Here is a 114,465-nt window from a genome sequence, read left to right on the forward strand (position 1 = left end):
CGCCGACGGCACGTATTCGCTGCAGGTGCGTTACGCCAACGGCGTCGGCGGCGACGGCCTGCACCAGACGCGCACGGCGACGGTCTCGGCCGGCGGCGCCACGCAGGTGCTTTCCCTGCCCGCGACGGACAACTGGGACACCTGGGGCACCGCGTCCGTCCCGGTCGCGCTCAAGGCCGGCACGAACGACGTCACCCTCGGCTGTCCCGACCCCGCCAGCTGCCACGTCAACCTCGACACCCTCGCGGTGACGCCCGCCGGGGCGCCCGCGCCGGCGCCGCACCTCGCGCTCGGCGGCTACCGCCGCGGCCTCGACGGCGTGAACGGCGACAACGGCGACCCGAAGACGGTCCCCGGGCTGCTCTACCGCGACGGCTGGTACCTCCTCGACGACACCGTCTCGGCGGTCTACGACCAGCGGGCCGGCAAGCCCACCCCGCGCGGTGACCACGGCGGCAAGCCGTACCGCGACGGCTATGTCTTCGGGTACGGCCACGACTACCAGCGGGCGCTGGGCGATCTGGCCACCCTCACCGGGCCGCCGGAGCTGCTCCCCCGCTGGGCCTACGGCGTCTGGTACTCGGAGTACATCGACCGCACCGCGGCGGACTACGAGAACACCATCCTGCCGCGGTTCCGCGCGGAGGGCGTCCCGCTGGACGTCCTGGTCACCGACACCGACTTCAAGGCGCCCGACACGTGGAACGGGTGGGAGATCGATCCCGCGAAGTTCCCCGACCCGAAGGCGTTCTTCGACTGGTCCGCGGCGCAGGGCCTGCACAACACGTTCAACACGCACCCGAGCATCCGCAGCACCGACCCGCAGTTCGCCCAGGCGCAGGCGACGGCCAAGGGCAAGCTCACGAAGACGGCCAACTGCGGGTCCGGCGGGGGCGGCGGCGACTGCTACTCCTTCGACTGGGGCGACCCGAACCAGCTCAAGGCCTACCTGGACCTGCACAAGACGATGGACCGCCAGGGCGTGGACTTCTGGTGGCTGGACTGGTGCTGCGACGGCTCGCAGTCCTCTTTGGACGGTGTGACGCCGGACGCGTGGATCAACCAGCAGTACGCCGACGACGCGGACCGCGCGATCGGCCGCGGCTTCGTCATCTCCCGCGCCTACGGTTCGCTGCAGTCGGGCGGCTACGGCAACCCGGCCGCCGTGCCGACCGGCCCGTGGGCCGACAAGCGCTCGGCGATCCACTTCACCGGCGACACGTCGTCCACCTGGGGCACGCTGCGCATGGAGGTCGGCTACACCCCCGGCGAGGCGGCGGCGACCGGGATGTCCGCGGTCAGCCACGACATCGGCGGGCACAACGACACCACCGGCCTGCCCGGCTCCGAGACCTACGACGGCGGGCGCACCAAGAAGCTGCCGGACGACCTGTACGCGCGCTGGGTGCAGCTCGGCACGTTCCAGCCCATCGATCGCCTGCACAGCAACCACAGCGACCGGCTGCCGTGGCAGTACGGGCCCGAGGCGAAGGCGTCGGCGACGAAGTTCCTCAACCTGCGCGAGAACCTCGTGCCCTACACCTACACACTCGCCCAGCAGGCGGCCACGACCGGCGTCCCGGTGACCCGGCCGCTCTACCTCGACTACCCCGAGGAGCCGAACGCCTACCAGCTGGCCGGCAGCGAATACCTGTACGGGCCGGACGTGCTGGTCGCGCCGGTCACCACCCCGGGCACGACCGCGACCACGAACGTCTGGTTCCCGCCGGGTCAGTGGACGGACTACTTCACCGGCAAGACCTACGCCGGCGGCACGACCCAGGCGATCACCACCGACCTGAGCACGATGCCGGTGTTCGTCAAGGCGGGCGGGATGGTGCCGAGCCGGACCAGGAACGTCACCGACGACGTCCGCAACCCGCTCGACGCGCTGACGCTCACCGTCGCCGAAGGCGCGTCGAGCACCTTCACCCTCTACGACGACAACGGCAGCAGCGGCCGGAGCGCGTCCACCAAGGTCCGCTACACCGCGGGCAGCCACACCGTGCGGATCGACCCGTCCGACGGCTCTTTCCCCGGCCAGGTACGGGATCGCCGGTGGACGGTCACGTTCCTCGGGGCCACCGCGCCGAAGACGGTCACGGCCGGCGGCGACCGGCTACCGCCCAGCGCGTACCACTGGGACGCTGTAACGCACACTCTGACCGTCACGCTCCCGCCGCGGAGCGTCCACGCGCCGGTGACGGTCGCCTACCGGTGAGTAGACTGTGCCGACAGCGGGGTCGTCATGAAGGTGTAGTCGCCGGCCGGGCGCTGACGGCGTCCAGGCTGTCTTCGAGCACGGTCTCTCCATTCCTAAGCGACGTCAGGGAAATCGGCACCGCGAGACACGGCCTCGTCCGCGCGGACGGCGTCGAGGGTCTTTTGCAGCTTCGACGTGACCTTGTCGAAGGCCGGGCCGCCGAGGACGAGCCGGTGCGGCGGATCCGGCCGTTCCATGGCCGCCAGCACCGCGCGCACGCCGCGGGCGGGATCGCCCGGCTGACGCCCGTCCTGCTCGACGAAGGCAGTGCGCACGGCGTCGAGCAACGGCGCGTAGGCGTCGACGGTCTCGCGAACCGGCTCGGCCGAGAAGCCGGCGTAGGCGTGCGTCCGGAACGCTCCGGGCTCGACCAGGAGAACCTTGACCCCGAACGGCTCGACCTCCTGGCGCAGCGCGTCGGACAGGCCTTCGACCGCGAACTTCGCCGCGCTGTAGTAGCCGAAGCCCGGGACGGCGTCCATCCCCGCGGCCGACGACATCGTGACGACCCAGCCGGAGCCGCGGGCGCGCATGCCCGGCAGCACCTCGCGCAGCACGGTCACCACGGAGAAGAAGTTCAGCTCGAACGAGCCGCGCACGACGTCGTCGGCAGTGCCCTCGACCGAGCCGTACCAGCCGCGGCCGGCGTTGTTGACCAGCACGTCGATCTCGCCGAAGCGTTCGCGCGCCTCGGCGACGGCCCCCCGGACCTCGCCGGGCGCGGTGACGTCCAGCCGCACGGCGTGGGCGCGATCGCCGTGCTCGGCGACCCATTCCTTCAGTTCCTCGGGACGCCGGGCCGTCAGCACAACCCGATCGCCCGCTTCGAGCGCGGCGTCGGCGTACGCCATGCCGAACCCGCCCGGCGTGCCGCCGGTGATGAACCAGTTCCTCATGTACCCACCTCCACTACAGAAGCTATAGAGTTGACTATAGCACCGTGTAGCTTCACGGTCGGGACGTCAGCTCACAGGACGAACCCCGTCGGGAACGGGTCCGTCGGATCGAGCAGGTAGGTCGCGGTGCCGGTGATCCACGCTCGGCCCGAGAACTCCGGCACCACCGCGGGCACGCCGCCGACCGTGGTCTCGGCGACCAGCTCGCCGGTGAACGTCGTGCCGATGAACGAGCTGTTCTCGAACGGCGTGTGCAGCGGCAGCTCGCCGCGCGCGTGCAGCTGCGCCATCCGCGCCGACGTGCCGGTGCCGCACGGCGACCGGTCGAACCAGCCCGGGTGGATGGCCATGGCGTTGCGCGACGCGCGGGCGTCCGACCCCGGGGCGAGGAACTGGACGTGCTTGCAGCCGCCGATCAGCGGGTCGGCCGGGTGCTTCGGCGGCCGCTGCTCGTTGATCGCGTCCATGATGGACAGTCCGGCCTTCAGGATCCGTTCCTTCTCCGCCCGTTCGAACGGAATGTCCAGTGTGGACAGGTCGAGGATGGCATAGAAGTTCCCGCCGTAGGCCAGGTCGTAGCGCACCTCCCCCAGCCCGGGCACGTCCACAACGGCGTCCCGCTCGGCCAGGAACGACGGCACGTTGCGGAGTTTGACGCGCTCGGCGCGGCCGTCACGCACGGTGACCTCGGCGTGCACGAGCCCGGCGGGGGTGTCGAGGCGCACGACGGTCGTCGGCTCGGTGACCGCGACCATGCCCGTCTCGACCAGCACGGTGGCGACGCCGATCGTGCCGTGGCCGCACATCGGCAGGCAGCCGGAGACCTCGATGTACACGACGCCCCAGTCGGCGTCCGGGTGGCACGGCGGCTGCAGGATCGCGCCGCTCATCGCGGAATGGCCGCGCGGTTCGTTCATCAGGAACAGCCGCAGGTCGTCCAGGTGCTCCAGGAAGTACCGGCGGCGTTCGGCCATCGTGTCGCCCGGGATGACGGCGACGCCACCGGTCACGACCCGCGTCGGCATGCCCTCGGTGTGCGAGTCGACGGCGGTGATCGCGCGCGAGGACCGCATCACGCCACGCCCAGCGCACTCAACGCGCGGTTCATGTCTGCCTCGACCTGCGCGCGGTTCTCGTCGGTGAGCGGCCCGCGCGGCGGGCGGCACGGGCCGCCGTACCGCCCGACCAGGTCCATGCCCAGCTTGATGGCCTGGACGAATTCGGTGCGCGAATCCCAGCGGAACGCGGCCACCAGCGGCTCGTAAAGCGCTTTCGCCTCGGTGAGCTTGCCGGACGTCGCCAGGTCGAACAGGCGCGCCGACTCGGCCGGGAAGACGTTCGGGAAGCCGGCGAACCAGCCGGTGGCGCCCATCAGCAGGCTCTCCAGGACGACGTCGTCGGCCCCGCTGACCACGGCCAGCTCCGGCGCGCGTTCGCGGATCTCCAGCACACGCCGGACGTCACCGGAGAACTCCTTGACGGCCACGACGTTGTCGATCCGCGCGATCTCGGCGAGCAGGTCGGGCGTGAGGTCGACCTTGGTGTCGAAGGGGTTGTTGTAGACCATCACGGGCAGCCCGACCGAGGCGACGGCCTCGAAGTGGGCGAGCACTTCGCCGCGGTTGGCGCGGTAGAGCGTGGGCGGCAGGCAGAGCACACCGTCGGCGCCGTCCTCGGCGGCGGCCTCGGCCCACTGTTTTGCCTGGTGCGCACCGGGTCCGTGGACACCGACGACCACGATCCCGTCGTCCCCGACGGCCTCGATGGCGGTGCGGGCGACGCGGCGGCGTTCGACGTCGGTGAGCGAGGAGTACTCGCCGAGGGAACCGTTGGGCCCGACGCCGCGGCAGCCGTTGGCCACCAGCCAGCGGCAGTGCTCGGCGTAGGCGTCGTAGTCGACGGCGAGGCCGGCGGGGGCCGCGTCGTCCGGCCGGTAGGGCAGCGCGGTGGCGACGACGACGCCTCCGAGGTCACGGGTGCTCATGGGACTCCTTGGGTTCATGCTCGGGCTCGGCGAGTTCGCCGAGCCGGATCGGCTGGGCGATCGGACGGTGATGGCGTTCGGTACCCCCGCAAAGTTCGGCGACGGCCGGGCCGCACATCCGGCCCTGACACGGTCCGAGCCCGGCGCGGGTGCCGAGTTTCAGCGCGTGCGAACCCGCTCGAACGGGGTCACTCGCGGCCTTGCGCAGATCGGCAACCGTGGTCTCCTCACAACGGCAGACGATCGTGTCGGGCCGCAGCCACCCCGACCAGCCGTCGCCGATCGGATGGGCCGCTGCCAGCCTCTTGGCGAACTCCCGGGCGTGATCCCGGGCGCGACGCAGGCCCCGATCCGGCTCGCCTCCCGCAGCCGCGTGCCCCGCGACCGCACCCTCGGCCGCGGCGGCGACCGCCCCGCCGATCCCGGTGATCTCCCCGGCGGCGAAGACGCCTGGCACGGTGGTGCGCTGCTCGGCGTCGACCCGCACGAAGCCGCCGTCGAGCACACAACCCGCGGCGACGGCGAGTTCGGGCTGCGGGACGAAGCCGTGCCCGACGCAGACGGCATCGACCTGGTAGATCCGTTCGGTGCCGGGGATGACCGACCAGTCGGGGCTGAGCCGAGCGGTGACGACCTCACGGACCCGGTCGTCCCCGCGGGCTTCGATGACGGCGCGGCCCATCCGGTACGGCACGCGATGCCGGGCGAGCGTGGCGGCATAGCGGAGGAGTTCGGTGGCTTTGGTTAGGTGACGCGCCAACCGCCACGGCTGCCTGGACCATCCTTTTCGGACAGTCGCGTTAGGATTGGCCTCCAGTACCGCGACGACCTCAGCCCCGACGCCCAGCAGCGACTCGGCAACGGGCAGCAGAAACGGCCCACTCCCGGCGACAAGCACCCGCCGCCCGACGGCGACACGCTCACCTTTGGCGAGGGCTTGCGCCGCACCGGCGGTGAAGACACCCGGAAGCTGCCAGCCGGGGAAGGGCAGGGTCCGGTCATGCGCACCGGTGGCCAGAACAAGCGCATCGGGGGCGAGGACATGCCGCTCCCGAGCGGAACCGTCGGCGGGACCCCGAAGCACGTGAACCCGAAGCGCGAGATCGGCTTCCAAACGAACGAGAGCCCAGACCGTGCTGTTCGGCCACCACCGGCACCTCGGGTGGTCCAGCACCCGCCGCCGCCGCGCGAAATCGGCCCCGTCATGCGGCTTTCGGGTCTCGTAAGCCTCCGGCAGGGTTCGGTGGTACTGCCCGCCCGGCACATCGGCCTGGTCCAGGACCGTGACCTCCACACCAGCCCGCAGCGCGTGTTCGGCCGCGGCCAGGCCTGCGGGGCCCGCGCCGATGACGACCACCTGGCGGGTCATGACTTCTCCTGGCGGGTCTGGGTGCGGATCTCGTCACCGTCCGCCGCGCGGCGGCGGCAGGCTCGGACGTCCGGGACTCCGTTCACCGTCAGCACGCAGTCGAAACACGCGCCGATGCCGCAGAACACGCCGCGTGGTGCACCCGATCGCGTGGTGCGCCACGACAATCGGCCCGACGCCAGCAGGATTCCTGCCACCGTCTGGCCTTCGATGCCCGGCAGCGGCTCGCCGTCCACCGTGATGCGGATCGGGCGGCTCATGCCAGCACCGCCGGACGGTCCACCGTGAACTCCTCCACCGGGCAAGAAGGGGCAACTCCGGTCAGCATCTCCCGCAGCAGCAGCGCCGTCCCGACGCTCAGGCCGATGCCCGCTCCCTCGTGGCCCGTCGCGTGCCACAGGTTCGGGACCCTCGGATCCGGGCCCAGCACCGGCAGGTGGTCGTCCACGTACGGCCGGAACCCGCCGTACGCGCGCATCACCGCCGCGTCCGCCAGCGCCGGGAACAGGCGCAACGCCTTCGCCGCGATCGCGCCCAGCACGTCCGGCCGGAGCGTGTCGTCGAACCCCACCTGACGCCGCGACGAGCCGATCAGCACCGTGCCACCCCACGTCGACTCCACGACGGCGGACGTCTGCAGCGCACCGCTGTCCGCCCCGACCGCGCCGACGTAGTCCGCGTCGTACACCTTGTGCCGCACCACTCCCGGCATCGGCGTGGTCACCAGCACCTCACCCCGCCGCGGCAGGACGGCGATCGGGGCGCCGAGGCGCGCGGACACGATCCCGGCCCACGGGCCCGTCGCGTTCACCACGACGTCGGCGTCGATCACCTCGCCCGGGACGCGGACGCCGGTGATCCGCCCGCCGGTCACGACCGCGCCGATCACCTCGGTGTCCGCCCGCAGCCGGGCGCCGTGCGCGAGGGCCGAGCCCAGCAGCGCCAGTGTCGCGCCGGCCGGCTGCACCTGCGCGTCCTCCGGGTAGTGGACGGCCGCGACCACCGAACGCGTCAGCGCGGGCTCGAGAGCAGCCACTTCAAGAGCAGTCAACGACTTCGTGACCACTCCGGCGGCGGACTGCGTCTCGGCGAACGCCGTCAGCGCGGCGGCGCCGGCCGAGGTGGTGGCGACGACGATGCCGCCTTTGGCGTCGAACTCCGTCGCGGCCGCGGCACGCGGGTCCCCGGCCGCGATCTCGGCGACGACGCGCGGCCACAGCCGGGCCGACAGCCGCGCGAGCGCCAGCTCGGCACCCGGCCCCTTGTCGGAGACGAGCACGTTGCCTTCGCCGTGCGAAGTGGTCCCGCCGGCCGGGCGCCCCCGGTCCACGACCACGACGTCGAAGCCGGCCAGGCTCAGCTCCCGGGCGCACGCGGCACCGACGACACCGGCCCCGAGCACGACCACCCGCGTTCCGTTCATCGATCCTCCGCGTTCGTCAAACCGAACGCTAGGTTCTCGGACGGACCGTGTCAACGCCCGGTCGGCAGCACCGGGTGCGGGCGGCCGTCGAGCCGTTCGTCCGCGCGGTACTGCAGCAGCAGCACCGAGTGCACCGGCGCCGCCAGCGCGGTGTAGCAGTGCGGCTCGCGGGCGTCGAACGCGACGTAGTCGCCGGGGCCGGCGTCCACCGTCCGGCCGGCCACCTCCACGCGCAGGCTGCCGGTCTGCACGATGGTGTGCTCGATCCCGACGTGCCCCTGCGACCGCTGCGGCGCGTCCCCGCGCACGACCTGGTCGTAGACCTCGAAGACGCCGTCGCCGGTCTCGATCCGGCGCAGCGGGCGCAGGTCGACGCCCTCGCCGCGGAGCACTTCGACGTCGGCCGCCCGCACCACCGTGAGCGCGCCGCCCGCCCGCTGGTCGAGCAGGTCGGAGATGGCCACCTCGAGCACCCGCGACAGGCTGAACACGGTCTCGATCGTCGGGTTCCCGCCGCCCGACTCCAGCTGCGAGAGCGTGGCCTTCCCGATCCCCGACCGGCGGGACAGCTCGGACAGCGACAGCCCCCGTGCCGTCCGCGCGGCCCGCAGGTTGACCGCCAGCATGTCCCGGATCGACGGCGTCGAGTCCTCCACCGCAGCTCCCTTTCGTTCGGCAAACCGTACGATCGACCCGGCGAATCGTTCGCTTTACCGATCGGACGTCATCATGCCACGCGGACCCAGGCCTCGACCTCCTCGGCCGTGGAGGGGAACGCCGAGGACAGCAGCTCGTACCCGGCCGCCGTGACCACGACGTCGTCCTCGATGCGCACGCCCAGGCCGCGCAGCTCGGGCGGCACCGTGAGGTCGCCGGCGTGGAAGTACAGGCCGGGCTCGACGGCCAGCGCCATCCCTTCGGCCAGCGGCCCCGCCCGGTAAGCCTCCGGGCTCGCGGCGGCGCAGTCGTGGACGTCCAGCCCGAGGAAGTGGCCGGTGCCGCAGACGATGTACCGGCGGTGCTGCTGCCCGTCGGGCGAGAGCGCCTCGTCCACCGACACCGGGAGCACGCCCCAGTCGTGCAGCCCCTTCGCGAGCACCCCCAGCGCGGTCGTCTGGAACGCGGCGAAGTCGTTGCCCGCCCGGACCTCGGCGAGCGCGGCGACGTGGGCCGCGTGCACCAGGTCGTAGACGTCGCGCTGGGCCGCCGTGAACTCCCCGGACACGGGGAAGGTGCGGGTGATGTCGGCGGTGTACAGCGAATCCAGCTCGACGCCCGCGTCGAGCAGCACGACGCTGTCCTCGGCCACCGGCCCGTCGCAACGCGTCCAGTGCAGCACCGGCGCGTTCCGCCCGGCCGCGACGATCGACGTGTACCCGGGGCCGGTGCCCTCGGTGCGGGCGCGCCGGTCGAACGTGCCCTGCAGCCAGCGTTCCCCGCCGCCGCGCACCGCCTCCGGGAGCGCGGCGAGCACGTCAGCGAACCCGCGGGCGGTGGCGTCGACGGCGGCCCGCAGCTGGCCCACCTCCCAGTCGTCCTTGAGCCGCCGCAGCTCCGCGAGGACGGTGCGCAGCCGCTCGCTGTGGCCCTGGCCGTACGCGTCGAGCACCGGGTCGACCCCGGCGGTGACCAGCACCTGCGGGTGCCGGCCGCGCAGGCCGCGGGGCAGGTCCTCCAGCGGACGGCACTCGAGGCCGAGCGCCTCGGCGTACGCGGCCGGGGTGGCCGCGGAGCCGACCCACAGCGGGCTGGTGTCGGCGTCGCCGATGAAGTCAGTCTCGTCCGGCTCGGCCGGGCGCGGGACGTAGAGCGTCGCGTGGTGGCCGTCGCCGGCCGGGGTCAGCACCAGGATCGCGCCTTCACGCTGACAGCCGGTCAGCCAGACGAAGTCGCTGTCGGCGCGGAAGCCGTGGAAGGTGTCGTTGGACCGCACGACGGCGCGGCCGGCCGCGAGCGCGATCCGGTGCCCGGGCAGCGCCGCGGACAGCCGGGCCCGGTGCGCGGCGGCGGCCTCGGCGGTGCCCGCCGGCACCTCAACGACGTCGGCGGCGGGCTCCCAGCCGTCGCGGATCCAGTTCCGGAACCCCTTCGCGTTCAGCAGCGCGCGCAGGTCGGGCCGGGTTCGGTCGCCGGTCATCGGCTCCCCTTCCACGTAATAGAGGACAGGCTTTCGCACCGAGCCTCACACCGTGGACGCCCGGGCGGTAATGGCTCGCGGCGATAGACTCCGGCTATGGCCCTGGAGATTCGGCAGCTGCGGGCGATCTGCGCCATCGCCGAGGCGGGCAGCCTGTCGCAGGCGGCCGCCGCGCTGGGCGTGTCCCAGCCGTCCCTGACGTCCCTGCTGCAGCGCTTCGAACGGCAGATCGGCACGCCGTTGTTCCTCCGCAGCCACACCGGCGTCACGCCCACCCCGGCCGGCGAGCAGACGCTGCGCCGGGCTTTGGTGCTGCTGCTGGACTTCGACCGGTTCGAGGCCGACCTGCTCGGCTCGACCGGCACCGGGCCACTGCGGCTGGGATCGTCCCAAATGGACTGTCTGCCGACGTTCGTCGAGCGGCTGGACGACGCGCTGCCCGGCGTCGAGGTGACCGTCCACTTGGAACCGTCGAGCGCGGTGCTGGCCCACTCGCTGGCGCGCGCGACCCTCGACGTCGCCGTCATCTCCATGTCGGACGACCAGGAGGTGCCGCTGGCCAAGCACCTCGGGCACCGGGTGCTGCTCCCTTGGATCCCGGTCTTCATCGGCCTGCCCGCGCGCCACCGGCTGGCCGGGCGGACCGAGGTCGAGCTGGCCGATCTCGCGGACGACGCCTGGATCGGCCCGCCGGGCCCCGAGGACGGTTCGCTGACGTCGTTGCGCGCGGCGGCCCACCGCGCCGGGTTCACCCCGCGGATCCGCTTCGAGTGCCCGAACGGCGGCGGCCGTCAGCTGGTCGCGGCCGGCCAGGCGGTGCAGCTGGTCGAGCCGACCGCGCCCGAGCAGCCCGGCATGGTCGTCCGGCCGCTGGCCGGCGACCCGCTGCGGATGCGGCTGGTGCTGGCCTGGCGCAAGGAACGCGTCACGTGGGACCAGGCCGAGCAGGTCTACCGCGCGGCGATGACGTCCTACACCCGGCACGCGATGGCGCCGGGCCCGTTCCGGTCGTGGTGGACGCGCAGGCGGGACGAGCGGTCCTGGGACAGCCTGGTCGGCTACTTCGGCGACGGCAGCTGAGCGTCAGAGGTCGAAGTCCTCGGGCCGGATCCCGTCGAGCTCGGCGCGGAAGCGGGCGACCTCGGCCTCGGTGTCGAGCGCGTCGGTCGCCGGGCCCTCGGCCTCCTGCTCCACCTCGAGCTGCACCGACGCGACGTCGAGCACCTCCTCGGCGACCCGGATCGGCGCGCCCTGGCGCAGGCCGAGCGCGACCGCGTCGCTGGGCCGGGCCGACACGCGGGTGCCGTCGACGAGCACGAGGTCGGCGTAGAAGATGCCGTCGCGGACCTCGGTCAGCTCGACGGCCGCGACGCCTTGGCCGAACGCCGCGAGGACGTCGCCGAGCAGCTCGATCGTGCCGGGCCGCGGCTGCTCGATCTGCTCGCGCGCCCGCACCAGGGCCTCGGCCTCGCCGTAGCCGATCATGATCGCGAGCCAGCGGCGCGCCCCGTCCGGTTCGCGCAGCAGCATCAGCGGGGCTTCCCCCGGCACCGGGACGGCCATCCCCACGACCTCGATCGGGATCACGCTGACCACCGCTCCCTCCGTGTAAGGACTCCTCCGCGCGCGAAGTACCCAGAAAGTCCGGGTTTACACCCTGCTTTCGGCCGCAACTTTTTCACCAACTCGGCCTACCGCGCCTGACCACCCTGAACAACCGGCTCTCCTGCGCTGCGGACAACGCCGGATCCCCTTGCCGGGTGGTGCCGGCCGCTGTCACCGTCACGGGTGTGGAGCCGACGATTTCGCGCAGCATCGACGTTCCGGTGGATGCGGCCACGGTGTGGTCGTGGGTCACCGACCTGCCGCGGATGGGCGAGCTGAGCCCGGAGAACGTCGGCGGCCGCTGGCTCGACGGCACCGGCCCGACACTGGGCGCGCGGTTCCGCGGCCGCAACCGCAACGGCGAGCTGCGCTGGTGGACGCGGGTACTGGTGGTCGCCTGCGAGCCGGACCGCCGGTTCGCCTTCGACGTCCGGACGCCGCTCGGCTCGCGCGTCTCGCGGTGGGAGTACGTGCTGACGCCGACCGCGACCGGCTGCGTGGTCACCGAGAACTGGTACCGGATCGGCAGCTGGGTCGTGCGGAAGTTCATGGGGCCGAAGGTCACCGGCCGCGTCGACCGCCCTGGCTACAACGTCGAGTCGATCGAACACACCCTCGCGGCGCTGAAGGCGCGGGCGGAGCTCCGGGCCGCGGCGTGAGCTAGGTCGCTCCGAACTGGTCAGTCTCTTGTTGAAACTCACTGGCCCGGCTAGGTTGCTTTTTCAAACCTAGGAGGGTCATGACGGACATCGCGCCGAAGCCGGGACTCGTGCTGCTGGTCGTCTCGACGGCGGCGTTCCTGGCCAGCCTCGACACGTTCATCGTCACCATCGCCTTCCCCGGCATCCGGGCCGCGTTCCCGGGCGACGACCTCGCGACGCTGTCGTGGGTGCTCAACGGCTACACGGTCCTGTTCGCCGCCTGCCTCGCGCCCGCCGGGCGGCTCGCCGACCGCTACGGCCGCAAGCGGCTGTTCCTCATCGGCGTCGCGGTCTTCACGCTCGCCTCGGCCGCGTGCGCGATCGCGCCGTCGATCCCCGTGCTGATCGGCTTCCGCGCGGTGCAGGCGATCGGCGCGGCCCTGGTCATGCCGACGTCGCTGGCGCTGCTGCTGACGGCGTTCCCGCCGCACCGGCGGCCGATGGCGGTCGGCGTCTGGGCGTCGGTGGGCGCGGCGGCCGCGGCACTCGGACCGCCGGTCGGCGGCCTGCTCGTCGAGGCGTCCTGGCGCTGGGTGTTCCTGGTCAACCTGCCGATCTGCGCGGTGACGCTGCTGGCCGGCCCGCGCGTGCTGCGCGAGTCCCGCGACACGAGCACCGGTGTCCCCGACCTGCTCGGCGCGGCCGGGCTCCTGGTCGGCGTCGGCGCGCTGGCCTACGCGCTGGTCGAGGCGCCCGACCACGGCTGGGGCTCACCGGCCGTCGTGGCGGCGTTCGTCGTGGCCGTCGTGGCGCTGGCCTGGGTGCCGCTGCGGTCGGCGCGGCACGCCGTGCCGGTGCTGGACCTGCCCGCGCTGCGCGTCCCGACGTTGTGGCTCGCGTGCGTGACGACCGGGGTGTTCGCCGCCGGGTTCGCCGCGATGCTGTTCGGCAACGTGCTGTTCCTGACTTCGATCTGGCACGACTCGGTGCTGCTCGCCGGGCTGTCGCTGGCGCCCGGTCCGCTGATGGTGGTGCCGGTATCGATCCTCGGCGGCCGGTTCGTGCACCGCTTCGGGCCGGGCCCGATCGTCGCGCTCGGCGGCGTCTCGTTCGGGCTGGGGGTGCTGATCTGGTTGCTGCGCATGGATTCCACGCGCGACTACGCGAGCGCGATGCTGCCCGGGCAGCTGCTGACCGGCATCGGCGTCGGCCTGATCCTGCCGTCGCTGTCCGGCGTCGTGGGCACGGTCCTGCCCGCGGCCCGCTGGGGCGCGGGGTCGTCGATGGTCAACACGACCCGCCAGATCGGCACGGTCCTGGGCACGGCGGTGCTGGTCGCGATCTTCGCGGGCACCCCGGACCTGACGGACTTCCGCCACGGCTGGTTCCTGATCCTCGCCACCGCGGTGGCGACGTCAGCCGGCGGCCTCCTCATCGCGACGCGGCGCCGGACCGACCACCACGTCGAACCACCCAGCCCTGCCGCCGTTGTCGTGAGTGGTAATTAGGGTTCTAACCCGAATTACCACTCACGAGACCCAGGCACGATCCAACGCCGCGAGCCCGTCGTCGATCCGCTCCACGGGGATCGCGCCGTAGCCCAGCACCAGGCCCTGCCCGGGATAACCTCCACACAGGTCGGACAGGGTCTGGACTTCCGCTCCCGCAAGGGAAGCGCGGGCCGCGACGGGCTCGAGGTCGTCGTCGGACAGGGCGCACAGGTGCAGGCCCGCCGCCGACGGGATCAGCCGCAGGCGGCCCGCGAACACCCTTTCCAGCGTCGACGTGATCCGCTCGTGCCGCTCGGCGTACACCTTCGTCGCACGGCGGATGTGGCGGGCGAACAGGCCTTCGTCGATGAACCGGGCCAGCGCGGCCTGCGCGGGCAGGTCGCCGTGCCAGTCCGAGAGCTGACGCGCGTGGCGCAGCGCGTCACGCAGCGACGCCGGTGCGACCAGGAAACCCAGGCGCAGCATGGGAAGCAGCGTCTTGGAGAACGACCCGACGTAGGCGACGCGGCCGTCGCGATCGAGGCTCTGCAACGGTTCCAGGGGCCGGTCGGAGAACCGGAACTCGCTGTCGTAGTCGTCCTCGACGATCACCGCGTCCGCGCGCTCGGCCCACGCGAGCAACGCCGTCCGCCGCGACAGCGACATCGGCGTGCCGAGCGGGAACTGGTGCGACGGCGTGACGTACACCAGCCGCGTCCGCGGGGGCAGCGCGGCGACGTCGAGACCTTCGCCGTCCACCGGCACGCCGACGACGTCGGCGCTGTGGGACGCGAAGAGGTGCTTCGCCAGCCGGTAACCGGGTTCTTCGATCGCCACCCGGTCCCCCGGCTCGAGCAGTACCCGGCACAGCAGGTCGAGCGCCTGCTGGGCGCCCTGGGTGACGAGGACGTCGTCCGCGTCGGCCCGCACCGACCGCGCGACGCCGGCGTGCCGGGCGATCGCCGCGCGCAGGCCCTCGTACCCGCCGGGGTCGACGTAGTGCGCGAAGCCGACGGCGTCCCGCAGCTCGCTCGCGAGCAGCCGCCGCCACGTCTCGAGCGGGAACAACGCGGCGTCGGGGATGCCGACGCGGAAGTCGTATTCCGGCGCCCGCGCCACCGGGGCGACCGGCGGCGGCAGCGACCGCCACACCGCCTTGGGCTGCGGCCCGGCGCCCGAAGGCGCCTTGCGCAGCCGCGTCCGGGCCGGAAGTTCCGCGCAGACGTAGGTGCCGGCGCCGACACGGCCGGCGAGGAATCCGTCGGCGGTCAGCCGGTCGTAGGCCACCGCGACGGTGTTGCGCGAGACGGCCAGCCGCCGCGCCAGCTCCCGCGTCGGCGGCAGCCGCTCGCCCTCGCGCAGCCGGCCGTCGAGGATGGCGTCGCGCAGCTGCCGGTAGATCCGGACGCTGAGGTCGCCACGCCCGGCCAGGCTGACGTGGAAGTCCATCCGGCGACCCTACATTGGCCCAGTGCACAAGGCCATAATTGGATCTGGGATCGGGCCAACCCGGGCCCTAACGTAACTCTCATGACGGTGACTCTGGAACGCCCCGCGAAGGCCTCGAAGGCCGCGCCCGGACGGCTGCTCGCGGCCGCCCAGCTGGCCGGCTCGCTCGGCGACGGCGCGTTCCTGACCTGCTCGGTCCTGTTCTTCACCCGGATCGTCGGCCTGAGCCCGGCCCAGGTCGGGCTCGGCCTCACGCTCGGCTGGGCCGTCGGCTCGGTCGCGGGCGTCCCGCTCGGGCACCTCGCCGACCGCCACGGCGCCCGCGGCTCAGCGGTGCTCCTGGCCCTGGCGACGAGCGTGTCGATCCTCGCTTTCATGGTCGTCCGCTCGCCGCTGCTGTTCATCCTGGCCGCCTGCCTCTACGGCAGCTGCCAGACCGGCCTCGCCGCCGCCCGCCAGGCGCTGCTGGCCGCGCTCGCCGATCCCGAGCACCGCACGCGCATCCGGGCGCAGCTGCAGTCCGCGGGCAACGCCGGCCTCGCCGTCGGCGCCGGGCTGGGCGGGCTCGCGCTGTCGGCCGACACGGCGTCGGCGTACCTCACGGTCTTCGCGCTCGACGCCGTGAGTTTCCTGGTCACCGCGGCACTGCTCTTCGGACTCCCGACCGTGGCGCCGTCAGCGCTCCCCGAAACCGGCGAACCGAAACTGGCCGTGCTGCGCGACCGGCCCTACGCCGTGGTGACGCTGCTGAACGCGATCCTGTTGCTGCGCATGCCGTTGCTGAGCGTCGCGATCCCGCTGTGGATCGTGGAACGCACCGCCGCGCCGGGCTGGACGGTGTCCGCGCTGTTCGTGCTCAACACCGTCGTCGTGGTGGTGCTGCAGGTCCGCGTGGCCGGCCGGCTGGCGAGCATCGGCTCGGCGGCGCGGATGGTCCGCCGGTCCGGGGTGCTGCTGTTCGCCTCCTGCGTCGCCTTCGCGTTCTCGACGCTGGGCACCTCGCCGTGGGTCGCGTTCGCGGTGCTGGTCGTCGGCGCGCTGGTGCAGGTGCTCGGCGAGATGCTGCAGTCGGCGGGCTCCTGGGAGATCGGCTTCGCGCTCGCGCCGGCCGACAAACAGGGCCAGTACCAGGGGTTCTTCGGCACCGGGGTGTCGGTGGCGCGCGCGATCGGGCCGGTGCTGCTGAGTACGGTCGTCATCGGCTGGGGCCTGCCCGGCTGGCTGCTGATGGGCGCGATCTTCCTGGCCGCGGGCTTCGCGATGGGCCCGGCGGTGCGCTGGGCCCACGACAACGCTACGACTTCAGCTGCCGCGCGTTGAGCCCGTACTGCGCCATCTTGCGGTAGACCGTCGCACGGCCCATGCCGAGTTTCGCGGCCGCGTGCACCACCGTCGCCCCCGGCTCCGACAGGCACCGCACGATCTCGTCGCGTTCCAGGGCCTGCAACCGGCTCAGCCGGTGCCCCGTCCCGCTGAAGACCTCCGCGGGCAGGTGCGGGGTGTCGACGACGTCCGATCGCGCGGCGGCTTCGCGCATCACGCGTCGAAGCTGCTTCGCGTTCTCCGGCCAGTCGTAGGCCATCAGCGCACGCGACGCCGCCGACGTGAAGGTGACGTCGCGGCCGCGGTCCCGACGGGCGAAGTGGTGCGCCAGCGGGAGGACGTCGTCGGGGCGGAACCGCAGCGCCGGCACCTCTACGACGCGGTCGACCAGCGGGCTCAGCGCCGCGGGCAGCGCGTCGGCGTCCTCCGCGGTCAGCACGAACGGGACCGGGCCGCCCGCGTGCCGCGCCTCGGTGAACAGCCGCGCCAGCTCCCCCGCCGCCCACGCGGGCAGCGCGTCCACGCCCGACACGATGACGCACGTGTCGTCCTTCGTCAGTTCGGGCGTCCAGAGCGTGAGCCACGTGTCGACGTCGTCGGGTGCGGGCGGGCGCGCGTTGAGCACGCGGTCGCGGGGCCGCACCTCCCGGTGCGCGAGCGACGCCAGCGCCGTCTTGCCCGCGCCCGGCTCGCCGACGACGGCGACGACCCGGCCGCCGGCCAGCGCCGCCCGCGTCTCGGCGACCGCCGTGGTCCAGGCGGGTGAGAGCCGCGGCAGGTCACCGGGGTCGACGCGGTCGGCGTACACGCGGAACACCTCGCCACGCGGCGTCGGGCGGGCGATCCGGCCGGACGCGCGGGCCAGCATCAGCGCCGCGGTGTTCCCGGCCGCGGCCTGGGCCAGCGCCAGCAGCAGCTCGGACGACTGCTCCGACCACGTCGTCAGGTTGACGCTGCCGGCGAGCGTGCCGGTGATCGGGTCCAGCACCGGGACCGCCGCGCACGTGTAGCCACGCAGGTCGGTGCAGTAGTGCTCGCCGCCGCGCACCAGCGACGGCGCGCGGTCGGCGAGCGCCAGGCCGAGCCCGTTGGTGCCCGCGTTGCGCTCGGCGTAGTAGAAACCGGGCGCCAGGTGCACCTTGTCGAGCGAGCGGCTGATCGAGACGTCCGTGCACAGCCGGCTCAGCACCAGGCCTTCGCTGTCGGTGATCATCAGGCTGATCGGCTCGTTGGCCAGGGTCGCCTGCAGGCCGCGCAGCACCTCGGTGCCGCATTCGTAGAGCAGCGAACCGGTGTCGACCGCGCCCGAGAACACCGGCAGGACCTCGTCCTCGGGCACGCCGTAGCGCACGCTGCGCTGCCAGGACGCCCGCAGCCGGGGGGCGATGGCGGCGGCCCCGCGCACGTCGAACGACCGCGTGACCTGCACCTGCGGGTTCTCCACCGCGACCTCCGCTGCGTCGGACTCCCCCAGGCTAGGGCCGCCGGCCGCGCCCGCCTGTCTCATATCGAGACACCGGGTGGGTCCCTGACCAGGGTCGACGTGCCTACCGTCGCCAGCACGGGCCAACGGCGGTCATGAACGCGGAGGACGCACATGTACAGCAAGGACGGCGAAAACTACTTCATCGTGGACGCCCACGTGGCGCTCTGGGACGCGCGCCCGGAGAACCAGCGCAACATCCACGGCAAGCAGTTCATCGACTGCTTCTACGACTACCACCGCAACCTCAGCCCGGAGTCCGAGGTGTGGCCGTACGAGGACTACCTCTACCAGGGTGGCGACCGGCTGGTGAAGGACCTGTTCGAGGACGGCTACGTCGACCACGCGATCTTCCAGCCGGCTCACCTGGGCGCGTTCTACCACAACGGCTTCGGCCAGACCGAGGAAGCTTTCGCGCTGACACAGAAGCACCCGGGCAAGCTGACCTACAACCACAACTTCGACCCGCGGCTCGAACAAGCCGGCCTCGACCAGTTCCGGCGTGACGCCGAACGCTTCGGTCTCAAGGGCGTCAAGCTCTACACCGCCGAGTGGCAGGGTGACTCGCGCGGTTACAAGCTGAACGACCCGTGGACGTACAAGTACCTGGAAGCCTGCCAGGAACTGGGCGTCAAGAACATCCACGTCCACAAAGGACCGACGATCCGACCGCTCGATCGCGACGCCTTCGACGTCGCCGACGTCGACCACGCGGCCACCGACTTCACCGACCTGAACTTCGTCGTGGAGCACTGCGGGCTGCCGCGGCTGGAGGACTTCTGCTGGATCGCCACGCAGGAGCCGAACGTGCACGCGGGCCTCGCCGTCGCGATGCCGTTCATCCACACCCGGCCCAAGTACTTCGCGCAGATCATCGGCGAGCTGCTGTACTGGCTGGACGAGGACCGCATCCAGTTCTCCAGCGACTACGCGATCTGGACGCCTCGCTGGTTGGTCGAGCGGTTCGTCGACTTCCAGATCCCGGAGGACCTGCCCGAGTACGCGCCGCTGACCGTCGACCAGAAGAAGAAGATCCTCGGGCTCAACGCGGCGAAGATGTACGACATCCCGGTGCCTTCGGAGCTGCAGCTCGCGCCCATCGAGACGCAGGCCGTGTCGGTGGCCTGAGGTGGACGCCTACACCGCGCTGGACGCGGTCCTCGACCCGGAGCTCGACGAGCCCATCACCGACCTCGGCTTCGTCCACTCGGTCGACGTCGACGGCGGCCGGGTGACCGTCCACTTGCGACTGCCGACGTCGTTCTGCGCGCCGAACTTCGCCTACCTCATGGCGTCGGACGCGAAGGACGTGCTGACCGCGTTGCCGTGGACGACCGAAGTCGTGGTCATGCTCGACGACCACCACGACTCGGACCTGATCAACCGCGGCCTCGCGGCGGACGCGGGCTACCGCGGCACGTTCGGCCACGAGGCCGAGGAGGATCTCGAAGAGCTGCGCCAGACGTTCCGGCGCAAGGCCCACCAAGCCGCGATGGAACGCGCTTTGACGGTGTTGCTGCGTGCCGACGAGCACGTCGACCTGCACGCGGTGACACTGGCGGACCTGCCGCCGGTGCCCGCTTCCCACGCCCTGCTGCGGCGTCGCGAGGCGCTCGGGCTGTCGCGCGAGCCGTCGGCACCGGTGCTGGTCGACGAGCACGGGACGCCGTTCCCGCGTGCGGAGATCCCGCTGCGGCTGCGGTTCGCGCGGTCGGTCCGGATCTCCATCGAGGGCAACGCCCACTTCTGCCGCGGCCTGCTCCGCACCCGGTACTCGGAGTCCACTGTGGAGGCTTCCTGAACAGCGAGTGAAGCTCGTTCCCTGACCAAGGCTACTTACACTCGAAAGTGTCCGCGGAGCGGGAACTCCGGTTCACTTTCCTAGCGAAAGTGACGGTCACTGGCTCGGCGGCGCCGCCGGGGCCTGGTGCAGTGTGAGATCCGGGCCGGCGGCGGTGTCCTGGGCCCAGGCTCCGGACTCCGCCGTCCACGTCTGGCCGGCGAAGCTCACCCTGTCGACGCCCAGCGCCTCCGCGCGGCCCACCAGCCAGGTCGCGTACGTCCAGCCCTGGACCGCCGGGTGCGCTCCGCTCAGCTTCGCGGTGCCCAGCTCCGCCGTCGCCGCTGCCGCCACGTCCGCGGGCGGCGCCAGGGTCAGGTTGCGGCAGGTCAGGGCGGCCGGCCACTGGCCGTTGAACGCCGCCGCCATGCCGCGGGCCTGCGTCTCCCACTGCGCGTACGCGTCCGGGGCGCCGGAACGCTGGATGGCCTGGGCCGCCTCGGTGATCGGCATCGTCTCCCAGCCCGGCAGCTTCTCGAGCTTCTCGTAGAACGCCGTCGACGCGTAGACCGGGTCGCGCAGCTGCGCGACCGTGCCCCAGCCCTGGCTGGGCCGCTGCTGGAACAGCCCGACCGAGTCCCGGTCACCACCCTCGAGGTTCTGCAGCTTCGACTCCTGCAGCGCCGTGGCCAGCGCGACCGTCGCCGCGTGAGCGGGCAGGCCCAGCTTCGTGCCGACGGCCGAGATCGTCGCGGCGCTGTTCATCTGCTCCGGGGTGAACGTGAAGGCCCCGCCGCCGTCCCCCGGTGGCGTCACCGTGCACCCGGGCGACCGGACCGGGCTGCGCACGAGCACCGCCACCACGACGATCCCCGCCGTCAACACGACGACCGCCCCCAGGAAGATGGCCACCTTCAGGCCACATCCACGCACACTGCCTCCCCATCACCCGTTCGCACCAGTCTGCCCTCTCGGAGGACGCGGGGCGCGGGCCGGGGTTCAGTGGCGGCTTTCAGTGTTCGGGCTTCAGTGTTCGGGCTTCAGCGGTCGCCGCCGAGGAAGATCGGGTTCGACATCGCGACCATGGCGTTGGGCGACGTCGTGTTCGGCCCGCCCGAGGGCCGCCGCACCTCGACGCGCACCCAGCGGCTGTAGCGGGGGTAGGTGGTCCAGGTGACGGTCGCCACCCCGGCGTCGCCGACGGTCTCGACGTGCTCCGGGCCCAGCTGGTCGAGGAACGTCACCGTGGTGCCCGGCACGCCGCCGACGGCCGCGCGCACGGTCACCGGCGTGCCGATCCCGGCCGGGAGCCGCTCGCCGATACCCGCCGATCGACCACCACCGGCGGCCGTGAAGTCCAGCCGGACCGCCGACGACTCGGCCAGCCACGACCGGCCGGCCTTCAGCCCGGCCAGCAGTTCCCTGCGCCGCAGCCGATCGGCGAGCACGACGGTGTGCGGCAGCGCGACGGTGTTGTCCGGGTTGTGCGCGTCCGAGTCGCCGATCGCCGGGATGAACCGGCCGCCGCGCAGCAGGCCGTCCCAGTGGATGACGCTCGCCTCGTCGTCCTGGGTCCACGGCCCGTTCCACACCTCGACGAGGTCGGCGATCTCGTAGGCGAACTCGTACGTGCAGCCGAAGCAGTTGGCGAACGGGTGCGCGGCGGTGACCAGGCCGCCCGCGCGGTGCACCTGGTCGGTGAACCGGCGGAAGTCCTGCGGATCGGCCGCGCGGTAGCGCCAGTCGATCCAGGTGCCGGCGGGCAGGCCGATCGCGGGCCAGTGCCCGGACCGCGTCGTCACCTCTTCGCCGTTGAGGATCAGCAGGTCGTCGACGGCGTGCTGGCCCCACTGCAGCTGCGCGCTGGACGTGTTGTGGTCGGTGGAGACGATGAAGTCGAGCCCGGCGGCGCGCGCGTCGGCGACCAGCTGCTCGGGCGTGCGGCGGCCGTCGGAGTGGACGGTGTGGAGGTGGCTGTCACCGCGGTACCAGGCGCGGCCCTTCTCGCGGGCGGGCGCGGTCTCGGGCGCCGGGTTCGGCTTGAACGGCATGCCGTCCGGCCCGAAGGTGAGCGTGATGTCGACCTGGTAGTTCAGGCCCTGCGGCGCGACGGTGTACGGGCCGAGGATGACGTGCCAGCGGCCGGGCTTGACCGGCCCGGCGAGGTAGCCGGGCGTCGCCTCGGACGCGCTGATCGAGAACCGGTCGCGGAAGCCGCCGGACCAGCCGCGGAAGCCGCGGGCGTTGCCCAGCTCGTGGCCCTCGGGCCCGAACACGCCGATGTCACAGGCGTTCCCGCGGGTGCCGGCGGGCACCGGGGGCTTGTCGTAGGAGTACACGACGTCGATCTGCTTGACGCCGCGCGGGACGTCGACGGGCAGGTAGTACCAGTCCGGGATGTCGGGGGTGAAGGTGCCGGTGACGGTCCGGGTCTGGGTGCCGCTACCGCCCGGCTGCTCCGCGAACGTGACGCCGGGGAGCAGCCCCGAGGCCGCGGCCAGTCCGCTCGCGCGCAGGAGCGTGCGCCTGCTGATATCCATGCCGACCTCCGCATCGGTGACGGCCCGACGCTAGGCCGCCAACGCGAACGCGGACAAGAACCGGCGGTGAACTCTTCACCGGCCGGCGCGCTTGGTGACGAGTTTCGCCACCGCGACGACGGCGACGGCCGCGACGAGCCCGAGCCGCGTCACGTCGACGGCCGGCACCCACTTCGCGGAACCGTCCCGCAGGACGAACGCCCCGGCGGGCCGCGCGAGCACCCCGAACCCGGCGCCTTCACGCAGGGGCAGTGTCTCCGCGGCGCCGCCACCGCCGCCCCCTCCACCGAACACGGTGGTCGCGGGGATCACGACGACGCCGTCCTGTTCGACGGGCTCGCCGTAGACCAGCTTCGCGGAGAAGAGGTCCCGCGCCACCGAGGCCAGCTGTGCGAACTCCATCCGGCCAGCCTGCCCGCGGTTCCCGGGTGGCCGCGTCTCATGCGCGGCGGAATCCTGACGCCTCCAGCGAGGCAGGACGGCCACCGCTCGTGGCGGCAGCCGTTCGGGCGAAAGAGCGAGATGTATGAGCAGTCAGCCACCGCCGCGCGGCATGAAGGCTGGATTCCGAGAGCGCCGGGGGCCCTCCCGCAACCCGCTCGGCCACCGCGTCAAGACCACGAGGAGACACCGATGGGCCTGTCCGGCGGCAAGCCTGGGGCGGCGGCCGGCCCAACCCGCTCTCCAACGCCACCTCGGCCGTCGCCGTGCACCTGATGGATCGCCACAGCATCCCGCTGCCCTGAGCCCGCGAGCGCGGATCGGCGGTGGACCTGTTCGGCGGCAAACCCGGAATTCCGGCCGTCCGGGGTGTGAACCGGGTGTATCCGGGGCATTAAACCTCGACACCTGTGCTCGGGGAGAACGCCCGCACCGAGGGAGGACGCCATGACCTTCGACTTCGTCAGCCGCTGGCTGGGCCGGCAGCACGACCGGCCCGGGGTCTCCGTGGACCTGTCGTGCGGGGGCCGCGTCACCCTGCGGGAGATCGACGGGAAGCCCGTTCTCGCGATCACCACCGCGCCCGGGCCGGACGGGCGGTGCAGCGTGGCCGCGGTGCCGTTGTCGGCGGCCGAACGGCGGGAACTGGGGCAGGTACTGGAGTCGGACGTGCTGCTGGCCTCCTGAACATAGGGGTCGCAACAAGATGTTTTCCTAGTCACCCTCGGCGTAGGGTTCCCGTGTGCTTTGTGGCAGACCTCGCGAGAATCCGGCACCGCGCAGTGTGGCGCGGGTCGCCTTTTGTAGGGTTCCCACAAAGCATCGCCTCCGGCATGCGCCATGCCGGACATTGGCCCACCCGTCGGTGATCGACCAGGGTGTAAGCAAGTGCAGGCGACGCTCCGGGACCCGGACGTCGCCTTCTGTGCGTGGGTACTTGGGAGGCTCAGCCGGTGTTCAGTCGTGTCGCCATCGTCAACCGCGGAGAGGCCGCGATGCGGCTGATCCACGCCGTCCGGGATCTCTCCGCGGAAACCGGGGAGCGGATCGAGACGGTCGCCCTCTACACCGACGCGGACCGCACCGCGACCTTCGTCCGCGAAGCCGACATCGCCTACAACCTGGGCCCGGCTTCGGCCCGGCCGTACCTCGACCTCGAGGTGCTGGAGAAGGCGCTCGTCGACACGAAGGCCGACGCCGCGTGGGTCGGCTGGGGCTTCGTCGCTGAGGACCCCGCGTTCGCGGAGCTGTGCGAGAAGGTCGGCGTCACGTTCGTCGGCCCGAGCGCCGACGCGATGCGCAAGCTCGGGGACAAGATCGGCGCGAAGCTGATCGCCGAAGAGGTCGGGGTCCCGGTCGCGCCGTGGAGCCGCGGCGCGGTCGCCACCCTCGAAGACGCCCTGCGCGCCGGCGACGAAATCGGCTACCCGCTGATGCTCAAGGCCACCGCGGGCGGCGGCGGGCGCGGCATCCGCATGGTCGCCTCCGGCGAGGACCTCGCCGACGCCTACGAGCGCACCAGCCAGGAAGCGCTGCGCGCGTTCGGCTCCGGCGTCGTGTTCCTGGAGCGCCTGGTCACCGGCGCCCGCCACGTCGAGGTCCAGGTGATCTCCGACGGCGGGACGGCGTGGGCGCTCGGCGTGCGCGACTGCTCGGTGCAGCGCCGCAACCAGAAGATCATCGAAGAGTCCGCCTCCCCCGTGCTGAGCCCCGAGCAGACCGCCGAGCTGAAGGCCTCGGCCGAGCGGCTCGCCGTCGCCGTCGGCTACCGCGGCGCCTGCACCGTCGAGTTCCTCTACCACCCGGGCGACCGGCTGTTCGCCTTCCTCGAGGTCAACACCCGGCTGCAGGTCGAGCACCCGATCACCGAGATCACCACCGGCACCGACCTGGTCAAGCTGCAGCTGCACGTCGCCGACGGCGGCAAGCTCGAAGGCGACCAGCCGGCCGAGAGCGGCCACGCCGTCGAGGCGCGGCTCAACGCCGAAGACCCCGACCGCGACTTCGCCCCCTCCCCCGGCCGCATCGCCCGGCTGGCGCTGCCCGCCGGCCCCGGCATCCGCGTCGACACCGGCGTCAGCGAAGGCGACACCATCCCGGCGGACTTCGACTCGATGATCGCCAAGATCATCGCCTACGGCCGCAACCGCGACGAGGCCCTCGGCCGGCTGCGCCGCGCGATGGCCGAGACCACCGTGATCATCGAGGGCGGCGCGACCAACAAGAGCTTCGTGCTCGACCTGCTCGACCAGCCCGAGGTGATCGACGCCAGCGCCGACACCGGCTGGATCGACCGCGTCCGCGCCGAAGGCCGCCTGGTCACCCACCGGCACTCCGCGATCGCACTGGCCACGGCCGCCATCGAGGCCTACGAGGACGAGGAAGAGCTCACCGTCCAGCAGCTGCTGAACACCGCGCACGGCGGCCGCCCGCAGGTGCAGCACGAGTCCGGCCGCCCGCTGGACCTCAAGCTGCGCGGCGTCGGCTACCGCGTCGGCGTCGCCCGCATCGGGCAGCAGCGCTTCCGCGTCGGGATCTCGGCCGGCGGCTCGGACGTCCACCACGCCGACGTCGAGGTCAAGCGGTTCGACGCGCACAGCGGCCAGATCGTCGTCAACGGGCAGCGCTTCCGGATCACCGCCGCCACGCACGGCCCGACCCACCTCGTCGAGGTCGACGGCGTCACCCACCGGATCAGCCGCGACGAGGGCGGCGTCGTCCGCTCCCCCGCGCCCGCGCTGGTCGTCGCGACCCCGCTGTCGGTCGGCGACGAGGTCGAGGCGAACGCGCCGATCCTGGTGCTGGAGAGCATGAAGATGGAGACGGTGCTGCGCGCGCCGTTCCGCGCCCGCGTCCGCGAGTGCCCGGTGTCGGTGGGCAGCCAGGTCGAGACCGGCGCGCCCCTGATGCGGCTGGAGCCGCTGGCCGAAGGCGCCGAGGAAGAAGACACCACCGAGGCCGAGACGGTCGAGATCGAGCTGCCCGCCGAGCCGTCGGGGGTCTCCGCCGAGGCCCGCGTCGAGCGTGGCCTGCAGGACCTGCGCAGCCTGCTGCTGGGCTTCGACGTCGACCCGGCCGAGCGCAAGCGCGTCCTCGCGGGGTACCTGGCCGCCCGCGCCGAGCTGAGCGGCCGCCCGGTCGAGGGCGAGCTGGAACTGCTCACCGTGTTCGCCGACCTGTCCGAGCTGAGCCGCAACAAGCCGGGCGGCGAGCTGGACACCGAGCCGGACAGCCCGGTGCACAGCCCGCGCGAGTTCTTCCACAGCTACCTGCAGAGCCTCGACATCGAGCGGGCGGCCGTGTCGCCCGGCTTCCAGGCCAAGCTGACGAAGGTGCTCGGCCACTACGGCGTCACCGACCTCGACCGCACGCCGGAGCTGGAAGGCGCGGTCTTCCGGATCTTCCTGGCGCAGCAACGGATGCCGGGCGATTCAGGAGTCGTCACCGAGCTGCTGCGGCAGTGGCTGGCCGGCGCGCCGCCGCTGGAAGCCGACAGCGAGCGCGCCGGGCTCACCCTGGAGCACCTCATCGAGGCGACGCAGGTGCGCTTCCCCGTGGTGTCCGACCTGGCCCGTGGCGTGGTGTTCCGCTGGTTCGCCCAGCCGCTGCTGCGCCGCGGCCGCGCCCGCACCTACGCCTCGGTGCGCGACCAGCTGCGCCACCTCGACCACCACCCGGACGCCCCGGACCGCGCCGAGCGGATCCAGACGATGGTGGCCTGCGCCGAACCCCTCGTCCGGCTCATCGGCCAGCGGATCGGCCGCCCCGGCCGCGACCACGCGCCGCTGCTGGAGGTCCTGACCCGCCGCTACTACGGCAACCGCGGCCTGTCGGGCGTCACCGCGCACGACGTCGCGGGCTGCCGGTTCGTCACGGCCGAGCACACCGGGCGCAACGGCGTCACGCGCGTGGTCACCACCGCCGTCGACATCGCCGCCCTGCCCGACGCGATCGGCGCGATCGGCACCTTCGCCGTCGACGTCCCGGACCACGGCCTGGTCGCCGACCTCTACGTCACGTGGGAGGACCAGCCCGACGCCGACGCGATGGCCGTGCGGCTCGGCGAGGTCCTCGCCGGGCTGTCGCTGCCCGCCGGGGTCCGCCGGATCACCACCACGGTGGCCGGCACCAGCGGCGCGGTGATGCACCACCACTTCACGTTCCGTCCCGACGGCGCGGGCTTCGCCGAGGACCGGCTGATCCGCGGCCTGCACCCGATGATCGCGCAGCGCCTGCAGCTGCAGCGGCTGCGCGAGTTCGACCTCACCCGGCTGCCGTCGTCCGACGAGGAGATCTACCTCTTCAAGGCCGTCGCCCAGAGCAACCCGGCCGACGAGCGGCTCATCGCGATGGGCCAGGTCCGCGACCTGACGCCGCTGCGCGAAGCCGACGGCCGGCTGGTGTCGCTGCCCGCGGTCGAGGACGCGATCACCGCGTGCCTCGACGCGATCCGCAACATCCAGGCGCAGCGGCCGCAGAACAAGCGGTTCGACACCAACCGGATCATGATGTACGTCTGGCCGTCGACCGAGATCACCGCCGAAGAGCTGAACACGCTGGTCCAGCGCATCCTGCCGACCACGGCGGGCGCCGGGCTGGAGGAGGTCCAGTTCCTGGCCCGCCAGCGCAACGGCGCGGGTGAGCTGACCGAGATCGCCGTCCGGATCACCCTCGACCCGGGCAACGGCGCGCGCCTGCACGTCGGCGCGCCGACCGACGAGCCGGTGCAGCCGCTCGACGACTACCGCCAGAAGGTGCTGCGCGCGGCCCGCCGCGGCAACGTCTACCCGTACGAGCTGACCGGCCTGCTCGCCGGGCCGGGCGGCAGCTTCACCGAGCACGACTTCGACGGCTCCGGCGCGCTGGTCCCGGTGGATCGCCCGAAGGGCAAGAACTCCGCGGCGATCATCGCGGGCGTCGTCACGACGCCGACCCAGCGCCACCCCGAGGGCGTCACCCGCGTCGTGCTGCTCGGCGACCCGACGAAGGCGCTCGGCGCGCTGTCGGAGCCGGAGTGCTCGCGGGTCATCGCGGCGCTGGACCTGGCCGAGCGGATGCAGGTGCCGCTGGAGTGGTTCGCGGTGTCCGCGGGCGCCCGGATCTCGATGACCTCGGGCACCGAGAACATGGACTGGGTCGCCGCGGCGCTCAAGCGGATCGTGACGTTCACCCAGGACGGCGGCGAGATCAACGTCGTGGTCGTCGGCATCAACGTCGGCGCGCAGCCGTACTGGAACGCCGAAGCGACGATGCTCATGCACACCAAGGGCGTCCTCATCATGACGCCGGACTCGGCGATGGTGCTGACCGGCAAGCAGGCGCTGGACTTCTCCGGCGGTGTGTCGGCCGAGGACAACTTCGGCATCGGCGGTTACGACCGCGTGATGGGCCCGAACGGCCAGGCGCAGTACTGGGCGCCGAACCTGCCGGCCGCCCGCGACGTGCTGATGTCGCACTACGACCACACCTACGTCGTGCCGGGCGAAACCGGGCCGCGGCGGGCGAGCACGAACGACCCGGTCACCCGCGACGTCTCGCCGTTCCCGCACGCGGTCGTGGGCAGCGACTTCACGACCGTCGGCGAGATCTTCTCGGCCCAGCACAACCCGGACCGCAAGAAGGCGTTCGACATCCGCACGGTGATGCGCGCGCTGTCGGACCAGGACCACCCGGTGCTGGAGCGCTGGGCGGGCATGGCCGACGCGGACACCTCGGCGGTGCAGGACGTGCACATCGGCGGCTGGCCGGTCTGCCTGGTCGGCATCGAGTCGCGTTCGGTGCCCCGCCGCGGCTTCCCGCCCACCGACGGCCCGGACGCCTACACCGCGGGCACGCTGTTCCCGCGGTCGTCGAAGAAGACCGCGCGGGCGATCAACGCGGCGTCGGGCAACCGGCCGCTGGTCGTGCTGGCGAACCTCTCCGGGTTCGACGGCTCGCCGGAGTCGCTGCGCAAGCTGCAGCTGGAGTACGGCGCGGAGATCGGCCGGGCGATCGTCAACTTCGCCGGCCCGATCGTGTTCTGCGTGATCTCCCGCTACCACGGCGGCGCGTTCGTGGTGTTCTCCAAGGCGCTCAACCCGAACATGACGGTGCTGGCGCTGGAGGGCTCGTTCGCCTCGGTGCTGGGCGGCGCCCCGGCGGCGGCGGTGGTGTTCTCCGGCGACGTGAACAACCGCACGGCGACCGACCCGCGGGTGACCGAGCTGCAGACCCGCGTCTCGGAGACGAGCGGCGCCGAGCGCGCGGCGTTGAACGCCCAGCTGGCCGAGGTCCAGTCCTCGGTCCGCGCGGAGAAGGTCGGCGAGGTGGCCGCGGAGTTCGACCGCGTGCACAACATCCAGCGAGCGGTCGAGGTCGGCTCGGTGGACGCGATCATCAGCGCGGCCGAGCTGCGGCCGCGCATCATCGAGTCGATCGAGCACGGCCTGAAGAAGTAACCGATTTCGCGAACCGGGGCCGATCACCGAGGTGGTCGGCCCCGGTTCCGTTTCCGGCGTAACGGCGCGGGCGAACCGCACGACTGTCCCCTTGCGACGCACACTGTGCCGTACCGGAGGGAGGACCGAACCGCCGTGACACCCGCCGACGCCCGATTCCCGGACATCGCGCTGGATCCCGCACGGCTGCGGGAGATCTCCGGCCGGCTCGCGGACGCGGCCGAGCTCTTGCGCCGCGCGGGATCCGCGCACGCCGTCCCGGTGGCCTCTCCCGCGGACGATCCCGCCAGTCTCGGGTACACCGCACGGCTCACGCCGCTGTTCGCCGCGGGACAGGAGCACCTCGAGCGGGAAACCGCGTACCTGAACGAGCTGGCCGCCAAGGCCGGCGAAGCGCTGCGGCGGCTGAGCGGGCAGGACGCCGACGCGGCCCGGGCGTTCCCGCCGGTCCGGCCCAGCTGACCCGCGCAGGCCCGGATTCGGAGGCATTCTTGTTGTTCCCCTGGTCGAACCATCATGTGCAGGCCATCGCCCACCGGAGCGCCCCCGCGTCCGTGCGGACGACGGAGGAGGCCGTCGCGTGGTCCGCCGACCTCGTGCGCCAGGGCACCGAGGCCCGGGTGGTCTCCGTCCAGGACCTGACGGGCATGGTGACGCGGGGCGGCGGAAGTGAGTGGGCCCGGGCCGCGAAAGCGACGCAGGAGGCTGCGATCGCACACCGCGAAGCCGCCGACATCCTCTACTCCGTGCTCGCGCAGCTCGACTCGGCCTGGCAGGGCAGCGGGGCCGACGCGGCCGCCGGCAGCGCCCGGAAGTTCGGGCGGACCGTCGAGACGACCGAGTCGACGTTCGCCCGCAACTGCCTCAACATCACCGAGGCCGACCTGGCGTTCCAGAACCTGAGGACCCAGCTGGCTCGCTTGGGGCCGCGGCCGGAGAAGAACCTGTTCGACAGCCTGTCGTTCTGGGACACCGACACCGAGAAGGCGATCACGGCCTACAACGAGAAGGCGGCGCAGTACCTGGAGCGTTACCACGCCTACGCCACCCACCTGGACGACCAGGCTCGCGCTCTCCGGCACGACTGGGGCACGGAGGAACCCGGCGGCGCCACGACGTCCTCGGCTCAAGAGGTCCGAAGTCCGCTGGGCACCAGCGGGGCTTCGGCATCGGCCGCCGCCGGGACGCCGATCGGCCATCCGCCCGGCGCGCCGGAACCGGCCGCGCAGCCGGGCGCGGCCGGCCCGCAGCTCGGCGCCGCGCCGGTGCCCAGCGGAGCAGACTCCCGGATCGCGGCCGGCCCCCCGTCGCTCGCCGGTGCGTCCTCCTCCGGGACGACCTCGACCACCGGTTACGTGGCGACCGGCACCCCGGCGTCCCCGATGGCCCCGCAGTGGCCCGGCGGCGGCCCGGCGGCTTCGGCTCCTTCGCCGTCCGGCACGACCGTCCCGGGGGTCGGTGGGAACTTCCGCGGAAACCTGCCCGGCGGACCGGCGGGAGCGCCTCGCGGCGGCTCGAGCGGTGTGCGCGAAGGGACCCGTGGCGGCGGGCGCCCATCCTCCCCCGGCTCGACCACGCCGGGCACGCGGTCCCGGCGCGAGGACGACCGGGTGCACGAACGCAAGTACGTCCTCGACGACGGCTCCCTGTTCACCGACGACGAGCGGTACGCCCGCGTCGACCCCGAAACCGGCCTGACCACCGTCGATCCCACCATCGGCGCCTGAGCACTCGACCGGAGAACCGCCCATGCCCGTCCTCGACGAGCCCGTCGTCCTGCCCCGGCTCGCGTTCCTCACCGCCTGGCGGATGCTGGACCTCGGCGACGCTCCCGCCGTCCTGGGCACCGATCGGCACCACTGGATCCGCGAAGACGCGGTGCGGGAGCTCGAAGACCGCACGATGGCCGCGCTCACCCGGCTCGGGCTCGCTCGCAACCACCGCCTCAACGACCTCTGGCGCGGGTCGTTGCGCATCCTCGCGCACGCCGACCACGAGTTCTATTCGTGGAGCGAGCACCGGGACGGCGGATGCGGTGCGGTCCTGATCGCCGCGCGCGGCGAGGAGGCGGTGCGGCTCGTCGCCGACGACGCGGCGGTGCTCGTCGAGCCCGTGCGACCCACCTGGCTCGCGACGAGCCTGCTCGACACCCTGCCCGACGCCGACGGCGCGTGCGTGCCGGACCAGCAGCTGCCGGACCACGCCCTGCCGGCCTGGCTGGAGCAGGCCCCTCGAGACGCCGTCCACCAGCTCTACACCGCGCGGCGCACTCGAGACGGCCGGATCCGCTCCCGCCCGCTCACCGCACTCGACCTCACCGACGGCGGCCGCGTGCTGACCTACCCCGCCGGAGACCGGACTGTCGTGATGACTTCGGGAACGCCCCAGGCGATCGTCACCCTGCTGAACGAGACCCACACCGGGCTGGGCTGACCGGGCGCGCCGTCGTTGGGCGGTTTCGCGACTTTCGGGGGTATGGCGGGTTTGTCCCGCACCGACACACTGTGCGTGCCGGTTCGGTGACCGTGGGCTGCCGAGCCTGGCGCCCATCCGTGCGGCCGTGAGGAGATCCCCCGATGGCGTCAAGGTCCCTGTCCCGGCTCGCCCTGGTGGCGGCCGGCACGCTGCTCGCTTCCCTGCTCGGGAGCAGCGCCACCGCGCAACCCGCCGACACGCCCGTCTTCTGGCGCGTCCCGGCGACCGCCGCGCAGGCCGCCGCTCTGACGAACGCCGGTTTCGACGTCGAAGAAGGCGACGCCGGCTCGGTGTACGTCGTCGGCGGCAAGGCCGTCGCCGCGCAGCTGCAGGGGCTCGGGTACCGGCCGAGCTTCTACGACACCGTCTACAAGGAACTGCCCGCGCAGGCGAATTCCCTGGCCGCGGACACCTTCTACGGCGGATACCGCACGGTCACCGCGCACGAGGCCCACCTCACGAGCGTCGCGGCCGCGCACCCCGACCTGGCCACGAAACTCGCGATCGGCCAGTCGTGGAAGAAGCAGCAGGGCCAGGGCGGGCACGACATCCAGGCGATCTGCCTGACCAAGAAGCAGACCGGCGACTGCACGCTGTCGACGACGTCGAAGAAGCCGAAGTTCTTCCTGATGGCCCAGATCCACGCGCGCGAGCTGTCGACCGGCGAGCTGGCCTGGCGCTGGATCGACTACCTCGCCGACGGTTACGCCACCGACGCCACCGCGAAGTCCATTTTGGACACCACCGAGGTGTGGGTGGTGCCGATCTCGAACCCGGACGGCGTCGACATCGTCGCCTCCGGCGGGAACTCGCCGAAGCTGCAGCGCAAGAACGCCAACAACACCCGCGGCGGCTGCTCCGGCACGAACATCGGCATCGACCTCAACCGCAACTCGACGTTCAAGTGGGGCGGCGACTCCAACTCCCCGTGCGCCGAGACCTACCAGGGCGCGAGCGCCGGCTCCGAGCCCGAGGTGAAGGCCCTGGAAACCCTGGCCCGCTCGATCTTCCCGGACCAGCGCGGCACCGGCAACAACGACCCGGCGCCGACGTCGGCCAAGGGCACGATGATCACGTTGCACAGCTACGGCAACGACATCATCATCCCGTGGGGCTTCACGCAGGCCACCTCGCCGAACGACGCGCAGTACCGCAAGCTGGGCGCGAAGTACGCCGCGTCGAACGGCTACCTCGTCGGCACCAACGAGGAGACCGTCGGCTACGACACCAGCGGCACCACCGACGACTTCACCTACGGCGAGCTCGGCGTCGCCAGCGTGACGTTCGAGGTCGGCGGCTCCAGCGGCACCTGCGGCGGGTTCCTGCCGCGCTACACCTGCGTCGACAGCACGTTCTGGCCGAAGAACAAGGGCGCGCTGATCACCGCCGCGAAGGCCGCGGCGGCGCCGTACCAGCAGTGACTCACGCGCGGCAGACGTAGATGCAGTTCTGCGGACGCGGGGACCCGAGCACGTCGACGTGCCGGAACCCCGCGTCCGCGAGCATGTCCCGGGCCGTTTCGGTGCCCCACATGGCACCCAGCGCGGCCCCGCCCTCCGCGAGCGACGTCGTGGTGCAGTACATCAGGCTGATCGAGTAGCACAGCGCGGCGAGCGGGTTGCCGACGTTCTTCGCCACATCGCTGGAGAAGAACGTGTCCACCATGAAGAACAGCCCGTCCGGCGCGAGCGCGCCCCGGACCCGCCGCAGCACGACGTCCGGCCGGTCCTGGTCGTGGATCGCGTCGAAGGCGGTGATCACGTCGTACGGCGGATCGGCCGTCAGCTCAGCGGCGTCCCCCACGGCGAACTCGGCGTTGGCCAGGCCGGCGTTGGTCTCGTTCGCCTGCAAGACGACGCCGGGGTTGATGTCGAGCCCGGTGAACCGCGACGCGGGGAACGCCCGGGCGGCGACGGCGATCGCGTTCCCGGTGCCACAGCCGAGGTCGAGCACCCGCGCGCCTGCGGTCAGCTTGTCCGTCAGACCCGGGACGGCGCCGAAGAAGCCGTCGACCAGGTGCTCGCGGTAGATGTGCTTCCAGCTGTCGCCGGTCTTCGCCCCGAGCGTCTCGAGGTAGGGCCCATACGCCGAGCGCGGCACGCCCCCGCCCTCGGCGAAGCTGCGCTCGAGCTCGGGCAGGATGCCGGTGAACGCGGTGAGCGTCAGCAGCGACGGCATGAGGTTGGACGCCGTGTCGCCGAGCAGGAACTTCGCGTGCTCGGGCGGGAAGGCGTACTCCCCCGCGTCGAAGGTGAAGATCCCGCCGGTGACCATCGCGCCCAGCCACTCGCGGACGTACCGCTCCTGCAATCCGGCCCGTTCGGCGAGCCCCGCGCTGGTCGCGGGCCCACGAGCGGCGGCTTCGAAGAGCCCGGTCCGGTGCCCGAGCCCGATGAGCATGGTGAGCGCGCCGCCGGTCATGGTCGCGGTCAGGTGCGCAGCGAAGTCCTGTTCCTCCATACGGTCCGACCTTACCCGCCCGGCCGATTGTCCGATGTGGACGGTCGCCGTGAGGGGCACCCCCAGGGACATCAGAGCCATGAGGGTGCCCTTCAGGACATTCAAGGCCCTCGGTCGCCGTAAGGGGCACCTTCAGGGCTTGTACGTCCCTGAAGGTGCCCCTCACGGCTTTCGGACTCGACCGCTCAGTCTTCCTCGTCCTCCAGGCCGGCGTCGGCGAGGACCGCGTAGACCCGGCGGCGTGCGTCGGCGAGGATCTTCTTCACCTCTGCCACCTGGGCTTCGTTGCCGCTGTAGCCTACCTGGGCGGCCGCACCGGAGAGTTCTCCCAGCGCGTTCCACAGGGCGGCGAAGCGGTCGGCACCCGGCTCGTCCTCGGGAGCGCCGTCGGCCCACAGCGCGGCGAACTCCTCTTCACGGCCGGCGACGTGCTCCCGGCCCGCGTCGGTCAGCTCGGCGACGCGACGGCCGCCCGAGTCCGACGTGCGGACCAGGCCCTCGTCTTCCAGCTGCTGCAGGATCGGGTACACCGAGCCGGGGCTGGGCCGCCACCGGTCGTGCGTACGGCGGCGGATCTCCTGCATCAGCTGGTAGCCGTGCCGCGGCTCCTCGGCCAGCAGCGCGAGCACGGCCGGACGCACCGGCCGGGCCGCCGGCCGCCCACCACCGCGGAAGTCCCGCACCCGCTGGAAGGCGCCACCACCCCAGCCCCCCGGGCCGCCGAACGACCCCGGACCGCCCGGGAACCCCGGAAAACCGGGGAAGCCGCCGGGCGCTCCCGGCGGCTGCGGCGGGTGGGGTGGGTGCGGCGGAATCCCTCCCGGCGGCCCGCCGCGCGCCAGGTCGGGGCCGCCGTCCCAGTCCTCGTGCCCCGGCATCCCGTGGCCGTCCCACTCCTCGTGATCCGGGTGCCCCGGCACCCCGCGACCATGATCCGGCAGCCCCGGTAGCCCGTCGCCGAGGTCGGGGTGCCCACGGTGCCCCGGGCGCCCGTGGTCCGGCATCCCGTGGCCGTGGTCCGGGTGGCCGCGGTGCCCGGCCGGCCCGCGACCGCCGAAGGGGTCGCCTCCGAAGCCGCCGAACATCCGTCCCGCTCCCGCGTTCATCACCATGGTTGCCTCCTCAGGCTCATCGTATCGCCGACATTCACACGATATATCGCCGTTGGATCGGCGGCAACCCGCCAGGTCAGCTCACTCGAAGTAGTGCCCGGCTTCCAGGTCCGCGACCAGGCCCTGGTGCTCCGGAACCCAGCCGAGCCGCTTCTGCGTCAGCACGCTCGACGCCGGCGAGTCTTCCCCGGCGAACTTCGCGAGCCAGCCGAAGTGCGACGCGTCCGCCGACGCCACCGGCAGGTCCAGCCCACGCCCGATCCGCTCGGCGACGACCCGCAGCGGCACCCCCTCGTCGCCGACGGCGTGCAGCCGGACGCCCGACTGCCCCGTCTCGACGGCCAGCCGGTACGCCCGCGCCGCGTCGAGCCGGTGCACCGCGGCCCACCGCCCGGAACCGTCGCCCGGGTACGCCGAGACGCCCTTCTCGCGCGCCAGCCGGATCAGCGCCGGCACGAACCCGTGACGGTCCCCCTCGGCGTGCACCGACTGCGGCAGCCGCAGCACGGACGCGCGCACCCCGCGCTCGGCGAACCCGAGCGCCGCGGCCTCGGACCCGGCCCGCGGGAACGCCGGGTCGGCGACGTCGTCCTCCGTGGCGAGCCGGCCGGGCGCCACCGGGCCGGTCGCCGCGGTGACGACCAGCGGCTTCCCAGACCCTTCGAGGGCCGCGCCGAGGGCGGCGATGGCGGCCGCGTCCGTCGCGGCGGCGGCCGTGAGATCGGCGAAGTTGTCGTGGACGTAGGCGGTGTGGATGACGGCGTCCGACGCGGCGGCCGCCTCGCGGAGACCGTCGAGGTCCTCCAGGACGCCGTGGCGGACCGAAGCGCCGGCGGCCGCGAGGGCCGCGGCCTTCTCCGTCGAGCGGGCTAGGCCCACGACCTCGTGCCCCGCGTCGAGCAGGTCGCGGACGACCGCGCTCCCGACGAACCCCGTCGCACCGGTGACGAACACACGCATTTCAAGCTCCTCGTGCTGGACCGACTGTGCTTCCATGGTTCGGCCGGCGCAGCGAAAACGTCCAACGCCTGTCCGTCATCGGGCCATACGCCTCAGGCATCACCACAGCTCAGCGGCCTACACTGGGGGCATGACCGACCTCGACCTGCGGCTGGTGCGGTACTTCACCGCCGTCGCCGAACACCGGCACTTCGGCCGGGCCGCGGCCGCGCTGCACACGACGCAGCCGTCACTGAGCCGGCAGATCCGCCGCCTCGAAGGGCAGCTCGGCGCGCGCCTGCTGGATCGCACGCCGCAGGGCAGCCGGCTCACCGAGGCCGGCGAGGTCTTCCTGCCCCGCGCCGAGGCGCTGCTGCGGTCGGCCGCGCAGGCGGCGGCGAGCACCCGCGCCGCGGCCACACCCGGCCGGCTCACCATCGGCTACCTGACGAACCTGTTCGTCACCCCGGCCGTGCGGGACCTGCGCCGCCACCACCCGGACGCCGAGTTCGTGACGCGGCACCTCGGCTGGAACGAGACGGCCGCCGCACTGCTGGAGCACCGCATCGACGTCGCGGTCACCCGCTTGCCGCTGCCGGCCGAGGGACTCGACGTCACGCCGCTCTACGACGAGGAACGCGTGCTGGTGGTCGCCGCCGACCACCGCCTCGCCGGCCGCGCGTCGGTCACCCTCGACGACATCGCCGACGAGCCGCTCCCCCGGCTGGCCGACCCGGCCTGGAACGCGTTCTGGCGCGTCGACCCGCGCCCCGACGGCCGCCCCGCGCCGGACGGCCCGCTCCTCGAGAGCTACGAGGAGAAGTACGAGCTGATCGCCGCCGGCCAGCTGGTGGCGATCGCCCCGGCAGTCGTCCGCCGCAGCCGGCTCCGGCCGGACGTCACCACCGTGCCGATGGAGGGAGTCGAGCCATGCCACGTCGTGCTGGCGACCCGCACCGGCGACCGCACCCGGCTGCTCGCCGACACCTGCGAAACCCTCGAAGCTCACCTCACGCCCGGGACTTGACCGCCAGGGCCAGCAGATCCGCGGCCGGTCCGGCCAGCCGCCGCCCCGCCGGCCACACCGCCCGCAACACCCGCCCGAGGTCGACGCCATCCACCGCCACCGGCACCAGGCGGCGCCCGGCCACCTCGCGCACGACGTCGAGGTCGCTGATCACCGCGGGACCCGCGCCGGAGATCACGGCGTTGCGCACCGCCGACGCCGATCCCAGTTCCAGCAACGGTTTCACCGGCCCGGCGCCCGCGCGGCGCAGCGCCGCCTCGACGGTCTCGCGGGTACCCGACCCGGGTTCGCGCACCACCAGCGGCGTCGCGGCCAGCTCCGCGGCCGTGAGCGGACGACGTCGTCGCGCCCAGCGGTGCCCGGGCGGGACGACGACCACGAGCCGGTCCGTCGCGACCCGGCGCGTGCTCAAGCCCGGCCACGGTCCCGGCGACTCGACGAACCCGAGGTCCACCCGCCCGTGCGTCACCAGGTCCGCGACGTGCTCGGAGTTGACCACCTCGAGCCCGACGTCGGTGTCCGGCTCGGTCCGTTTGACCTCGCCGATCCACGCGGGCACGAAGTGCTCGGCCAGCGTCATGCTCGCCGCGACCCGCAGTTTCGCGCCGCGCTGGGTGCGCAGCGCCGCCGCGCCGGTCCGCAGCCCGTCCACTTCGGCCAGCACGCGGTGGGCCCAGCCCGCGATGACCCGTCCGTCCGGGGTCAGCGCCGAACCACGCCGCGTCCGGTCCACGAGGGACAGTCCCAGCTGACGCTCCAAAGTGGACAACCGTTTGCTGGCCGAGGGTTGCGCGATGCCCAGCGCCGTGGCCGCCTGGCCGATGCTGCCGAGGTCGTCGACGAGCACCAGCAGGCGCAGCGAGTCCAGATCCGGTCCGGTCATAGCCCCAGTCTATGACCTACGTCGTCACGGACGGCTACCGCGACGACCACGACCGGGCGACGCTGGGTACATGGCACTCACGACGGCGAAACCGCTCCTGCCCGGCCTCGTGATCACCGGGCTGGGCGTCGCGGCGGCGTACGCGCTGAGCTCGGCGTGGCCGGTGGCCGGCGCGCTCACCGTGGCCGTCGTGCTGGGCATCGCCGTCGGGAGCACGCCACTGCTGGCCGACGAGCACCGCCAAGCCGTCGCGCGCGTCACGAAGCGCCTGCTGCGCGCGGGCGTCGTCCTGCTCGGCCTGCAGCTCGCGCTGCCGACGGTGCTCAGCCTCGGCCCCGGCACCCTCGCCGCCGTGGTGGTGACGGTCGCGGTCACCTTCCTCGGCACCCTCGGCCTCGGCAAGCTGGTGCGGGTGCCCCGCGGGCTCGCCCTGCTCGTCGCGACGGGGTTCTCGATCTGCGGCGCGTCGGCGATCGCCGCCATGGAGGGCGTCGTCGACCGCGAGGACTCCGACGTCGCGACGGCGGTCGCGCTCGTCACCTGCTACGGCAGCCTCGCCCTCGGCGTGCTCCCGCTGCTCGCCCACTGGCTCGGCCTGGACGCGGTCCGCACCGGCAGCTGGGCCGGGATCTCGGTGCACGAGGTCGCCCAGGTCGTCGCCGCGGCCGGGCCGGCGGGCGCCGGCGCCGTGACGATCGCGATCGTGGTGAAGCTGAGCCGGGTCGTGCTGCTCGCCCCGATGGTCGCGATCGTCGGCGCCACCGAACGCACCCGCCGCGGCGGCCACGCGCCGCTCGTGCCGCTGTTCGTCCTCGGGTTCCTCGCGATGGTCGCCGTCCGCAGCACCGGCCTGGTCCCGGCGTTCGCGCTCGACGTCGCGAAGACGGCGTCGACGCTCCTGCTCGCGGGCGCGCTGTTCGGCCTGGGCTGCGCCGTCCGGCTCGGCCCGCTCCTGCGCGGCGGCGGCCGGGCGCTGCTGCTGGGTCTCCTGTCGACGCTGCTCGTGTTCGCGACCGGGTTCGGCACGCTGGCCGCGTTCACCTGACGTTCCCCCTCCCGTCACGTATAGGTCGTTATACGTCGGGTTGTACGGGTCTTGTACGGGCCGGGTCGAGGCTACCGCCGAGACGTAGGACGTAGAACGAATCCGTAGGGAGTCCCCACCGTGAAGTTCACCCGTATCGCCCGAGGCCTGCTGGCCGGGCTGCTGGGGTGCGCCGCCGTTGTCGCCGTCCCGGCCGCCATCGGCACCGCGCAAGCCGACGTGGCGAGCACCCTGGTCTTCGCCAAGAACACCGAAGGCCATGACTGCTACCGCATTCCCACCATCGTGAAGGCCAACGACGGCGCGCTGCTCGCGTTCGCCGAGGGCCGCAACGACGGCGCCAGCGTCTGCAACGACCTCGGCGCCATCGACCTCGTCATGAAGCGCTCGGCCGACGGCGGCAAGACGTGGAGCGCGCTGCAGGTCGTCATCAAGGCCAACGGCGACACGAAGGGCAACCCGGCGCCGATCGTCATCCCGGGCAGCAACCGCATCGTGCTGCTCTCGACGATGCAGTGCTACACCAACCCCGCCTGCGGCCGGATCCCGCGCGTCTCGATCAGTGAGGACAACGGGAAGACGTGGGGCGCGCCGCGGGTGCTGACCACCGAACTGGGCTTCGCGAGCGCGCCGAGCTGGCTGGCCACCGGGCCGTCGCACGGGATCGTGCTCACCCGCGGCACGCACAAGGGCCGGCTCGTCGCCGGCCTGGGCTACTCGAACATCGGCGCCCTGATGTACAGCGACGACCAGGGCAGCACCTGGCACCTCGGGGCCACCGACAAGCCGACGTCGAGCGCGCTGAACCCGCAGGAGATCAGCGTCACCGAACTGGCCGACGGCCGGATCTACGCCGCCGCCCGCAACCAGGCGAACGACGACGACAAGTGCCTGGCCGACGGCACGCACAACCGCGCCTACGCGATCAGCTCCGACGGCGGCGCGACCTTCAGCACCAAGTTCACCTTCGCCACCGACCTCGTCACCCCGGTCGTCGAGGGTTCGACGGTCCGGATGAGCGCCACCGACACCGGCGGCAAGTACGACCGGATCCTGTTCACCGCACCGTCCACGTGCGACCGCCGCAAGCAGCTGCGAGTGCACTCGTCGTTCGACGAGGGCGGCAACTGGACGGGCACGGACGCGAGCCTCCTCGTCTGGGGCCAGGACGCGGCGTACTCGGACATGGTGCAGCTGTCACAGTCGTCGGCCGGCGTGCTGTTCGAGGCAGGCCCGGAACTGCACGCGAACGACACGATCCGCTACGCGACGATCACCGAAGCCGCCCTGGGCGCCCCGGCCTGCGGCGGCGGTTACGGCGTCATCGACTCGCAGCCGCTAGGCACAGCGGGCACGGCGTACCTGTCGTACAACGCGGCCAACGGCCAGAACTGCGTCAGCACGATGAAGAGCGCGTCGGCCGGGACGCCCACGGCGACGTCGGCGTTCCTGGAGGTCCAGGGATCGGCGCGACAAACGGACTCGGGCGCGTTCTCCTACTTCGCCGGCCCGATAAAGGCCGCGGCGGCGAACAAGTGCGTCAAGTGGGGCGGCACAGCGGGCGGAGTGTTGTACACGAGCGACTTCGAACACTGCGGCTGAGCGGACGCGAACACGCCTGGGCCGGCGCCGGTCATGACCTGACCGGCGCCGGCGCGTCGTCGGCGGTCAGACCGAAACCGGCACGATCCGCGGCAGAAGCCCGGTCAAGGCGACCCCACGCTTGCGCACGCGCGGCGGAAGGGGCGGCACGGTCAAGGCCAGAGCCTGGTTCCAACCCTGGACGTACAACTGGAACTTCAGCAGAAAACCCGACTTCGGCTCGGTGATCGCCACGAGGTGCCGCGGCGCGCCGAAGATGTGCCTGCCCGGCGACCCGCTGTAGGACCGGAAGAACAGGATCTGCCGGTCCGTCAGCACGACATACGCCTCAGCCTGAACCGGCAGCGCCATCATGGTGCCACCACTGAGCACCCCGACGGCCACCCCGAAGGCAACGGACTTCCCGACCGACTTCGCCACCGAGCCCACTTTGGCCATGGCGACCAGTTCCACCTGCTCGCCGGCCCGCATGAACGGAGCGGCGTTCTCGAGCAGACGTCTTTCTTGACGAGCACCCACGGAATTCCTCCAGAACGGAAACGCGCCACGACCCCGGACGCATCGCACACGCTACCGGAGGCAGGACCAGCTCTTTCCCTTGCCCTGCAACAAAGTTCGACGAAACCCGTCAAGTCCGACAAACCAGGCGCCCGGGTCATTTTCCAACGCGACACTCATGATTCCGGCAAGAATTTTCCGCTGAACCCACTTACGGCACGCGGCGTCGTTCCACCGCCGAGCTACCCAGGGCGACGAACGACACATGCCTGCCTGCAACTGACGAATGACCACGCGTCGCTGAACCATCCGTGCCCCGACGGGTCCGTCCCCGTCATCGGGTTGTCGTCGAGGTAGGCGAACTTGTTCGCCTACCTCGGTTTCGGCGCCGGACAGACGGGGCCGGTCTCGCCGATTGCACCGCAGAGCAACCGAACTCATTCCGACACCGGAACACCTTTGACTCGATTGTAGATGTTCCATATTGCTTCTCGACCCGATCCGCCGTAGCAGGCCAGGAACGAGTCATACCCACCGAACATCTTTCCAGACGATGAAAGCATCAGGTTCAGGTGCCGAGACGCCGCGATGCCGACCGGGCACAGATTCTCGCCGACGCGTTTCTCATATGACCGAATGACAATCGGAAACGTCGACCGAACTGCCTCGACTGCATCCAAGGAGCAATCCTGGTCGCCGCCGATCGACTCATGTCTTGGATAGCGAAAGGTTGTTCTGTCGAACTCCGCCACGAACTCGATCGCCGCTTCGGACGGAACGTGCCCCGCCCGCAACCAAGCGACCTTGACACCTTCAACGTCCACAACTCTTGCCGGCGACCAGTTCGAATCTGAAAAAATCACGGCAAGCTGCTTGTCACTCACTTCAATGCTCATGAACCAGGAGTTACCTCTCTTGCTCCGCCCGGACCGCCCAAGATCAGCCGACACCAACCACAGGACGGCTTGTGCTCACCACTCGGCCTGTCGATGGTGGCATACTCCAGATCATCCAACGTTGAACCAGGAACATTGTTGAGAGCATTGTTGCACGCGTGGAATTCCGCACACGTTCCCGGCGCCCACTCTTCTGGCGCTCCCGGGGTGCCCACGAGTGCCTCTGCGGCTCGCAGCCTCGGCACGAGCGGAGGAGCCACATTGCCCGGGACCGCACCGCTCTCCCCATAAGCGGTCTCTCCGGTATAGGCGTCCCGTGACACCGCAGCCGCTTGGTTCGAAGTCGCGCTGGCCCCGGAGTCGGCGCGGGTGTGTTCGAACAGATTCGACGAGTCACCGCCGCCGCAGTTGTGGACCAGGACCGGCGTGTCGCCGACGTACACGTAGTACGTGTGCAGTTCGTCGATCGTTAGGTCGTAGGTGACCTCCGTCGAGTAGTACGGCGTCACCTCCGCGACCGTCGCCTCGCCGCCTTCTGCGGTCTGCAGATGGTCGCCGACCTGCAGGTCCACCGCTTCGACGAACTCGCCACGGGTGACGTCGTAGAACGGGTGGTGATACGTCGTCGTCACGGTCGCCGATGCCGTGGCCGGACCTCCCGCGACAATGGCCCCAGCCACAGCGAGACCCGCCACCGCACGACTTACCGCGCGACGAACCCGGCTCGGATTCACCTTGAGGTCCACGAAGTCGTGGTCCGTCGCCGTCTTGATCACCCGGTCGACCGCGTGTGACTCCACGCCCGCCGTGCCCGGCTGAGAGTTCCGGACCCGATCACCGACCTTCAGCGACGAGATCGGCTTCGCAGAACCGTCCGCCAGCAGCACCTTGGTGGAAGCGAGGAAACTGTGCACCGCGCACGTCGACGGCTCCTCCGCCGAACTGCGACCACGCGCCCGCAAACCACCCAGCGCCCCGAACGCCGCACCACCGACACCGCCGGCCAGCGCACCCGACCCCGCCGCCGACAACGCGCCACCCACCGAACAGTCGCGGCCGCAGTTCATGCCGTAGCCCGCCAACGCCGTCACGCCGCCACTGACCGCGCCCGCACCCGCGCCGATCAAGCCCTGCGTCGCCGCCTGGGGCAGCACACCGTCCAGCGCCTCCGCCACCAGCTTGCCGCCCAGCGGGCCCGCCAGGCCCGCGCCCAGCGCACCGCCCAGCGCGCCCAGGCCGACCGCCTCCACCGCGCCGCCGACCGAACAGTTGTGCGCCTTCGAGCAATCCATCCCGTAGGACACCGCGCCACCGACCGCGCCACCGATCGCCGCGCAGCCGACCGCTCCGATGCCCAGCGTCGCTGCCGTGCACGCCGCGCCGACCAGCACACCCGCCGCGATGCCCGCGATCGTCGACGCGTGGTCCTTCACGAACGTCGCCACGTGCGACGCCGCCGAGGCTGCCGCGTGGCCCACCGCCACTGCGGCCGTCGACACCGCGTGACCTACCGTCTTCGCCGCCGACACCGCCGCGTGCACCACCGCCGTCGCCGCGTGGGCCACCGCGTGCGCGGCTGTCTTCACGACCTTCGCGACCGCGTGGTACGCGGTTTTCACCACGTGCACCGCCGCGTGGTACACCTTCTTCGCGTACCGCACCACCGCGTGGTAGGCGTTGCGGACCACCCGCCCCGCCGCGTGGTAGGCGTCCCGCACGACGTGGTAGCTCGCCACCGCCACGTGCACGATCGGCTGCACCACGTACGTGTTGACGAAGTGCGCCGCCGGCTGAATCACCTGGTGGTAGACGAACGACGCCGCCGGTGCCACGACGTGGTTGCTGACAAACGACCACGCGTCGCTGAACCAGCCGTGCCCGGACGGGTCCGTGCCCGTCATCGGGTTGTCGTCGACGTAGGCGAACTTGTTCGCCTCCATCGGGTTGGGCACCGGGCTGTTCGCCACCGAGTCCCGGTTCATGAACTGCCCGACCGCCGGGTTGTACCAGCGCGCCGCCATGTTGACGTTGCCCGTCGACCGGTCCGTCCAGCCCGACTGGTACCCCAGCTGCCCCTTGGCGTTCGCCGACGCCAGCACGTTGCCGAACGGGTCGTAGGTGCTCGACCCGCTCAGTGCGCTCCCGGTGGCGGTGAACGTCCCGACGACGTCGGTGTGCTGGTCCACGAAGGCGTACGCCCCCGCACCGCCGGTGGCGACGCCGACGAGGCCGCCACCCGGATCGCGGCTGTAGGTCGACGTGCCGTCCGAGGCGATCGTGTTGCCCTGGCCGGAGAAGGCGAACGTCGTCGCCGCGCCGGACGCGATCGTCGTGTCGGTCAGGTTCCGGCCCAGGCCGTCGTAGCCGAAGGCCTGCGTGCCCTGCACGGCCATCTGACCGAAGGCGTCCGACGCGGACACCAGGGTGCCGGTCGAGGACGCCCGCTCCCGCAGCGTTCCGCGCGCGCTGTAGCTGTAGGTGTTCGAGCCGTCCGACGTCAGCTCGTCGCGCGCGTCGTAGGTGTAGGTCGACGAGCCCACCTGGGTCCGGTTGCCCGCCGCGTCGTAGCCGTAGGCCACCGTGCTGACACCGTTGTTCCACGACCCGAGCCGGCCGGCCAGGTCGTAGGTGTAGGTGTTGGCCGCCGATCCGGCGAACCCGGTGGTCGTCTTCGACGTGAGGTCGTCGTTGGCGTCGTAGCCGTAGCCGACCGACGCGATCGCCGCTCCCCCGGCCGTCTTCAGGGCGTCGCCGGTCAGCCGGTGCAGGCCGTCGTAGGTGAACGTCCGTGCGTTGCCCGTGCCGTACTTCACCCCGCTGACCTGGTTGAGGGTGTTGTAGCTCAGAGTCTGCGTGCCACCGGTCGCCGCGTCGGTGACGGTCGAGAGCCGGTCGGCACCGTCGTAGCCGTACGACGTCGTGCCCGCCGCGTCGCTGCGCGAGGTCATCAGGCCGTCGGTGTTGTAGGCGAACGACGACGACCCGGCCGAACCGCTCGCCGTGAGCAGCGCGCCGCGGTCGTTGTAGCCGAAGGTTTCGCTGCTCGCCGCGTGGTGGTCCGAGTGCCCGGCGACGCCGGCTTCGGTCGTGGCCACCGAGGTCATCCGGCCGCCGGGGTCGTAGCCGAACGTCCGGGTGGCCGTCGCGGCTTCGGCGCCGCCGCCGCTCTGGCTGACCAGGTTCCCGTCGTCGTCGTAGCCCGCCGTGACGGTCACCCCGCCCGGCTGGGTCTGCGTGACCGGCCGGGCCGCCGCGTCGTAGACCGAGGTGAAGGTCCGGTCCGCGGCCGAGGTGTAGGCCGTGGTGGCCGGCTCGACGACCGCTTCGGGCTGGTTCCACGCGTTGTAGCGGGTGATCGTCGCGCTGCCCCGGCCGTCGGTGGACCGCGTCCGGTTGCCCGCCGCGTCGTAACCGAACGACGTCGTGACGGACGCCGTCGCCGATACCGGCTGGATCTCCCCGGTGAGGCGGTTCCCGCTGTCGTAGGTGAAGGTCCGCGCGGTCCCCCGGCCATCCACAGTGGACGTTAGACGACCGCCGGCGTCGTAGGCCGCCGACGTCTGCCGCAGTACCGCGCCGGTCGCGTCCTTGCCGGTGACGCGCACCGGGCGGCTCGACTGGTCGTAGTCGGTCAGCGTCGCGGTGTTGTCGGCGGCGGTGACCGACGTCTTCTCCCCGAGGTAGCTGTACCCGTACCGGGTGGTGTTCCCGGCCGCGTCGGTGACCGCGGTGGTCTGCCCGAGACCGTCGTACCCGTAGGAGGTGACGGCGCCGGCGGGCGTCGTGGTCGAGGCCAGGCGCGCGCCGCCGGGGTTGCCGGCCGACGCGGTGTAGGAGTTCGTCGTGGTCGCGGTGAGCGTGCTCGGGTACCGCTCGAACACCGTCGAGGTCAGCGGCCGTGACAGGAAGTCGTAGGTCGCCTCGGTGCGGACGCCGTTCGCGTCGGTCACCGACAACCGGTCGCCGTTGGTGTCGTAGGTCGACGTCGTCTTGGCGCCGGAGGGCCGGGTCACCTGGGCGACGTCACCGAGCTGGTCGTAGCTCATGGTGGTGACGTGGCTCAGCGGATCCTTCTCGGTGAGGACCTGCCCGATCTTGTCGTAGGTGCGCACGGTGGTCGCGGTGATCGGGGCGCCGCCGCCGGGCGGGGTGTACGCCGGGTTGGTGACCGACACCGGCTGGCCGGCCGCGTCGTAGACGGTGGTCAGCTGGTTGCCGTCGGGGTCGACGGCCTCGACCGGCTCGCCGAAGGTGTTGTACCCGGTCGTGGTGACCGGGTGCACGGCGGTGGCCGGACCGCCGTTGGTCTCCGTGGTGACGGTCGGCGCGGTGGTCACCGCCGGGTTCCCGGCTTCGTCGCCGGCGTAGGTCGTGACGTTGCCGTTCGCGTCGGTCATCGACGTCGGCAGGCCGCGCTGGTCGACGGTCCAGCTCGTCGTCTCGGCCGCCGAAGACGCCGTCGTGCCGCCGTTGCGGCCGCCGCCGAAGATCGTCGTGACCTCCGCCGCGGACAGCGCGCGGGTGTAGGCCTGGACGCCGGCCACCTGGCCGGTGGCGTAGTTGCCGTTGGCGCCGAGGTACCAGCCGTGCCCGAGCACCAGCGGGCCGGTGCTCGCCATCGGCGTCGGGTCGGTGGTGGTGCCGGCCAGCGCGCCGTTGACGTACAGCGTCATCGCGCCGGTGCCCGGGTTGTACACGCCCGCCAGGTGCGTCCACGTCCCGGCCTGCGCGTCGGCCGCGGACTCCGCGCGGTAGCCGGTGGCGTTGGTGGCGTCGGTGCCGAACCGGGAGAAGGACCACTTGTGGCTGCTGCCGTCGTACTCGAGGTAGAGACCGCTCATCACGGTCCCCTTCTGCACGACGAAGGTCTGGAACGCCGAGCCGAGCGTCGCCGGTTTGACCCAGGCCGACACCGTGTAGGCCGCCGTGGTGTCGAGCACCGGGCCGTTGGTGGCGATCTGCGAGCTGGTGCCGTCGAGGTTCGCGGCGCCGTCGGACCAGGTGACGGCCGAGGCCGCCGCGGTGTTCCCGGTGCCGGAGGAGTCGGTGACCGTGGTGCCCGACGGCTGGTTCAGCTTCCACCAGCCCACCGGGTGCCCGGCGCCGTCCGCGGCGACCGAGCGGGAGGTGAGCACGCCCATCGGGTCGTAGGTCGTGCTGACCGTGCGGCTGCGGCCCGACGGGTCGGCCTGCGTGGTGGTCGCGACCTGGTCGTCCGGGGTGTAGGACACCGACGTCGTGCGGGCCGCGCCCGCCGGGTCGTCGACGGTCCGCGAGACCCGCCCGGCGGCGTCCACTGTGGACGCCGAGGTGTTCGCGCCGTTGCCGGTGACCGTGCCGATCTGGTTGCCGGCCGCGTCGTAGGTGTTCGACTCGGTGACGAACGCCTGCTGCCCGGCAGGGTCCTTGCGCGCGACGGTCGCGGTCAGCCCGTTGTCGGTGTAGGTGTAGTACGTGGTGTCGCCCATCGAGTCCATTTCGGACGCGAGGCGCCCGGCCGGGTCGTAGGCGTTCGACTTCTGGACGAGGAACGTCGCGGGCCGCGGGTCGGCGGGGTTGCCGGTGTACCAGACGCCCTGGGTGAGCAGCCGGCCTTCGCCGTCGTAGGTCCAGTCGGTCTCGGTGCCGTTGGCGTCGGTCTCGCTCTTCTTGTTGCCGTAGACGTCGTAGGTGTAGGTGGTGACGTTGCCGTTCGCGTCCGTGCTGGAGGCGACCTGGTCCTTGTCGTTGTAGGTCGAGCCCGACGTCCGGGCGGCGTCGCCGCCGGTGCCGTCGGCGACGGTCTGCGAGGTGAGGCTGCCGTCGGCATTGTAGACGCTGGAGGTGACGGCGTTGTGGACGGCGCCGGTCACCCGGTCGGTGACCGCCGGGTCGGTCTGCGAGACGACCTGGTCGCTGCCGTCGTAGGCGTAGGTGGTGGCCAGGCCCGCCGGGTAGCTGTCGGACACGGCCGTCTTCGACAGCAGGCGGCCGAGCGGGTCGTAGGCGAAGCGGGTGACCAGGCCGTCGGCGTTGGTCGTGCTCGCGACGTCCCCGTTGTGCAGGTAGGCCACCTGGTTGACGGCGCCGCCCGGCGAGGTCGTCTTCACCGGCAGCCCGGCCGGCACGTTCCCCGAGTCCGTCGCGGGGAAGGCCGCGGTGCCGTCGCTGTAGGTGATCGCGGTGGTCCGCCCGCCCGCGAAGCCCGGCACCGGCGGGGTCGTCACGGAGGTGCGGTTGCCGGCGGTGTCGTAGCCGAACGACGTCAGGTACGCGGGGTCGGTCGCCCCCGAGGAACGCGGGTCCCGCGAGGTGAGCATCAGGTCGTTGCGCGCGTCGGCCGTCGTCAGCTGCGCCGTGGTGTCGTCCGGGAAGTACGTCGAGTACGACGTCGAGCACTTCTCGGCGGCCTGGTCCTGGCAGGTGGTCTGGGAGACGGTGTTGCCGCGCACGTCGTGGCCGACGGTGACCACGTTGCCGTTGGGGTCGGTGCTGGTGTGCAGGAAGCCGGCCGTGTCGTAGCCGTAGGTGGTGCGGTGCCCGGCCGTGTCCGTCTCGGCGATCTTGTGGTTCCCGGCGGCCGGGTCGTACTGCTGCGTCGACGTCTTGCCCGCGGGGTCGGTGATCGTCGCGGTCGTCAGCGGGGCGAGACCCTGCGAGTTGCCCGCGGCGAGGAAGTGCTGGGCGACCTCCCCGGCGCCGAGCGACGAGCGGTAGAAGGCGACCTCGCCGATCGAGCCGGTGAAGTAGTTCCAGGTGTTCCCGGTCGGCGCGGCGGGCCAGCCCCGGGTGTTGTAGACGCCCGCGCCGACGAAGGCCAGCGGGTCGCCGTTGGAGATCTGCGCGGACAGCGTGCCGATCTGCTGGCCGTCGAGGTAGAGCACCTGGGCGGTGTTCGCGCCGGTGAGCACGACGTGGTGCCACTTGCCGTCGTTGACCTTGCCCGCCGAAGCCATGCCGGCGACCGAGTTGTCCCAGAAGTGCCCGTGCAGCTTGCCGTCGGTGCCGACGTAGAGCACCGGCATCGCCCCGGCGGACGGGTTCGCCGTGCCGAGGGCCGACGTCCCGGTCGAGAAGAGCGTGCCCGCGGCCGCCGACGTCGTCGAGAACCACAGTTCCACCGAAGCCGTGGTGGACGCGCTGACGAGGTGGTCGGGCAGCGTCGTCCCGGCGACGGTGCCCGGGAACTTCGCCGCGGTCGAGTCGGTGAACGGGCCGGGCCCGCCGAGCGTCGCGTTCGTGTAGGCCGACGGCCGGTAGTTCACCTCGCCCGCCGGCACCGCCGTGCCCGGTGCGTCCGCGAACCGCTGGTACAGCTCGGGGTGCGAGCCGAGAACGGCGCCGCGGTAGACCTGGCTGGAGCCGGCCGCGGTCAGCGGCGCGTACTTCCAGGTGCCGCCGTTCTCGTCACCGATCTGCGTGACGGCGTCGGAAACCGGGTCGTAGGACACCGTCGTGTGCACCGCGCCGGAGGGCCGGGTGATCGACGTGAGCAGGCTCGACTGCTGCTTGCCGCTCTGGTAGAGCGCCAGTTCGCGCTGGCCGGGCACGGGCTTGTCCCACACGGCGACGTCGGCGATCTGGCCGTTGAAGAAGGTCGCGGTGCCGGGCTTGCCGGCGTTGGCCTGATCGGGCCACTGGTTGCCGAGGAAACCCGCGCCGATGTAGCGGTTCTGCGGGCCCATCGGCACGATCGCGCCGATCGTGGACCCGACGAACTGGCCGTCGAGGTACATGCCCTGGCTGGTCGAGGAGTGCGTGAACACCACGTGGTGCCAGGCGTTGTCGTTGACCGGGGCCGGGGTCGTGACGGTCTTGTCCGTCGCGCCGGTCCAGTACTCGCCGATCAGCTTCCCGTCGTTGCCGACGTAGAGCGCGGGCGTGTACTGCGACGCCGGGCTCGTCGCCTCGGTCAGCGGCATGGTGCTGTAGGAGAACAGGACTCCGTTGGTGGCCGCGGTCTTGAACCACATCGACACCGACATCGTGTTCGGCGCCGCGGCGTCGGCCCGCGGGAGCTGCACGTACGACGAGGTGCCGTTGAACCCGGCCGACGTCGCCGCCGAGCCCGCCAGCGCGCCGGGCCGGCCGAGCGTGACGTCGTGGTAGGTCGCGCTGTCGGCGCCTTCGTTGGTCAGCACCGCGCTCGCGGCGGTCGTCCCGGACGCTTCGGCCAGCGGCCAGAGCGAGTGCGGGCCGAGGTCGAGCGCGCTGGTCCGGTAGGGCGACGCGGCCTGGTAGCCGTATCGCGTGCAGGCGGTCGTCGTGCCCGGCGGGCAGACGCTGGTGAGCTGGTCGCCGGTGTAGCCGTAGGTCCAGGTCAGCGGCGCGCCCGGGGTGAGGTCGTCGGTCGAGACCGTGGCGACGTGCGGGCTGGTGGCCCCGGCCGGGGTGGTCCAGGCCAGGTGCAGGGCGCGGCCGGAGACCGCCGACGTCAACGCGGTGGCGCGGCCGCCGGCGGTGGTCACGGCCGTCGCGCGGCCGTTGGCGTCCGTGATCGAGGAAAGCTGGTAGACGCCCGAACCGAGTGCCTGGGTGAAGGTGTAGACGGTGTCGTTCTTGTCGGTGAGGCTGTAGCCGCCGGTGATCGCCTTGAAGGTGGCGAAGCGCCCTGACGGCGGGGAAAACGTGCCGTCGGCGTTCTTCCCGTAGCCCACTTCGGAGCCGTCCGGGTAGGTCACCAGCACGCTGACGACCGTGCCGGTGCCGTCGAAGTCGTACTGCTCGGCGGCGCGCGCGTCGACCACGCTCGACCAGCCGGCGCCGAAGGCCCCGGTCGTGCGGGGATCACGGGAGTTGTAGTCGCGCACCACGGACAGGGCGGGCCCGACGCTGCGCACCTCCGCGTCGGTGGCCGACGTCGTGTAGTTGCCGATGCTCGGTTCGACGCCGTGCACGCCGGTGTTCTGCGACAGCGACGACGTCACCAGCGGCTGGTCCACCCCGACGGTGAGCGGGTTCCACGGCGGGTCGGCCGAGTAGGACGAGCCGTCGTAGGCCTGCACGGCCCAGTAGTAGGTCTGGTTGTACTTCAGCTTCCCGGCCGGGACCCGCCAGGTGCCCTCGGCGACCAGGCCGGAATCGGCGATGGTCGCGCCCGCCTGGTCGGCGACCTGGTAGCGGTACTTCAGCGCGCCCGGGCCGGCGTCGATGTCGTGGGCCGTGGCGAACAGGAACGGGACGAGACTGGTCGTCACGCCGCCCGCGCCCGGATAGGCGGAGTCCACGACCGGCGGCACGTTCCCGCTCGTGGTCAGCGACAGCACCGGCTGGAAACCGGCGTTCATCTGCCACGAGTCGAACTGCTTCCAGTGCAGCGTGTCGTTCGTGGCCGCGTAGACGGCGAGGCCGTTGTCCGCCACCGACCCGTTGGCCCAGCCGGTGAACGTCGCCGCCGACAACGGCACGCTCACCCAATCGCCCACCGTCCGGTCGGCCGCGCGGTTGGCGCACGCGGTGGGCACCGACGGCGTGGCGTTGCCGATGCTCGCGCCGTAGGACGGCCCCGGGTAGGCGGTTACGCCGGACGGCGTCCACGTCTGCGTCACCGGGGCGACGTCGAAGCGTTCGGCGACGCACGTCGAGGCCCAGGTGTCGAACAGCTTCAGCGTCGCTGAGCTCACCGTGACCTGGGAGCCGTCGAGGTCGGCGGGGAACTTGAGGAACGTGTTCGCCGAGTCGGGGCCCGAGTTGAACGACCCGATCTTGACGACCTTCTCCATCGAGTGGTCGCCGGGCGCGCCGGCCTCGGCGTAGGTCGAGGACGGCGTGTCGGTGAAGGTCGGGTCGACGGTCACCGGGAACACCCGGGCCGGGTCGGCCAGCCACGCCGGGTCCAGGGTGACCTTCAGCGCCGGCGCCCCGGCGGACGTCGTCAGCGCGTAGCCGACCGCATACGTCGTGGCCGGGTCGCCGGAAACCGGGTCGACCCGGGAGTCGAAGGCGTAGCCGCGCGGGATCCGTTCGCGGACCGCCCCGGCGCCGTCGACCAGGCTCACCGAGCCGTCGGCTTCGGCGCGCGGCGTCAAACCGTTGAGGGACAACGGGAACACCCAGGTGCTCGGGGCCGCCGCCGAGCGCAGCACGACCGACTCCTTGACGCCGGTCGCCGTCGGTTCGAGGGCGAGATCGGTGTCGCGGAGCACGCCGGGGTAGGTCGCGGACCGGCCGTCGACGCGGGGGGCGACCGGGGCGGCGCCCTGCAGGCCGTACGTGAGCGAGTGCCCGCCGTCGACGGCGAGGGCGGCCAGCGCCGGGTCGGCCGCGTTGCCCGCGAAGTCGACGGCCCGGGAGTTGGCGGCCTCGTGCCAGCGGCCGTCCTGTCCACTGCGGACCGAGGTGTCGATCGGCCGCCAGCCCCACGGGCCGTCGGCGAAGTTGACCGGCTCCCGGGTGTAGTCGCGGGTGACCGAGCCGTCGGCATTGGTGAAGAAGTTCATCGTCGCCGAGGACTTCGTCGCGTCGCGGTGGCTCGTCACGGCGTCGAAGCCACGCGTCGCCGGGCCGCTCGGCCCGGGGGTCACCTTACGGTCGTGCGCGGCTTCCGGGGCCAGCTCTCCGGGCGCGCGGCCCGGTGCGTTCCCGGCGCCGCCGTCCGCGCTGGTCTCCGCGGTGGTCGCGTCGTGGCGCGCGCCGTCGGCCGAGCCGCCGGCCTGCCGGGGTGTCGCGCCCCAGTGCGGCGAACCGGAGAACAGCGAACCGAGCCACGACGTGAACTCCGGCACGGGCAGATGACCCGGCGCGAGCTGAGCGGCGTCCGCCTGCCCGGAACCGAGCGAAAACGCCAGCGCCAGCAGTATCCAGGCAGCACAGAACCTGACAGCACGACGACCCACGAGTCTCCCCCTCGATGACCATCCCCGACGAACGGCGAGAAAGTTCACCACGGCGGAAGGTGGTCTCACCAGCCCGCAAAGCGACCAATCACGGAGATCAAGAGCACAGGACAAACCGGACTTGTGCTACGTAATTTGCCCTAACCGCGCCAAATCTCTCAGTGGCCGGCGGCGTGCGCGGCCCCGCGGACCGCCTCGGCGACGTCCGCGCGGAGGTGCTCGGTCACCCCCACGGGGGAGACGTTGGCCGCCGCGCCGCCCGCCGCACCGACGGCCACGAAGCGGATGGCGGGGTGGGTACCCGCCTGGGCGAGCGCCACGGCGGTGCCCGGCTCGCCCACCGTCAGGACGACGTCGCACCGCCGCTGCGCCAGGGAGTTCAGGTACGGCAGGTAGTTCGCCTCGGTGGCCGGGCCCGCCGCGGCGAGGTAGGAGACCTTGGCGCCAGTGTCGCCCGACGCGTCCTGCAGGCCCGCCCACACCGGCGCGACCCCGGGCGCGGCGAGCCCGTCGGGACCGGTCAGCAGGCACGCCGAGTAGTCGGCGTAGACACGCGCCCGCGCCGGCGGCAGTCCCTGGTCGTCATCCCCGGGCCACCACAGCAAAACCGCCGCACCCGCGACCACGATGACGCCGGCCACCGCCACCCACCAGAACCGCCGCACGGCCTTCCCCTCACTCCCGCGTGCCCCCACGGTAGTGCACGGCCGGGGCCGTCCGGTGGCTCAGCCCGTCGTCCCCGCCGGGGCCGTCGCCACCGCCGAGTCGCCGAACTTGATGCCCTTGGCCTCCTTGCCGATCGCCGTCAGGATCGCGACCGCCACCAGGCCCGGGACCACCGTCCACAAGAGAGCCGACGAGTACCCGTGGGACTCCGCTATCGCCTGCTGGATCGGGAGATTGAGCGCCGCCAGGAGGTTGCCCAGCTGGTACGTCACGCCCGGGTAGAAGCCGCGGATCGCGTCCGGGGACATCTCCGTCAGGTGCGCCGGGATCACGCCCCACGCGCCCTGGACCATCACCTGCATCAGGAACGATCCCAGCGCGAGCATCCCCGCGCCGTGGTCGAACGCGAAGATCGGGATCACCGGCAGGCCGAGCACCGCCGCGGTGACGATCGTGCGGCGGCGGCCCAGCTTCTCGGACAGCGTGCCGAACGTCAGGCCGCCGATGATCGCGCCGACGTTGTACAGCACGGCGATCCACGTGCTCGTCGTCGCGGTCAGGCCGGCGCCGCCGTTGTCGTGCGCCTTCAGGAAACTCGGGTAGACGTCCTGGGTGCCGTGGCTCATCCAGTTGAACGCCGTCATCAGCAGGATCAGGTACCCGAACCGGCGGATCACCTTCGGGTTGAGCAGCACGTCCTTGACCGACGTCCGCGTCACGCGCAGTTTCTCCCGCGTCGCCTCCCAGACCTCGGACTCCCGCACCCGGGCGCGGATCAGCAGGCTGATCAGCGCCGGGAAGATGCTCAGCACGAAGATCCAGCGCCACTCGAGGTTCAGCGCCGAGTGGAACAGCAAGTACGCGAGCGCGGCCATCAGGTACCCGATCGAATAGCCCACCTGCAACAGTCCCGAGAAGAACCCGCGGCGCGCCACCGGGATCTTCTCCATCGCCAGGGCCGCGCCCAGGCCCCATTCCCCGCCCATGCCGACGCCGTAGACGAACCGCAGGATCAGCAGCACCGTGAAGTTCGGGGCGAACGCGCAGAGCAGCCCGGCCACCGAGTACACCAGCACGTCCACGATCAGCGGCACCCGGCGTCCGACGCGGTCGGCCCACAGGCCGAACAGGAGCGCGCCGACCGGCCGCATCACCAGCGTCGCCGTGGTGATGAACGCCAGCTGCGTCGCGGTCGCGCCGAACGACTTGTCCTTGGCGATGTCCGCCAGCACGAAGACCACGAGGAAGTAGTCGAACGAGTCCATGCTCCAGCCGAGCAGCGCCGCGAGGAACGAGTTGCGCTGGTCCGATGTAAGCGCTTTCTTGGCCTGGGCCGGTTCCGCCTGCCGATCCGTCACGTTTGCCCCGTCCCGTCGGTTCCCCACCGGAAGACTTCAGGGTTGGTCTAGCACCGACGACCCCGTGCGGGCAAGAGTGGACGCCGTGATCAGTGCGGGACGCCGATGCGCACCCGGCGGCCGACGTCCCGGGCCCAGGCCTTGATCCGGTCCCAGTCGCGGAAGTCGCCGGCGCGCTGGCCCGACGCCATCAGCCGCGGGATCAGGCCGCGCACGGTCGACGGGTCGAGGCGGCCGCCGAAGGTGGCCGTGCGCTCGGCGTCGATGCGCGCCGCGAGCAGCGCCACGTTCGCCGGCAGGCCGACCTGGTGGGTGGCCGCACCCGGGCCGCACGGGCCGCTGTGGAACAGCCACACCGGACGCTCGGCCAGCGCCCGGGCGTGGTGCTCCAGCAGCCGGACGGCGTCCGGCCGCCAGCGGTGGTAGTACAGGGCGCTGCCGACGACCACCGCGGCGTACCCGTCGACGGTGGCGACGTCGGCCGCGTCGCGTACGTCCACGGACAGGCCGATTTCGCGGAGCTCCGCGGCGATGACCTCGGCGATCTGCCGGGTGCCGCCGTGTCGTCCGGAATGGGCGACGAGGACTGCGGTCATGGGTCCATTGTCGGCCTTCGTCCTCGAATCGGCGCCGCGGGCCGGTCACGATCCGCCGAACGGGCGCTTCCCCTCAGCCGGGCGGCAGGAACGCCGGGCGCGTCGCGGGGTCGGGTTCGTCGTAGTAACGCCGGAACACGGCGGTCTGACCACCGGAAACGGGCGGCACGATCCAGCTCCAGTCGGCCGGGCACCGGCGTCCGGCGCGTTCCTCCTTCTCCAGGTGCGTGAGGAACCGCCGCGACTCGGTGTGGTGGTCGGCCATGGTCACGCCCGCCGCGTCGAACGAGTGCTGCACGGCCAGCGTCAGCTCGACGAGCGCCCGGTCGCGCCACAGCGTGCGCTCGGAGCCGGTGTCCAGGCCCATCAGCTCCGCGATGGCGGGCAGCAGGTCGTAGCGGTCCTCGTCGGCCAGGTTGCGGGCGCCGACCTCGGTGCCGAGGTACCAGCCGTTGAACGGCGCGGCCGGGTAGGTGACGCCCCCGATCTCCAGCGGCATGTTGCTGATCGCCGGGACGGCGTGCCAGCGCAGCCCCAGCCCGGCGAACCAGCGGTGGTCGGGGTGGCTCAGCGGCACCTCCAGCACGGCGTCCGCGGGCAGCGTGTACAGCCGCGGATCGCCGGGGTCCGACTCGACCAGCAGCGGGAGGACGTCGAAGGAGCCTCTCCGCTCCGGTGGCCGCCAGCCGAGTCGCCGCACCTGCTCGGTGAACCCGGCGTACCGCGGGTCGCCGAGCACCGAGCCGTCCTCCAGCCGGTAGCCGGCGTAGCGGATGAGCTGCTCGTTGTGGATGCGCGGCCCCGGCCCCCCGGGCGTGTCCGGGGCGAAGACGGTGATGGTCGGGCGGATCCGGCCGGACCGGGTGGCCTGGCGCAGGTGGGCGACGCATTCGCCGGCGATGTCGGCGGGGTCGGTGACCCGGCGCCGGTCCCGGACGCGGAGGCTGTTCCAGTAGAGCCGGCCGATGCAGCGGGCCGAGTTGCGCCAGGCGACGCGGGCGCCGTACGCCAGCTCGGCGGGCGTGTGCCGGTAGGTGCCGGTTTCGGCGATTTCGGCGCGCACCTCGGCGAGCCGCGTCTCGAGCCACGTGCCCTGTTCGGCGGCCCCTTCTTCGAACATGAGGTTGAGGAATTCCTCGGCCTCCGCGGAATTGACGCTCTGTTCCCCCGACACCCGTTGGTGGTAAAGTACCGGCGCGGTCGTCACCCGCTCGGACGTAGCAGTCACCGCGCTACCCCACTCTCCGAAATCGTGATCTGCATCCCGACGGGAAGGTTCACCGTTCCTCCGATGGTCGCCGACAACACTGTCGGCCGGAAACGCCTGCAGCACGGGCGCTTCCGACCAGGCGGGGCAGGATACCCCACGTTTCGCGGGACACGGTCCCCGAATGCCCAGTACGTTCCGCGTCTCCCGAAATATCGCCACAGCCTGGGAAAACGTCGGAAAAATAGTCGTCACCACGTGTTATCCGGACATGTCGCAGCGCATTTCCCGTCAATCGATCACATTTACCGATGAAGGCCGCGTGATTCTTTCCCGTGCGCCGATCTTCGGCTTTTCGTGGGTAATCGCCGAACGGCCTTTTCCGGCGCCGGTCCCCCGTGTACGCACGCGTGCGGGCGCGTCGTTTAGAGTCGCCTGATCGGCAGAGGAGGACGTTGCGTGAACCGGATCCCCGTGGTCCTCGTCGCCGGGTTCCTCGGCGCGGGCAAGACGACGCTGCTCAACCACCTGCTCGCCAACCGCGAGGGTGCCCGGGTCGGCGTCGTGGTCAACGACTTCGGCAGCGTGAACGTCGACGCGCTGGCCGTGGCCGGGCAGGTCGACACGATGGTCTCGCTGGGCAACGGCTGCCTGTGCTGCGCGGTCGACGCCAGCGGGCTGGACGCGATGCTGGGCCGGCTGTCGTCGGCCGAGGCGGGGATGGACGTCATCGTCGTCGAGGCCAGCGGCATCGCCGAGCCGCGCGACCTGATCCGGCTGATGATCGCCAGCGAGAACCCGGACATCCGCTACGGCGGGCTGGCCGAGGTGGTGGACGCCGCCGAGTTCGAGGCCGCCCGCGAACGCCACCCCGAACTGGCCGATCACCTGCGGCTGGCCGACCTGGTGGTGCTGAACAAGGCCGACCGCGTCGACGCCGACGCGCTGGCGAAGGTCACGGCGACGGTCGAGGAGCTGGCGCCGGGCCGCCCGGTGCTGGTCACCGCCCACGGCCGGGTCGACCCGAGGCTGTTCTTCGACCCGGAACCCCGCGGCGAGCGGGCCGGCCAGCTGTCCTTCGACGACCTGCGCGAAGACGACCACGACCATTCCCGGCACCTGCACGCCGAGTACGAGACGGTCACCTTCACCGCCGAGACACCACTGGCGCCGCGAGCGTTCGTCGAGTTCCTCGAGCGGCGCCCGGCCGGCCTCTACCGCATGAAGGGCCAGGCCGACTTCGGTTCGGGGTCGCGTTTCCGGCTGCACACGGTGGGCGGATTCGTGCAGGTCGACCGCTCGGCCTGGCCACCTGGAGACCCACACCGCACCGAGCTGGTGCTGATCGGCGCCGGCTTGGACACGGACGCGGTCCGCGCCGACCTGAGCGGCTGCCTCGCCGAAGACCCGGATGTCGTCGACGAGCGCGGCATGCTGCACATCCTCCGCTACCTGCCCGACGAAGCCTGAGCCCGCGCCACGCCGAAGATCGGCAAAACCGCGGGTTCCCGCCGGCCGCGACAGAGACTGTCGGCCATGACGACCACCGAGGTGAGCGCACCACGCTGGTACCTGGTCGGCGTGCTGCCCGAAGAAGTCCCGCAAGCGCACCTGATGACCCGCTCGGGCGACCTCCGCTACCGGCGGTCGGCCTGCGGTGAGCGCGAGTCGCGCAGCTGGAAGCCTGTCGACTTGACGACATCCGAGGTCACACCGTGCCCGGAGTGCGTGGCGACCCTGCCCGCTCCCCCGGCGGGTTTGCGGCTCGCCCCGGGAACCGAGAACCGCGGCCAGCTCAGCCTCGACCTGGAGATGTAGCCGCAGCGGTGCTCGTGGGTTGTCGCCGCGCTCGAGGTCCGAGGCCGTCCGCATCGCGGCGGCCCGGCGGTGACACCGGTGGCCCCACGGGGGTCTTTCGCACGCTGAAGGTGGCAGGCGCGATGTGGTGGTGATCGAGCCACTTCAGCCCGCACCCGTTCTCGCCGCCAACCCGCGATGACCAGGCACGACCTCGATGACCGAGGCCCTCCCCTCGCCCAGACGCGGCACCCGATCCCGCCGAGCCGCCGTCGGCCCCTACACCAGCGGTTTCTCGTAACAGACCGACTCCGGGTCGGCCTCGTGCGGTGGGAAGTTCGGCACCCGGCGGAAGCCCGCGCGCTCGTACAGGCGCATCGCCGCGGGCTGACGGGCGCCCGTCTCCAGGCGGATGCGAGCCCCGCCCGCCTCCCGGGCCAGGCGTTCGGACGAGGTCACCAACGCGTCCGACACCCCCGAACCCCGCGCGTCCGGGGCCACGAACATCCGCTTCAGCTCGTACACGCCCGGCTCCACCGGCTCGATCGCGCAGCAGCCGATCGCTCGCTCGCCGTCCCATGCCAACAGGTAGCGGGTTCCCGGCCGCAGGGGTGGCGGCTGGGCGTCCACCGGCAGGTCGTAGACCACCACCAGCTCCGCCGTCATCGCCGTGACCAGCGCGATCAGCAGTCCGTCGTCGGCCGCGCACTCCGCGACGGTCGTCAATGTCAGGCCTTCTTCGCCCGGCTCGGCGCGACGCGCGGTGGCTCGTTCGGCATCTTCGGGTAGACCGGCGGCCACGGCGCGTCCATCAGCCCACCGGCCATGTCGGCCTCCGACAGCGCCAGCAGCGGCTCGATCGACTGCGGCCGCTCCCCCGCGCCCGCCCACGGGTCACCCAGCTCGGCCAGCCGGGCCGGCACCGTGCTCAGCGTGAACGTGTCGGGCTCGACACCGGCCAGCTCGTCCCACGCGATCGGCGTGGACACCTGGCCGCCGACGCGCGGGCGCACGCACCACGTGCCGAACACAGTCTTGTGCGGCGCGTTCTGGTTGAAGTCGACGAACACGCGCGAGCCGCGTTCCTCCTTCCACCACTGCGCCGTGATCTTCGTGGGGTGACGCCGTTCGAGCGCCCGCGCCAGCGCGACCGCCGCGGCCCGCACTTGGAAGCTGTTCCAGCGCGGCTCCACCAGCACGTACAGGTGCAGGCCCCGCGAGCCGGACGTCTTGAGGTGGCCTTCGATGCCGTGCTCCCCCAGGAACTCCCTGGTCAGCAGCGCGGCCTCGCACAGGTCGCCGAACCCGATGCCCGGTGACGGGTCGAGGTCGACGCGCAGCTCGTCGGCGACCTCGGGCGTGTCCGCGCGGTACGGCCACACGTGGAAGCCGAGGCAGCCGAGGTTCACCGCCCACAGGATGTGCGCCAGGTCCTTCGCGACCAGCGCGTCACTCGTGGTGCCGTTCGGCGTCGACACCACCGTGGTGGACAGCCACGGCGGCGCGCCCTGGGGCACGCGTTTCTGGAACCAGTTCTTGCCGCCCGCGCCGTCCGGGTAGCGCTCCAGCAGCAGCGGGCGCCCGCCGAGCCGGGCCAGCAGCGGCCCGGCGACCGCGCGGTAGTACTCGACGAGGTCGAGCTTCGTCTCGCCGCGCTCGGGGAAGTAGACCTTGTCCGGGCTGCTGATCCTGACCTCGACGCCGTCGACGTCCAGCAGCACCGCGCCGCTCATCGCGCCTCCCCGAACAGTTTGGCCAGCTCCGCGGGCGGTGCCTCGTCGAGCTGGGCGTACGTGCAGGACTCCGGGGTGCGGTCGGGCCGGAACCGGACCAGCCGCCCGCCGTGGCGGAAGCGGCCGCCCTGCAGGTGCTCGTAGCGGACCTCGGCCACCCACTCGGTGCGCAGCGGCTCCCAAGCGAGATCCTTGCCGGGCGCCCAGCGGCTGTTCGCGCCCGGTTGCCGGCCCGGCTGGGGCTCGTACTCGGCCCAGGAACGCCAGGGATGGCCCTCCAGCGCGTTTTCCCGCAGCGGCGCCAGCTCCTCGACCAGCTCGGCCCGCCGCGCCTTCGTGAAGCTGCTGGCCACCCCGACGTGGTGCAGCACGCCTTCGTCGTCGAACAGGCCGAGCAGCAGCGAGCCGACGCCGGCGCCGTCCTTGTGCCAGCGGAAGCCGGTCACCACGCAGTCGGCTGTGCGCTCGTGCTTGACCTTCCACATGACGCGCTTGTCCTGCTCGTACGGCTCGTCGGCGGGCTTGGCCATCACGCCGTCGAAGCCCGCGCCCTCGAACCGGGTGAACCAGTCCTCGGCCTGGTCCGGGTCCTCGCTCAGCGGGGTCAGGTGGACGCGCTGCAGCCCTTCGGCGTCGGTCCGCAGGACGCTTTCGAGCTGCCGGCGCCGCTCCCGGAACGGCTCGCCGGTGAGGTCCGTGTCCCCGAGCGCGAGCAGGTCGAAGGCGACGAAGCTGGCCGGCGTCTCCTCCGCGAGCTTCCGCACGCGCGAGGCCGCCGGGTGCAGCCGCAGCTGCAGCACCTCGAAGTCCAGGCCGGCCGGGGTGACGAGGACGATCTCGCCGTCGACCACGCACCTCGGCGGCAGCGCGGCGGCCAGCAGCTCCACCAGCTCCGGGAAGTACCGGGTGAGCGGGCGGTCGTTGCGGGAGCCGAGCTCGATCTCGTCGCCGTCGCGGAACACGATGCACCGGAAACCGTCCCACTTGGGCTCGTAGAGCAGGCCCGGCGTGCGCGGCACGTCGTGCACGGCTTTCGCGAGCATCGGCCGCACGGGCGGCATCACGGGCAAGTCCACCGCGCGAGCTTAAATCACGGGTACGACACTTCTTTTGAAAAACGACACAGCCGGGCGTGATACACACGTCCTCGTGACCACCGAACGCCCAGAACCGCCCTCGATCGGGGGCGAGCGCGAAATGCTGCGCACGTTCCTCGACTTCCACCGCGCCACCCTCGCCATGAAGTGCGACGGACTGTCCGACGAGGACCTTCGCCGCGCCTCGAGCCCACCCTCGACGCTTTCCCTGCTCGGTCTCGTCCAGCACATGGCCGAGGTCGAGCGCACCTGGTTCCGGCGGGTGATCAACGCCGAGGACGTCCCGCTGCGGTACTCGGCCGACGGCGACTTCCAGGCCGCCTACGACGCGAGCTCCTCGACGCGCGCGGAGGCGTTCGAAGCCTGGCAGGCCGAGGTCGAGCAGTCGCGCAAGATCGAAGAGGCCGCCGAGTCCCTCGACGTCACCGGATACCAGGTGCGCTGGGGCGAGGACGTCTCGCTGCGCCTGGTGATGCTCCACATGATGCACGAGTACGCCCGGCACAACGGCCACGCGGACTTCCTCCGGGAGGCCATCGACGGCGTCACGGGCGTCTGATGGACGTGCTCGCCTGGCTGCGCGACGCCGATCCGGCCCTGCGCTGGCAGGTCGAGCGCGACCTGCTGGGCGAGCCGCCGACGGTCTGGGAGGCCACCCGCGCCCGCGTGACGACCGAGGGTTTCGGCGCACGGCTGCTGGCGAAACAGGACCCGGACGGCCAGTGGGCCGGCGGCGCGTTCTTCCCGGCGGACTTCGATTTCGCGAGCATGAAGACGGACGGCCAGCCCTGGACGGCGACGACGTGGGTCCTCAACGACCTGCGAGAGTGGGGCGTGGACGCCGCGGCCCTGAGCGGGACGGCCGAGCTGCTCGCGGAGAACTCCCAGTGGGAGTACGAAAACCTGCCGTACTGGGGCGGCGAGGTCGACTGCTGCATCAACGCGTGGACGCTCATGAACGGCCTCTGGCTCGGCGCGGACGTCGCCGGGATCGCCGGCTGGTTCGTCGAGCACCGCCAGCCGGACGGCGGCTGGAACTGCGAGTGGGTCGAAGGGTCGACGCGCTCGTCCGTCCACTCGACACTCAACTCGCTCAAGGGCCTGCTGGCCTGGGAAACGGCGACGGGCGGCTCACCGGCGACCCACGCCGCCCGCCGCGGCGGCGAGGAATACCTCCTGGAGCGCGGCCTCTTCCGCCGCCTGTCGACCGGCGAACCGGTGCTGCCGGACGTGAGCGGCTTTTCGCACCCCTTCCGCTGGCACTACGACGTGCTCAACGCGGCCGAGTACTTCCACCTCGCGTCCCGGCTGGACGGCACGCGCCCGGACCCGCGCATGGCGGAGGCGATCGAGCTGATCCGCACGGCCCGGCAGCCGGACGGCAGGTGGCTCCAGGGCCGCCGGCTCCCGGGCCGGGTGTGGTTCGAAACCGACGTCCCGGAGGGCGAGCCGTCGAAGTGGCTGACCCTGTCGGCGACCCGCGTCCTGGCCTGGTGGGACGGGTCGTGAGTGGTTAGGGCGGTTAGAACCGCCCTAACCACTCACGACCCCGGCGTCAGAGCGCCGCCAGGACCAGGCCGCTGCGGGGCTTCGGTGTGAAGTACGTGGCCTTGCGGGGCATCCGGCGGCCCGCCGCGTGCACCGCCAGGACGTCGGCGTAGGCCACCGGGGCGAGCAGGACCACCGCGTCCGCGTCGTGCGGTGCCGGGCGGCCGGCCGGGAGCGGGTGGACGTGGGGGCCGTCCGGGTCGACGCCGAGCGCGTCGGCGAACAGGACGCGCTCGACGATCTCGTGGTCGATCACCGGGTCCGGCCAGGCCTGTTTCGGCAGCGGGACCCGCAGCACCGCCGACCCCGCGTGGACGACGACCTCGCCCGGCACCGGGACGGCGTGGTCGTCGAAGCGGACGTCGAGGCCGGCCGCGCACCAGCGCGACACCAGCTCCTCCGGGCCGAAACCGGTGCCCGTCAGCACCCGGTTGATCGCGCCGATCCGCAGCTGCGGACCCGCTGTGACCAGAGCGAGGAGTGCGCCGTGGCCGGCCGCCGCGGCCGCGGCCACGCGGTGGTTGCCGTCGGCGACGAGCAGGTCGGCGCCCGCGACCGCGGCCAGCAGCCGGTCCTGCAGCGGCCCGGCGGGCACCGCCCACAGCTCGTGCCGGCGGCCCGCGGCGTCCGAAGTGGACAGATCGGGCAGGCCGAGGCCGGCGCAGGCGCGTTCGACCTGCTCGGTCAGCAGGTCGCCGCCGGTGGCCGGGACGAGCAGCGCGGCGCTGGTCGCGCAGCCCAGCCCGGCCAGCACGGCGGCCCGCTCGGCGACGACGTCCGGGTAGACGTCCTCGGTGTGGCGCACCCGCGCGGTGCCGTCGTCGGTCACCGCGGCCGGGTCGACCAGGCAGAGCAGGCCGGACGCGACGCCGTCCGGGCCCTCGATCCGGTACGGCGCGACGAACCGCCGCATCGGCCGGTAGTAGCGCTTGCGGAGCCGTTCGAGCATGGCCCGGGCGATCGGAACGGCCGCGGTCTGGTCGAGCCCGTGGGCCAGCGCCGCGGGCGTGCGGGCCGGGTGCTGCACGGCCAGCAAGGTGTCCGCGGCGCCGGGAGCGGCCAGCGCGGCGATCACTTGGTCGGGCTCGGCGAACTCGTCGACGTCGGGGCCGGGGACCGCGTCGCGGACCACCCATCCCTGCTCGATCGGCCGGATCCAGTCGCTCATCCCCCCATCTTCCGCGCCGGGGACTGTGACGGAAATTCGCTGGGGTGCGGACCACCGCGATGGAATGCTTAGGACTGCAAAGCAGTTGACTCCGGTCATGGCCACCCCGAGGAGCACGCCACCGATGACGACCCCGGCCCCCACCAGCGTGAAAGGGGTCGGCTTCCGGTCCGAACGCGGCCCGGTGCTGATCGCCGTCATGCTCAGCACGGCGCTGGTCGCGCTGGACAGCACGATCATCGCGACCGCGGTGCCCTCGGTGGTGCGCGACCTGGGCGGGTTCTCGCAGTTCCCGTGGCTGTTCTCGGTCTACCTGCTGACCCAGGCGGTCACCGTCCCGCTCTACGGCAAGTTCGCCGACGTGCTCGGCCGCCGTCCGGTGATGTTCTTCGGGATTGCGGCGTTCCTCGTCGGCTCGGTGCTGTGCGGGGCCGCGTGGAGCATGCCGGTGCTGATCGCCGCCCGCGCGGTGCAGGGCATCGGCGCCGGCGCGATCCAGCCGATGTCGATGACGGTCATCGGCGACCTCTACACGGTGGAGGAGCGCGCGCGCGTGCAGGGCTACGTCGCCAGCGTGTGGGGCGTCGCCTCGGTCGTCGGGCCGACGCTCGGCGGCGTCTTCGCGGAGTACCTGGACTGGCGCTGGATCTTCTTCATCAACCTGCCGCTCGGCGCGATCGCCGCGCTGATGCTGCACCGGAACTTCGCCGAGCGGGTCGAGCGCAAGGCGCACAAGGTCGACTACACGGGCGCGGCGCTGCTCACGGTCGGCTGTTCGCTGGTGATCCTCGGCCTGCTCGAAGGCGGCGTCGCCTGGGGCTGGGGCTCGCTGCCGAGCGTGGCGATCTTCGTGGTCGGCGCGCTGCTGCTGGTGGCGTTCGTGCTGGTGGAGAAGCGCGTCGCCGAGCCGGTGCTGCCGCTGTGGGTGTTCACCCGGCGGGTCCTGGTGGGCGGCAACCTGGTCGCGGTGGTCGTCGGCGCGGTCCTGATGGGCCTGACGTCGTACCTGCCGACCTACGCCCAGGGCGTCCTGGGCGCGGGCGCGCTGGTGGCGGGCTTCGCGGTGGCGGCGCTGACGGTCGGCTGGCCCCTGTCGGCGTCCCTGGCGGGCAAGATCTACCTGAAGATCGGCTTCCGCGACACGGCGTTGATCGGCAGCGTGTTCGTCATCGCGGGCGGCGTCCTGGTGGCGATGCTGAACGCGTCGTCGTCGATCTGGGCGGCGGCGTTCGCGGCGTTCGTCCTGGGCATCGGCCTGGGGTTGTCGTCGAGCCCGACACTGGTCGCGGTCCAGTCGGTGGTCGGCTGGGACCGGCGCGGGGTCGTGACGGGGACGAACCTGTTCAGCCGCTCGCTGGGCAGCGCGGTGGGCGCGGCGGTGTTCGGCGCGATCGCCAACGCGACATTGGCTTCGCGGTTCGCGAACCCGCCGGCGGACGTGGCGGGCAAGCTTCCGCCGTCGGTGGACGCCACAAGCCTGGTGCTGGGCAGCCACGAGGACACGCCGGTGACGCGGTTCGTCCGCGGAGCGCTGGCGGACGCCACGCACTACGTGTTCATCGGGCTGCTGGTGGTGGCGGCGCTTTCGGTGGTGGCCCTGCTGCTGATGCCGCGGAAGACGGAGCAGCTGGAGTTCTAGTTCTGGAGCGGCACCAGTTCGGACTGGAACTTCTCCAGGAACCCGTCGAAATCCCCGTGCCCCGGCCGGATCACGAACTTGCTCAGGCCCGATTCGATGTGCTGCTCCACCAGCCGTCGTGCCTCGGGCCAGCTGGTCGCGATCAGGTCCGTCACCGGTACTCCCGGACGACGGCGCGTCGCCACCGCGGTCAGCTCCGGGGAGAGCCCGCGGTCCGCCACCGCCAGACTCAACCCGAAGTGGTCCTCTTCGATCTCCCGTCCGGCTTCGGATGCCGCCTGCTGGATGGCCAGCCGGGCCGCGAGGGACTCCGCCGGCGTGTGGAAGCTGCCCAGCCAGCCGTCGGCCAGACGGCCCGCCCGGGCCAGGGCCGCCGGGGCGGTTCCGCCCAGCCAGACGTCCAGGGGCTTCGCCGGGCGCGGGCCGAGGGTGACGCCCGAGACCTGGAAGAACTCGCCCTCGAACGTCACGTCGTCTTCGTCGAGCAGCCGTCGCAACAGCGTCAGGGACTCGTCGAACACCGCCGCGCGGCGGCCCTCCGGGACCGGGAACAGGTCGTGCTCGGCCTTGCGGGCCGGGCGCAGGCCGAACACCGGGAGCACGCGCTTCGGCGCCAGGCCGGCCAGCGTGAGCAGCTGCTTGGCGACCAGGACCGGGTGGCGACCGGGCAGGATCGCGACGCCCGTGCCGACCTTCAGCTTCGACGTCCGCGCCAGCGCGTGCGCCATGCCGATCATCGGGTCGACTTCCGGTGAGTAGACCAGCTCCGACAGCCACAGCGAGTCGACGCCCGCCGCCTCCAGCCGCTCCGCCAGCCCGGCGAACTCCGCGGGCCCGGACCCCTGCGCCGGTGCGACGCCCAGCCTGATCTTCAGCACAACTGCCCCCTAGCTCGACTGAAGAGGACAACGCTCCGGGACGGCGGGGGCATTCCGCCGGAGCTCAGGCCGTGGCGGCGATGACCCGGCCCAGCGCCGCGTGCAGCGCCTCCAGCTCACCGAGGTCCATGCCCAGCTTTTCGACGACGCGGTACGGGATCTTCTCGGCTTCGGCCCGCAGCGCGCGCCCCTGGTCCGTCAGCTCGACCGTCAGCCGGCGCTCGTCGGACCGGCTCCGGGCGCGCGTGACGTACCCGAGCGCCTCCAGGCGCTTGAGCAGCGGCGACAGCGTCGCCGGCTCGTGGCGGAGCGACGCGCCGAGGTCCTTCACCGACCGCGGCGACCGCTCCCACAGCGCGAGCAGCACCAGGTACTGCGGGTGGGTCAGGCCGTGCGGCTCCAGCAACGGGCGGTAGATCGCGATCACGCTGCGCGACGCCACCGACAGCGCGAAACACACCTGCCGGTCGAGCTTCAGCGGGTCCTCGCCCAGGTCGATCATGCCCCGATCCTACCGTGTCGCTGGTCGCACTAATGATTAGTGCACTAACGATTAGTGTACTCTGAGTCTCATGGAACGACCTGGTGTGCTCCGCTGGTTCGGTTACGCGGTCGGCGTCCGGTTACCGGACCGCTACGGCGAATGGGTCCTGCACGACGCGACGTCGAAGCACTGGCGGGCCCGGTTCGTGCTCCAGCGGTCGATCGGCATCGTGCCGCTGTGCCTCGTCTGGCTGCTGCTGCCCGGCCCGCTCGGGCTCCGGCTCTCGCTGGTCCTGATGGCCGCGCTGGTCGCGTACTTCTACTCCTGCGCGTACATGGAGGAGAGCATCGAGCACCGGCTCGGCCGGCACGGCTTCCCGCACGACACCGGCCGCCGCACCCGCGCCGAGGCGGCCGCGGCCGCCAACGCCGAGGCCACCGCCCGCTACATCGCGCGCTACCGGACCCCGACGGACGGTTAGCTACAGTCGGGGCACGATGAGACGCAAGCTCCGGCCGCCGATCCCGCCCCGCCACGGGCTCGACCCCGCCCGGCTGAAACTGCCCGCCGAGGGCGAGTGGCCGACGCTGCTGGCCCACCTCGTCGACCGGCTGCCGCGGGAGACGCCGGACCGCATCGAGCAGATGCTGCGCGAAGAACGCATCCACGGCCTCGACGGCCCGCTGGGCGTGGACACGCCGTTCGAGCCCGGCTCGTTCATCTGGTTCCACCGCGACCTGCCGGACGAGGTGCCGGTGCCGTTCACCATCGACGTCGTGCACCGCGACGAGCACCTGCTGGTCGTCGACAAGCCGCACTTCCTGGCCACCATCCCGCGCGGCAAGCACGTCCTCGAGACGACGCTCGTGCGCCTGCGCCGCGACCTCGACCTGCCGCACCTGTCCCCCGCGCACCGGCTGGACCGCGTCACCGCCGGGCTCGTGATGTTCGTGATCACCCCGGAAATGCGCGGCAAATACCAGACGCTCTTCCGGGATCGCAAGGTGCACAAGGAGTACGAGGCGATCGCGCCGTACGACCCCGCGCTGGAGCTGCCGCGGACCGTGCGGAGCCGGATCCTCAAGGAACGCGGGGTGCTCGCCGCGCGGGAGGTGCCGGGCGAGCCGAACGCCGAGACGTACGTCGAGCTGCTCGAGCACCGCGACGGCCTGGGCCGCTACCGGCTCGCGCCGTCGACCGGCCGGACGCACCAGCTGCGCGTGCACCTCAGCGGCCTGGGCATCCCGATCCTCGGCGACGACTTCTACCCCGACCTGGTCGAAACCCCGCTCGACGACTTCACCAAACCGTTGCAGCTGCTGGCGAAGGTGCTCGACTTCGACGACCCGCTGACGGGCGCGCACCGCCGCTTCACCAGCGGCCGGCGACTGACCGCCTGGGACGACCTCGACGCGTGGGCAGCGCCGCCGGCGTGCACCGGACCCGCTATTTGCGCCAGAACCGGTTGCAGGTGATCTGCATCGTAGTAGTCACCATCGCCGGTACACCGATCTGATTGTCGGTCGCCGACGTCGTTACCCGTCGCCGGAGTTCGGATCTACACCGGGAGCCGCTCCGCCGCGCGTCCGGATATTCACAGATCCTACTCCGGGACGTTGCCCGCCAAAAGCTTCGTGAGATCGTCCATGAACTGGTCCATCTCGATCCAGAAGGCGTCGTCGGCGGCTCGTTTGCCCAGAAGATCCTCGGGGTCGTCGTCCACGAGCGTCAGGGCGATCCGCTCGAGCAATCCCGTCACCAGTCGCTTGTCCTGCCGCAGCGCGATCTCCCACTGCGCCATGACTTCGGTGACATCCGCGCAGAAGACCCGCAGTCCGTCGACCGCCAGCGTGGCTTTACCGCAGTGCACGGTCAGCAGGGAACCACGCGCTTCGACATCGGATCGGTCGTTCGTTCGTCGAGGACTTCCTGGCTTCGGCGAGCGCGCGAGCGCACCTCGCCATCCGCTTGGCCAGCACCTTCAGGTATTCGGTGAAGTGCTGAGGCCGCTCTGGGCCGACCTCGCCGACCCGGTCGCGACGGAGGTCCGATGAGGACCGGACGCCGCGTGCTCCTGCGGAGCACGGGTGTGCTGGCGCCACTGGCACTCGCCGTGGTCGCGCTGGCGCTGTGGAAGCTGGTGGTCGACCTCGCGAAGGTCCCGGACTACCCGCATGTTCCGCCGGGCGGCGATGCCTCTGGTGATCGCGTGGAAGACGGTACCGACCATCGCCGTCGCGCCGCTGCTGGTCATCTGGTTCGGCTTCGACGTGCTGCCCAAACTGCTCATCACCGCACTCGTCTGCTTCTTCCCGATCACCGTCGACACCGCCGACGGGCTGCTGTCGGTGGACCCCGGCCGCAAGCAGCTGTTCCGGGTGCTCGGCGGGAGCGGCTGGAGCCGGTTCACCAAACTCGGCCTGCCCGCGGCGCTCCCGCACCTGCTCACCGGGATGAAGGTCGCGTCCCGCTGTCGGTCATCGGTGCCACGACCAGCGAATGGGTGGGGGCGGGCGCCGGCCTCGGCCGGCTGATCCTCGACGACCTCAACCAGCTCGACACGACCCGCGTGTTCGCCGCCATCCTCCTGCTGTCGCTGCTACCCGTGGTCCGACTGCGTGGAAACGGCCGAGTTTCTCGCTGCCGCACCGCTGAGCCCGACCGACCGGGAGAAGATCGCGCACCTCAACGCGGAGCAGCTCTACAAGCTCTGATCGGTCACTCCGCCGCTTGTCTCCGTCGGCTTGACCGTGCCGGCCACGACCAGCGCCGCGTGCGGGAGCCCATCCCGGGCCAGGAGTACGGCGGTGTTCCCGGCGTCCGGTCCGCTGCGTCACCTCGAACTCCCACCGAGAGTCGACACAGCGGCCGGCCGCCTGGTCGAGCCCAAGACCTACTTTCCTGACCCCGCCGCCCCGGGCGCACTCGGTGAACGCGGCCGGCTGATGCTCGACGGCGACCGGTGACAGCGCGCACCGCATCGACCAGGCGAGGCGGTCCAGCGGTGGCCCGAGTTCGCCGCGGCCGCCGACGAATCCACGGTGCTCGGCTGATTGTCCACGCCGCGGGCCCTTGATTCGCCGGCTCCGGCCGTTCACAGGCCCCCGTTCGTCCCCCTCGCCGGGTGACGGCCGTGCAAGGTCTCCGAGGGCAGGACGCCGAACTTGCGGCGGTAGGCGGCCGAGAACCGGCCGGCGTGCAGGAAACCCCAGCGAGCGGCGACCGCGGCGATCGTCGTGCCGTCGGGGTCGGCCGTCGTGAGTTCGTCGTGCACCCGGGTCAGGCGGACATCCCGCAGGTAGGCCATCGGCGGCAGCTCGAACCAGCGCTGGAACCCTTCCTGCAGCGCGCGGACGCTGACCGAGACTTCACGGGCCAACGTGCTCGAAGTCCACGGCAGCCCCGGCTCGTCCTCGATCAGCTCGACGGCCCGGCGTAACGCCCGGGGCGGGACCGGGGCCGCCGACGCGTGCAGGTGGCCGCTGTAGTTGTTCGGCTGGGCCAGGAGCAGACCGGCGATCACCAGGCTCTGCAGGTGCGCGGCGGCCGCGGGGTGGTGCGTGATCCCGCCCGGCCGGTCCGCCTCACGCTCCAGCAGAGCCAGCACCTCGAGCCACGACCGCGCCGCCGGGGCGTCCAGGTCCATTGCGGTGGCGAAGCGCAGCCGCTCGCCCGGTGGCCGCCCGAGCTGGCGCTCCAGCTCCAGTTCCAGCTCGTGCCGGTCGATCATGAGGCAGAGCTGGGCGCACGCGGCTCCCCACCGCAGGTCGGCCGGATAACCCGGCACGAACACGGCGGCCCGTCCGGGTCCGGCGAACACCGGTTCCCCCGTACCGCAGCGCTGTTCGCTACGCCCGGTGACCGGGATGTTGACGTGGTAGTTGCCGGCGTCGACCGTGCCGAGCCGGACGGCGCTCCCGTAGCGCAGGTAGCCCGCGGTCACCGCGCCCAACCGGACCGCGTTGAGCCGCATGTCCAGGTCGATCGCACCGTCCAGGACTTCGATCCGATGAGGCAGGTACGTCCGGGCCACCGCTTCGTGCGCTTCGTCGACGTCCATCGCGCGAGCGACCGGATGCCCGGGCAGCAGCTCCGTTTGAGGCAAGCCCGTCACGAGCCGAACAGTAATCGTCTCGTCACGCTCACGCCAACGCGGGTAACGGACAGTGTGCCGCGTGAATCGGCTGTGCCGGAGCAGTGCCGGGCACTTCACTGGAGCGGCTGGGAGAACTACCGCGGGGAGAAACGTGCAGGTGATGGATCCGGGCCCGTCGATGACGGAGTCCGTGCAGGTCGAGCCGCTGGACCACCTGAGGCCGGGAGCCCGTCTGCTGCGTCCACGCGGTCCTTTCCACGCGCGGACCGGGATCGAGCTGATGGCCGTCATCGACGGGCAGCGAGCACACGCCCTCGACCTGCTGATCCTCGACCTGACCCACCTGGCCACCTTCGGCCCGGTGGCCCTCCAGATCGTCGTGCAGATCGCGACGGAGCTCCACCGCGTCGACGTCGGGCTGCGGCTGGTCGGCTCGGAACAGACCGTCGGCTCACCCTTGACCGTGGCCGGCGTGCGCTCCCTGTTCACCCTGCACAGCACGGTCGGCGAAGCCGTCGGAGCCCGGTGACCGCCCGGACGTCCACCTGACCTCAAGCGACGACGGCCTCGCCATCGACCGGCTCCGCACCGGCCACACCTTGCCGCTGGTGCTCGACTCCGCCCGCCGCGCGCACGAACTCGACCCGGACCGCCGATCTGTCAGGCCCTGAGCGAATCCGCTTCCACGGGCAGCCCCGCCATGCCGCGAACCAAGGTCTGCGCGTCCGCGTAGGCGTCCGCCGCGCCGATCCGGGCCGAACACGTGTTTCTCACCCTCGAGCGTCGACTGTGGAGTGAAGCCAGTTCGGGTGGGTACCCGGAGATTCCCGCACTCCAGGAGGATTCATGCGCTTGCCCTGCCCCCGCGGGCCGATGAGTTCCGCGGCCACCGCCCGGCTCCGCTGTGCGCCCGATGACGTGGCCGCCGGCCCGGTCCCGGCCGCCACCGGCCTTCCGGTGCTGCACGACGAAGACCTCCAGCTGACCCTGTGGATCTCTGCTACGAACTGAGCTACCGCGGCTTCGACGACGTCGACGCCGGCTGGGAGCACGCACCGATGATCACCGGACTGCGCCGGCAGCTGGAACACCGCTGGGTCAACGGCCTCCGCGACCTCGTCACGCCCACCGCGGTGGAGCCCGACGCCGTGCCGCGGGCACTGGCCGATCTGGTGCGCGCCGACGAAGGGCCGCCGCTGGCGAAATTCCTGCAGCGCCGCGCGTCCGACGCGCAGTTCCGCGAATTCGTCACCCACCGATCGGTGTACCACCTCAAGGAAGCCGACCCCCACAGCTGGGCCATCCCCCGGCTGTCCGGTGCCGCGAAGGCCGCGCTGATCGAGATCCAGGCCGACGAGTACGGCCAAGGCCGCCTCGAACGGATGCACTCCGAGCTCTTCCGCGCCACGATGCGGGCCCTCGGCTTGGACGACGGCTACGGCACCTACGTCGACCGCGTACCCGCCGTGACCCTCGCGGTGAGCAACCTGATGTCCCTGTTCGGGTTCCACCGCCGCTGGCTCGGCGCCACCCTCGGGCACCTGGCGGCGTTCGAGATGACGTCGTCGCTGCCGAACCGCCGCTACGGCAACGGGTTGCGCCGCCTCGGCGGGGACCCGACGGCGACCCGGTTCTACGACGAGCACGTCGAGGCCGACGCGGTCCACGAGCAGATCGCCGCGCACGACCTGTGCGGCTCCTTCGCCCGGGAGAACCCGGCCGCCGCGGGCGATGTCCTGTTCGGCGCGGCGTGCGGACTGGCCGTGGAGGCCGAGTTCGGCCGGACGTTGCTTGCCCACTGGGAAGCAGGCCGGACGTCCCTGCGCCTGGTGGATGCCGGCGCCGAAGGGTTTCAAGGTGGGGATCCCGAACTGGTACAACGCACCGAAGCCGTGGCCGGGATCGATGACCTCGCCGTCCGCTGAACGGATCTCGCCGCTGACCGTCGGCGTCGAGGAGGAGTTCCTCGTCGGCGACGCCCACACACGGCGACCCGTGCCACGAGCGCCGGAGATCCGTTACGGAATCCACGGCCCGGGCATCGACCCCCTTACCGGACGTCGGGTCCCGGCCGTGACGCTGCTGGACGACCTCGTCCGCCACGTACGTCCGGGCGCCCGGCGAGTGACGGTCAGGGCAGTTTCGAGGCCACGACGTCGACCCTCCGGATGTCGGGGGTGCCGGCGAAGAGATCGGGCGCCTGGGCCATCAGGGCCTCGGCCACCTTGCCGTTCAGGTGTGCCTCGCGTCCCGGCTCGTCGGGGAACACGTCGTAGATCCCGAACGTCGTGTCACCGAGACGGAACGCGAACCAGGCGGTGGTCGCCGGCTCCTCGTCGACGAGCGCCCGGCCCGACTCGAGGAACTTCTCGACGTCGCCCTCCCGGCCCGGCTTGGCCTCCATCGTCACGAGCAGCCCTACAGTCGGTGCCTCAGTCATGAGTTTTCCTTCTCAGCTGTCGTCCTGCGTGCCGGATTTCGTCCTGTTTGGACGCGAGCACAGATGACGGTAACCCCGTCCCGACCGTGACGCCAGGACACCGACGAGGGGTCTGGCCGCGGTTCGTCCGTCCCCTCCCGCTCACATCGGGCCCCCCAGCACCTTCCAGGCCCGGGTGGCCACGTGCAGGTTGAGCCGGCTTTCCACGTCGTTGAGGTCGAGGTCGGTGATCTCCCGGATCCGGCCCAGCCGGTAGCGCAGGGTGCTGCGGTGGATCACCAGCGCGGAAGCGGTTTCGTCGTAGTGCCCGCCGCATTCGAGGTACTGCGACAGCGTCCGGACCAGGTCCGTGTTCTTGTGTTCGTCGTAGTCGAGAAGCAGGCCCAGCCATTCCCGCACGAACGCAACGATTTCGCCGCGATTCACTCCGGTGTCCAAAATACGATAAAGGCCCAGGTGGTCGAAGATTGTCGCGCCATCCGGCGACCTTGATTTCCGGCGGATGTCCAAAGCCCGCATCGCTTCCGCATAGGATTTCGGAAATTCGCCGGGGCGGTCGCAGCGCCCGCCGACGCCGAGCGCACCGCCGCTTCCGAGGTTCTCCGAAAGCAGGTGGTACAGCGTGTCGCCGTCCGGGCGGCCGCTGACGAGGAGCACCACCGCTCCCGAGCGCCGCGAGATCATCGAGCTCAGCTGAAGGGAGGCGACGGCCCGGCTCGCGGCCTCGGCGACGGCGTCGTCGGGCTGCCTCCCGCCCCACCGCACGACGATCACGCGATGAGGACCACGCAGGTCGTGCCCGACCGCGTCGGCGCGAGCGTAGGCGCTCTCGTCGTCGGTGCCGGTGATCAGGTCGTCGACCAGGTCACGGTGCAGGCGCAGCTCGACCTCGGCGAGGTTGCGCAGGTGTGACAGCTCCAGTGCCAGCACCGTCGTCCCGTATTCGAGCGCGAACATCTCGTGGCTTCCCACGGTCTTGCGCGGGTCCACGAGCGCCACCACGCCGAGGACCTCGTACCGCGGCTTGACCAGCGAGATCAGCCGGTCCTTCTCCCGGACCGGGTGGGGAACCGCCGCGGCGCGCCTGAGCAGCTCCTCGCGCCGGTGGGCTTGGGCCTTCGGGTACGGGTCGGGCTTGCCGGGGCCGGCCCACGCCCGCAGGTTGCCGAACCGGTCTTCGATCGCGACCGGCAACGATGTCAGCTGGTGCACCGCATAGGCGATGCCCGGCTCACCCGCACCGGACACGGAGATGTCGCTGAGCACCTCGTGCACGTGGGTCTGCTGCTCGAGCCGGGCCACCGAGGCGGACAGCCTGCCGTTGACCTCCTGCAGTTCGACCGCCTGTTCGCGCTCGCGCAGGTGGAGCGAGGCGTTCGCCAGTGCACCCGCCGTCTGCCGGCCCAGCGCTTCGAGCAGGAAGAACTCGTCCTTCGGCGGCTCCACCGCCGCGTGCACCACCAGGTAGCCCCTCGGCCCGCTCAGCCCACGCAGCGCGAAGCCCCAGCACCAGCCGCCGCCGGTCAGGACCAGCGGGCCGCTGTCTCCGCCGAGGAGACGGACCTGCCGGTCGAGTTCCGCGTCCGGCTCCGCGCCGTCACGACGGCTGAGCGCGCCGTCGGTGATCAGGTACACCGCCTTGACGCCGCAGCCGCTCAACGACGGTACCGAGGTGGCGGCCAGCCGGACGATGTCGTCGGCTTCCCGGCCGTCGAACATCATCGTCGAGACGACGAAAACCCCGTGCGGACTCGACAACTGGTCACGCCACCAGCTGTCCGGCCTTTGTGGAGTTTCGTGGGCTCGGTCGCCCGCCGCCGCGGGTGTCATCGGGACCTCCGACCGCCGACTGGCCAAAACCCTGCACGGTTGTTCCTGCTCTGCCGGGTCGATCGTTCGCGCGAATTTCGACCTGCCAGGCGCACGCGCCGGGACGGCCGTCCTTGCCACTGTGTGGTTATCCCGAAAGGTCACTGCAACAGTCCCGATTCTGCCGGTATCCGCAGAACTCGTGTCCGACCGGAAACCGCGTCGCAAAGTCGATTCGACGCGGTAGATCTCTTCGCGGCACGTACCCGGGCGAAGAATGAGGAGAGTCATGACCTTGATGCGTTTCGACCCGTTCCGCGATCTCGAACGCTTGACCGAGCAGGCCGTGGCCGGCACCCGCGGCCCGCGGGCGATGCCCATGGAGGCCTTTCGCCGCGGTGATCGGTTCGTCGTCGCCCTGGACCTGCCGGGAGTGGACCCCGGCGACGTCGACCTCACGGTGGAACACAATGTGGTGACCGTGCGCACCCGCCGCACCCCGCTGCGCCGTGAAGGTGACGAACTCCTGGTCGACGAACGACCGCAGGGTGAGTTCAGCCGCCAGTTCTTCCTCGGCGACAACCTGGACAGCACCCGGCTGTCGGCGGAGTTCGACCGCGGTGTGCTCATGCTCGGCATCCCGGTCGCCGAAGCCAGCAAGCCTCGCAAGGTCGAAATCGGCACCGGATCCGAGACGGCCGAAGAGAAGCCCCGCATCGCCGAACAGGTTTCCCGAGAAGAACACGCCAACGTCTAGGAGCCGGACGATGACTGCGCAGCCGGGCGCCACGGCGCCACCACCGCGTCACTCTTCGGACCCCCACGCCGCGGGACAGCGCCGCGCGATCGGGTCCTACGAAAACTACAGCGAGGCCGAGCGTGCCGTCGACTACCTGTCGGACAACGGTTTCCCCGTCGAGCGGGTCGCCATCATCGGCTCGGACGTCAAGCTGGTCGAGCAGGTCGTCGGACGCCTCGACCACGGCGGCGCCGCACTGCGGGGGGCCGGCTCGGGCGCCGTCACCGGGCTGCTGATCGGCTGGCTGTTCGGGATCTTCAACTGGTTCACGCCGTTGCTGGCGGCCTTCACCATCGCCGTTTACGGACTCGTGTTCGGCGCGGTGATCGGCGCGATCTTCGGCCTCGCCGCGCACGCGCTCCAGCGCGGACGCCGCGACTTCGCCTCGGTCCGGGTGATGACGCCGACCCGCTACGAGGTCGTCGCCGACGACGCGGTGGCCGACGAAGCCAAGACCCTGCTCGCCAAGCTGACCGGAGGTGTGTGATGGCCAAGGCAGTCGGCATCGACCTGGGCACGACCAACTCGGTGATCGCCGTCTGGGAAGGCGGCGAGCCCACGGTCATCGCCAACTCCGAAGGCGCGCGGACCACCCCGTCGGTGGTCGCGTTCACCGAAAGCGGTGAGCGGCTGGTCGGCCAGCTCGCCCGCCGGCAGACGATCCTCAACCCGAAGGGCACGATCTATTCGGCGAAGAGGTTCATCGGCCGGAAGTACGGCGAGGTGGACGACGAGGCCAAGGCGGTCGGATTCGACGTCGTCGAGGGTGAGGGCGGTGTCGTCCGGTTCAAGGTCCGCGACAGGCTCCACTCGCCGGAGGAGATCAGCGCGCAGATCCTGCGCAAGCTCGCCGACGACGCGGGCAAGTTCCTCGGCGAGCGGGTGACCGAGGCCGTCATCACCGTGCCCGCGTACTTCAACGACGCCCAGCGGCAGGCCACCAAGGACGCCGGCAGGATCGCCGGCCTCGAGGTCCTGCGGATCATCAACGAGCCGACCGCCGCCGCGCTGGCCTACGGGCTCGGCTCGAAGGGCCACGAGACGGTCCTCGTGTTCGACCTCGGCGGCGGTACCTTCGACGTGAGCCTGCTCGACGTCGGCGACGGCGTGGTCGAGGTCCGGTCGACCGCCGGGGACACCCACCTCGGCGGGGACGACTTCGACCGCCGGATCGTGGACCACCTCGCCGATCGGTTCAAGCAGGACAACGGCATCGACCTGCGGTCGGATCCGCAGGCGCTGCAGCGGCTCTTCGAAGCCGCGGAGAAGGCGAAGGTCGAGCTCAGCTCGGTCAGCCAGACGAGCGTGAACCTGCCGTTCATCACCGCGGGCCAGGACGGCCCGAAGCACCTCACGACGACCGTGATGCGCTCGGTGTTCGAGCAGATCACCGCCGACCTGGTCGACCGGTGCCTCGGCCCGGTCAAGCAGGCGATGGCCGACGCGAAGGTGAGCGCGAACGACATCGACGAGGTCATCCTGGTCGGCGGATCGACCCGGATCCCGGCCGTGCAGAACCTGGTCCGCAAGCTCACCGGGGGCAAGGACCCGAACATGAGCGTCAACCCGGACGAGGTCGTCGCGCTCGGCGCGGCGGTCCAGGCCGGGGTGCTCAAGGGCGAGGTCAAGGACGTCCTGCTGCTCGACGTCACCCCCCTCTCGCTCGGCGTGGAAACCCGCGGCGGCGTGATGACGAAGATCGTCGAGCGCAACACGACGATCCCGGCGCGGCGGACCGAGGTGTTCTCCACCGCGGAGGACAACCAGCCCGCGGTCGACGTCGTGGTGCTCCAGGGTGAGCGGGAACGGGCCGCCGACAACCGGGTGCTCGGGCGCTTCCAGCTCACCGACATCCGGCCGGCACCGCGCGGCGAACCCCAGGTCGAAGTGACGTTCGACGTCGACGCGAACGGCATCGTCAACGTCACCGCGCGCGACAAGGACACCGGCACCGAGCAGGGCATCACGATCAGCGAGAGCTCGAACCTCGACCAGGCGGAGATCGACCGCATGGTCACCGAAGCCGAACGCAACCGGTCCGAGGACCAGCGGCTGCGCGAGGAGATCGATGCGCGCAACCTGCTCGATTCGGCCGCCTACCAGGTCGAGCGGGCCATCACGGACACCACTCCACCGCACGAGAAGGCGCGGGCGGAAATGCTCGTCCAAGACGCTCGCGAGGCCGTGGCGGACGCCGCTCCGATGGACCGGGTGCGGTCGCTGACCTCGGAGCTGCAGCAGGTGCTGGCCGGGCTCAACGCGCCCCGGGCGAGCGGCGGCAACAGTGAAAGCGGCAACGGCGACGGCGGCGGCCCCCGGCACGCCGCCGACGAGGACGACGTGATCGACGCCGACTTCGATCGGGCGTGAGGCAGCGCGATGGCCACCACAGGAAGGGCCGCGGAGCAGGGAGAACCCTCCGCGGAGGTCGCCGGGGCGGGCACGGATTCCCGCCCCCAGGAGGTGCCGGCCCCGGCGACCGGGGCGGAAGAGAAGCTCGCCGAGCTCGAGGACCGGTGGCGCCGCGCCGCGGCCGACCTCGACAACGTGCGCAAGCGCCAGGCCACCGAACTGCGACGGGAAGTCGAAGCCGAGCGGGCGAGGGTCGCGGCGGCCTGGCTCCCGGTGCTCGACAACCTCGAACTGGCGCTCGCGCACGCCGAGGCGGACCCGTCGGCCATCGTGCAGGGTGTCCGCGCGACCCGGGAGCAGGCCGTCCGGCTGCTCGCCGGGCTGGGGTACCCGCGTGACGACGAAACCGGCGTCCGGTTCGACCCGAACCGGCACGAAGTCGTCGCCGTCGTCGAGGACCCGGCCACCGAACCGAACACGGTGACCCACGTCGTGCGCCCCGGCTACGGGACCGACCGGCACCAGCTGCGGCCGACGGCCGTCGCGGTGTCCAAGTCCCAGGGGTGATCGCGGGTGGCCACCGACTTCTACGAGGCGCTCGGGGTCGCCAAAACGGCGAGCACCGACGAAATCCAGCGGGCGTACCGGAAACTGGCGCGGCAGCTCCACCCCGACGTGAACTCCGACCCGGGCGCCGAAGAGCGCTTCAAGGAGGTCAGCGAGGCCTACCAAGTGCTGTCCGACCCGGAGCAGCGCAAGAAGTACGACCGGTTCGGCGCGGACTTCCGCCGGGCCCCCGACGACTTCGACGAGCGGGCGTACGCCGGTGCCGGCGGGCGGGGCGGCGGCCGCGTCCGCCACAGCCGGGCGAGCCCGGGATTCGGCGGCGCGTCCGAGGGCTTCGAGGGCTTCGAAGGCGTCGACATCGAGGACCTGCTGGGCGGCCTCTTCCGGAGCCGGGGTGCCGGTGGGCCGATCGCGGGCGCCGACCAGGAGGCCGAGCTCGAGCTGACGGTCGAGGAGGCCTACCAGGGCGGGCGACGGCACTTGAGCATCGCCGGCGCGGGCGAGCGCGGTTACGACGTCGACATCCCGGCCGGGGTGCTCGACGGGCAGCGCATCCGGCTCGCCGGTCAGGGCGGGCGGGCGTCCGGCAACGCCGCGTCCGGTGACCTCTACCTCGTGGTCCGGATCAAGCCGCACCCTCGCTACCGCCTGTCCGGGCGCGACCTCACGGTCGAGCTGCCGGTGTCGCCCTGGGAGGCGGCGCTCGGCGCCACGGTTCCCGTGCTGACCCCCGGTGGCGAGGTGAAGGTGCGGGTCGTGCCCGGCTCGTCGAGCGGACGACGGCTGCGGCTGCGCGGCGAGGGCCTGCCCAACCCCAGGGGCAAGCCGGGCGATCTCTACGCCGAGGTCCGCGTGCTGGTGCCGAAGAAGCTCGGCAAACGGGAGCGTGAGCTCTTCGAAGAGCTCGCCGCGGTGTCCGATTTCGACCCGAGGAGGGCCTGATGGCGCAGTACCTGCTCGCCCGTCCCGTCCGGCTCAGCCTCGACACGGCAGCCGCGCGAAGCGGACTGCACCCGGAGCTGATCCGCCGGTTCGTCGCGCTGAGCCTGGTGGACGGCACGACCGACCCGAGCGGGCGGGTGTGGCTCGCGCCGTCCGCGGTCGCCACCCTCGCGCGCATCCAGCGCCTGCGCGCGGGCCTTTCCCTCAACTACGCGGCCATCGGGCTCGTGCTCGACCTGCTGGACCGCATCGACGTCCTCGAAGCCCAAGTCAGGAGCCACCGGCGATGGACATGAGCAAGCTGACCCAGAAGTCGCAGGAAGCGCTGCAGGAGGCCCAGAGCGTGGCGCAACGCCACGGCCACACCGAAACCGACGGTGAGCACCTGCTGCTCGCCCTGCTCGACCAGGCCGACGGCCTCGCGCCCCGGCTGCTCGCCCAGACGGGCGCGGACGTCGACGACCTCCGCGAAGCCGTCGAAGCGGAGCTCTCGCGGCGGCCGAAGGTGACCGGCCCCGGCACCACCCCCGGGCAGGTGTACGTCACCCGGCGCCTCGCCGGCCTGCTGGACGCCGCCGAGCGGGAAGCCAAGCGGCTCAAGGACGAATACGTCTCCGTCGAACACCTCGTGCTGGCCCTCGCCGACGAGGGGGCGAAGTCGGCCGCGGGGCGGCTGCTGGCCCGGTACGGCGTGACGCGCGAGTCGTTCCTGACGGCGCTGACCAAGGTCCGCGGCAACCAGCGGGTCACCTCGGCGACCCCCGAGGGCGCCTACGAAGCGCTGGAGAAGTACGGCCGGGACCTGGTCACCGACGCGCGGTCGGGCAAGCTCGACCCGGTCATCGGCCGGGACGCCGAGATCCGCCGGGTGATCCAGATCCTGTCGCGGAAGACGAAGAACAACCCCGTGCTGATCGGCGACCCCGGCGTCGGCAAGACGGCGATCGTCGAGGGCCTCGCCCAGCGGATCGTGCGCGGCGACGTGCCGGAAGGCCTGCGGGACAAGACGATCTTCTCGCTCGACATGGGCGCGCTCGTCGCCGGGGCGAAGTACCGCGGCGAGTTCGAGGAACGCCTCAAGGCCGTGCTGGCCGAGGTCAAAGCCGAAGAGGGACGCGTCCTGCTCTTCGTCGACGAGCTGCACACGGTCGTCGGAGCCGGCGCCGCCGAAGGCGCGATGGACGCGGGCAACATGCTCAAGCCGATGCTGGCCCGCGGTGAACTGCACATGATCGGGGCGACGACGCTCGACGAGTACCGCAAGCACATCGAGAAGGACGCCGCGCTGGAGCGCCGGTTCCAGACGATCGTCGTCGACGAACCCACGCTCGAGGACAGCGTCTCGATCCTGCGCGGGCTGCGGGAGCGGCTCGAGGTGTTCCACGGGGTCAAGATCCAGGACGGCGCGCTCGTCGCCGCCGCGACCCTGTCCCACCGCTACATCACCGACCGGTTCCTGCCGGACAAGGCGATCGACCTGGTCGACGAGGCGTGCGCGCGGCTGCGCACGGAAATCGACTCGATGCCCGCCGAGCTCGACGAGCTCACCCGGCGCGTCACCCGCCTGGAGATCGAGCAAGCCGCGCTGTCCAAGGAATCCGACCCGGCCAGCAAGGCGCGGTTGGCCGACCTCGACCGGGAGCTCGCCGATCTTCGCGCCGAAGCGGACTCGAAGAAAGCGCAGTGGGAAGCCGAACGTCAGGCCATCCGGCGGGTCCAGGAGCTGCGGTCCGAACTGGAACGGCTGCGCCACGAAGCCGAGGAAGCGGAACGGAACTACGACCTGAACCGCGCGGCGGAGCTGCGCTACGGCGAGATCACCGAAGCCGAGCGCCGGCTCGCCGCGGAGGAAGAACAGCTCGCGGGCAAGCAGGGCCGGAAGCGGCTGCTGCACGAGGTCGTCACCGAGGACGAGATCGCCGAGATCGTCGCCGCGTGGACCGGGATCCCGGTTTCCCGGCTGCAGGAAGGCGAACGGGAAAAGCTGCTGCGGCTCGACGAGATCCTGCACGAGCGGGTGATCGGTCAGGACGAGGCCGTCCGGCTGGTCGCCGACGCGGTCATCCGGGCGCGCTCGGGGATCCGCGATCCACGCAAGCCGATCGGGTCGTTCATCTTCCTCGGCCCGACCGGGGTCGGGAAGACCGAACTCGCCAAGACCCTCGCGGCGGCCCTGTTCGACAGCGAGGAGAGCATGGTCCGGCTCGACATGAGCGAGTACCAGGAGCGGCACACCGTCTCGAGGCTGCTGGGCGCTCCCCCGGGTTACGTCGGCTACGACGAGGGCGGGCAGCTCACCGAAGCCGTGCGGCGCAAGCCCTACTCGGTCGTGCTGTTCGACGAGATCGAGAAGGCGCACCCGGACGTGTTCAACACCCTGCTCCAGGTCCTGGACGACGGCCGGATCACCGACGCGCAGGGCCGGACCGTCGACTTCCGCAACACGGTGATCATCATGACCTCCAACATCGGCTCGCAGCACCTGCTCGACGGGGTCACCGCCGCCGGCGAAATCAAGCCGGACGCCCGCGACGCCGTGCTGGCCGAGCTGCGGCACCACTTCCGGCCGGAGTTCCTCAACCGCGTCGACGACATCGTGCTGTTCACCCCGCTCGGGCACGCCGAGATCGAGCGGATCGTCGACCTGCAGTTCGACGAGCTGCGCCACCGGCTGGCCGAGCAGGGCATCGCGATCGAGCTCACCGCGGAGGCGCGGAAACTCATCGCCCGGCACGGGTTCGACCCGGTGTACGGCGCCCGGCCGCTGCGCCGGTACATCTCCCACGAGGTCGAGACCAAGATCGGCCGCACGCTCCTGCGCGGTGAACCGACGGAGGGACTGGTGATCACCGTCGACGCCAAGGACGGCGAGCTCGTCGTCACCTACAGCGGGGGCGAAGGGCGGTCCGCGGCATGAGTACCGGCACCGGAACCACCACCACGGTCGTCTGCGAACACTGCGGGCACAAGAACCGCGTCCCGGCGGCCGCCGCGGGCAAGCCGAAGTGCGGGAACTGCCACGAGCCGCTGCTCTGGATCGTCGACGCCGGCGACCCCGACTTCGCGGAAGTCGCGGAGCGGGCCACGCTGCCGGTGCTGGTCGACCTCTGGGCCACCTGGTGCGGACCCTGCCGCCAGGTCAGCCCCGCGCTGGCCCAGCTGGCCCGGGAGCGGGCCGGGAAGGTCAAGCTCGTGAAGGTCGACGTCGACAAGGCACCCGGGCTGTCCCGGCAGTTCGACGTGAAGGCCGTGCCGACGCTCATGGTGCTGCGCGGCGGCGAGGTCGTCGCGCGGCAAGCGGGCGCCGCGCCCGTGCCCGTGCTGCGCGACTGGCTCGACCAGGCGCTGGCGCGATCGGAGAACACCCCCGAGACCAAGGAAGGTGACGTGCGATGACCAGTGTCGTCGACCGGCATCTCGCGCTCGTGCGAGACGTGGTGCCGCGAACCCCGCAGGGTTGTGAGGAGTGCCTGGTCGCCGGCACGCCGTGGCTGCACCTGCGGCTGTGCTTGACGTGCGGGCACGTCGGCTGCTGCGACTCGTCGCCGATGAAGCACGCCGGCAAGCACGCGCACGCCATCGGGCACCCGATCGTGCGCTCGTTCGAGCCCGGGGAGACCTGGCGCTGGTGCTACGTCGATCAGACATTCGTATGACCGCCCTGGCGGGGATCGACCTCAGCGGGCCGCTGACCGAGACCCCGGACCCGCACGGAGCGTTCCCCCGGCTCACCGACGAGCAGATCCGCACCCTCGGCGGCGGCGGTGAACGCCGTCCGGTCCAGCCGGGTGAGGTGCTGTACACGGAGGGCGGCCGCCCGTCCGAGTTCTTCGTGATCCTGCGCGGCAAGGTCGCCGTCACCGAAGGAACCGGGGACGACGCGAAGGTCGTCCGGGTGCACGGGCCGCACCGGTTCCTGGGTGAGCTCGGCCTGCTCGAAGGGCAGCCCGCGTTCGTCGGCGCCGTGGCCGCCGAACCCGGCGAGGTGCTCGCCGTCCCGATGAGCACGGTGCGGCACCTGGTGCTCGGCGATCCGGTGCTCGGCGACCTGATCCTGCGGGCCTACCTCGTGCGGCGGACGCTCCTCATCGGCGCCGGCAACGGGCTGCGGATCGTCGGCTCCTGCTACTCCCCCGACACCAGGCGGCTGCTGGAGTTCGCGGCGCGCAACCGGCTCCCGTACCGGCTGGTCGACGTCGACAAGGACCAGCAGGCCGAGGCGCTCCTGGAGCGCTTCGGCGTCGCCGTCGCGGACACTCCGGTGGTCGTGCTGAACGGCACCGAGGTGCTGCGGAACCCGAGCACCGCCGAGCTGGCCGGGAGGATCGGGCTGCGGCCGCCGGAACCGGAACGCGGGGTGCGGGACCTGCTCGTGGTCGGCGCCGGGCCCGGCGGCCTGGCCACGGTGGTCTACGGCGCTTCCGACGGGTTGCGGCTGTCGGCGTTCGACGCCATGGCCCCGGGCGGCCAGGCCGGGACGACGTCCCGCATCGAGAACTACCTCGGCTTCCCGCCGGGGATCTCCGGGGCGGAGCTGGCCGAGCGATCGGTGATCCAGGCGGCCAAGTTCGGGGCCCGGGTCGCCGTCCCGGCCGAGGCGCGCACCCTCGAAGCACGCGACGGCCGCTACGCCGTCGGCTTCGACGACGGCATCGAGATCGTTTCCCGCACCGTCGTGATCGCCACCGGCGCCCGCTACCGCCGGCTCGCCGTACCCGGCATCGAGAAGTTCGAAGCGTCCAGCGTCTACTACGCGGCGACGCTGCACGAAGCGCGTCGCTGCCTGGCGTCCCCCGTGGCCGTGGTCGGGGGCGGCAACTCGGCCGGCCAGGCGGCGGTGTTCCTCGCGGAGGGTTCGCCGGTGGTCTACCTGCTGGTGCGCGGCGGCGATCTCGCCGCGAACATGTCCCGCTACCTCGTCGAGCAGGTCGAACAGCACCCGCGGATCACCGTGCTCGGGCACACCGAAGTCCGCGAGCTCGCCGGCGGGGACCGGCTCGAATCCCTGCTCGTCGAGAACAACCGCACCGGCGAGCGCCGCGCCCTCGACGCCCGCGCGCTGTTCGTCTTCATCGGGGCTTCCCCGCACACCGCCTGGCTTTCGGGGATGGTCGCCCTCGACGAGGACGGGTTCGTGCTGACCGGGGCGGACGCCGAGGGGTTCCGGGACGCCGATGTGTGGCGCGGGGTGCAGCGCCCGCCACTGGTGCTGGAGACGAGCAGGCCGGGTCTGTTCGCGGTGGGGGACGTACGCCACGGCTCGGTCAAACGGGTGGCCTCGGCGGTCGGGGAAGGCGCCATGGCCGTCCGGTTCGTCCACGAACACCTCTCACAGGAGGCCTGATGCCGGTCATGGGTGCGGCGAGGTTCGAACGGTTCTTCCGGACGGCCGCGAGCCTGGACGTCGACAAGAGCGACCTGAAACGGTACGACGAGTTCCTCGACCGCAAGATCTATGACTTCTTCGTGGTCGCCAAGGCCACGGCCAAGGCCGGCGGGCGGGACGTCATCGAGCCGAGGGACCTGCCGATCACCAAGGGGCTGCAGGAGCGCATGCGCGAGTTCCTCAAGCTGGACGAAGACCTGGAAGTGGTGCCGCTGCTGGAGCAGCTCCTGGCCCGTCCCCCGCTCGGGATCGCCCTCTCCGAAGAAACCGAGGCCCGGCTCCCCGCCGTCGCCGGCGGTCTCAGCGTGGCGCTCGCCCAGGCGTTCAAGATCATCGACCCGCGCGTCAAGAACCCCGGCTCCGCCGAGTGGGACCAGGTCTTCCGGATGTTCGAACTGCTCCTCTGAAAGGACGTCAGGCATGGTCAACGGACTCGCACTCAACCTCGACCAGCCGGCGTACGCGGCCGCGTTCGCCGAGCTGCACCGCCTCACCGGGCAGCCGCGCGGTGTATCCGGCGCCACGACAGATCTCACGGTCACCTCGACCTTGCGCGACGACCACCACACCGTCGTCACGGTCGGCGGATCGATCGACGCGCGGGCACTCCGCCTCCTGGCCGCGCACTTCGCCGGCCTGCTCCACGCCGGCACACGGCACCTGGTGGTCGACCTGTCCCGGGTCGAGCAGGTGGACGACAGCCTCTTCGCACTGATGCACCGGGTGGAGGACCGGCTGACGGCGCTGGGCGGCCTGATCGAGCTGACCGGGCTCGCACCGCCCGTGCTGTACGCGATGGACGACGCCCTGCTGGCCGAGGTCTTTTCGTGGTACCGGGCCGTCGTCGCCGAACCGGAACCGCGGGCCGCGCTGTGGTCGGCACTGCGCTGCCCGCACGGGCTCGAGGACGTCGCGGAGCCCGGGTCCGCGGACCGGTACCGGACTTTCATCGACACGGCCGCCCACGGCCGCGGCGAGCGATGGGGGAAGCGCCGGTGAAGGCGGTCACCGAACGACCGAAACGACGGACGTGGCTCCGGATGTTCGGAGCCGGCCTGGTCTTGTGGATCCTGTCCGCGGTCGTCACCTACCTGACCGGGAACCCCAACCTCATCCCCACCTTGGTGCTGCTCGGCAGCTTCCTGGTGCCGGTGACCTTCGTGGCGTGGGCGTTCGAGCGCCGGGACTCCGGCGAGCTCACCGCCGAACTCGTGTTCCGCACGTTCGTCGTCGGCGGGGTGCTCGGTGTACTCGGGGCGTCGGTGCTGGAGACGTACCTGCTGCACCCGTCGCCGTGGCTGTACGTCGGCGTCGGGCTCATCGAGGAAGCGGTCAAGCTGGCCGCGCTCGCCCTGATGACCCGGCACCTGGCCGTGAAGTCCCCGCGCGACGGGTTGATCCTGGGTGCCGCGGTCGGGTTCGGGTTCGCCGCCTTCGAGTCGGCCGGGTACGCGCTGACCGCGCTGTTCACCCCCCAAGGGCTGTCCCTGACGGACTTGGTGACCACCGAGCTGCTGCGCGGGCTCCTCGCCCCGGTCGGCCACGGGCTGTGGACCGCCGTGCTCGGCGGGCTGCTGTTCGCGTGGAGCACCCGCGACCACTTCCTCCTCACCACCCGGCTCGCACTCGCCTACCTGGGCGTATCGCTGCTGCACGCGCTGTGGGACTCGATGTCCGTGATTTCCCTGTACCTCACGCTGCTGCTGACCGCTCAGCCGTGGCAGTACGAGCTCCTGGTCCGTGGCCTGCCGGCCGCGCCGACCGGCGCCCAGGTCGGGCTGTACACGACGCTGACCTGGGTGGGCCAGGGCCTGATCGCGGCGATCGGGGTGGTGTGGCTGCTGGTGCTGGTCGCGCGGGCGCGCCGCGAACGGCGGGAAACGCCACCGGCACGGGCTTACCGCGTGGCGACGTCCCGGCATCCGGCTCTTCCGCTCTGACCCTCGACGCCATCCGGTGGTTTGGCCGGTATCCCCCCGGGAACCCGACGAGATTCGACGAGCGAGGTGAGCCAGATGAACGCCCCACCCCAGGTGGTCGTAGGAGTGCTGGCCGACGAAGGTCTGCCGGAGCAGGTGATCGCGTCGATCGCCGATGACCTGCCCGGGATCTTCACCACCCGGGTCAGCGGACAGACGCGGTGGCAGGTGGACCACGAGGTGGACCAGCTGCCGCTGGACGAAGACGGTGACATCCCGATGCGCACGCTGTCGGAGCGCCACCGGCAGGACCAGGGCTGGGACGTGCTGGTCCTGGTCACCGATCTGCCCCGGCGGGCGGGGACGAAGCCCGTCGTCGCGGGCGTCGACGTGGAGCACGGCGTCGCGATGATCTCGCTGCCCGCGCTCGGCGCCGTCCTGGTGCGGCGCCGGGTCCGGGCGTTGCTGGTCCGCGTGGTGCGGCAACTGGTGTCGCGGCGGCTCGGGCTCGACGGGGACCAGCGCGGCCAAGGGACGATGGCACGGTTGCGCGAGGCGCTGGCCCCGACGCAGCGGATGTCCGGCGAACACCAGTCCGCCGCTACCCACCTGGCTCTGGTCGGGCTGCGTGGCCGGCTGCGGCTGCTGGCCGGGATGGTGCGGGACAACCGCCCGTGGCAGCTCGTCCCGCACCTGGCGGGCGCCACCGCGGCGGCGGCCGGCACCGCCGCCTACGGCGTCATCACCAGTTCGTTCTGGAAGCTCGCGGACGCGCTGTCCCCGCTGCGGCTGGCGGGGATCACGGTGGTCACCGTGGTGATCATGGCGGTGTGGTTGATGGTGTACAACCACTTGTGGGACCGGCCTTCCGTGGGCGTCGAGCGACGCAAGGCCGTGCTGTACAACGTGTCCACGGCGGCCACGCTGGCGATCGGGGTGGCGTGCATGTACGCGATCCTGTACGTGGTCGCACTGCTCGCGGCGGCCGTCGTGATCGACAGCGGCTACTTCGCGCAGACCCTCGGGCACCCGGTCGGTATGGGTTCGTACCTGAACCTGGTGTGGCTGTGCAGTTCGGTCGGGATCGTCGCCGGTGCGCTCGGGTCGAGCCTGGAGGACGAGGAGACCGTACGCAAGGCGACCTACAGCCGTCGTGAACGGGAACGCCAAGAACGAAACCAGCACCGAGTGGACGACGGCGGCAAGGTTCGATGATCACGTCCTAGTGGCCGCCGACCATGCCGCGCGGACTTCCCCGAGGATCGCCGCGCCCAGCGACCGCGCGGTCACCCGCGTGCCGGTCGCGCTCGCCGTCAGTACTCGATACGCGGTCGCGGTGCCATCGTCGCCAGGAGAAGCGCGCCGAGATCGTCGCTGTCCGCCAGCACGTCGAGTACGCCGGCAAGCCGCAACACGCGACGGACTCCGCCACAAGCGTGGCGAACCCGGTAGGACGTGCCATGCTCGACAGCGGTGGTGTAGCCGAACATCAGCGCATGTACTCCGGCACTGCTCATCGCGGTTACCCGCGCCAGGCTGATCAACAGCACCTCGGGGCGCTCGACGACGATCAAGTCGGACAGCTGCGATCGCAGCGGGCCGGACGCTGCCTCCAGTACCTCGCCCACCAGGTCCAGCTCGATGGTCACGCGGCTGTGCCTGCGAACGTTCATCACGAAAGCCATCGCCTGCCTCCTACCGCCAATGTCGACAGTACGGAAAGGTGGATTTCGAGCAAGTCCGCCCATTCACGACGGGGCAAGCCGACACGAGATGCTCGCCTTGGCGCCCTACCTCCCCCGCCGCCCGGCTCGGAGTCCCGTGCGGAGCGAATCCGCCGCGCGCAACCGGTGATCACGCAAGCAGTCACGGTTGCACCGCCGGATCTCGACCGTGCGGGCCAGGGTCACCAAGTCCGAGTCAAGCACCGGCTCGCCGCGCCCGAGAACCTGCCGGAGAGCTACCCGTCATGCCGGTCGCGACCGGCGGTGGCCAGCACCGCCCAGACGATCTTGCCTCCGGACCAGCGTGGGCTGCTCCCCCACACCCGCGCCGCATCGGCCACGATGCGCAGACCGAGCCCCGGCGACGTACTTCCGGCTTGTCCCATCAGCACCGCGGGCCGCGGGCTGTCGTCGGAAACGGCGACCGTCAGCATCCCCGAACGCAGTTCGAGATGGATCTCCGGACAGAACGTGGTGTGCTGGATGACGTTGGCGACCAACTCGGTCGCAACGAGCGTGCCGTCGCAGACCAGCTCGGACACTCCCCACCGCTCCGCCCGTTCCCGCACGAACCCTCGAGCGACGACCGGGGCCTCCTCGGAGCGGGACAAGACACGCTGGGCGAACTGCCGGACCGGCACAGGTTGCCGCTCCGCGACCTCGACGTCCGGATGGACCGGCACGAACCGATCAACACCGTGATCGTGCAACGCCCGCACCTGAACACCCTGATGGGTGACCAGCAGGAACGGGATACCCGGCCAGTCCCCGATGCGCCGCGCGACCAGCGGGAACACCGTCGCAGGCGAGTACTCGCCCAACACGAGCCCGTTGATGTCGGCGACCAGGCACGGCGGGGTGTCCGCGGCGACCTTCAGCAGCCCGTCGCGGAGGAAGGCGTATCCGGAAAGGTCGAGCTCCCCGGTCACGGTGACAAGGGTGCTCGCGAGCCGATGAGTCAGCTCGATCGTGATCCCGACAGGCACAACGACCCGTCACAACCGTCTTCGACACGCAACCGGCGGCGCACGGGTACCACGATGACGCAACCTGCCAGATGACTTCACCAACCGACCGTAGCCACGGCGGACCGCCGGTGATACCGCGCAACGGCCGGACTTCCGGCCTGCCACAGCAGGCCCGCTCGATCGGGGTACCGGAACCGAGATCGTCAGCCGGACGGCCGTAGGGGAACAACCGTGCTCATCCGGCCTCTTCCATTCCGCCATGTGCCCGCTTGGCCGACCGTGGCGGATACGCGGGCCGTGCAGGTCCTGAGTTGTCCTGCCTACACTCCGAGCAAGCCGATCGTGATTCGCCTTTCACCGGAGACACAACGGAAGGAGGGCTACACAAGGGTCGCCGGAGGTGAGTAGTACGGGTTCTCCAACAGCACTCCGCACATCAGCACCTGCGGGTGCGTCTTGAGCAGGTCGAGCACGATGTTCTCGCGATACCGCGAAATGTCGTACATGCACAGGATCGCCTGCGGGTAGCGGCTGGTGAAGTCGTTCAACGCGGCCTCGTACCGGAACAGCTCGGTCAACCCGGGCAATTGCGGGTGCCACCAGCGCGCCTCCGCTCCGAGCCGGACGAACCGGTAGCCCGCGGCCATCGCGGCGGACACGGCCTCGTCCCAGAACGCGATGATCCGGTCCACGCTGAAGTCGTCCGGCGACGGCAGCGTGTCCCCCGCGGCCCGGATGTCCAGCTGCGCCGAGTCGACGCGCGCCTCGACGTCGTCGACGTCCTCGCCGAGCAGGTCGACAAAACCGGCGACCTCGTCCTCGTGCACGCCGAACAGGCACTTTTCGCCGGCACGCAAGCCTTCGCTCAGGAAGGGCAGGAGGATGCGGTCCCGATCTTCCTCGCCCACGTACACCGCGCAGATGTGCTGCCCCGGCTCGATGACGACGCCGGGGGTGCCGAACTTCCGGGAACCGGTCATGACGGGATCCTCCGTTCGGAGTCGGGGTGCTGCCCGTTCTCCGTCGATGAGAGGTAGTAGGGGTTTTCGACGAGCGTCCCGGCCATCCAGACCTTCGGGTGCGACTTGATCATCGGGATGATCAAGTCGCCGCCGAACAAATCCAGATCGTAGAAGCACAGAATCACCTGCGGGAAGTCCTCCCCCCATGCGGTGACCGCGACCTCTTCGGCGAGGAGCACGTCGATCAGCGCGGAACTCAGCCGGGGCGCGGCCCAGCTCATGTCGCCGACGATGCGCCCGAAAGGGTGGTCACCGGTGACGAGCTTGCGCCGCGACCAGCCGTCCAGCATCGCGAAGAGCGCATCCGGCGCGAACTCACCGTCTCGGAGGTGGCCGCTGTCCGGCTCGGTCAACACGAGGTCGCCGGCGTGGCCCAGCCGTTCGCGGAAGATCTCCCGCTCACCCTCGGCGGCCAGGTAGAGCACGGCGTCCCCCGCCCGCAGGCCCTCGGCGAGGAACGGGATCAGGAGGCGGTCCCGCTCGGCTCTCCCCCGGTGGAAGACGCAGAGGTGGTCACCCGGCACAAGCGCGGCTCCGCCGAGGGTCACCTCGCGATCGGTCCGATCCTTCTCGTCCATCGTCCACCTCCGGTCACTGCGATCCGCGCAGCACCTGCCACATCCGGGTGGCGAGGTGCAGGTTCAGCCTGCTGTCCACATCGTTGAGGTCGAGCTCCGTGATCTCCCGGATCCGGCCGAGCCGGTAGCGCAGCGTGCTCCGGTGGATCGTGAGCGCGGCGGCCGTGTCGTCGTAGTTGCCGCCGCACTCGAGGTACTGCGCGAGCGTGGCGACCAGCTCGGCGTTGCGCTGGGTGTCGTGGTCGAGCAGTTTCCCGAGCCACTCCCGGACGAACTCGACGACTTCGCCGTGGTTCTGCCCGGTGTCGAGGATGCGGTAGATCCCCAGTTGTTCGAACCTGGTGAATCCGCTCGAGGTCTGCGAGCTGCGCCGGATCTCGAGCGCACGCACCGCTTCCGCGTAGGACTTGGGCAACCGCCCCGGGGTGTCGCAGCGGCTGCCGATGCCGATCGCCCCCTCGGCCCCGAGCTTTTCCGAGAGCGAGGCGTACAGCGCCGCACCGTCCAGTTGCCCGGCGACCAGCAGCACGACCGCGCCCGAGTGGCGCGACACGAGCGAGGCGAGCCCGAGCGTCGTCACGGCGCGTCCCGTGGCCTCGACGACCACGTCCTCGGCGAAGTCGCCGGACCACCGCAGCACGACCACGTGGTGCGGGCGGCGCAGATCGTGCCCGATCGCCTCGGCACGGGCGTACACGCTCCCGTCGTCGGTTCCGGCGATGAGGTCGTCCACGAGGTCGCGGCGCAAACGCAGCTCGGCCTCCGCCAGGCTGCGCTGGTGCGAGAGTTCCAGCGCCAGCACGGTCGAGCCGTACTCGAGAGCGAACACCTCGTACGCGCCGGCGGTCCGCGCGGGGTCGATCAGGGCGAGCACGCCGAGCACGTCATGCCGTGGCCGCACCAGCGAGATGAGCCGGTCCTTCACACGGACCGCTTCGGGCAGGGTCGAGAGGTGCCGGATCAGCTCGTCACGCCGGCGCACGCCGACCTTCGGGTACGGATCCGGCCGGCCGGGACCGGCCCACGCGCGCAGGTTGCCGAACCGGTCCTCGATCGCCACCGGCAGCGCGGTCAGCTGGTGCAACGCGTGCGCGATGCCCGACTCACCGGCCCCGGAAGCCGAGATGGTGGACAGCACGTCGTGCACCAGCGTCTGCTGCTTGAGCTGCTCCACCGACGTGGACAGCTGGTAGTTGAGCTCCCGCTGCACCACCGCCTGCCGCCGCTCCCGCATGAACGACGCGGAGTTGGTCAGCGCCGCGGCGGTCTGCTGGCAGAGCGAGCTGAGCAGGAAGAATTCGTCGCGTGAGGGGGGTTGCTCGGCCCGGACCACGAGGTTGCCCGCCAGGCCGCGCAGCCCGCGCAGCGCGTAGCACCAGCGCCAGTAGCCGTCGGCCAGCTCGATCCGCCCGCTCTGCCCGTCGAGCTTGCCGACTTCCGCGGCGAGGTCGGGATGAGCCTCCTCCGCACCGTCCTGCGGGGTGACCGCGCCGTCCTCGTCGACGAGGTACGCCGCATCGGTCGTGCAGCCGCTCAGCGACGGCACCGAGGTCGCGGCGAGCCGCATGATGTCCGCCGCTTCGCGGCCGTCGAACATCATCATCGAAATCGCGAAGATGCCGTAGAGATTCGACAGCTGGGCACGCCACCAGCTGTCCGTTCTGGCTTCCTGGCCCCGGGAGACCGCATCGCCCTCAGGCGTCATTTCCGGCCTCCCCGGCGCCGACCTGGTGTTCCGCACCTTACGCCCGCGGCATCCGTTCCGCCGGGTCGACAATTCCTCCTGCCGGACGTACCCGAGCGGTGAGCACCAACGCGAAATCGGTTCGGATCGGGCGCTCCCGGCGGGGCGGTCCGGCCGGAATGGGACCGGACCATGACCGTGATGCGTTTTGATCCCTTCCGTGTTTCGGGAACGCCTGAGCGATCAGGTACTGAGCGGGTGCTCGGCACCCGCGGGATGCCGATGGCAACGTTCCGCCGCGGTGACGAATTCTTTGTCGGTGTGATCCGCGCGGGTCAGGTGCTCAGGCGCCGAGACGACCGTAGAACCGGCCGGCGAGCGACGCGGCCGCTCCCGCCGTCCCCGCTCCAGCAACCGCGTCAAGGCTTCGGCGTACTCGCCCAGGTCACGCACCTCGACCAGGCCGTACCGCTCCCCGAGCGGCTCCTGCGTGACCTCGTCACTCACGGTCACCTGTCCCTTCTCTCGTCACCCGTCCGACTGCACCCAGAAAATCTATGCCGGACGGAGTAGACATTCAACGGCAGGCGTGTGTAGTGTTCTGCTCATACCGAGAGAGACAACGTCAAGCAGGCGCGGGAGATGACGTAACTACCCGCGAAGTGAGACAGACGGTCAGGCAGGACGGAGCCGATCAACAGACAGGTTCCGACTGGTGACCAGCGGGCAGACGTAGCGCTCGCGAAGATCGGCAGTAGTAGTCGTTGGAGCAAGTGCAGGACCGGTCAGGTGGCCGGAGCCGATCGGTGAACGGGGCTCCGGGCAGTGACCAGCGGAGTCAAGCGTGCTGGGACCGATCAGTGAAAGGGTTCCCGTCGTTGACGTCCGCAGCAGGCGCAGTACCCAGCAAGAGAACACTCAGGAAAGAAGGGAACGGAACCATCATTGGATCGCCCGCAGCGGCTGTGTAGCGCCGCGCGGGTGCCGCAGTCCCATCGAGTTCGGAGGTGGTGCTCGGTCACAAGTAAGCGATCCCCGCACGATCCGGCTTTCGGCCGGACGCGGGTGCAGGAAGCCGGCGGTCGCGCCGGTTGACAATGGTGAAACCAACCCTTGAGGACCCCGGGTGCCGTTCGCGGCACCCGGGGTCCTTTGTGATGTGGAGGCAGTGATGTGGAGGTGGAATGATTCCTGATCAAGAAGGACCGGCCACGCCCAGCGGGGCCGGCAAGTTCGACGACGAGCACTACCCCGCCTACACCATGGGCCGGGCCGCCGACGTCCTCGGCACCACCCAAGGCTTCCTGCGCAGCCTGGGCGAAGCCGGGCTGATCACCCCGCAACGCTCCACCGGCGGGCACCGCCGCTACTCCCGGCACCAGCTACGCCTCGCCGCGCGGGTGCGGGAACTGGTCGACCAGGGCACCGCCATCGACGCCGCGTGCCGCATCGTCACCCTCGAAGACCAGCTCCACGAAGCCCAGCGCCGCAACACCGAACTCCGCACCGGGGACTGAACCCCGGCGTTCGACCGACTCGGCACGTCAGCACGCAGCCGGTGCCGGACCGTGTCGTCACACCTGCCTGTGCGCGCTCCAGGCCCGGCGCCGGCCAAGTCTTCCGCCTGCCTGGCACCGATCGGAGTCCGGCACTTCTCGGTGCGTGGCGGCAGTGTTGTCGACCATTGCTGCTCACACGTGGACAGTTCACTGTTCAGCCATCCTCTCGCCCGGCAATTCCGGCCCCAGCTTCGCCCCACGGCGCAGGATGATCGCTACGAGAGCTTGTTCCTCGAGCCACCCCGCTCCACAGTGGTGCCATCGGAGGGCTTGGCGGCCGTGCGGGAGCGGGCCGCCGAGGCGGAACGGCGCACCGCGGCCCGGTTACGCGCGATCGACGACTTCCTGGCCCGCGCCGAGGACATCCTGGCCGAAGAGCAGCAAAGATCTTCGCCGCGGCCGCCGAACTCGGCTACACGCGGCAGGAGGCCGTCCTCGTGACCCGCGCCGATCAGGCCCGTCCGAGTCCACAGTGGACTTCACGGACGACTGGTCACGAACGTCACGATCCCAGGACGCGCTTCACCACCTGTTCGGCCACTTCCCGCAGCTTCACGTTCTGCCGCTGCGATTCCTCGACGAGCACGGTGAACGCGGCTTCGGCGTCGACCTTCTGGATCGCCATCAGCATGCCCTTGGCCTGGTCGATGACCGATCGGGAAGTGAGGGCCAGCTGCAGGTGCCCGGCCGTCTCCCGGGCATCCAGGTAGCGGTGGTAGACGCGCAGCACCGCCTCCACCGCCGCGGTGTAGAGCTCCAGCAGCTGCGCGTCGATGTCGGCGAACCCGTCGTCCTGCTGCCCGTAGCAGTTGATGGCGCCCGAGAACTGCTCGTCGGCCACGAGCGGGGCAGCGAGAAAACTGCCGAAACCGGCGGCCAAGGCGCCCCGGGTGAAGTCCGGCCAGCGTTCGGCCGCGCCGGACACCGTCGTGCGGACCAGTTTCCCGCTGCGCATCGCGTCCAGGCACGGACCCGTGCCGATCCGGTACTGGTCCTCGTCGAGGGCCGTGACGCGCTCGCTCGTGGAGGCCGACGTGTACGGCCGGGTGCCGTGCGAAAGTGTGACGCTCGCCTCGTCGACGCCCGGGACCGCGTGCACCACCTGCAGGCACACGTGCCTCAGCACCACGCGGAAGTCGTCTTCCCGGCTCAGGATGGCGGTCAGCGACTCCAGCGCCCCGGTGACGTCGTCCAGCAGCGGTGCGACCGTCCGGGTCGGGTCCGGCCGTTCCATGGGCCCTCCTCAATGATCATGACCAGCGAGCACCCACGGGTACCCACTTCCGCCGAACCCAAAGGTCCGGGCACGTTTGCCCAGGCGCATCGGTGGTATTCCGGGATCATGTCGGGAATGACCGTGCCGGCCCCGTTGCCGCTCGACCACGAAGTCGCCGGAGTCGCCGCGCGTCTGTCCGGGCTGCTGCTTTCACGCGAGACCGTGAACTCCGTGCTCGACTTGATCGTCACGCTGGCCGGCACGTCCCTCCCGCGGGCGGCGGGTGCCGGGGTGACGCTGCTCGCCGAGGACGGCACTCCGGCCACGACGGCCGCGTCCGGTGCGGGCGTGCACGAAGCCGACGAACGGCAATACGCCTTCGGGGAAGGCCCCTGCCTCACGGCGCTGGCCGAAGGGGCGCCGGTGCGGATCGACGACACCGCCACCGACCGGCGCTGGCCCCGCTGGTGCGCCGCGGCCGCCGAAGCGGGGTTGCACTCCGTGCTCACTGTCCCGCTGCTGACCGGAGACGGCTGCCTCGGCGCCGTCAAGGTCTACGCCGCCGCGCCCAGCGCCTTCGGCCCGTCCGACGAACACGCGCTGACGACGCTCGCCACCAAGGCCGAAGCCCTCGTGGCCCAGGCCCGCGTCTACGATCGGGCCGGCGATTCCAGCGAGGAATTCAAGCGGGTGCTGCGCGAGCGGGACACCGTCACGATGGCCCGCGGGTTCCTCATGGCGCGTGAAGCACTCAGCGAGCAAGCCGCCGCCGAACGGCTGCTCTCGCTCGCCCGGACCGAAGGGCGGACGCCGGCCGACACCGCCGTCGGCATCCTCTCCGCAAGCTCGGAGCCGCAGGAACCCCGCCGATGACCCCGCTCCCCGAACAGGAACAGCAGGAGCTGCTCACGGCCTGTTTCCGGCGGTGCGAGCTGACGCTCGAGCAGCTGTGGGCGCGGTACTTCGCGCTGGGTGGCGGCCAGAACATGCTGGAGGTGGACGCCTACCTCCACGGTCTGGCGCCGCTGCCCCGCATCGATCGCGACATGCTGGCGCACGCCGTCAACGAACGCCTCGACGAGCTCGCCGGCCCGAAACGAGCGCCCTACAGCCGCCCGACGCAGCCCGCGAAGCCCCTGCGTGGTCCGCTTCGGGCTCTTGTCGACCTGCTCGAAGGGGCCCACCGGGCGCCGCCGGAGCGGCTGCCGGCCGCGGTGACCGCCGCCGCCGGCGCGCTCAACCTCCGGGTCGAGGTCCACCTGGCCGACTACGACCAGAACGTGCTGGTCCCGCTCCTGCCAGCCACCTCGCCCGGCCTCGACATCGAAACCACCACCGCCGGCGACGTCTTCCGGCGGGCGGGCTCGGCCGTGACTCGCGGCGAAGGCGCGCCCGTGCTGTGGACGGTTCTGCTCGACGGCGTCGAACGGCTCGGCGTCCTCGAGGTCACGTCCACCGACGGCACCGATCCGGACGATCCGGTGCTGCGTCAGCAGTGCCAGTGGCTGGCGACGCTCATCGGTCACCTCGTGACCAGCGTGACGCAGTACGGCGACGGGCTGGACGTCCAGCGCCGCCGGCACCACCGCGGTTCGCCGGCCGAGCTGCTCTGGCACGCCCTGCCGCCGTTGACCGGGGCGACCGACGCCGTCGTCGTCGGCGCCAGCATGCGGCCCGCTTACGAGCTGTCCGGCACGGCCTTCGACTACTCCCTGGCCGAGCACCGGGCGCAACTGGCCCTGTTCGACACCGGGGCGCGAGGCGGGGCCCCGAGTCTCGCCGTCGTCACCGCGCTCTCCGCCTACCGCTCCGCGCGGCGCGACGGTGCCTCGTTGGCCGCGCAGCACGCGGCGATCGCCGGGATCCTCGGCGAACACCCGGACACGCCGGCGGTCAATGAGCTCGTGGCCGAGCTCGACCTGCACACCGGAGACCTGCGGTGGCTCGCCGCCGGGAGCCGGGCGCCCGTCGTCGTCCACCGCGGTGTGCTGCCCAGGCCGAGAGCGGGCCAGGAAACCGGACAGGTGCGGCTCCGGCCCGGCGAGCTGTTCGCCGTGTGCTGCCAGGGCACGCTGGAAACGCAGGACCCATCCGGGACCCCGTTCGGCACCGAAGGTGTCCAGCGGCTGGTGGATCGCCATGCGGACGCACCGGCGCCGGAGATCGCGCGCAAGATCACCGACGCGGTCGCGGACCACCACGGTTCGGCGCTGCCCGACGACATCGGTGTGGTGATCGTCCGGTGGACCCCCATGGCCTAGAGCGAATCGCGTGGACCGTTGATCCGTGTTCAAGATCGCGCGAGCGGGGTATTCGCGGTTCCGAGTCCCCTGCCGTGCTTGGCGGAGATTCGGTGATGGCGCCGGTTCAGCAGCGAGCCGGCGCCATCGTCACGTCTCATGAGACTTCTCCTGCCGAGACCACCGCCTAGCCGGCTGAGGCCGTCGTGTCCGTTGCCGGATCAACCGCGGCGATCGGTGACCGGGTGAGCCGGCGCAGGGCGGTCTCGACGTCCGGCACGATCGTGATGTCGCGGTCCAGCTGCAACAGGGTCAACGGTCGCAGGACCATGTACTGGCTGGTGGCCACCAGCATCTGCCGGCCGTCGCCGGTGATCCGCCGCCCGGCGGCCAGCAGTTGCCCGAGCACGCACGAACCGCAGAACGTCACCTCGGTCAGGTCGACCACGACCGGTTTGGCCGCGGCGTCGGCCAAGGCCAGGGTCGCGCCGAGCAGCGGGTCGGCGGCCAGGTCCAGCTCGCCGCGCGCGTGGATGACCACCACCTCACCGCAGTCGATGGTGTCGATGCTGAACGCGGGGTTCCCGGGGGCAGGCGGTGAAGACGAAAAGGTCATGACGGCAGTCAGCTCCAGAAGGACAGGCCATTTCCGTGCAGGCGACCCGCGAGTCAAGGCCGGCGCCGCATACGGCGGACTGAGAAGCTGGCTGTTGAACCTCTCCACGACGGACCCTACGCGCCTTTACCGACGTTTCCGTGATCGAGTCCCGGCTCGTCGCCGGACCGCACCCGATTGTGACCTGCCGGTTTCGGAGAGTGTCCCTGCTGCGCGGGACACGGCGGCTTCCAGAAGTACTGTCGCGCCCGACCGGTGCGAAACCCAAGCCGAGTCATGTCCACAGTGGACTCGTCGGTCGAAACGCAGTGGCGATCGTCCTGTCGTGTGGCGGAATGCCGTCGTCGCGCGACCAGTCCGCTCAGGTGCGGCTCGGAGCGGCCAGCGCCGTGGTGACGAAGTCCTGGGCGACCTCGCGGAGCTTCACGTTCTGCTCCTGCGATGTCTTGACGAGCAGGGCGAAGGCGTCGTCGGCCGGGATGCGGTGCAGAGCCATCAGAATGCCCTTCGCCTGGTCGATCACGGCCCGGGAGGTCAGCGCCTCGGACAGCTGCGCGGTGGTCTCGCGGGCGGTCTGGTGCCGGCGGGCGCTGCGCAGCGCGGCTTCGGCGGCAGTGGTGTACAGCTCCAGCAGTGCCGCGTCGAGCGCGCTGAAGCTGTTGCCGCCGGTGTCGTAGAGGTTGAGCGAACCGTGGTATTCGCGGTCGACGAACAACGGCGCGGACAGGTAGCCGAGCACCTCGAACTCGGCCGCGGCGGCAGCGAACTCGGGCCACTGCCGCGCCGCCTCGGCCACTTCGACCCGCTGGAGCTCGCCGGTCCGGGCGGCGTCCAGGCAGGGGCCCTGCCCGGTCTTGTACTGGGCTTGGTCGATGCGGTGCGCGCTGTCCCCGGTGGCTGTGGCCGTGTAGGGGTCGCCGTCGCGCAGCAGGGTGATGCTGGCCATTTCCGCGTCCGGCACGGCGTGCACGACCTGCTGGCACACGCGCTGCAGCACCGCGGACAGTTCCTCCGCTTCTTCCTCGAAGGTGCCGGCCAGCCGCTCCAGCGCGGTGGTGACGTCGTCCACTCGCCGCGTGGCGTCCCGCTCGTCAAGCAGGTTCTCGTCCATGTGGTGCTCCCTCGGTTCGATGCGCTCAGCGTCGCGGGTGGTCGAGCATGCGTGGGCACCGAAGCCCGGGTTCCGGAGGTAACACTAAGCGTCGCCGAGCGGTCTGGCAGAGCTGACGCGGACTCCGGCATGCCTGGGCGCAGCGGCCGTTGGTGCTGACCACAGTCACGGAGGTCGTCAAGCTCCGCGGTGGCTACAACGTGAAAGTCCGGTTCATCAAGGCTGCCGGACAGGAAGCCGGCGCGCTTCTCTCCGACCTTCCCCGGGATCCCGAGCTGCGCAACGGAGACCGGCACACGCCTGGCTCCCCGGCGCGTCATCCGAGCTCTCCGATATGCGTCAGTGCGCGGGCGTGACGCCGAAGATCCAGGTGACGCCGAAGCGGTCGGTGAGCATGCTGTAGCGCGAAACCTCACCCCCGCCGGTCGTCAGCGGCGCGATCACCGTGGCGCCGCCGGAAAGCTTGTCCCACAACACACTGATCTCCTCGAGCGTGTCGCCGTTGAGCACCAGGAAGACCGCCTCGTCGTGGGTCAGCCCGCCGCCGCGGCGACCGGTGGCCTTCGACGTCCCGGCGATGCCGCCGCCGGTGCTGCCGAACACGTCGTAGGCGGCCACGCGGAAACCGTTGTCACCCGACACGACGCCGAACGCGACGCGATCGGCGTCGGGGGCGTCGCCGGCGACGGGCCCGAATGTGGCGGGGCCGCCGTTCGGGTCGTCCTGCGGGACGCCGACCTGCCCGTAGGTGGCGATCATCAGGTGACCCCCGAAGATCGAGTGGTAGAACTCCAGCGCCTGACGGGCGTCGCCGCGGAAGTTGAGGTGGGTCGTGGCGGTGATGCTCATCGTTCATCTCCTGTGTCTTCGGTGAGCTGCATGGCGGTGAATGCTCAGCGGCCTGCGCGCAGGGCCGGGATGATGACGCCGTCGAGCAAGGCCAGGGAGAACTCCCGGGTGATCGGTTCCTGCTGCACCGCACGGCTGATGCACATCATCGGGATGACCTCGGCGAGGGTGTCGATGTCGGCCGGCGGGAACTCGCCGCGGTCCACGGCGCGCCGCATCAGGATCCGGTTGGCCTCGATCCAGGGACCGATGCCCGCCCGGGTAGCGGCGTCGGCGAGACGTTTGTCGATCCTGGCCACCATCAGCAGGCCGATCATCGCCTGCAGCCGCACCTGCTGGTCGTCGGCGGTGTCCTGGACGAACAGGGCGATGACGTCGTCGCGGTAGCTGCCGGTGTCGGGCAGCCGATCCAGGCCGACGTCGGTCTCGCTCAACCGGGTCGCCGCGGCGAGCACCAGGTCGGCCTTGCTCGCCCAGCGCCGGTACACCGTCGCGCGGGCCGCCCCCGCTCGCGCGGCCACCAGGTCGATGGTCATGCCCTCGTACCCCGCCTCGGCCAGGACCGCCAACGTCGCGTCGAGGATCGGCGCGTCACGGGTGTGGTCGCGCTTGCGGCCGACCCGGGCCGGGTGCTCGTCCTGAACCTCGTCGTCACTCACCCATAAAACGATACTTTCCAATATCGATATCTGCAAGTATCGATATTGAGGAGTTCAGTAAGTGATGCCCGACCGAAGGAAGGCGACCATGACGGCACGAAGCATCTCCGTGCGGCAGCGACGACACGTCCTGGTGCGCCGGCACCACCTCGGCGGCGACGCACCGACTCCGCACGCGGTGACCGAAGCCCTGGTCGCCCTGCACGCCACCGACGCGGCATCGGTCTACGTCTCGGTGCTCGCCCGCAGCGCCACGTCCACCCTGGCCGACGTGTCGGAGGCGATGTACGAACGGCGCGACCTGGTGCGCTGGATGGCCATGCGCCGCACGCTGTTCCTCCTGCCCCGCACCGACGTCCCGGTCGTGCAGGCCGCGATCAGCACACCGCTCGCCGCCGCGCTGCGCCGGCGCCTCATCAGCCAGCTGCAACGCAACGGCACCGAACCGGCCATCGACGGCGACCTGCAGACGTGGCTGACCACCCTGCAAGACGAGGTCGAACACGCCCTGCGCGCCCGGGGCAGCGCCACCGGTGCCCAGCTGGCCGCCGATGTGCCCGCACTGCGGACCTTCATCCCGCCCCGGGCGGCCTCCGACCGCCCGCAGAACGTCACCTCCGCCTTCCTCACCATGCTCAGCGCCGGGGGCCGCATCGTCCGCGGCACCCCGACCGGCGCCTGGACCAGCCGCCACCACCGCTGGGAACCCGTCCGGAACTGGTGGCCGGACGGCATGCCCGAACTGCCGACCGGCCAAGCACAACAAGGACTGGCCCGCCGCTGGCTCACCCGGTTCGGGCCGGCCACGGTCGAGGACCTGCAGTGGTGGACCGGCTGGAACAAGAGCACCACCCGGCGCGCTCTGCAGGAGCTTCCCGTCACGGACGTCGACCTGCACGGCCGGCCCGGCATCGCGCTCACCGACGACGACTTCGGCGACGTCACCCCGGTGCCGCCGGTTGCCGCGCTGCTACCTGCGCTCGACCCGACTCCGATGGGCTGGAAACACCGGGACTGGTTCTTCGGCATCGACCGGCACCACGTCTTCGACACCAGCGGCAACATCGGCCCCACCCTGTGGTGGGACGGCGAAATCATCGGCTCCTGGGCCGTGACCGCCGGCGGTGAGATCCGGACGTCGGTGGTCGCCGACCGAGGCACCGAGGCACGCATCGCCATCCAGAACGCCGCAGCGCGGTTGCAGACACAGCTACAAGGCGCCGTGATCATCCCGGCGATCCGCACACCACTGGAACGGTCAATCGGCGAGGAAGCCGCCAAGGATCCCACAGGAAGCTGACACCACACCGACAGAGCAAAACGATCGTGCGCGGCGGATCCCGGTGCGAGCTGGAGCTCGTCGACATCTTCGCGCTGACGCGGTCACCGTGAGGTCTGGTGCCGGCGCACGGGTTCCACGCCGTTGTCGTGGACAGGGACCGCTCGCCCCAGCACTTCCTTCACCCCGCGACGCCGACTTCTACCAGCGCGCGGGTCTGCGCCGGATCGCCGCCCACCTGCATCCGGGCGGCGTGTGCACGCCGGGGGCGTGAGCTTCCCGAACCCGTTGCAGGAACGGTAATCCACGAACACGGCGTACCTGGCCAAGCGGCCGCAGCCGGCGACCGCACCAGGACGCGGTCGTCCCGGTGCGCGCCGGGGCGACCGCGTCTCGGTGGCCTGGGGAGCCGTCCTACCCGTTCGGCACGGGAGGTCGACTCGGGCGGGTCACAGCGCCAGCGCCTCGTCGAGATCCTCCTGCGTGCACCAGCCGACGGCGTCGTCCGGGTCGAGCTGCGTGACCTCGCACAGGACGGCGGGAGGGTCCATCCGCCGCCACGTGCGGCTCCCGCTGAAGCGGGGATAGATGACGAGATACCTGCCGTAGTCCTGGAAGCCCCGCACACCGACGACCGCCCACACGCCGTCGGGCGCCGTCGGGTTCTTCTTGAGGTGCTGCTCGGTGACGCCGTACACCGGCTCGCGGCAAGTGCCCGCCGCCTCGTTGTCGGTGCGGTGGCACACGTAGTCCGCGTTGTTGTCCAGCAACCGCTTGACCTCGTGTGGCAGCAGGTGCTTGGCGTTGACGCGGCGCCGTCCGCCGCCGGGACCCGTCGGGGTGGCCGGGGCCGGCGTGACCGGGGTCGCGAACCAGCTCGACAACCAGCTGGTGGCGCCTCCGGCGAACACCATCGGCCTGCTGGCGGTGACCCACGACCGGAACTCGTCGAACGCGTACGGCGGGAACACCGGGAACTGCTGGCGGATCAGCACAATCGGCTGGTACTGGCGCGCCGTGAGCCACACGCTGTCGAACACGGCCCGGCGCACCGCGAGGCGGCTCGCGGCCGGGATGAGGGCGGTCATGCCTCGCTCCAACCGGGCTTGGCCATCGCGGCGAAGGCCTCGTCGACATCGGCGGCGACCCACGCCGCCAGCTCGTCCTTGCTGACGCCTTTCAGGTCGGGATCGGCGGCGAGCGCGGCCTTGAGGTCCTTCTCCAGGTTGGCGAGCACCGCCTTGGTGAACTCGGCCTTCGACGGCAGCGCGGCGCGGAACGCCTCGCGCTCCTTGGCCTCCGCGGCGGTCGACTGCTTGACGGGACCGGCCTTGACGGCCTCGACCTTCGCGGTCGTGGCCACCGGTTTCTTCTGCTCCAACGGGTTTCCCTCGGTCGACGAACGGAGTGACAACCGGCAATCGTCCCGGTTGCCGACGTCGTTACCCGGACGAGGGGATCCCACCCGTTCAGCTCAGGTGGTGCACGGACGAGGCCGCGGTGCCGACCGCCCCGAAGTGGACCATCACCGCCCCCACACCGCTGCCCACGGAGATGGCCGCACCTCCCACCCCCGGTGTTCAACACCGCGGGAGACAAGCGGGCCGGGGCACGACTCTGGATGTCCAGTGTGCTGGACGAGGCGGTCGTCCAAGGCTTCGACGCAGCCGACGGCGGCGGTCCGGCCGACGTCGACATCGCCGCCGCCTCATCACCAACCACCTGGCGATGCTCACCTCGCCCACGTGGGAGATGCAGCGGCCCGAGTCCGTTCACGCCATCCAGGGCAGCAGGCAGACCCTGCAGCGGCGTCCGCAATTCGGCATGAGCGTGCGTTCGCCGTCAGGCGTTCCAGAAGGGCACTGTCAGTTGTATCTCCTCAGCCGCTGTACGGGCATCCAACGACGCGACCGTCGGCCGGCTCGGGCACGGTGGCTATGGGCAGCGTGTCACCGTAGGTTGCGTCGTGGGTGTGAGTATGTCATGCAGTGTCGCGGCGAATTCCGTGGGATCGACGCGGAATCCGGCGTGGTGGCCCGGGAATTCGCTGAGCGGGGTGCCGACGTGTTCGGCCAGCGCCACAGCGCAGCGGTAGCCGACGTACTCCTGTCCGGCGCGCCCACCTGCCGGGACGATCCTGCTCGACACCGCCCGCAGGACGTCGAGGTCGGGTTCATAGCGGCTCCACATCCGTGAGCCGACCTCACGGGACAAGAAGAATTCCACGTTCGCTGCGGCACGCGCGGCCCACACGGCGGACGCCTCCACACCCGTCTTGGGTTCGTACTCGACACCGATGCGCGCGGCGAAGGTACGCAGGGCAGCGGTGGCCCCGTCTCGCAGGTAGACCTGATGCAGGTCCTGCACAGCCGGGCGTCGGTCGACCTCGGACAGGAGGTGCCCGAGGGGTGGTTCGTGCGCGATCAGCGTACGCACCCGCTCCGGATAGCGGCTGGCCAGGTCCAGGCCGATCAGCGCGCCGCCACAACTGCCGAACACGTCCGCCGCTTCGCCGGCGAATGCGGCCAGCAGACGGCACGCGTCGTCGGCGTGTGTTTCCACGCGTTGTTCTTCGTTCGCGTAGTCGAGTGGACTGCGCGCATAGCCACGGCGGTCGTAGGTCACCACGCGGTGATGCGCGGCGAGATGTTCAGCGACAGTCAGGAACGTGTCGGCGCCGGAGCCGCCTGGCGGGATCATCAGTAACGGCGGACCCGAGCCGCGCGTCTCGTAGTAGAGGGTCGCTCCCGGGACAGTGATCGTTCCGGTCGTGGCGGTGGTCATCTCGACGGCCTGTCGTGCAGCACGCGGTTTCGGTACCAGATCAGGGCGGCCACGCCGAGACCGAGGATGGGCAGTCCGACCAGGTGCCGGAGCGCCACGAAGGTGCTTGGCGGCAGGGCTACGGCGAGCGTGGCAAGCACCGCGGCGTGCGCCACCAGGGTGCCGCCGACCAGCAACGTGATCATGATGGACATTCGGCGACGCTGGGGAGTGTCCTCGGCCTGGTCACGACGTGTCAGCAGCCGTACCAGGCGCCCGTGCACCGGACGGCCCACCACGATCGACGCCAGACACACCACACCCAGCGCGCCGGTCAGGGCCGATTCGTGCAGTTCGAGTGCGAGCGGGCTGCCGTCGGTGAACAGCGTGACGGCCACGGCGAGGACATAGCCGGTGAAGGCCAGCACGCCGATCGGATCGACGGTGCGCCGCCAGGCGAACCGGCCGAGTGTCCACACGGCGGGGACCGCTCCGGTCAGCGCCAGTGCGACCCAGTCATCGCTTACCGCGGGGCGCAGTAGGAAGTAGACAGTGGTGGACAGCGCGCCGTTGACCAGAATGCTCGGGATGAGCTGCCGCAACACCATGCCCGGCGTCGGTCGCCGCGGCCGGAGGTCTGTTGTCGACTCATCCGGCGGTGTGGCCTTCATGGTGCTTTCCGCTCGGTCGTCTCGCGGTACTTGGGCAGCACTTTCCTGGCCAGCGAGTCCAGAACGGCGATCACCTCGGCCACATCCCGGGGGTCCTCGATGCCCGTTACCTCCGCCAGCGCGGCGTCCACCGGCGCGCCCCGATGGGAGGCGACCTGCTTGACGAAACCAGCGGCCGCGGTGACCAGAGTGCGACGGCCGTCCGCGGGGTCGACGGTCGTCTCCACCACACCCCGTTCCCGCAGGCGGGCAACACAGGTCGACACATGCCCCTGCGGGAAGCCGGTGCGGGCCACGATCTCCCGCACCGCAGAACCCGGATGCTCCACCACATCCATCATGATCAGCGTCACCCCAGGGGGCACCCGCCCGGACTCATCCGGCCCCTTGAGCGCGGCCTCGCCGGCCCGCATCAGCCGTCGGCCCAACTGGAACAGCTCCACACCATCCACATCCGCAAGAATACATCCTCAGAGATACATCTTCAAGAATATATTTCCGGGCCACGCGACATGCCGTGGTCGCGGTGGACGGCCAATACGCGCCCAGCGGCATGAGAAGTGCGTTGCTGTCGGGGCGTGCCGCGCCGTGGCTGTCTCAGGAGCGGAGGGCGACCTGGATCTCGACCCGGTGCCGGAGGTAGTCGTCGGATGAGGTGCGGGCGATCCGCACGGCCTGGGCCACCAGGTCGTGCATCGTGTCGGGGTACCTATGCGGATCCAGCGGCAGGCCCAGCAGGATGCAGCGACGCATGTCGAGGTCGTCTTCGGTGACGAAGCGGCGTAGTGCAGTGTGACGGTATCGTCGGTTCAGCTCGCTGAGCACTTCCTGCGCGGCGGCGCTGTCTGGTGGGATGCGTGGGGCCTGCGGGTGCGGTGCGTCCAGTACCAGGCACGGGCGGCGCCCGCAGCGTCGGGAACTGAACCGGTTTCAAGGTAGGCGATGAGGGCGAGTTGGACACGACGGTGGCCGTATGCGGCGACGAGGGGTTCGACGAGTTGCCGGTTGAGGCTCGGGTCCGGTTCATGGACCGCGGCCCGCAGCACCGGTGCGAACCACTCCTCCTGCATCGGAGCGGCTCCTGACGCCTCGATGGCGTGGCGCGTGAGGGCTTTGCCGACTTCCCGGCGGGCTCGGTGGCGCCAGGTCGGCCGGACGCCGGGTCGTCGGCTGCCGGAGATTCGACACCGACGAGGGCGAGCAGGTTTCGCGGCAGGGCGTCGTATGCCGCTGAGTGGTCGACGGTTGTGCCGGGCAACGGCTGGAAAGGTTCTGGCGTGTCGTCTCTCGACGTCATGAGTGAGAGCCTTCTTTCCCGGTAGCGCCGGCTGCCGATCAGAGCTCGAAAGGGTTGTGCGGCGGGCGCAAGTCCCACGGCAGTCGCTCGGCTGCGGCTGCCTGCACCCGCAGTACCCGATCCTGGCTGTCCCCGTCGTGCTCGAGGATGCTCAAGATGTCGAAAGCGCAAGCGACTACGTTCGGCCCGGAGCGTCCCTCGAGGACCTCGCTGTAGAACATCCACAGACCGGTGCGTGCCAACGCGCGGCACTCCTCGACGGGTTTCCTCCCCTCGAAGAGGTCGAACGCGTGCCCGTTGTCCCCGATGAGACAGAGGACGAGGTGGAAGAATCGATCCCGTGCCTGCTCCGAGCCACCGCAGGCGATTGCGGCCAGTGCCACGGCCAGCGCGGGCAACGACGCTTCGACCAGGATCTCGCCAGGCGCGACCACGTGGTCGGTCAGATCCATGTCTTCGGTTCCTTGCGCCAGCGCCAGCAGGTCGGCGGCAAGGTGTTCGGCTGAACGTTGGCACCCGCATTGCATCTCGGCCCAGTCGTACCGATCGATCTCGAGCCGCATGAGTTCCACGTGGATGGTCACCTCCGGCAGCCGACACTACTCAACCGTCGCAACCGGTATTCGGACAGCCGATCGCGTGCTCATCGGCAGAAGAGTGCGTTCCGTGGTGTCGGGCAACCGTCCTGCGGCCGGGCGCCGGTGCACCGAACGGGTATGGGCGGTGGCGGGTTGCAAGGGCGTCGGTCGGCACATCGCGCACCGGCTGGTGCATGACGGCGAGACGCGGCAGAGCGATCACGGCGATGGATTCGTCGCCGGGCCGCTACTCCCGCTGCAACCCTCACCGACGCCCGGTGTCGGGTCACGATCAGGGCCCTCACCGGTTCCGCCATCCGATTTGCGGAGGACGTTTCCAGCGAGCTCCAAGTCACGGAGCGAGGTGGGTGATCAGTTGCCGTCTTCGTCGCCGCGGTGGCTGGTGCACCGGGCTGAGATGTCTCGGAGGTAGAACCTTGCCGCCGGCGATGCGGAGCCCGGCGTCGTCGAAGGCAGTGATCCAGTTGCCGGCGATTGCCTTCTGCGCTGTGGCCGGCGGGATCAGGCCGGAGCAGGCGGCACTGTGGAGGTTTTCTCGATCGCGTCTTTCGGGTTCGGGATCTGGCCCGGCTCGACCGCGGCAGTCGCGGGTGTTCTCGTTTCATGACAGTCTTTCTGTATCACGCAGGGCGAGCCAGGTGCACAGTCCGGCCAGGGCCAGTTCCGGGACCGCGCAAACGAGGGCCTGGGTGAATTCGGCGCCGGGCCGGGCGGTGAGGACGTCGAACCAGGCATCCATCCCCATGAGCGCCGCGACCGCCGAGGCCGACAGGCGGGCGCGGGCATCGCCCCGGTGATACCACCGCGCCGTCGTCGCGCAGCCGAGCGCCATGGCCAGGTCGAGTCCGATCCACACGGCCGGCCAGTGCCGCACCTGGGTCGTCTCGGGCAGGGTCCGGCCCAGCACGAACACCCACGGCACCATCCCCGCCGCCACCGCGCCCAGCACGCCAGGCACCCACCTGTGCCGGGCACCCGGCGGCCGCGGCGACCTGTGAACACATCTGGCTGATCAGCGCCGGCCTGGCTACCTGACTGTCTGGTGTTTTCCCAGTCCCCGGGCCTGCATCGTGGGTGAGTATCCCTTGATGCAGCCGAGGAGACGTCATCGTTCACTCGCCCGCAGTTCTCGAACCGCGTACGACAACACCGATGGCGGAGCCGCCCACCCGGCCACCGCGGCGCCGGCTGAGAGCGCTGGCGGCAGGCGCAGGAATCCTGACCATCCTGTGTGCGCTCGCACTGCCGCTGGCGCCAGTCGCGGTCGACGATCCTTCGGTTTCCTGGCCGGTGGATCCCACCGCGCCGCAGTCCACTCTGCTCGCGCTCGAAGCCGGCAAGCCGCTCGGGCTGACGGCCGGTTTCTCCTGCGCCACCGTGGACGCAGCGGCCGCCGCCGACGCCGATCGGGCGTCGCACATCCTGCTCGCCACCACCGATCCCGACCAGCCCACGGCCGCCGAGGGGCTGCGGGTGACCGCCGAAAATGGCTCTCTCACGGCGTTCCTCGGCCCGGCCGTCGTCTTCCGCGAACCGATCACGGCGCAACCCTGCCAGTACCGGATCCGCACCGAGGACCAGAAGCTGTTCTACACCAAGGACGGGCGGACGCTGGGCACGTCTGCGCTGCCGGACGTGGACGCGTTGATCACGGCGATCACCACGCTGCCCGGCCGGGACCTCGACGTCACCGTGCGGGTCGACGACCGGTTCGCCTCCGCGCCGACGCCGGTGAAGCTCGTGCTCCTGGCGGCCGTGGTGGCCGGGCTGCTGGTGTGCGCGGGCTGCCTGATCGTGCTGTACCGGCGGCCCGGCCGGCGGAAGCGCTTCCGCCCCCGCGCCGCGGACGTCGTCGTCGGCGTCACGCTGCTCGCGTGGCTGTTCCTCGCGCCGCGGACGAGCGACGACGGCTGGATGTACGCGATGGCGCTCAACCGGGAACACGCGGGCTATTTCGGCAATTACTACATGTACCACAACAATTCCTACGTCCCGTTCACGTGGCTGTTGCAGCTCTACGCGTGGTGGTCCGAACTCGGCACGGCTCCCGTGCTCCAGCGGGTGCCGTCGCTGTTCTTCGCGATCATCACGTGGCTGGGGGTCCGCGGCGCAGTCGGCCCGGTCGCCGTGGGGAAGCGCCTGCTGGTCCCGGCGCTGCTGTTCCTCACCTGGTGGCTGCCGTTCGGCCTCGGCACCCGCCAGGAGGCTTCGGTCTCGGCCTGCCTGACGATCACCGTCTGCGCCATGCTGCTCGCCCGCCGCCGGCAACGGGTCGGGTACCTCGGCCTCGCCGTCGGCGCGGCGTCCCTCGGGCTCATCGCGCACACCGCCGGCGTCCTCGTGCTGCTCCCCCTGGCGCTCGGGGCGAAATCGGCGGCGCAGCTGATCCGCAGGACCGCGCGTTCGACGACGGACACGGTCGCCGCGGTACTGTGCGTGGTGTCGTGCGCGGCGATCGCCGCCGTCGCGGGGTTCGCCGACGGCTCGCTGAACGACTTCCTGCGCGGCAGCTCGTCCTTCGGCGGCGGCCTCGACACCGGTCCCCCGGACCCGCTCGGCGACGAGCTGGACCGGTACCGGCTGCTGCTGGGCGACCAGTCCACCGGCAACTTCGCGCTGCGCGCACCGGCGCTGCTGCTCCTGCTGATCGTGCCGTTCTTCGTGCTGCTGTGCGTCCGCGCCCGGCAGCGCCGACGGCCGTTGCCCCGGCCGCTGTGGCTGACCGGCTGGACCTGCACGCTGGGGCTCGTGCTGCTGGTGTGCACCCCGTCGAAGTGGCCGTGGCACTTCGGGGCGTTCGCCGGCGTCGCGACGATCTTCCTCAGCCATCTGGCCCTGTCGGCGCCGGACTTGGCCCGGCGCTACCTCGGCACCCGCCGCCTGACCTTCGTGGTCGGCTCCCTGCTCCTGGCCGGGTCGGGCGGCTGGATCTGGCTGGCCGCCCAGGGCCGCAACACGTGGGCCGACGACGTGCTACCCGGCGTCCCCCTGGCCGGCGAGCCACTGCCGAGTGCAGTGGCGCCGGCCGTGGTGCTCGCCGGAGCCCTCGTCGTCACGCTCGTCCCGCGCCGGGACGCCTTCACCGCGATCCACCTCGCCCGGGCGATCGCCGTCTGCTTCCTGGTGGGAGAGCTGGCTTTCCTCGTCGGCGGGTTCGCGCTCGCCACGGTGCGGACCCGGGATTCGTGGTCGCCGTGGGCGGACGCCGTCGCGGACCCGCTCGCCCGCCGCTGCGGGGAGGCGCGGGTGCTGCGAGCCGCCGACCCGGGCTCCGCGCGTCCGGTCGCGGTGCTGGCGGGCGCGCCGGCCACCGACGGCTTCGACCGCGACGTCCGGGCGGCGGGCAGCCCGCCCGAGCCGGGCCCCGCGACGGCCGAGGTCTACGGCAGCCTGACCGCCGGACCGGCCACCATGACCACGCCGTGGTTGCGGCTGCCCGCCGACCTGTCGGCGGACAAGCAGCTCATGACGACCGTGAGCGGCGTGACCGGTGCGGGCAACACCCTCACCGCCGAGTTCGCGGCCGCGTCCGACGGCGGGTACCGCGTGGTCGCCCGCTCGGACTTCGCCGCGCCGGAGGACAGCCTGTCCTGGCGGGACGTGGCGATCAGCGACGGCACGGCCCTCCCCGCGGGCACCACGGCCTTCCGGCTGACCGCGAAGGTGACGCAGGACTGGCTGTCGTTCGCGATGCCCACGGTGCGCGACGTCGTCCCGGTCGGCGACTTCCTGCCGCGCGACGGGCACACGCTCGTCGACTGGCAGCTGAACTGGCTCTACCCCTGCCAGGGCCAGCCGGTCATCGCGAACGGCGTCGTGGCGCCGGTCTCCTACGCCATCGGGTTCGGGTTCGGTCCGGACGGCAGCGAGCACAGCGCCACCGCGGGCGGTTCGTGGAGCCCGGAAGTCGGCGGGATCCTCGGCGCGCAGAACCGCGTCTCGACGATCACCAGGCTGTACACCCGGCTCGACACCGAACCGGCCACTCCGATGCGGACGGTGTACCGCCTCGACCGCCCGTACGCCGACGCCGCCTACCGGCTGAGCCGCGAAAGCCACACGGTGACGGGCTGGCGGACCCTTCCAGCGTAACGGGACGCCGCTCCGCGCCTCGATGCCTCGATTGGCGGACACCCGGCTCCGCCCTCGCCCAGGCCGCACTCCCCGCCGAGCGCGACACCGACCTGGTCGTCATCGTGATCGCCGAAGACCGCGCCCGGCAGCGGCTGCCGCTGCGGGCCGCGATCGCCGCGCTCGAGGCCGACCTGCGACCCGCCGGGCACACCGTCATCGGCCGCTACTGGGCCCCATACCCGCGCCGGTGCCCCGTGGCGCGACTACCGCCTCCCCGCCCGCCTCGGCACCGTCATCGCCCCGCGCGCCGACTTCGACTTGCCAGGCCGGTCCAGCTCTGCGCAGAGGCCCCGACCGCGACCTGGGGCCTGCCCTTCACCGAAGCCGGCGAAGGCCTGCCGGCCCGCATCAGCCGGTTCACTCGCCGGATCCTGCCGCTGCTGGTGCGTCATGGTGACAAGGCGAACCGGCTCGTCGCCCGCGTCACCATCCAGGCCGGCCGCGGCGAGTTCGTCGACGACGTCGCGGCGTTCGCGGTCACCGCTGCGCTGGCCGACAACACCGTCTACGGGCCCATGCTCCTGCCACCGTCCGACCTCGACCCGCAACGGGGTCGAGCAGCTCTGGACGGCCCTCTACCGCGGCAGCACCGCCCCCGACGTTCGGGCTCGGCTGGCCACACTGGTCGCGGCCAGCGCGGTGCGCCGCGGCGACCGCCACCTCACCGCCTGCGCCCTGGCCCACGCCCACAGCGCACCGGGCGCCCCCCACCATCGGACTGCTGTTCCAGCAGCACGCCGGCGCCGGGACCGCCGCCGAGTGCCTGGCCACGTCGATGACCTGGCTCTACGGCTGATCCGCTCGTTGTCCGCCCACACAGCGTGCGCAGCAGGACGGAGCGGTTCTGCCTGTCCACCGAGGACACCGGAATCGGGTAAATAGACACGTCTGTCCGTCGTTGTTGGCCTCTCGTCGTTGTCGCAAAAGCAGGTTTACGGTGAAAGAAACCGGATATTGGTGTGGCCTCCCCATGCATCGAGTGGCATGAGGACGATGGTCGTAATGACCTTCTTGCGGCAGAACCGCGAACTGAAACGGCTCGGGATCTGGAACTGGTCCCTGCCGGCGTTCGCCGGGAAATTACACAACGTCGTGATCATCGGTGTTGGGGTCTATCGCAGACGGTCATTTAAGCGAGAGCCCCGTCATTCACGGGCGCCGCGGTCAGCGTGGTTGGCGTAGTCCCGCGACGCGCCGGTCGTGGCTTGTCACCGGGTGGCGGGGGTGCAGAGTTCCCGGTCGATGAGGTTGTCCATGGCGTGTTCGGTGGTCGCGGTGCCGTCGCCGGTCTGTACGGCTACGGCGGTGGTCCTGCCGTCGGTGGTGACGCCTTCGCGGGTGTGGTAGCCGGGGAGGTCGCCGCCGTGTGCGTAGTAGCTGCCGCCGCACGTCAGCGGGATCTGCATCAGGCCCAGGCCGTAGCGAGCACCGGGGAGGACGTCGGCCAGCCCAGGCGCGGGTACGGTGGTCTCCATCGCGGTGAGCTGGGCCGGCGCAAGCAGCTTGCCGGTCACCAACGTGTGAAAGAAGCGGGTCAGGTCGTCCGTGGTGCTGATCATCGCGCCGGCCGCGTCAGCTGCGGAGGGGTTGAGCGCCGTGACGTCGATCACCGGCCCGGAGCCGAAGTTGGAGTAGCCGTGCAGGTGCCGACCGGGGATCGCTGAAGAGGTGATCGGCGCGATCGTGTGGCTGAGGTGGAGCGGGTTGATGATTCGCTGGGTGACCTCGTGCTGCCAGGTGTGACCGGTGGCCTTCTTGATGATCATGCCGGCGAGGATGTAGTTGGTGTTTGAGTATTCCCAGGCGGTTCCTGGCGCGAATTCCGGTGCCTGCCGCATCGCGATGGCGACCAGTTGCGCTGCGGTGTAGGTCGTGAACCGGCCGGCTTGGAAGTTCGCGGTGGAGGTGATCTCTGGGAAGTCGCTGAGGTACTCGGGCACTCCGCTGGTTTGCTGCAACAATTCCCGCACGGTGATCTTGCTGCCGTCGTTGCCGGCGCCGGT

Annotated in this window: 104 protein-coding genes and 1 pseudogene (2 of these 105 cut by a window edge); 49 read left to right on the forward strand and 56 right to left on the reverse strand. The window is 71.2% G+C overall.

Going from position 1 to position 114,465, the window contains the following annotated elements; all coding sequences use genetic code 11:
• On the forward strand, positions 1-2,221 hold the 3' portion of the coding sequence (locus OG570_RS39960) for a TIM-barrel domain-containing protein (protein WP_326953985.1). The gene continues 950 nt to the left of window position 1, outside the view; the window shows 2,221 of its 3,171 coding nt (coding positions 951-3,171); its start codon lies beyond the left edge, outside the window; the stop codon is at positions 2,219-2,221.
• 95 nt (positions 2,222-2,316) lie between these two features.
• Here OG570_RS39960 and OG570_RS39965 read toward each other — a convergent pair whose 3' ends face one another.
• The 8 genes from OG570_RS39965 to OG570_RS40000 form a co-directional block, all read right to left on the reverse strand.
• Positions 2,317-3,159, reverse strand: a complete 843-nt coding sequence (locus OG570_RS39965) for an SDR family NAD(P)-dependent oxidoreductase (protein WP_326953986.1) — start codon at positions 3,157-3,159, stop codon at positions 2,317-2,319.
• A gap of 71 nt (positions 3,160-3,230) precedes the next feature.
• Positions 3,231-4,232 carry a proline racemase family protein gene (locus OG570_RS39970; RefSeq protein ID WP_326953987.1) on the reverse strand — a complete coding sequence of 334 codons (1,002 nt, stop codon included), beginning with the start codon at positions 4,230-4,232 and terminating at the stop codon, positions 3,231-3,233.
• Positions 4,232-5,143 carry a dihydrodipicolinate synthase family protein gene (locus tag OG570_RS39975; protein ID WP_326948816.1) on the reverse strand — a complete coding sequence of 304 codons (912 nt, stop codon included), beginning with the start codon at positions 5,141-5,143 and terminating at the stop codon, positions 4,232-4,234. The genes OG570_RS39970 and OG570_RS39975 overlap by 1 nt, the downstream gene beginning before the upstream one ends.
• The gene (locus OG570_RS39980; protein WP_326953988.1) at positions 5,130-6,512 is read right to left on the reverse strand and encodes an FAD/NAD(P)-dependent oxidoreductase; all 1,383 of its coding nucleotides are present in this window, start codon (positions 6,510-6,512) and stop codon (positions 5,130-5,132) included. Before OG570_RS39980 ends, OG570_RS39975 begins: the two co-directional genes overlap by 14 nt.
• The gene (locus tag OG570_RS39985; protein WP_326953989.1) at positions 6,509-6,772 is read right to left on the reverse strand and encodes a (2Fe-2S)-binding protein; all 264 of its coding nucleotides are present in this window, start codon (positions 6,770-6,772) and stop codon (positions 6,509-6,511) included. The genes OG570_RS39980 and OG570_RS39985 overlap by 4 nt, the downstream gene beginning before the upstream one ends.
• Entirely contained in the window at positions 6,769-7,935 is a 1,167-nt protein-coding gene (locus tag OG570_RS39990; protein ID WP_326953990.1) for an NAD(P)/FAD-dependent oxidoreductase, read from the reverse strand. The genes OG570_RS39985 and OG570_RS39990 overlap by 4 nt, the downstream gene beginning before the upstream one ends.
• A gap of 50 nt (positions 7,936-7,985) precedes the next feature.
• Positions 7,986-8,591 (reverse strand): XRE family transcriptional regulator, encoded by a 606-nt coding sequence (locus tag OG570_RS39995; protein ID WP_326953991.1) that lies wholly within the window; start codon positions 8,589-8,591, stop codon positions 7,986-7,988.
• Positions 8,592-8,662: 71 nt separating this feature from the next.
• Entirely contained in the window at positions 8,663-10,072 is a 1,410-nt protein-coding gene (locus tag OG570_RS40000) for an aminopeptidase P family protein (RefSeq protein ID WP_326953992.1), read from the reverse strand.
• A 96-nt stretch (positions 10,073-10,168) separates the two neighbouring features.
• Here OG570_RS40000 and OG570_RS40005 point away from each other — a divergent pair, with 96 nt between their 5' ends.
• A complete protein-coding gene (locus tag OG570_RS40005) occupies positions 10,169-11,152 on the forward strand; it encodes a LysR family transcriptional regulator (RefSeq protein WP_326953993.1) in 984 nt (327 codons plus the stop codon).
• A gap of 3 nt (positions 11,153-11,155) precedes the next feature.
• On the opposite strand, the gene OG570_RS40010 is transcribed toward OG570_RS40005, so the two are convergent.
• On the reverse strand, positions 11,156-11,668 hold the full coding sequence (locus tag OG570_RS40010) for a bifunctional nuclease family protein (protein ID WP_326948810.1): 513 nt from the start codon (positions 11,666-11,668) through the stop codon (positions 11,156-11,158).
• Between the two features lie 194 nt (positions 11,669-11,862).
• Here OG570_RS40010 and OG570_RS40015 point away from each other — a divergent pair, with 194 nt between their 5' ends.
• Together OG570_RS40015 and OG570_RS40020 are read left to right on the forward strand one after the other, a co-directional pair.
• Positions 11,863-12,336 (forward strand): SRPBCC family protein, encoded by a 474-nt coding sequence (locus tag OG570_RS40015; RefSeq protein ID WP_326953994.1) that lies wholly within the window; start codon positions 11,863-11,865, stop codon positions 12,334-12,336.
• A gap of 80 nt (positions 12,337-12,416) precedes the next feature.
• Positions 12,417-13,826, forward strand: a complete 1,410-nt coding sequence (locus OG570_RS40020) for an MFS transporter (protein ID WP_326953995.1) — start codon at positions 12,417-12,419, stop codon at positions 13,824-13,826.
• A gap of 21 nt (positions 13,827-13,847) precedes the next feature.
• Here OG570_RS40020 and pdxR read toward each other — a convergent pair whose 3' ends face one another.
• Positions 13,848-15,257: a MocR-like pyridoxine biosynthesis transcription factor PdxR gene (gene pdxR / locus OG570_RS40025; RefSeq protein WP_326953996.1), complete on the reverse strand. Its 1,410-nt coding sequence runs from the start codon at positions 15,255-15,257 to the stop codon at positions 13,848-13,850.
• A gap of 81 nt (positions 15,258-15,338) precedes the next feature.
• On the opposite strand from pdxR, the gene OG570_RS40030 reads away from it, so the two are divergent.
• Entirely contained in the window at positions 15,339-16,577 is a 1,239-nt protein-coding gene (locus tag OG570_RS40030) for an MFS transporter (protein WP_326953997.1), read from the forward strand.
• On the opposite strand, the gene OG570_RS40035 is transcribed toward OG570_RS40030, so the two are convergent.
• Positions 16,552-18,024, reverse strand: coding sequence for a helix-turn-helix domain-containing protein (locus OG570_RS40035; protein WP_326953998.1), 1,473 nt, complete (start codon positions 18,022-18,024; stop codon positions 16,552-16,554). The two genes, OG570_RS40030 and OG570_RS40035, sit on opposite strands and share 26 nt — an antisense overlap.
• A 153-nt stretch (positions 18,025-18,177) precedes the next feature.
• On the opposite strand from OG570_RS40035, the gene OG570_RS40040 reads away from it, so the two are divergent.
• Positions 18,178-19,191, forward strand: a complete 1,014-nt coding sequence (locus OG570_RS40040) for an amidohydrolase family protein (RefSeq protein WP_326948805.1) — start codon at positions 18,178-18,180, stop codon at positions 19,189-19,191.
• A gap of 1 nt (position 19,192) precedes the next feature.
• Positions 19,193-19,864 carry an iron-sulfur cluster assembly protein gene (locus OG570_RS40045; protein WP_326953999.1) on the forward strand — a complete coding sequence of 224 codons (672 nt, stop codon included), beginning with the start codon at positions 19,193-19,195 and terminating at the stop codon, positions 19,862-19,864.
• 96 nt (positions 19,865-19,960) lie between these two features.
• On the opposite strand, the gene OG570_RS40050 is transcribed toward OG570_RS40045, so the two are convergent.
• From OG570_RS40050 to OG570_RS40060, 3 genes are all read right to left on the reverse strand, one after another.
• Complete coding sequence (locus OG570_RS40050) at positions 19,961-20,755, reverse strand: hypothetical protein (protein WP_442788224.1); 795 nt, start codon at positions 20,753-20,755, stop codon at positions 19,961-19,963.
• Between the two features lie 128 nt (positions 20,756-20,883).
• Positions 20,884-22,383: a CehA/McbA family metallohydrolase gene (locus OG570_RS40055; RefSeq protein WP_326954000.1), complete on the reverse strand. Its 1,500-nt coding sequence runs from the start codon at positions 22,381-22,383 to the stop codon at positions 20,884-20,886.
• A 75-nt stretch (positions 22,384-22,458) separates the two neighbouring features.
• Entirely contained in the window at positions 22,459-22,785 is a 327-nt protein-coding gene (locus OG570_RS40060; RefSeq protein ID WP_326954001.1) for a hypothetical protein, read from the reverse strand.
• Positions 22,786-23,271: 486 nt separating this feature from the next.
• On the opposite strand from OG570_RS40060, the gene OG570_RS40065 reads away from it, so the two are divergent.
• From OG570_RS40065 to OG570_RS40090, 6 genes are all read left to right on the forward strand, one after another.
• Positions 23,272-23,511, forward strand: a complete 240-nt coding sequence (locus OG570_RS40065) for a hypothetical protein (protein WP_326954002.1) — start codon at positions 23,272-23,274, stop codon at positions 23,509-23,511.
• Positions 23,512-23,777: 266 nt separating this feature from the next.
• On the forward strand, positions 23,778-29,261 hold the full coding sequence (locus OG570_RS40070; protein ID WP_326954003.1) for an ATP-binding protein: 5,484 nt from the start codon (positions 23,778-23,780) through the stop codon (positions 29,259-29,261).
• Between the two features lie 135 nt (positions 29,262-29,396).
• Positions 29,397-29,723, forward strand: coding sequence for a hypothetical protein (locus OG570_RS40075; protein ID WP_326948799.1), 327 nt, complete (start codon positions 29,397-29,399; stop codon positions 29,721-29,723).
• Positions 29,724-29,815: 92 nt separating this feature from the next.
• Entirely contained in the window at positions 29,816-30,988 is a 1,173-nt protein-coding gene (locus tag OG570_RS40080) for a hypothetical protein (RefSeq protein ID WP_326954004.1), read from the forward strand.
• Positions 30,989-31,010: 22 nt separating this feature from the next.
• Entirely contained in the window at positions 31,011-31,694 is a 684-nt protein-coding gene (locus tag OG570_RS40085) for an ESX secretion-associated protein EspG (protein WP_326954005.1), read from the forward strand.
• Positions 31,695-31,837: 143 nt separating this feature from the next.
• On the forward strand, positions 31,838-33,157 hold the full coding sequence (locus tag OG570_RS40090) for a M14 family zinc carboxypeptidase (protein WP_326954006.1): 1,320 nt from the start codon (positions 31,838-31,840) through the stop codon (positions 33,155-33,157).
• A gap of 1 nt (position 33,158) precedes the next feature.
• Here the strand turns inward: OG570_RS40090 and OG570_RS40095 are convergent, their stop codons facing one another.
• From OG570_RS40095 to OG570_RS40105, 3 genes are all read right to left on the reverse strand, one after another.
• Entirely contained in the window at positions 33,159-34,196 is a 1,038-nt protein-coding gene (locus tag OG570_RS40095) for a class I SAM-dependent methyltransferase (RefSeq protein WP_326954007.1), read from the reverse strand.
• Positions 34,197-34,381: 185 nt separating this feature from the next.
• On the reverse strand, positions 34,382-35,308 hold the full coding sequence (locus OG570_RS40100; RefSeq protein WP_326954008.1) for a PadR family transcriptional regulator: 927 nt from the start codon (positions 35,306-35,308) through the stop codon (positions 34,382-34,384).
• Between the two features lie 81 nt (positions 35,309-35,389).
• Positions 35,390-36,268, reverse strand: coding sequence for an SDR family oxidoreductase (locus tag OG570_RS40105; RefSeq protein WP_326954009.1), 879 nt, complete (start codon positions 36,266-36,268; stop codon positions 35,390-35,392).
• Between the two features lie 130 nt (positions 36,269-36,398).
• Between OG570_RS40105 and OG570_RS40110 the strand changes: the two genes are divergently transcribed.
• Positions 36,399-37,274 carry a LysR substrate-binding domain-containing protein gene (locus OG570_RS40110; RefSeq protein WP_326948792.1) on the forward strand — a complete coding sequence of 292 codons (876 nt, stop codon included), beginning with the start codon at positions 36,399-36,401 and terminating at the stop codon, positions 37,272-37,274.
• On the opposite strand, the gene OG570_RS40115 is transcribed toward OG570_RS40110, so the two are convergent.
• Positions 37,258-38,157 (reverse strand): LysR family transcriptional regulator, encoded by a 900-nt coding sequence (locus tag OG570_RS40115; RefSeq protein WP_326954010.1) that lies wholly within the window; start codon positions 38,155-38,157, stop codon positions 37,258-37,260. The two genes, OG570_RS40110 and OG570_RS40115, sit on opposite strands and share 17 nt — an antisense overlap.
• A gap of 70 nt (positions 38,158-38,227) precedes the next feature.
• Between OG570_RS40115 and OG570_RS40120 the strand changes: the two genes are divergently transcribed.
• Positions 38,228-39,202: a YeiH family protein gene (locus OG570_RS40120; protein ID WP_326948790.1), complete on the forward strand. Its 975-nt coding sequence runs from the start codon at positions 38,228-38,230 to the stop codon at positions 39,200-39,202.
• Positions 39,203-39,322: 120 nt separating this feature from the next.
• Entirely contained in the window at positions 39,323-40,804 is a 1,482-nt protein-coding gene (locus tag OG570_RS40125) for a sialidase family protein (RefSeq protein WP_326954011.1), read from the forward strand.
• Between the two features lie 66 nt (positions 40,805-40,870).
• Here OG570_RS40125 and OG570_RS40130 read toward each other — a convergent pair whose 3' ends face one another.
• The 7 genes from OG570_RS40130 to OG570_RS40160 all read right to left on the reverse strand — a co-directional run bounded on the left by OG570_RS40130 (position 40,871) and on the right by OG570_RS40160 (position 56,806).
• A complete protein-coding gene (locus tag OG570_RS40130; RefSeq protein WP_326954012.1) occupies positions 40,871-41,275 on the reverse strand; it encodes a hypothetical protein in 405 nt (134 codons plus the stop codon).
• A 464-nt stretch (positions 41,276-41,739) separates the two neighbouring features.
• The gene (locus OG570_RS40135) at positions 41,740-42,198 is read right to left on the reverse strand and encodes an SUKH-3 domain-containing protein (protein WP_326954013.1); all 459 of its coding nucleotides are present in this window, start codon (positions 42,196-42,198) and stop codon (positions 41,740-41,742) included.
• Positions 42,195-53,012 (reverse strand): LamG-like jellyroll fold domain-containing protein, encoded by a 10,818-nt coding sequence (locus tag OG570_RS40140; RefSeq protein ID WP_326954014.1) that lies wholly within the window; start codon positions 53,010-53,012, stop codon positions 42,195-42,197. The genes OG570_RS40135 and OG570_RS40140 overlap by 4 nt, the downstream gene beginning before the upstream one ends.
• A 158-nt stretch (positions 53,013-53,170) precedes the next feature.
• Complete coding sequence (locus OG570_RS40145; protein ID WP_326954015.1) at positions 53,171-53,677, reverse strand: hypothetical protein; 507 nt, start codon at positions 53,675-53,677, stop codon at positions 53,171-53,173.
• 60 nt (positions 53,678-53,737) lie between these two features.
• Positions 53,738-54,943 (reverse strand): MFS transporter, encoded by a 1,206-nt coding sequence (locus OG570_RS40150; RefSeq protein ID WP_326954016.1) that lies wholly within the window; start codon positions 54,941-54,943, stop codon positions 53,738-53,740.
• Between the two features lie 182 nt (positions 54,944-55,125).
• Positions 55,126-55,632, reverse strand: coding sequence for a flavodoxin domain-containing protein (locus OG570_RS40155; protein WP_326948780.1), 507 nt, complete (start codon positions 55,630-55,632; stop codon positions 55,126-55,128).
• A 73-nt stretch (positions 55,633-55,705) separates the two neighbouring features.
• Positions 55,706-56,806: a nitric oxide synthase oxygenase gene (locus OG570_RS40160; protein WP_326954017.1), complete on the reverse strand. Its 1,101-nt coding sequence runs from the start codon at positions 56,804-56,806 to the stop codon at positions 55,706-55,708.
• A gap of 217 nt (positions 56,807-57,023) precedes the next feature.
• Here OG570_RS40160 and OG570_RS40165 point away from each other — a divergent pair, with 217 nt between their 5' ends.
• The 3 genes from OG570_RS40165 (at position 57,024) to OG570_RS40175 (ending at position 58,657) form a co-directional block, all read left to right on the forward strand.
• Positions 57,024-57,278 (forward strand): hypothetical protein, encoded by a 255-nt coding sequence (locus tag OG570_RS40165; RefSeq protein WP_326954018.1) that lies wholly within the window; start codon positions 57,024-57,026, stop codon positions 57,276-57,278.
• Between the two features lie 20 nt (positions 57,279-57,298).
• Entirely contained in the window at positions 57,299-58,309 is a 1,011-nt protein-coding gene (locus OG570_RS40170) for a CobW family GTP-binding protein (RefSeq protein WP_326954019.1), read from the forward strand.
• A gap of 66 nt (positions 58,310-58,375) precedes the next feature.
• A complete protein-coding gene (locus OG570_RS40175) occupies positions 58,376-58,657 on the forward strand; it encodes a hypothetical protein (RefSeq protein WP_326954020.1) in 282 nt (93 codons plus the stop codon).
• Positions 58,658-58,915: 258 nt separating this feature from the next.
• Here OG570_RS40175 and OG570_RS40180 read toward each other — a convergent pair whose 3' ends face one another.
• The 3 genes from OG570_RS40180 to OG570_RS40190 are packed head-to-tail and all read right to left on the reverse strand — an operon-like array spanning position 58,916 to position 61,445.
• The gene (locus tag OG570_RS40180; protein ID WP_326954021.1) at positions 58,916-59,362 is read right to left on the reverse strand and encodes a GNAT family N-acetyltransferase; all 447 of its coding nucleotides are present in this window, start codon (positions 59,360-59,362) and stop codon (positions 58,916-58,918) included.
• Positions 59,363-59,364: 2 nt separating this feature from the next.
• Entirely contained in the window at positions 59,365-60,369 is a 1,005-nt protein-coding gene (ligD, locus tag OG570_RS40185) for a non-homologous end-joining DNA ligase (RefSeq protein ID WP_326954022.1), read from the reverse strand.
• Positions 60,366-61,445 carry an ATP-dependent DNA ligase gene (locus OG570_RS40190; protein ID WP_326948774.1) on the reverse strand — a complete coding sequence of 360 codons (1,080 nt, stop codon included), beginning with the start codon at positions 61,443-61,445 and terminating at the stop codon, positions 60,366-60,368. The genes ligD and OG570_RS40190 overlap by 4 nt, the downstream gene beginning before the upstream one ends.
• Positions 61,446-61,518: 73 nt before the next feature.
• Here OG570_RS40190 and OG570_RS40195 point away from each other — a divergent pair, with 73 nt between their 5' ends.
• Entirely contained in the window at positions 61,519-62,025 is a 507-nt protein-coding gene (locus OG570_RS40195; RefSeq protein ID WP_326948773.1) for a DinB family protein, read from the forward strand.
• Positions 62,025-62,975 carry a squalene cyclase gene (locus tag OG570_RS40200; protein ID WP_326954023.1) on the forward strand — a complete coding sequence of 317 codons (951 nt, stop codon included), beginning with the start codon at positions 62,025-62,027 and terminating at the stop codon, positions 62,973-62,975. Before OG570_RS40195 ends, OG570_RS40200 begins: the two co-directional genes overlap by 1 nt.
• A gap of 46 nt (positions 62,976-63,021) precedes the next feature.
• Here the strand turns inward: OG570_RS40200 and OG570_RS40205 are convergent, their stop codons facing one another.
• Positions 63,022-64,182: a DUF1015 family protein gene (locus OG570_RS40205; protein WP_326948771.1), complete on the reverse strand. Its 1,161-nt coding sequence runs from the start codon at positions 64,180-64,182 to the stop codon at positions 63,022-63,024.
• 124 nt (positions 64,183-64,306) lie between these two features.
• On the opposite strand from OG570_RS40205, the gene OG570_RS40210 reads away from it, so the two are divergent.
• A complete protein-coding gene (locus OG570_RS40210; protein WP_247050929.1) occupies positions 64,307-65,821 on the forward strand; it encodes an MDR family MFS transporter in 1,515 nt (504 codons plus the stop codon).
• On the opposite strand, the gene OG570_RS40215 is transcribed toward OG570_RS40210, so the two are convergent.
• Together OG570_RS40215 and OG570_RS40220 are read right to left on the reverse strand one after the other, a co-directional pair.
• On the reverse strand, positions 65,818-66,699 hold the full coding sequence (locus OG570_RS40215) for a TIGR03854 family LLM class F420-dependent oxidoreductase (RefSeq protein ID WP_326954024.1): 882 nt from the start codon (positions 66,697-66,699) through the stop codon (positions 65,818-65,820). The two genes, OG570_RS40210 and OG570_RS40215, sit on opposite strands and share 4 nt — an antisense overlap.
• A 64-nt stretch (positions 66,700-66,763) precedes the next feature.
• Entirely contained in the window at positions 66,764-67,201 is a 438-nt protein-coding gene (locus tag OG570_RS40220; RefSeq protein WP_326948768.1) for a MarR family winged helix-turn-helix transcriptional regulator, read from the reverse strand.
• 70 nt (positions 67,202-67,271) lie between these two features.
• On the opposite strand from OG570_RS40220, the gene OG570_RS40225 reads away from it, so the two are divergent.
• Positions 67,272-67,664: a DUF5313 family protein gene (locus tag OG570_RS40225; protein ID WP_326954025.1), complete on the forward strand. Its 393-nt coding sequence runs from the start codon at positions 67,272-67,274 to the stop codon at positions 67,662-67,664.
• Between the two features lie 16 nt (positions 67,665-67,680).
• Positions 67,681-68,658, forward strand: coding sequence for an RluA family pseudouridine synthase (locus tag OG570_RS40230; protein WP_326954026.1), 978 nt, complete (start codon positions 67,681-67,683; stop codon positions 68,656-68,658).
• Positions 68,659-68,786: 128 nt separating this feature from the next.
• On the opposite strand, the gene OG570_RS40235 is transcribed toward OG570_RS40230, so the two are convergent.
• A complete protein-coding gene (locus OG570_RS40235) occupies positions 68,787-69,053 on the reverse strand; it encodes a hypothetical protein (protein ID WP_326954027.1) in 267 nt (88 codons plus the stop codon).
• Between the two features lie 304 nt (positions 69,054-69,357).
• Between OG570_RS40235 and OG570_RS40240 the strand changes: the two genes are divergently transcribed.
• Positions 69,358-69,717, forward strand: coding sequence for an ABC transporter permease (locus OG570_RS40240; RefSeq protein ID WP_326954028.1), 360 nt, complete (start codon positions 69,358-69,360; stop codon positions 69,715-69,717).
• Between the two features lie 560 nt (positions 69,718-70,277).
• On the opposite strand, the gene OG570_RS40245 is transcribed toward OG570_RS40240, so the two are convergent.
• Positions 70,278-71,297 carry an AraC family transcriptional regulator gene (locus tag OG570_RS40245; RefSeq protein WP_326954029.1) on the reverse strand — a complete coding sequence of 340 codons (1,020 nt, stop codon included), beginning with the start codon at positions 71,295-71,297 and terminating at the stop codon, positions 70,278-70,280.
• A gap of 142 nt (positions 71,298-71,439) precedes the next feature.
• On the opposite strand from OG570_RS40245, the gene OG570_RS40250 reads away from it, so the two are divergent.
• From OG570_RS40250 to OG570_RS40260, 3 genes are all read left to right on the forward strand, one after another.
• Positions 71,440-71,808, forward strand: a complete 369-nt coding sequence (locus OG570_RS40250) for an STAS domain-containing protein (protein ID WP_326954030.1) — start codon at positions 71,440-71,442, stop codon at positions 71,806-71,808.
• A gap of 317 nt (positions 71,809-72,125) precedes the next feature.
• Positions 72,126-72,290, forward strand: a complete 165-nt coding sequence (locus OG570_RS40255; RefSeq protein ID WP_326954031.1) for a hypothetical protein — start codon at positions 72,126-72,128, stop codon at positions 72,288-72,290.
• Positions 72,269-73,204, forward strand: coding sequence for an iron-containing redox enzyme family protein (locus OG570_RS40260; protein WP_326954032.1), 936 nt, complete (start codon positions 72,269-72,271; stop codon positions 73,202-73,204). The genes OG570_RS40255 and OG570_RS40260 overlap by 22 nt, the downstream gene beginning before the upstream one ends.
• Before the next feature lie 206 nt (positions 73,205-73,410).
• On the opposite strand, the gene OG570_RS40265 is transcribed toward OG570_RS40260, so the two are convergent.
• Together OG570_RS40265 and OG570_RS40270 are read right to left on the reverse strand one after the other, a co-directional pair.
• A complete protein-coding gene (locus OG570_RS40265; protein WP_326948681.1) occupies positions 73,411-73,719 on the reverse strand; it encodes a putative quinol monooxygenase in 309 nt (102 codons plus the stop codon).
• A gap of 141 nt (positions 73,720-73,860) precedes the next feature.
• Positions 73,861-75,441, reverse strand: coding sequence for a PucR family transcriptional regulator (locus OG570_RS40270; protein WP_326954033.1), 1,581 nt, complete (start codon positions 75,439-75,441; stop codon positions 73,861-73,863).
• Between the two features lie 376 nt (positions 75,442-75,817).
• Here OG570_RS40270 and OG570_RS40275 point away from each other — a divergent pair, with 376 nt between their 5' ends.
• From OG570_RS40275 to OG570_RS40340, 14 genes are all read left to right on the forward strand, one after another.
• Positions 75,818-76,285 (forward strand): Hsp20/alpha crystallin family protein, encoded by a 468-nt coding sequence (locus OG570_RS40275; protein ID WP_326948679.1) that lies wholly within the window; start codon positions 75,818-75,820, stop codon positions 76,283-76,285.
• 10 nt (positions 76,286-76,295) lie between these two features.
• The gene (locus tag OG570_RS40280; protein WP_326948678.1) at positions 76,296-76,814 is read left to right on the forward strand and encodes a general stress protein; all 519 of its coding nucleotides are present in this window, start codon (positions 76,296-76,298) and stop codon (positions 76,812-76,814) included.
• Positions 76,814-78,697, forward strand: coding sequence for a molecular chaperone DnaK (gene dnaK / locus OG570_RS40285; RefSeq protein ID WP_326954034.1), 1,884 nt, complete (start codon positions 76,814-76,816; stop codon positions 78,695-78,697). Before OG570_RS40280 ends, dnaK begins: the two co-directional genes overlap by 1 nt.
• 9 nt (positions 78,698-78,706) lie before the next feature.
• Positions 78,707-79,246: a nucleotide exchange factor GrpE gene (locus OG570_RS40290; protein WP_326948676.1), complete on the forward strand. Its 540-nt coding sequence runs from the start codon at positions 78,707-78,709 to the stop codon at positions 79,244-79,246.
• Between the two features lie 6 nt (positions 79,247-79,252).
• The gene (locus OG570_RS40295; RefSeq protein WP_326954035.1) at positions 79,253-80,188 is read left to right on the forward strand and encodes a DnaJ C-terminal domain-containing protein; all 936 of its coding nucleotides are present in this window, start codon (positions 79,253-79,255) and stop codon (positions 80,186-80,188) included.
• The gene (locus tag OG570_RS40300) at positions 80,188-80,484 is read left to right on the forward strand and encodes a chaperone modulator CbpM (protein ID WP_326954036.1); all 297 of its coding nucleotides are present in this window, start codon (positions 80,188-80,190) and stop codon (positions 80,482-80,484) included. The genes OG570_RS40295 and OG570_RS40300 overlap by 1 nt, the downstream gene beginning before the upstream one ends.
• Positions 80,475-83,105 (forward strand): ATP-dependent chaperone ClpB, encoded by a 2,631-nt coding sequence (gene clpB, locus OG570_RS40305; RefSeq protein WP_326954037.1) that lies wholly within the window; start codon positions 80,475-80,477, stop codon positions 83,103-83,105. Before OG570_RS40300 ends, clpB begins: the two co-directional genes overlap by 10 nt.
• Positions 83,102-83,584, forward strand: coding sequence for a thioredoxin (gene trxA / locus OG570_RS40310; protein ID WP_326954038.1), 483 nt, complete (start codon positions 83,102-83,104; stop codon positions 83,582-83,584). Before clpB ends, trxA begins: the two co-directional genes overlap by 4 nt.
• On the forward strand, positions 83,581-83,844 hold the full coding sequence (locus OG570_RS40315) for a ubiquitin carboxyl-terminal hydrolase 14 (RefSeq protein WP_326948671.1): 264 nt from the start codon (positions 83,581-83,583) through the stop codon (positions 83,842-83,844). The genes trxA and OG570_RS40315 overlap by 4 nt, the downstream gene beginning before the upstream one ends.
• The gene (locus OG570_RS40320) at positions 83,841-85,532 is read left to right on the forward strand and encodes an FAD-dependent oxidoreductase (RefSeq protein ID WP_326954039.1); all 1,692 of its coding nucleotides are present in this window, start codon (positions 83,841-83,843) and stop codon (positions 85,530-85,532) included. Before OG570_RS40315 ends, OG570_RS40320 begins: the two co-directional genes overlap by 4 nt.
• Entirely contained in the window at positions 85,532-85,981 is a 450-nt protein-coding gene (locus tag OG570_RS40325; protein ID WP_326954040.1) for a DUF1931 family protein, read from the forward strand. Before OG570_RS40320 ends, OG570_RS40325 begins: the two co-directional genes overlap by 1 nt.
• A gap of 13 nt (positions 85,982-85,994) precedes the next feature.
• Positions 85,995-86,573 carry an STAS domain-containing protein gene (locus OG570_RS40330; protein ID WP_326954041.1) on the forward strand — a complete coding sequence of 193 codons (579 nt, stop codon included), beginning with the start codon at positions 85,995-85,997 and terminating at the stop codon, positions 86,571-86,573.
• Between the two features lie 41 nt (positions 86,574-86,614).
• On the forward strand, positions 86,615-87,514 hold the full coding sequence (locus tag OG570_RS40335; protein ID WP_326954042.1) for a PrsW family intramembrane metalloprotease: 900 nt from the start codon (positions 86,615-86,617) through the stop codon (positions 87,512-87,514).
• 75 nt (positions 87,515-87,589) lie between these two features.
• Positions 87,590-88,708 carry a hypothetical protein gene (locus OG570_RS40340; protein ID WP_326954043.1) on the forward strand — a complete coding sequence of 373 codons (1,119 nt, stop codon included), beginning with the start codon at positions 87,590-87,592 and terminating at the stop codon, positions 88,706-88,708.
• Positions 88,709-88,806: 98 nt separating this feature from the next.
• Here OG570_RS40340 and OG570_RS40345 read toward each other — a convergent pair whose 3' ends face one another.
• The 6 genes from OG570_RS40345 to OG570_RS40370 form a co-directional block, all read right to left on the reverse strand.
• Positions 88,807-89,178, reverse strand: coding sequence for an STAS domain-containing protein (locus tag OG570_RS40345; RefSeq protein ID WP_326954044.1), 372 nt, complete (start codon positions 89,176-89,178; stop codon positions 88,807-88,809).
• 275 nt (positions 89,179-89,453) lie between these two features.
• Positions 89,454-90,146, reverse strand: a complete 693-nt coding sequence (locus OG570_RS40350; protein WP_326954045.1) for an ATP-binding protein — start codon at positions 90,144-90,146, stop codon at positions 89,454-89,456.
• A gap of 419 nt (positions 90,147-90,565) precedes the next feature.
• Positions 90,566-91,165, reverse strand: coding sequence for an MEDS domain-containing protein (locus OG570_RS40355; protein ID WP_326954046.1), 600 nt, complete (start codon positions 91,163-91,165; stop codon positions 90,566-90,568).
• Complete coding sequence (locus tag OG570_RS40360; RefSeq protein ID WP_326954047.1) at positions 91,162-91,785, reverse strand: MEDS domain-containing protein; 624 nt, start codon at positions 91,783-91,785, stop codon at positions 91,162-91,164. The genes OG570_RS40355 and OG570_RS40360 overlap by 4 nt, the downstream gene beginning before the upstream one ends.
• 13 nt (positions 91,786-91,798) lie before the next feature.
• Entirely contained in the window at positions 91,799-93,490 is a 1,692-nt protein-coding gene (locus OG570_RS40365; protein ID WP_326954048.1) for a PucR family transcriptional regulator, read from the reverse strand.
• Between the two features lie 222 nt (positions 93,491-93,712).
• A complete protein-coding gene (locus OG570_RS40370; protein ID WP_326954049.1) occupies positions 93,713-93,982 on the reverse strand; it encodes a hypothetical protein in 270 nt (89 codons plus the stop codon).
• Between the two features lie 671 nt (positions 93,983-94,653).
• On the opposite strand from OG570_RS40370, the gene OG570_RS40375 reads away from it, so the two are divergent.
• Positions 94,654-94,986: a helix-turn-helix domain-containing protein gene (locus OG570_RS40375; RefSeq protein ID WP_326954050.1), complete on the forward strand. Its 333-nt coding sequence runs from the start codon at positions 94,654-94,656 to the stop codon at positions 94,984-94,986.
• Between the two features lie 312 nt (positions 94,987-95,298).
• Positions 95,299-95,469: a hypothetical protein gene (locus tag OG570_RS40380; protein ID WP_326954051.1), complete on the forward strand. Its 171-nt coding sequence runs from the start codon at positions 95,299-95,301 to the stop codon at positions 95,467-95,469.
• 61 nt (positions 95,470-95,530) lie between these two features.
• Here OG570_RS40380 and OG570_RS40385 read toward each other — a convergent pair whose 3' ends face one another.
• Positions 95,531-96,262 (reverse strand): GAF and ANTAR domain-containing protein, encoded by a 732-nt coding sequence (locus OG570_RS40385; protein WP_326954052.1) that lies wholly within the window; start codon positions 96,260-96,262, stop codon positions 95,531-95,533.
• A 117-nt stretch (positions 96,263-96,379) separates the two neighbouring features.
• Here OG570_RS40385 and OG570_RS40390 point away from each other — a divergent pair, with 117 nt between their 5' ends.
• Entirely contained in the window at positions 96,380-97,117 is a 738-nt protein-coding gene (locus OG570_RS40390; RefSeq protein WP_326954053.1) for a GAF and ANTAR domain-containing protein, read from the forward strand.
• Positions 97,114-98,505, forward strand: a complete 1,392-nt coding sequence (locus OG570_RS40395; RefSeq protein ID WP_326954054.1) for a PP2C family protein-serine/threonine phosphatase — start codon at positions 97,114-97,116, stop codon at positions 98,503-98,505. The genes OG570_RS40390 and OG570_RS40395 overlap by 4 nt, the downstream gene beginning before the upstream one ends.
• A gap of 166 nt (positions 98,506-98,671) precedes the next feature.
• Here the strand turns inward: OG570_RS40395 and OG570_RS40400 are convergent, their stop codons facing one another.
• The 4 genes from OG570_RS40400 to OG570_RS40415 all read right to left on the reverse strand — a co-directional run bounded on the left by OG570_RS40400 (position 98,672) and on the right by OG570_RS40415 (position 101,719).
• The gene (locus OG570_RS40400; RefSeq protein WP_326954055.1) at positions 98,672-99,100 is read right to left on the reverse strand and encodes an STAS domain-containing protein; all 429 of its coding nucleotides are present in this window, start codon (positions 99,098-99,100) and stop codon (positions 98,672-98,674) included.
• A 361-nt stretch (positions 99,101-99,461) separates the two neighbouring features.
• Positions 99,462-100,211: a GAF and ANTAR domain-containing protein gene (locus OG570_RS40405; RefSeq protein ID WP_326954056.1), complete on the reverse strand. Its 750-nt coding sequence runs from the start codon at positions 100,209-100,211 to the stop codon at positions 99,462-99,464.
• Positions 100,212-100,550: 339 nt separating this feature from the next.
• Positions 100,551-101,060 (reverse strand): VOC family protein, encoded by a 510-nt coding sequence (locus tag OG570_RS40410; protein WP_326954057.1) that lies wholly within the window; start codon positions 101,058-101,060, stop codon positions 100,551-100,553.
• A 44-nt stretch (positions 101,061-101,104) separates the two neighbouring features.
• Positions 101,105-101,719 carry a TetR/AcrR family transcriptional regulator gene (locus tag OG570_RS40415; RefSeq protein WP_326954058.1) on the reverse strand — a complete coding sequence of 205 codons (615 nt, stop codon included), beginning with the start codon at positions 101,717-101,719 and terminating at the stop codon, positions 101,105-101,107.
• Between the two features lie 88 nt (positions 101,720-101,807).
• Here OG570_RS40415 and OG570_RS40420 point away from each other — a divergent pair, with 88 nt between their 5' ends.
• Positions 101,808-103,019, forward strand: coding sequence for a winged helix DNA-binding domain-containing protein (locus tag OG570_RS40420; protein ID WP_326954059.1), 1,212 nt, complete (start codon positions 101,808-101,810; stop codon positions 103,017-103,019).
• 428 nt (positions 103,020-103,447) lie between these two features.
• Here OG570_RS40420 and OG570_RS40425 read toward each other — a convergent pair whose 3' ends face one another.
• The 8 genes from OG570_RS40425 to OG570_RS40460 form a co-directional block, all read right to left on the reverse strand.
• A complete protein-coding gene (locus OG570_RS40425; protein WP_326954060.1) occupies positions 103,448-104,086 on the reverse strand; it encodes a hypothetical protein in 639 nt (212 codons plus the stop codon).
• Positions 104,083-104,379 (reverse strand): hypothetical protein, encoded by a 297-nt coding sequence (locus OG570_RS40430; RefSeq protein ID WP_326954061.1) that lies wholly within the window; start codon positions 104,377-104,379, stop codon positions 104,083-104,085. Before OG570_RS40430 ends, OG570_RS40425 begins: the two co-directional genes overlap by 4 nt.
• A 554-nt stretch (positions 104,380-104,933) precedes the next feature.
• Positions 104,934-105,782: an alpha/beta fold hydrolase gene (locus OG570_RS40435; protein ID WP_326954062.1), complete on the reverse strand. Its 849-nt coding sequence runs from the start codon at positions 105,780-105,782 to the stop codon at positions 104,934-104,936.
• Positions 105,779-106,432, reverse strand: a complete 654-nt coding sequence (locus tag OG570_RS40440; RefSeq protein ID WP_326954063.1) for a VC0807 family protein — start codon at positions 106,430-106,432, stop codon at positions 105,779-105,781. The genes OG570_RS40435 and OG570_RS40440 overlap by 4 nt, the downstream gene beginning before the upstream one ends.
• Positions 106,429-106,884 carry a MarR family winged helix-turn-helix transcriptional regulator gene (locus OG570_RS40445; protein ID WP_326954064.1) on the reverse strand — a complete coding sequence of 152 codons (456 nt, stop codon included), beginning with the start codon at positions 106,882-106,884 and terminating at the stop codon, positions 106,429-106,431. The genes OG570_RS40440 and OG570_RS40445 overlap by 4 nt, the downstream gene beginning before the upstream one ends.
• A gap of 145 nt (positions 106,885-107,029) precedes the next feature.
• A complete protein-coding gene (locus OG570_RS40450) occupies positions 107,030-107,257 on the reverse strand; it encodes a hypothetical protein (RefSeq protein ID WP_326954065.1) in 228 nt (75 codons plus the stop codon).
• A gap of 510 nt (positions 107,258-107,767) precedes the next feature.
• Positions 107,768-108,313 carry a hypothetical protein gene (locus OG570_RS40455; RefSeq protein WP_326954066.1) on the reverse strand — a complete coding sequence of 182 codons (546 nt, stop codon included), beginning with the start codon at positions 108,311-108,313 and terminating at the stop codon, positions 107,768-107,770.
• A 616-nt stretch (positions 108,314-108,929) separates the two neighbouring features.
• Entirely contained in the window at positions 108,930-109,277 is a 348-nt protein-coding gene (locus OG570_RS40460) for a hypothetical protein (RefSeq protein ID WP_326954067.1), read from the reverse strand.
• A gap of 341 nt (positions 109,278-109,618) precedes the next feature.
• On the opposite strand from OG570_RS40460, the gene OG570_RS40465 reads away from it, so the two are divergent.
• On the forward strand, positions 109,619-112,420 hold the full coding sequence (locus OG570_RS40465) for an arabinosyltransferase domain-containing protein (RefSeq protein ID WP_326954068.1): 2,802 nt from the start codon (positions 109,619-109,621) through the stop codon (positions 112,418-112,420).
• A 245-nt stretch (positions 112,421-112,665) separates the two neighbouring features.
• Here the strand turns inward: OG570_RS40465 and OG570_RS40470 are convergent, their stop codons facing one another.
• On the reverse strand, positions 112,666-113,010 hold the full coding sequence (locus OG570_RS40470; protein ID WP_326954069.1) for a hypothetical protein: 345 nt from the start codon (positions 113,008-113,010) through the stop codon (positions 112,666-112,668).
• A gap of 454 nt (positions 113,011-113,464) precedes the next feature.
• On the opposite strand from OG570_RS40470, the pseudogene OG570_RS48470 reads away from it, so the two are divergent.
• Positions 113,465-113,545, forward strand: a pseudogene (locus OG570_RS48470) (GP88 family protein); the annotation flags it as partial.
• Positions 113,546-113,670: 125 nt separating this feature from the next.
• Here OG570_RS48470 and OG570_RS40480 read toward each other — a convergent pair.
• Positions 113,671-114,465 carry the 3' portion of a serine hydrolase domain-containing protein gene (locus tag OG570_RS40480; RefSeq protein WP_326954071.1) on the reverse strand. Its footprint extends 345 nt past the window's final position, so 795 of the gene's 1,140 nt are visible here — the last part of the coding sequence; its start codon lies off the right edge, out of view; it ends in the stop codon at positions 113,671-113,673.

It is taken from the genome of Amycolatopsis sp. NBC_01286, from assembly GCF_035982555.1.
Classification (GTDB): Bacteria; Actinomycetota; Actinomycetes; order Mycobacteriales; family Pseudonocardiaceae; genus Amycolatopsis.

What these genes read in the sequence shown, in the direction of transcription:
- OG570_RS40175 (WP_326954020.1), top strand. Translation starts at nt 58,376, where the DNA reads ATGACGACCACCGAGGTGAGCGCACCACGCTGGTACCTGGTCGGCGTG.
- OG570_RS40115 (WP_326954010.1), bottom strand. Translation starts at nt 38,157, where the DNA reads ATGACCGGACCGGATCTGGACTCGCTGCGCCTGCTGGTGCTCGTCGAC.
- OG570_RS40340 (WP_326954043.1), top strand. Translation starts at nt 87,590, where the DNA reads ATGAACGCCCCACCCCAGGTGGTCGTAGGAGTGCTGGCCGACGAAGGT.
- OG570_RS40120 (WP_326948790.1), top strand. Translation starts at nt 38,228, where the DNA reads ATGGCACTCACGACGGCGAAACCGCTCCTGCCCGGCCTCGTGATCACC.
- dnaK (WP_326954034.1), top strand. Translation starts at nt 76,814, where the DNA reads ATGGCCAAGGCAGTCGGCATCGACCTGGGCACGACCAACTCGGTGATC.
- OG570_RS39970 (WP_326953987.1), bottom strand. Translation starts at nt 4,232, where the DNA reads ATGCGGTCCTCGCGCGCGATCACCGCCGTCGACTCGCACACCGAGGGC.
- OG570_RS40135 (WP_326954013.1), bottom strand. Translation starts at nt 42,198, where the DNA reads ATGAGCATTGAAGTGAGTGACAAGCAGCTTGCCGTGATTTTTTCAGAT.
- OG570_RS40355 (WP_326954046.1), bottom strand. Translation starts at nt 91,165, where the DNA reads ATGACCGGTTCCCGGAAGTTCGGCACCCCCGGCGTCGTCATCGAGCCG.
- OG570_RS40150 (WP_326954016.1), bottom strand. Translation starts at nt 54,943, where the DNA reads ATGGACTCGTTCGACTACTTCCTCGTGGTCTTCGTGCTGGCGGACATC.
- OG570_RS40400 (WP_326954055.1), bottom strand. Translation starts at nt 99,100, where the DNA reads ATGACCTTTTCGTCTTCACCGCCTGCCCCCGGGAACCCCGCGTTCAGC.
- OG570_RS40085 (WP_326954005.1), top strand. Translation starts at nt 31,011, where the DNA reads ATGCCCGTCCTCGACGAGCCCGTCGTCCTGCCCCGGCTCGCGTTCCTC.
- OG570_RS40040 (WP_326948805.1), top strand. Translation starts at nt 18,178, where the DNA reads ATGTACAGCAAGGACGGCGAAAACTACTTCATCGTGGACGCCCACGTG.
- OG570_RS40280 (WP_326948678.1), top strand. Translation starts at nt 76,296, where the DNA reads ATGACTGCGCAGCCGGGCGCCACGGCGCCACCACCGCGTCACTCTTCG.
- OG570_RS40395 (WP_326954054.1), top strand. Translation starts at nt 97,114, where the DNA reads ATGACCCCGCTCCCCGAACAGGAACAGCAGGAGCTGCTCACGGCCTGT.
- clpB (WP_326954037.1), top strand. Translation starts at nt 80,475, where the DNA reads ATGGACATGAGCAAGCTGACCCAGAAGTCGCAGGAAGCGCTGCAGGAG.
- OG570_RS40100 (WP_326954008.1), bottom strand. Translation starts at nt 35,308, where the DNA reads ATGGTGATGAACGCGGGAGCGGGACGGATGTTCGGCGGCTTCGGAGGC.
- OG570_RS40405 (WP_326954056.1), bottom strand. Translation starts at nt 100,211, where the DNA reads ATGGACGAGAACCTGCTTGACGAGCGGGACGCCACGCGGCGAGTGGAC.
- OG570_RS40325 (WP_326954040.1), top strand. Translation starts at nt 85,532, where the DNA reads ATGCCGGTCATGGGTGCGGCGAGGTTCGAACGGTTCTTCCGGACGGCC.
- OG570_RS40375 (WP_326954050.1), top strand. Translation starts at nt 94,654, where the DNA reads ATGATTCCTGATCAAGAAGGACCGGCCACGCCCAGCGGGGCCGGCAAG.
- OG570_RS40205 (WP_326948771.1), bottom strand. Translation starts at nt 64,182, where the DNA reads ATGAGCGACTGGATCCGGCCGATCGAGCAGGGATGGGTGGTCCGCGAC.
- OG570_RS40255 (WP_326954031.1), top strand. Translation starts at nt 72,126, where the DNA reads ATGCGCTTGCCCTGCCCCCGCGGGCCGATGAGTTCCGCGGCCACCGCC.
- OG570_RS40320 (WP_326954039.1), top strand. Translation starts at nt 83,841, where the DNA reads ATGACCGCCCTGGCGGGGATCGACCTCAGCGGGCCGCTGACCGAGACC.
- OG570_RS40130 (WP_326954012.1), bottom strand. Translation starts at nt 41,275, where the DNA reads ATGCGGGCCGGCGAGCAGGTGGAACTGGTCGCCATGGCCAAAGTGGGC.
- OG570_RS40240 (WP_326954028.1), top strand. Translation starts at nt 69,358, where the DNA reads ATGTTCCGCCGGGCGGCGATGCCTCTGGTGATCGCGTGGAAGACGGTA.
- OG570_RS39975 (WP_326948816.1), bottom strand. Translation starts at nt 5,143, where the DNA reads ATGAGCACCCGTGACCTCGGAGGCGTCGTCGTCGCCACCGCGCTGCCC.
- OG570_RS40225 (WP_326954025.1), top strand. Translation starts at nt 67,272, where the DNA reads ATGGAACGACCTGGTGTGCTCCGCTGGTTCGGTTACGCGGTCGGCGTC.
- OG570_RS40275 (WP_326948679.1), top strand. Translation starts at nt 75,818, where the DNA reads ATGACCTTGATGCGTTTCGACCCGTTCCGCGATCTCGAACGCTTGACC.
- OG570_RS40345 (WP_326954044.1), bottom strand. Translation starts at nt 89,178, where the DNA reads ATGGCTTTCGTGATGAACGTTCGCAGGCACAGCCGCGTGACCATCGAG.
- OG570_RS40105 (WP_326954009.1), bottom strand. Translation starts at nt 36,268, where the DNA reads ATGCGTGTGTTCGTCACCGGTGCGACGGGGTTCGTCGGGAGCGCGGTC.
- OG570_RS40270 (WP_326954033.1), bottom strand. Translation starts at nt 75,441, where the DNA reads ATGATGTTCGACGGCCGGGAAGCCGACGACATCGTCCGGCTGGCCGCC.
- OG570_RS40210 (WP_247050929.1), top strand. Translation starts at nt 64,307, where the DNA reads ATGACGACCCCGGCCCCCACCAGCGTGAAAGGGGTCGGCTTCCGGTCC.
- OG570_RS39980 (WP_326953988.1), bottom strand. Translation starts at nt 6,512, where the DNA reads ATGACCCGCCAGGTGGTCGTCATCGGCGCGGGCCCCGCAGGCCTGGCC.
- OG570_RS40200 (WP_326954023.1), top strand. Translation starts at nt 62,025, where the DNA reads ATGGACGTGCTCGCCTGGCTGCGCGACGCCGATCCGGCCCTGCGCTGG.
- OG570_RS40220 (WP_326948768.1), bottom strand. Translation starts at nt 67,201, where the DNA reads ATGATCGACCTGGGCGAGGACCCGCTGAAGCTCGACCGGCAGGTGTGT.
- OG570_RS40435 (WP_326954062.1), bottom strand. Translation starts at nt 105,782, where the DNA reads ATGACCACCGCCACGACCGGAACGATCACTGTCCCGGGAGCGACCCTC.
- OG570_RS40230 (WP_326954026.1), top strand. Translation starts at nt 67,681, where the DNA reads ATGAGACGCAAGCTCCGGCCGCCGATCCCGCCCCGCCACGGGCTCGAC.
- OG570_RS40425 (WP_326954060.1), bottom strand. Translation starts at nt 104,086, where the DNA reads ATGACCGCCCTCATCCCGGCCGCGAGCCGCCTCGCGGTGCGCCGGGCC.
- OG570_RS40330 (WP_326954041.1), top strand. Translation starts at nt 85,995, where the DNA reads ATGGTCAACGGACTCGCACTCAACCTCGACCAGCCGGCGTACGCGGCC.
- OG570_RS40165 (WP_326954018.1), top strand. Translation starts at nt 57,024, where the DNA reads ATGCCCAGTACGTTCCGCGTCTCCCGAAATATCGCCACAGCCTGGGAA.
- OG570_RS40060 (WP_326954001.1), bottom strand. Translation starts at nt 22,785, where the DNA reads ATGGAGTTCGCACAGCTGGCCTCGGTGGCGCGGGACCTCTTCTCCGCG.
- OG570_RS40300 (WP_326954036.1), top strand. Translation starts at nt 80,188, where the DNA reads ATGGCGCAGTACCTGCTCGCCCGTCCCGTCCGGCTCAGCCTCGACACG.
- OG570_RS40440 (WP_326954063.1), bottom strand. Translation starts at nt 106,432, where the DNA reads ATGAAGGCCACACCGCCGGATGAGTCGACAACAGACCTCCGGCCGCGG.
- OG570_RS40020 (WP_326953995.1), top strand. Translation starts at nt 12,417, where the DNA reads ATGACGGACATCGCGCCGAAGCCGGGACTCGTGCTGCTGGTCGTCTCG.
- OG570_RS40420 (WP_326954059.1), top strand. Translation starts at nt 101,808, where the DNA reads ATGACGGCACGAAGCATCTCCGTGCGGCAGCGACGACACGTCCTGGTG.
- OG570_RS40365 (WP_326954048.1), bottom strand. Translation starts at nt 93,490, where the DNA reads ATGACGCCTGAGGGCGATGCGGTCTCCCGGGGCCAGGAAGCCAGAACG.
- OG570_RS40315 (WP_326948671.1), top strand. Translation starts at nt 83,581, where the DNA reads ATGACCAGTGTCGTCGACCGGCATCTCGCGCTCGTGCGAGACGTGGTG.
- ligD (WP_326954022.1), bottom strand. Translation starts at nt 60,369, where the DNA reads ATGAGCGGCGCGGTGCTGCTGGACGTCGACGGCGTCGAGGTCAGGATC.
- OG570_RS40095 (WP_326954007.1), bottom strand. Translation starts at nt 34,196, where the DNA reads ATGGAGGAACAGGACTTCGCTGCGCACCTGACCGCGACCATGACCGGC.
- OG570_RS40005 (WP_326953993.1), top strand. Translation starts at nt 10,169, where the DNA reads ATGGCCCTGGAGATTCGGCAGCTGCGGGCGATCTGCGCCATCGCCGAG.
- OG570_RS40385 (WP_326954052.1), bottom strand. Translation starts at nt 96,262, where the DNA reads ATGGAACGGCCGGACCCGACCCGGACGGTCGCACCGCTGCTGGACGAC.
- OG570_RS40155 (WP_326948780.1), bottom strand. Translation starts at nt 55,632, where the DNA reads ATGACCGCAGTCCTCGTCGCCCATTCCGGACGACACGGCGGCACCCGG.
- OG570_RS39990 (WP_326953990.1), bottom strand. Translation starts at nt 7,935, where the DNA reads ATGAACGGAACGCGGGTGGTCGTGCTCGGGGCCGGTGTCGTCGGTGCC.
- pdxR (WP_326953996.1), bottom strand. Translation starts at nt 15,257, where the DNA reads ATGGACTTCCACGTCAGCCTGGCCGGGCGTGGCGACCTCAGCGTCCGG.
- OG570_RS39985 (WP_326953989.1), bottom strand. Translation starts at nt 6,772, where the DNA reads ATGAGCCGCCCGATCCGCATCACGGTGGACGGCGAGCCGCTGCCGGGC.
- OG570_RS40290 (WP_326948676.1), top strand. Translation starts at nt 78,707, where the DNA reads ATGGCCACCACAGGAAGGGCCGCGGAGCAGGGAGAACCCTCCGCGGAG.
- OG570_RS40390 (WP_326954053.1), top strand. Translation starts at nt 96,380, where the DNA reads ATGACCGTGCCGGCCCCGTTGCCGCTCGACCACGAAGTCGCCGGAGTC.
- OG570_RS40030 (WP_326953997.1), top strand. Translation starts at nt 15,339, where the DNA reads ATGACGGTGACTCTGGAACGCCCCGCGAAGGCCTCGAAGGCCGCGCCC.
- OG570_RS40065 (WP_326954002.1), top strand. Translation starts at nt 23,272, where the DNA reads ATGACCTTCGACTTCGTCAGCCGCTGGCTGGGCCGGCAGCACGACCGG.
- trxA (WP_326954038.1), top strand. Translation starts at nt 83,102, where the DNA reads ATGAGTACCGGCACCGGAACCACCACCACGGTCGTCTGCGAACACTGC.
- OG570_RS40250 (WP_326954030.1), top strand. Translation starts at nt 71,440, where the DNA reads ATGGATCCGGGCCCGTCGATGACGGAGTCCGTGCAGGTCGAGCCGCTG.
- OG570_RS40000 (WP_326953992.1), bottom strand. Translation starts at nt 10,072, where the DNA reads ATGACCGGCGACCGAACCCGGCCCGACCTGCGCGCGCTGCTGAACGCG.
- OG570_RS40110 (WP_326948792.1), top strand. Translation starts at nt 36,399, where the DNA reads ATGACCGACCTCGACCTGCGGCTGGTGCGGTACTTCACCGCCGTCGCC.
- OG570_RS40090 (WP_326954006.1), top strand. Translation starts at nt 31,838, where the DNA reads ATGGCGTCAAGGTCCCTGTCCCGGCTCGCCCTGGTGGCGGCCGGCACG.
- OG570_RS40265 (WP_326948681.1), bottom strand. Translation starts at nt 73,719, where the DNA reads ATGACTGAGGCACCGACTGTAGGGCTGCTCGTGACGATGGAGGCCAAG.
- OG570_RS40410 (WP_326954057.1), bottom strand. Translation starts at nt 101,060, where the DNA reads ATGAGCATCACCGCCACGACCCACCTCAACTTCCGCGGCGACGCCCGT.
- OG570_RS40055 (WP_326954000.1), bottom strand. Translation starts at nt 22,383, where the DNA reads ATGGATATCAGCAGGCGCACGCTCCTGCGCGCGAGCGGACTGGCCGCG.
- OG570_RS40360 (WP_326954047.1), bottom strand. Translation starts at nt 91,785, where the DNA reads ATGGACGAGAAGGATCGGACCGATCGCGAGGTGACCCTCGGCGGAGCC.
- OG570_RS40335 (WP_326954042.1), top strand. Translation starts at nt 86,615, where the DNA reads ATGTTCGGAGCCGGCCTGGTCTTGTGGATCCTGTCCGCGGTCGTCACC.
- OG570_RS39965 (WP_326953986.1), bottom strand. Translation starts at nt 3,159, where the DNA reads ATGAGGAACTGGTTCATCACCGGCGGCACGCCGGGCGGGTTCGGCATG.